This window comes from Amycolatopsis sp. CB00013 (genome assembly GCF_001905755.1).
Taxonomy (GTDB): Bacteria; Actinomycetota; Actinomycetes; order Mycobacteriales; family Pseudonocardiaceae; genus Amycolatopsis; species Amycolatopsis japonica.
In genome coordinates, this window is record NZ_LIWC01000001.1 from 1,884,612 (window position 1) to 1,999,954 (window position 115,343).

The window sequence follows — 115,343 nt, forward strand, 5'->3', positions numbered from 1 at the left end:
GAAACATCCGTCGTGGTTCAGCGCGAACGGCCGCGGGGCCTGCCCGGTCTGCAAGGGAAAAGGCGTCATCATCACCGACCTGGCCTTCCTCGACGACGTCCAGACCGCTTGCGACGCTTGTGGCGGCACCCGCTTCAACCCGGACGCGCTCGCCGCGCGCCTGCACGGCCGGACCATCGCCGAACTGCTGGCGATGAACCCGGCGGACGTCGCCGCGCTGTTCGGCGAGCGGTCCCCCATCGGGCAGCGGTCACGCTGGCTGGACCGCGTCGGGCTCGGCTACCTGACGATCGGGCAAAGCCTCGACACCTTGTCGGGCGGCGAAAGGCAACGGCTGCTGCTGGCCAGGTACCTCGCCGACGCCGGTCCCGCGCACGAACTGCGCCTGATCCTCGACGAACCCACGGCCGGCCTGCACGGCAGCGACGTCGACCGGTTGCTCGCGCTCTTCGACGAACTCGTCGACGGCGGCGCGACCCTCGTCCTGATCGAACACGACCAACGGGTGATCGCGCACGCCGACCATGTCATCGACATCGGACCGGGCGCGGGTGCCGAAGGCGGGACGGTGGTGTTCGAGGGCACGCCGTCGGCTTTGGCCGAGGACCCGGCGTCCATCACCGGACGTCATCTGCGAACGCGTTCCCGGCGCCGGACGGCGCCGGGAACACCCACCCGCCCGGGAACAGTTCCCGGGCGAGCGCGATGATTCCCCATCGGGCTTTGCCCGACACGCCGGTACCGAACAGTTCTTGGCCCTGTTTCGCGTGATCTAGCCGACAAGTTCGCAGGCCTTGTCGGCCTTCATCGCCTGATCGAGGCCCGGCACGTCACCGGTCTTGACCGCGGGCACATGCGTGACCAGGTCGGCCCCGCTCAGAGTGAGGGCGGCCTTGGCGTATTCGACGCCGCCTCGTGGCAGCAGGGTGCGGAACTCGGTCACCTTCCCGTGGAGCTTCCGGTAGAACGCCAGCTCGCCCGCGGCCAGTTCGTCGGCGTTCTGAGCGATCTTCGGGAGCTTCTCGAGCCCGGTGATCGCCGCGGTCAGCGCGGTGTCCAGCTTCTTCAGCGACTCCTCGGCCTTCGGCAGGTCGGCCGCTGTCTCGATGTCGTAGCCCTTGGCCATGCGGTAGACGATCAGTCGCATGTCCTTCACCGCGCCGCAGTATCCGCCCGCCCAGGAGACCAGTGCTGGATCCGGGCCGGTCGGAGACGGCGGGGGTGCGGGTTTCGGTTCCGGTTCCGGCGGATTCGTGGCGCAGCCCGCGAGCAGGCAGCCGACGGCGAGCGCCACGGTCACTCGAATGCGCGCTGTCGTCTGGCTCTTCATCCGGCAGAGGGTAAAGCTGTCCGACGGGACCGGTCCCGATGGGAGGACGAGATGGCTCACTCTCTGCCGCAACGGATGTACCTGCTCGGCTACGACACCGGGAAGAACCGGCTCGACCCCGCCAGCGCCGTCGTACGGGGTTCGCTCCTGCGTGCGGCCGCGGTGGCCGAACTGGTCCTCGCGGGTCTCCTCTCCGATCGCGACGGGAAGGCCGAGCGCACGGCCGCGGCGGCTCTCGCGCCGGAAGACCCCTTCCTCGCCAAAGTGCTGGAAGACGCTCCCGGAACGAAACCGCGGCGCTGGCTCACCGTCGTCGACCGCGATTGGCACCGGGCCGAGGACATCGTCCGGGACCAGCTCGCCACGGCCGGGACGATCACGGTCGGCAGGCACCGGGCGATGGGAATCTTCCCCGTCCGAGACATCGCCCTGGCTGATCCTCGGCTGGCAGAAGGGCTCCGTGGACGAGTCCGCGACGTGGTGCTGAGCGGTCAAGACCCCACCGCCGTCCCGATCGAGGACGCGGTGCTCGCCGTGCTCTCCGCCGAGGGCGACGTCCGCACGGTGTTCAGCGCTAAGGAGAACCGCGTGCACCGGAGCGCGATCAAGGCGCTCGCGGCGCACGTCGACACCGTCCTGCCCGGACTGCGGAAGGCGGTCCGGTACTCGGTCGCGGCCCGCCGATCGGTCAGCGGCTAGCCTCCTCGCGGTCGACGACCTTGGTGAGGAAGTGCTGTTGCCCCAGCGTCCACACGTTGGTGGCCAGGAAGTACAGCAGCACCCCGATCGGCACCGGGAAGAACGATCCCGAGACCAGCATGCCGACCGGCGCCAGGTACATCATCAGCTTGGTGATCCCGGCGGTCTCCGGAGCGGACTGCCGCGCGAGGCCCGATCGCATCGAGAAGAACGTAGCCAGGCTCGCGATCAGCATCAGCGGCACGCCGACGGCGATCATGTGGACGTGATCCGTGCCGAACGCCGCCAGTTCCGCCGCGGGTTGCGAAAGCCAGTTGCCGAGCTTCGCGCCGAACAGGTCGGCGTTCAGGAACGACTGCACACCGGCGTGGTCGAAGACGTGGTTCGAGACGGCGCCCGGCGTGAAATCGCGCAGGACCCAGTACAGCGACAGGAACACCGGGAGCTGGATCAGCGCCGGGAGACAGCCGCCCAGCGGGTTGGAGCCGCTTTCGGCATGCAGTTTCCGGACTTCTTCCGCCATCCGCTGGCGATCTTTGCCGTATTTCTCCTTGATCCGCCGCATCTCCGGGGCGAGTGCCTGCATGCGGCGGCCCGCGCGCAACGCGCTGAGCGCGGGTTTGACCAGCAGGAGACGCAATGTGAAGACGAGGAACACGATGGACAGCACCCAGGCGACGCCCGAGTCGGGACTCGACACGGCACCGAAGACCTTGTGCCAGAACCAGAGAATGGCGGAAACGGGGTACAGGAAGAAATCGAACATGACCAGGTCACTCCGTCGGTCGAAGGGATGCGGGCAGGAGTGACTGCCGCACCTTCGAACGAGAAAGGTCAGGCAGTCACGATGCCCGGTGACGGAGCCCTGGGCCGGACGCGGCCGCGCGCGTCGGGATCGCGCAGGCTCAGGAACAGCTGCGCGCGTTCGCGCAGGCTGATGGCGCGCACCCGCATCGCGGCGGCCGCCGGTTCGAGGCGGAAATGCACCGCGAGCGCGAGCAGGACGGCGGCGAGGGACGCGGTCAGGGCGGCGGCCAGCCCGAGCGGGTTGGCGACCGCCACCGACGCCGTCAGCGCGGTGGCCAGGCTCAGCGGGTTGATCCCGCCGACGACCGGGAGCACGACGAACAACTCGGGCAGGAACAGCGCAAGCATCAGCTTGAGCCGCACGCCGAAGTAGGTTCGCTCCACGTCACCGACACTACCGGAGATATTGCGTTGCGTGATCGCCGAGTGCGCGGGCAGTCTGTCGGAATGGGTCACGTGGAAGTCGCGCATGTCGAATACCACCTGCCCGACGGACGACTTCTCCTCGACGATGTCTCGTTCCGGGTCGGGGAGGGCAGCGTCTGCGCGCTCGTCGGCGCCAACGGGGCGGGCAAGACGACGTTGCTGCGGCTGATCTCCGGGGAGCTCTCCCCCAGCGAGGGCTCGGTGACCATCAGCGGCGGGCTCGGGGTGATGCCCCAGTTCGTCGGGTCGGTGCGCGACGAACGGACGGTGCGGGACCTGCTCGTCTCGGTGTCGCCGGACTCGCTCCGCGCCGCCGCGCGGGCCGTCGACGAGACCGAACTCGCCTTGATGGAGCGCGACGACGAAGCGAATCAGATGGCGTACGCGCAGGCGCTCGCCGACTGGGGTGACGCTCGCGGCTACGAAGCCGAAGTCGTGTGGGACAAGTGCACGACGGCGGCACTCAACCTGCCATACGAGAAGGCGCGCTGGCGCGAGGTGCGCACGCTGTCCGGCGGCGAGCAGAAACGGCTCGTGCTGGAGGCGCTGCTCCTCGGCGGGTCCGGCGTCCTCCTGCTCGACGAGCCGGACAACTACCTCGACGTCCCCGGCAAGCAGTGGCTGGAAGAACGGCTGCGTGAGACCCAGAAGACCGTGCTGTTCGTTTCGCACGACCGGGAACTCCTCGCGCGAGCGGCGAAGAAGATCATCAGCGTCGAGCCCGGCCCCGCCGGCGGCGACGTCTGGGTGCACGGTGGCGGCTTCGACACCTATCACCAGGCGCGTGCGGAACGGTTCGAACGGTTCGAGGAACTCCGCCGCCGGTGGGACGAAAAGCACGCCCAGCTCAAGAAACTCGTCGCCGACATGCGCCAGTACGCCGCGCGCAGCGACGAGATGGCCTCGCGCTACCACGCCGCGCAGACACGGCTGCGTAAATTCGAGGAGGCAGGAGCGCCCGCCGCTCCCCCGCGCGAGCAGAAGATCACCATGCGCCTTCGCGGCGGCCGGACCGGGGTTCGCGCCGTCACCTGCGAAGGGCTCGAACTCAGCGGCCTGATGAAACCCTTCGATCTGGAGGTCTTCTACGGCGAGCGGGTCGCGGTACTCGGCTCGAACGGCTCCGGAAAGTCGCATTTCCTGCGGCTGCTGGCCGGTGAGGACGTCGCGCACGACGGACGCTGGAAGCTCGGCGCCCGCGTCGTCCCCGGCCACTTCGCGCAGACGCACGCCCATCCCCAACTGCTCGGGCAGACGCTCGTCGACATCCTCTGGACCGGCTACGCGCGAAGCCGGGGGCCGGCGATGAACGTCCTGCGCCGTTACGAACTCGACGGGCAGGGCGATCAGCGGTTCGAGAAGCTCTCCGGCGGGCAGCAGGCGCGGTTCCAGATCCTGCTGCTGGAGATCGGCGGCGCCACCATCCTGCTGCTCGACGAACCGACCGACAACCTCGACCTGGCGTCGGCGGAAGCGTTGCAACAGGCGCTGGAAGCGTACGAAGGCACGACTGTCGCGGTGACGCACGACCGCTGGTTCGCGCGCTCCTTCGATCGGTACCTCGTGTTCGGCTCGGACGGGCAGGTGCGGGAGACGACGGAACCGGTGTGGGACGAGCGGCCGGTGCAACGCGCGCGCTGACTCACTCGGGTCGGTAAGGGCGACACACCAACGGGAAGTGCGTTCGGCGGCTCCGTCGTGTGTTTGAATGCCGCCGCGTGTCCGCATCGTCCCAAGGCTGGAGTTCCCCGTGGAGGCCGCTGCCATCCCCTTCGCCATCGCGGCCCTGTGCTGCGCGGCGTTCCTGGTGAGCTTCCTGCGCGACCGGCGCCGGTTGCGGAACGGCTTCTACCTGTTCTTCGCGCTCCTCTTCCTCGGCGTGACGTTCATCGCGCTGCTCGCCTCGGTTTCGCCCGAAGCGGCGGGTTTCGTCGCGGTCGGCGTGATCCTGCTGATCATCCCGACGGTCCTCGCGCTGACGGTCTTCCTGATCTGCAACGGGATCACCATGCTCCGCCGGGAGGGACGCAGGCTGGCCAACGTCCTTTCGCTGCTGGCGGGGCTCGGCATCTGCGCGCTGATCGTCTTCAACGCGACCGTCACGCAGCTGGCCTGGGAGCCCCTCGACATCGTCCGGGGCATCCTGAACGGGTTGGTCGTCTACTTCTCGTTCCTGTTCGTCTGCTTCCTCCTGTACTCGATCGTCTACGGCCGCATCCGCACCGAAAAGGGCGTGGATTTCGTGGTGGTGCTGGGTTCGGGACTGCTGGACGGTCACCGCGTCCCACCGCTGCTGGCCGGGCGCCTGAACCGCGCCCGGCGCGTGATCGACGCCGAAGCCCGCCGCGGCGGGGAACCGATGGTGGTCACCTCGGGCGGGCAGGGACCCGACGAGGACCTGCCCGAGTCCCACGCCATGGCCGAATATCTGGTCGAGAACGGCGTGCCGAGGGAGCGGATCCTGCTCGAAGACCGGTCGCGGACGACCTTCGAGAACCTCACCTTCAGCGACGAGATCATGCGGCAGCGGAAGACGGACTACCGCTGCACGGTCGTCACGAACAACTTCCACGTGCTCCGCGCCGCCCTCATCGCCCGCCGCGCGAAGGTGAACGGCCAGGTCATCGGGTCGCCGACGGCGTGGTACTTCTGGCCGAGCGCGACCATCCGCGAATTCGTCGCCATCGTGGTGGAGCACAAGTACAAGAACCTGGTGGTGTGCGGGCTGATCGTGCTTTCGCAGGTTTCCCGCGCCTTCTCGTGAAACCGCAGGACGGTTAGAACCGTCCACCGGCCCTGAGTCCCGGCAGCCGAGCGGGCGTGTTGTGAAAGCCACTTTCGCAACCTTCAACGTTGCGAAAGTGGCTTTCGCAACGTCCCGCGCCTTCTCGTGAAACCGCACTCACGTGATCGAAGCCGGAACTCCCGTGATCAGAGGCGGAACACCCGAGTGCGGCCTCCAATCACGCGAGTCACGTCCCTGATCACGTGAGTCACGTCTTCGCTCACGCCGCGCCTGGGTGCCCGGTCCGTGAAGGCCTCCTTGAGGGACTCTGGGTCTCTCAAGGAGGCCTTCACGGACTTCCCACTCACGAGACGCATCACCCATCAGAGAAATTTGACATCCCGGGCCGAATTCTCGCCGTCACCTCTCAACCCCGCATGACAAATCCCCGCCATCCGTTTGACAACACCGTTTTCCCCGGGTCATCGTCCTGCGCATGAGCGCTTACACCCGGCAGGCGATGGCGCGGCTGTTCGACCGGACGGCGGAGACCTACGACGCTCTCGGGGTCGACTTCTTCGGCACGTTCGCCGGGGAACTGCTCGACCGGGTCGCGCTCGTCCCCGGCGAGCGGGTGCTGGACGTCGGCTGCGGGCGGGGCGCGGTGCTGTTCCCGGCGGCCGAGCGGGTCGGCGCGGGCGGATCGGTGCTGGGGATCGACCTGTCCGCGGAAATGGTCGAGCGCACCGCGAAAGACGTCGAGGCTCGCGGCGTCAACGCCTCGGTTTTCCTTATGGACGCCCAAGAACCGACGCTGCCCGACGCCGCCTTCGACGTGGTACTCGCGTCGTTCGTGGTCTTCTTCCTGCCCGATCCGGTCGCCGGGCTGCGGTCTTGGCATCGTCTCCTCGCGCCCGGCGGCCGCATGGGCGTGACCACGTTCGGCGCCGACGATCCGCGCTGGGCCGCCGTGCGTGAGGTCTTCAAACCGTTCGTACCGCCGGAGCTGGCCTGGACGCTCGCCATCAGGTCGGGGCTGTTCGCCACCCTCGAAGGTTTCGGCCAGGCCGTGGAGTCGGCGGGCTTCACCGGTGTCACGTCCGTGGAACGCGTCTATCCGGTGAAGTTCGCCGACCCCGGGCACTGGATCACCTGGTCCTGGTCGCACGGCCAGCGGATGTTCTGGGAGCTGATCCCGGAAGACCGCCTCGACGCCGTGCGCCAGGCCGTGCTCGCGGAGCTGGAACCGCTCCGCGAGCCCGACGGGAGCGTGGTGCTGGCGCAGACCGTGCGCTACACCCTCGCCCACCACGCTTGACGGCTCACAACGCGAGCCTCGGCCAGGACGCCGTGTCCCGCGAAAGCTGCCGGTCGTGTGTCGCGATCACCACCGCGGCCGGTGTCGTCCCGAGCGCGGCGGTCAGCTCGTCGACGAGGGTGGCGGACAGGTGATTGGTCGGTTCGTCCAGCAGCACGACGTGCGGCCGACCGGCCAGTACGAGCGCCAGGTCCAGCCGACGCCGGGCGCCGACCGACAGTTCGGCCACCGGCCGGTTGCGGTCGTAACCACCGAGCAGGCCCAGTTCGCCCAGGCCCGGACCGGAGATCCCCGACCTGGCGAGCCGTTCGTCGTACAGCTCCATCGCCGTCCGCCTGCCCGGCAGATCGGATTCCTGTCCCAGCAGCCCGATCCGCGCCGATCGGGAGCGCGCGACCGTGCCCGTGTCCGGCTCCAGTTCCCCGGCCAGCACGCTCAGGAGCGTCGACTTCCCCGCTCCGTTGCGGCCGGTGACCACCAGCCGGTCGCCGCTTTCCAGCGCCACGTCGACCGGACGCGCCAGCCGTCCGGCGACCGTCACCCCGGCGGCTCGGAGCAGGACAGCGCCTCCGTGTGACGGCAGGTCCGGCATGGAGAACCGGGCGGGCGGCGGCGGGACGGCCACCACGTGCCCGGCCAGATCTTCCTGCCGCCGGTGGACCGCGCGGACCAGTCCGGGCGCGCGGGTGGCACGGACATGCCTGCCGGTGCCCTTGGGCGGGCGCCAGTTGTCCCGCAACCGGTTCCGGGCGGCGGACAGGTCGTCGGCCAGCCGTTGCCGTTCGGCGATCTGCTCGGCGTGCTCGGATTCCCAGCGGGCACGTTCGGCTCGGCGGGCCTCGACATGACTCGCGTATCCGCCGCCGTAAACGCGCGGCCTGCCGTCTCTCGACGGATCGAGGTCGATCACCGTGGTGGCGACGTCCGCGAGCAACGCCCGGTCGTGGCTGACCAGCACGACCACACCCGGGTGCGCGCGCAACCGCTCGGTGAGGTGTTCGAGGCCCGCCGCGTCGAGATGGTTCGTCGGTTCGTCGAGCAGCAGGACCGGATGCCCGGCGCCGAGCAGGCACGCCAGCCGGACCCGGTGCCGTTGCCCGACCGAGAGTGTCCCGAGTGGACGGTCGCGGTCGTCCACGGCGTTCAAGGCCGCCAACGACACTTCGACGCGCCTGTCCGCGTCCCACGCGTCGAGGGCTTCGGCCTGTTCCAGCGCGGCGGCGAAAACGTCGTCCGCGCCCGGAAGACCCTCGCTGAGCGCCTCGGTGGCGGACTCGAGACGAGCCAGCGCATCGCGGACGGCGGCGAGTTCGAGGTCGATCAGCGCGCCGACGGTGTCGGTCGCGCCGAGCGGGATCTGCTGGTCGGCGACACCGGCCGAACCCGAACGGTGCACGTCGCCGCGATCCGCGGGCAGGTCACCGGCGAGTACCCGGAGAAGAGTGGTCTTGCCGCGACCGTTCTCCCCGACGATGGCGACCCGATCCCCGGCCGCGGCGACGAGATCGACGCCGGAGAGCACGGGCCGTCCCCCGAAGGAGACGTGGACGCCGGACAGGCGGACGTGCGCCGCGCGCACAGGCGCGGGCGAAAGAGGGGATGACATGAAGGAACTGCCTCCGGTGAAGGTGATGAGCAGGAAGAACGAACTCCGGTGCCGCGGCTCGCGGTACCGGTGGAGGCGTCGTCCCTCAGAGGAAGAAGAGTTGCTGCATCACGCTCACGAGGTTAAGACACGGCCGGAAGCCCTCGCATCCGATTTTCGGAACCACACGTTCGCGCCATCCCCCTGCCGTGCTCGTCACCACGTGGGCACCCGCTTCCACCTGCGGCCACGTGGCGGTCCTAGCCCGCGGACGTCGCTTCAAACCACCACTTTCCGGGGTCACTCACAGGTGCACCACGACGGTTGCCATGATCACCGGCCCGGCCGACGGTGGGCTTCTCAGCAGCATCTTTCGAGAGGAGCAGGACCGATGGCGAAGACCATGCAGCCGCAGGAACTCATCGACAGTGCCGTGGTCGACCCGACCGGCAACAAGCTCGGGAAGGTGGGCAACGTCTACCTCGCCGACGCGACGCGCCAGCCGGAATGGATCACCGTCAAGACGGGCCTGTTCGGCACCAAGGAGAGTTTCGTCCCGCTTTCGGGAGCGCATGCGGACCAGGACGGCGTGCACGTCCGCGTCGACAAGGACGCGGTCTCCGACGCGCCCCGGATCGAGGCCGACGGCCACCTGTCCATGGAGGAGAGCGCGCAGCTGTACAAGCATTACGGGCTCCCGATGCCGCGGACGTCGCCGGACGGCCGGATGGACGACCGGATGCAGGGCCGGGGCGACGCCGGCCGTGGCAAGGCGGGCATGGACCCGGGCAAGCGTGCGGATTCCGGTCGGAAGGATCGGGACACCGAGCCCACCATGACGCGGTCCGAGGAACGGCTGAACGTCGGCACCGAGCAGGTCGAGACCGGCCATGTCCGGCTGCGCAAGTACGTCGTCACCGAGGAGCAGCAGGTCACCGTCCCGGTCAGCCACGAGGAGGTCCGGATCGAGCGGGAGCCGATCACGAAGCCGGGCGGTGAGCGGGCCGAGATCGCCGAGGACGAACAGGAAGTCGTGCTGCACGCCGAGAAACCGGTGGTGGACAAGGAAACCGTCGCGGTCGAGCGGGCGAGGCTCAAGACCGAGACCGTCACCGAGGACCAGACGATCTCCGGCAAGGTCCGCAAGGAACAGTTCGAGGTCGTCGACGACGAGGGCAAGCACCGCAAGTCGTGACCAGGGGTGGGCCGCCCGGGTTCAGCGCATGCGCCGGACGCGGGCGGCCGCGACCACGAAACCGGTCGCCACGGCACCCGCGATCGAGCAGCCGACGCCGAACAAGACCGCGGGCTCGTGCACCCTCAGCACCGAGACGCAGAGCCACGCCGTCGCGCCGAACAGCAGGCCGAGCACCGGTCCGCCGACGAGCGCGCCCCGCCAGCGATGTCCGTTGCGGAGGGTCCGCAACCCGGATTCCAAGTACGCCAAGGCGAACAGGGCGAGGATCAGGCTGCCCGCGCCGAGCGCGCTCGCGAGCGGATGCTGGTCGGTGACGACGGTGAAGGTCCGCGGGACACCGTCCGCGGTCAGGGTCGCGGTGACGGCGCCGCCGACGATCCACCGGGTGAGACCCGGAAAAGCGAGATCGGCGCGGAAGCCCTCGCCCTCGGGTTTCGGGACCGCCGACGCGGAACCGAGCGGGATCCCGGCGGTGGAAAGGGCGAGGGTGACCTGGCCAGGGTTCCCCTCCCCCGTCACCGCGAACGTCTTGCTGAGGTCGAGGGACGCCGACGAGGCCGCGACGCCGTCGATCTTCAGCGTCGTGGCCTCGTGCTGCAACCGGTCCGGCGTGAGCAGGGTGAGCACCACGAGCACGATCACGGCGACGGCCGCGGCCAGCCGGAACCAGAGCACCGAGCCCGGACGTTTCCCCGGTTCGAGTTCCGCGCGGGTCGCCGACAGCGTCGGATCCGGTGCGGGACGCCGGACCGGCCGGGTCGGTCCGTCTCCGGCGGGCACCGTCGCGCCGATCGCGGAGATCACCCTCGGGGTGAGGTGCCGCACCGGCACGCGAGAGCGTTCGAGCCAGCCCGGCCCGTACACGGCGGTGGCGGCGGAAGCGAGGTCTGCGGCGAAGGTCTCCGCGTCGCGGTACCGAGAGTCGAGTTCGCGCGAGAGGCTGCGCATGACGACCCCGGCGAGCGGTGACGGCACGCCGTCGATCGGGCGCGGATCGGTGAACATGTGCTGGCGCATCATGCTGATCGCGCCGCGGGTGTTGTCGAACGGCAGTTTCCCGGACAGCAGTTCGTAGAGCACCGTGCCCGCCGAGTAGACGTCCGCAGCCGGGCTCAGTGCGTTGCCCATTGCCTGCTCGGGCGCGATGTAGGCGGGTGTGCCGAGGACTTCGCCGCCGTGCGTGACGAGGGTGGCGCCCTCGCTGATCACCTTCGCGATGCCGAAGTCGGCCACCTTCATCACGCCTTGCGTGGTGAAGAGCAGGTTCTTCGGTTTGACGTCGAGATGCAGTACGCCCGCTTCGTGCGCCGCGTGGAGACCGGCGAGCATCGCCAGCCCGATCGCGCAGGCCTGTTCCCCGCCGATCTCGCCACTGTGGAATCGGCTGTGCACCGTGCCGCCGTCGAGCCGTTCCATCACCATCAGGTGCTCACGGCCGGTGCGCACGTAGTCGTACACGGGCACGATGTGCGGATGGTCGAGACTGGCCAGCACGCGCGCTTCGCGGTCGAAGAGTTCGCTGCTGACGGCGTGGTTCAGCACGTCCCACGGCAGTTGTTTGATGGCGACGTCGCGGCGCAGCGAACGGTGGACGCCGGCGAAGACGACCCCCATCCCGCCCTGGCCGATCGCGGGCCCGATCTCGTACTGCGGTAGCGCGGCGATGACCTCGGCGGGTGCGCTCATCGGTTGAATTCCTTGGTGTCGTCAGGAAAACGGACCGTCTCGTCGCCGCTGGGGCCCGGCGCGGGATGCGGGGTCAGGTAGCCGAGCAGGAAGGCGATCGCGGCGGCGCCGAGGACCACCGGGATCTCGATCGCCGGCTCCGGCGGGACGAGCCGCAGCACCGACAGCGAGACGACGGCGACGAGCCCGGTGCCGAATCCGGCCGGCAGGAAACGCAGGCCACGACGCCACCTGTTGGCGGGAAGACGGTGGCGGGCGAGCGCGAGCAGGGCGGTCAGCCACGCCAGCACGGTCAGCACGAGCATCGCGAGCCCGAAAGCACCGTAGACGGACCAGAAGGATCCGCGGATGTCCGCGACGGTGGTCGCCTCGCCGAGCGTGCCGCGCTGCGCGTCGAGCAGTTCGACCGTCGACGGGAGCAGCCCGATCGCCTGACCGGAGAGATCGGCCATGTCCAGTACGAAGGTCCTGGTGACCCGGCTGTGCGCGGGGACCTCGAACGGCGCCGTGGTGTCGTAGGCGAAGAAGGTCAGGGCCAGTGCCACCCCGGACACCCGGACGCTGCGAACCTTGACCGAGGTCCCACCACTGTTGGTGGCCGTGACGGTGAGTTCGACCTGTTTCGCCGGGTCGACCATGACCGTGGCGTTGGCGATCGGCCGGTCGTCGAGGGTGACCGCCAGGCCGAGCCTGCCGTCGAGGACATCGTCCGCATTGGCCGGTGGTGAGCCCAAGAGGACCGCGCACAGCCCCAACGCAACCCCTGCCGCGATGACACGTCCCATTTTGCGCATCCCCTGTTTTCCTCGGCCGACTGGTCCGGAATGCTACAGCGAGTACTTACCGGAGAGGGACGTCCCAATGCGTATCGTGGTTCGCCTGATATTCGGCACCGTGACCGGGTTGTTGTTCCTGCTTTCCCAGGTGGGAGCGGGCAACGCGCAGCAGTCCCCGTATCAGTCCACGGTTGGTTTGAAACCTTCGAGCGGACCCGCCGGGAGTTCTTTCACCATTTCCTGGAATTTCTCCCCGTGCAAAGGACCTATTTCTTTCACGTGGGAAGGAACGGCCCTCACCTCGGTCAGTGCCCCCAGTGGACAGGTCGGGGCGACGGTGCCGAGCAATGCGACACCTGGTAGCCACACCGTCACCGGCACTTGCACGAATGCGCGGACCGGACAGCCGCTGACCGGGACCGCGACCTTCCGCGTGACCGGGACCGTGACCACGGCGCCGCCGACGACGAAGGTGCCTCCGACGACCAAGCCGTCGGTCCCGGTGACCACCCCGACCAGACCGGGAACGACCACCACGCCGACCACTCCCGTGACCACGACGACGCCGCCCACCACGACGCCACCGTCCACAACGGACACTCCCCCGCCGCCGACGGACGTCCCGTCGACGAGCACCACCCCGCCGGGCCCGAACGACCTGGTCCTCGACAGGCCGAGTGTGCAGCCCGGCGACGCGCTGTCCGCGACGGGCAAGGGCTGCACGCCCGGCGAGCGCGTCACGCTGACGTCGGACGGCGAACGCGTCGGCGGCGCCTACGCCGACGGCACCGGCGCCTTCACCGCGGCCGTCGAGTTCACACGGATCGAGGCGGGCAGGCACACCGTCGTCGCGGACTGCGGCGTACGGCTGACCGGCGCCGTCGAGCAGGTCGTGACCAGCTCATCCGGCGGGCACAGCGGCACGCTGGTGGTGCTGGTGTTCTTCGTGCTGGCCGGGATCACCGTGATCCGTTTTCCCTGAGCTCAGCGGGGAAGCTTCACCACGGTGACGAAGAAGTTGTCGATCTGGCGTACCACGTCGATGAACCGGTCGAAGTCGACCGGCTTGGTGACATAGGCGTTGGCGTGCAGGTCATAGCTGCGGAGGATGTCCTCTTCGGCTTCGGAGGTGGTGAGCACGACGACCGGGATGGTGCGCAGCTCCGGCGACGCCTTGACCTCGCTGAGCACCTCGCGGCCGTCCTTGCGGGGCAGGTTCAGGTCGAGCAGGATCAGCCCCGGACGTTCCGCGTCCTCGAACGGCGCTTCCCTGCGCAAGAACTGCAAAGCCTGCTCGCCGTCGGAGACGACCGACAGGGTGTTGCGGATCTTGTGGTGCTCGAACGCCTCCTGCGTCATGAGGACGTCGCCGGGGTCGTCTTCGACCAGCAGGATGTGGATCGGCTCCAAGGACTCGGTCATGCTTGCTCGTTTCCTTCGTCGGGATTCTGGGCTGCGGGCAGGGTGAAGCAGAACCGGGTCCCGGACGGCACGCTGGTGTCCAGCCAGATCCTCCCGCCGTGGTGTTCGACGATCTTGCGGCACAGGGCCAGGCCGATCCCCGTACCCGGGTATTCGCCGCGGCCGTGCAGCCGCTGGAAGATCACGAAGATCCGCTCGGCGTACTCGTCGCTGATGCCGATCCCGTTGTCGGTGACGGAGAACCGCCAGTCCTCGCCGTCCCGCTCCGCGGAGATCTCGATCTCCGGCGGCTCCTCGCCGCGGAACTTGATCGCGTTGCCGACGAGGTTCTGGAAGACCGCCGTCAGCAGGGTTTTTTCCCCGCGTACGGCGGGAAGCTCGCCGTGGGTGACACGGGCGCCGGACTCGGCGACCGCGTCTTCGAGGTTGCCCAGCGCGGCGTCCAGCAGGTCTCCGGACTCCAGCAGGACACTTTCGCCCGGGCGGCGACCGACGCGGGAGAAGGCGAGCAGGTCGTTGATCAGCGCCTGCATCCGTTTCGCGCCGTCGACGGCGAAACCGATGTACTGGTCCCCGCGTTCGTCCAGCTTTCCCTGGTACCGCTTCTGGAGCAGCTGGCAGAAACTGGCCACCTTGCGCAGTGGCTCCTGCAGGTCGTGCGAAGCGACGTAGGCGAACTGCTCCAGATCCGAGTTCGACCGCTCCAGCTCGCGGGTCCGGGTCACGATCAGTTCCTGCGCCCGCTCCAGCCGCGCGACCTCGTCGAGGATCCGCGAGCGCAGCGACTCCACATCGGACGCCAGCTCCCGCATCTCCTTCGGACCGGAGCCGCGGACCTCGCGATGGATGTCGGTCTGTGCGACGTCCCGGACCTCCGCGGCCAGCTGACGGATCGGCTTGATCAGTTTCCGGTGCAGGACAAGGAAGACCAGCGCGAACGCGGCACAGAGCAGCACCGCGATCACGATGAGCATGGCCCGCAGGACGTCGGCGGAGACCGCCAGGTCCTCCCTCGCGTCCAGCCGTTCGGCCTCCAGGCGGTTCTGCAACACGCTCAGGGCCGCGCGGACCTGGTCGAACAGCGGCTTGCTCGCGTCCACCTGCGCGCCGGTTGCGGGAGCGCCGGCGAGCACGGGTTCGATGACCGTCCTTCGCCAGGTCGCGGCGGCGCTCAGCACCCGATCCAGATCGGCACCGATCGCGGTACCCGGGACGGCGCCGAGCCGCCGCAATTCGGCGACGGCCGCGTCCTGTGCTCTCAATCCGTCCCGGTACGGCTCCAGGAACTCGGGACGCCCGGCCAGGATGTAGCCGCGGACACCGGTCTCCTGGTCCAGCATCGCCGTCGAGAGCGAGGTGGACTGCAGCACCTGCGGTCCGGTGACGTCCAGCAGTCTGGCGCGCGAATCGGTGAGGTTCGTCGTGGCCAGTGCGCCTGCCACGATCGCGCCCCCGAGCAGCAGGCCGGCGATCACTCCGGACAACACCGCCCAGCGGCTGATCGACCAAACGGGCCTCATCGCGACGGCTCGCCGGAATCGAACGTGAGCAACGCCAGCGCGACGTCGTCGTCCAGCGGACCGCCGTGCAGGACGTCCATCTCGCTGATCAGGTGATCGAGTGCCGCGGCGGAACCGCCCTCGGCGTCCAGGCTGTGCAGCGCGGCGGCGGCCATCCGTTCGAGCCCGACCCGTTCGCCGCTGCCCTCGACGCGTCCCTCGAAAAGGCCGTCGGTGTACAGCAGCAGTGACCATCGCGGTCCCATCGGCACCGTCAGCTCCTGCCATCCCGCACCCGGCGCCACGCCGAGAGGCGGGCCGAGTTTCTCCCTGGACAGCAGCCTGCCGCCCGAGTCGTCGATCAAGAGCGGCTGCGGATGACCGGCGAGTGCCATCTTCAGCGAGCGGCGGTCCGGGGCGACCGTGATCATGCAGACGGTGGCGAACAGCGGCCCCAAGGCCTCGTGCCGCAGCATCTCCTCCACCATCGCCAGTGTTCCCGCCATCGGCAGCCCGGCGAGCACGACCGAACGCCACGCGATCCGCAGCGCGACACCGAGCGCCGCTTCGTCCGGACCGTGCCCGCACACGTCCCCGATGACCAGCTGCAGGGTGCCGTCGGGGAGTTCGACGGCGTCGTAGAAATCGCCGCCCAGCAAGGCCCCGTTCCGGCCGGGCCGGTATCGCACCGCGAGTCCGAGCCGGGGATCGGTCACCAGCGGGGTCGGCAGCAGGCCGCGCTCGAGGCGCGCGTTCTCCCTCGCCAGCAACTGATGCTGCAGGAGTTGCTGCTCGATGCGTTCGGCACGGCTGCGTTCCCAGGAATACCGGAGGGTCCGCGCCAGAAGCCTGCCGTCGACATGCTGTTTGACCAGGTAGTCCTGGGCACCGGCACCCAGCGCCGCCACCCCGGTGGCCTCGTCCTCCTGTCCGGTCAGGACGATCACCGCGGTCGACGGCGCGTGCTGCCGGAGCCTGGTCAGACCGGTCAGCCCCGTCGCGTCCGGAAGCTGGAGATCCAGGAGCACACAGTCGGCCGCGATCGGCCGCGCGAGTGCCCGTTGGAGCGTCGTCACCCTCTCGAGGACGACCTGTTCCAGGCTTTCGACGGCATCCGCGAGCATCTCTTCGACCAGGAGAGCGTCGCCGTCGTCGTCCTCGACCAGCAGGACATGCAACCGGGTCGGCTGGATGGAGGGTCTACGAGGCTGGGACTGCTCGCCGTGACGCACGGCGTTGGACACGGACAGCCACCTTTCCTCACCGGATTTTCCGGTGCGCGAACAGAAGACGGCTGTCTTCTCAACCACCGGGAGCGTACCGGCCGTACGGGACATGCCGCCGGTCCGGACCACCGACACGCCAGGTTTCCCACGGTCAGGGATCGCGCGGCGGCCGGGGTGGCCGCATCGCCGCGAAGACCAGGAACAGCGCGGCCAGGAAGAGGGCGGCGACCGCCACATCGATCAGGAAGCCGACGACGAGTGCGGTGATCATCGCTCACTCCTGTGCCGTCCGGGCGGCTTCGCGACGGCGGGCGTACAGGCTGGTGAACGAGACCGTGACGAGGACGGCGATGATCACGCCCAGCGAGGCCGGGGTCGGGACCTGCGGCACCGACGGCCAGATCCCGTGGGCCCAGTGCAGGACCAGCTTCACGCCGATGAAGGCGAGGATGATCGCGAGGCCGTGATTCAGGTGGACCAGCTTCGCGAGCGCCGAGTGGAGCACGAAGTACAAGGCGCGCAAGCCCATCAGGGCGAAGGCGTTGGTGGCGAACACGAGGTACGGGTCTTCGGTGATGCCGTACACCGCGGGCACGGAATCGACCGCGAACACGACGTCGGTCGCGAAGACCGCGACGACCACGACCGCCAGCGGGGTGAGCGCGCGGCGTCCGTGTTCACGCACGGTCAGCCGGGTGCCGCGGTAGTCGTCCGTGACCGGCATCAGCTTGCGCAGCAGGCGGACCGACCGCAGCTGGGAAAGGTCCATCTCGCTCTGACCGCCGGACATGGCCTCGCGCAGGATCTTGACCGCCGAAGCGAACAGAATGACGCCGAAGACGAGGAACGCCCAGGTTCCCGCCGACAGCATCGCGGCACCGGCCGCGATGAACACGCCGCGGAGCACCAGCGCGCCCACGATGCCGTACAGCAGCACACGTTGCTGCACCTCGGACGGGACCGCGAAGGCGGCGAGCAGCAGCATGAAGACGAACAGGTTGTCGACCGACAGGGATTTCTCGACGACGAACCCGGTCATGAACTCGAGCGCCTGACCGCCGCCGAACTCGAGCCACAACCAGAGCCCGAACACCACCGGAAGCGCCAGGTAGAAGGCCGACCAGCCGGCGGCCTCCCGCATCGAAACCTCGTGCGGGCGCCGGGTCACCGCGAAATCGGCGACGAGCAGTGCCAGCAGGACGGCGATGCTGATCGCCCACAACGCGGGCGATCCCACGGTTGCCACGGACTCGGGCATGGAGCCTCCTCGAACTCGAAGTTCGAGGTCTCCTTCACCCCGGTGGGGCGGCCTCCCGGGGACACCGGCGGGATGTCCGTACTGACCGGGCAGGCTCTTGGGAAGTACTCCCCTCGTCGGTCCAGTATCGCATTTAGTAAAGAGATATTAAAGCGGGGGTCAAGCCGGGCCCTCCCGCAAGACGCCGCGCACCGCGTCGACGGACAGGTCGTCCCAGGGGAATTCGGCCATCCACCAGGTCGCGCCCGCCCGCTCATAGGGCGCGAGATCCGTGCCCGCGGGCACCCCGATGGCAAAGTCGTAAGGCGTCTCGTCACCTTCACGCAGCGCGGTGATCGTCTCGACCGCCTCGGCGAACTCGTCCGCGTGCGGCAGGTTCACCGGGAAGAACCCGTCGTACCGCGCGGCCCGGCGCATCGGCTTCGTCTTCCCCGGGAAGCCGGCCAGCCACACGGGTATCGGGCGGGCGGGACGAGGCAGGAAGGTGATGTCGTCGACCGTGTAATGCACGCCGTGGTGCCGCACGGGCTCACCGGACCAAGCGGCGGTGAGGATCTCGAGCGACTCGTCGAGCATCTCGGCGCGCTTGCGATCGTCCGATTCGTCGCCGGCCCTCGAGAACTCCTCGCCGAAGCGGTCGCTGCCGAGTCCCGCGCCGAGGATCAGCCGTCCGCCGCTCAAGCGATCCAACGTGGCCGTCTCACGGGCGAGCTTGACCGGGCGCCGGCGGGCCAGCGGTGTGACCATCGGGCCGAAGGCGAGGTTCTCGGTGGCGGACGCGACGGCGGCGAGGGTGATCCACGGATCGGCGATCGCGCGCACCGGCTCGCGCCAGCGGATGTGGTCCCAGACGAACAAGCCGTGCCAGCCCGCTTCTTCGGCTTCGGCGGCGAGACGCGCGACGATCACCGGATCGGCCAGTTCGTCGAAGATCGGCAGCCAGAGTGCTGAGCGCAGAGTCATGCCTGCGACCGTACGGATCGGCACCGACAGTCGGTGCGGTTCGGCGTGACCGAGTGGCGATTCGAATTCTGGAGGCTTTCGTCCTGCTGCCGTTGAGGGAGCCCGATACCGGCGAGTGCGGCTGCGTTCCGGAGGTTATTGAGGGGTAGGGCAAACATGTCGTGTCGGGTGACGTGTCCGTGAAGGCCTCGTTCCCTACGCTCAAGGTAGTGAAGGAGGCCTTCACACCTTCCCCAAGTACGTGAAGGACCCCTTCCTTGCGTCTAGCGCAAGGAAGGGGTCCTTCACGTACTTCAGGCAGGCAAGGGTGACGGCAGGGTTCCGACGCAGAGGCATGACCACGCCACATTTGCCTTACCCCTCAATAAGTGTCCGGAATCCACCCGCACTCGGCCGCGACCTTGATCAACGGAGGATCGGGGACGTTGAGTGTCCCCGATCCTCCGTTGATCAACGGCCAGGCGGCGAGCGTCCGACGTCATCGAACTCCGCGACCGGCGCTACCCCGACCCGCCACCTCGCCCCCAGGTTGACAACGCCACTAGAGTTCAATCAGGACATTGATTAACCTTGCGGTTGAATACCTGCGGAAGAGAACCACATGACCGACCTGACGATCACCCGTCTCCTCGACGCGCCGCGCGAGCTCGTCTTCCGCGTGTGGACCGATCCCGACCATCTCGCCCAGTGGTGGGGCCCGGCCGGCTTCACCAGCAGGTCCTGCACCGTCAACCTCACCGAGGGCGGCAAGTGGCGCACCTGCATCAGCGACGGCGAGACCGTGCTGTGGATGTCAGGCGTCTACCACGAGATCGTCCCGCCGGAGCGGCTCGTCTTCAGCTTCGCCTGGGAGGAGCCGGAAGGCTTCCGCGGGCACGACACCCTCGTCACGGTCGACTTCTTCGACCTCGACGGCAAGACGGAAATGTCGTTCCACCAAGCGGTCTTCGAGACCGTGGCGGAGCGCGACAGTCACGTCGAAGGCTGGCAGTCCTGCTTCGGCCGGCTCACGGAGCATGTAGCAGATGCGAGCGGTCGATGAGATCACTCATGGCCCGCTGAAACTCGCTTCGCCGCTTCTCGCTCCATCCGTCGGTGAGCTGATCGAAAACCTGTTCCTGCCAGCGGTGTGCCTGGTCGAGCATGGACCGGCCCGCCGCCGTCAACGAAACCTCACGACGGCGCCCATCGCTCCGCGAGGCCTCCATGGCCAGATGACCCGCCTCGATCGCGGCCTTGACCAGTCGCGACGCGCCGCTCTGGTCGAGGCCGATCTCGACGGCGATCGCGTTCACCGTCGTCTCGGCCCCGCGCTCGGCGAGGGAGTGGACCGCCTCGCCGACGAGGACGAGACGACCCTGATCGGCGACGGCCGCCGTCCGGCGCGACCAGTGCCGAACGAAGGCGAACAGCGCCTGACCAGGACCTTGGGTGCTCATTCGGTCGCCGCCATCTCGCGGCAGATGTACGCCAGTTCGAGTGCGGACTTCAGATCGGGCAGCCGGAGCGCCGCGGTGACCTTGCCGCCGCCCACCCGGAACACGGTCGCCACCCGCGTCGGCCCCGCGCTTTCGGGCCAGGTCGCGTCCTCCTCCACCACCATCAGGCGATCACTGACCGGATGCCACGATCGCGGCTTCAGCCTGATCCCCGACCGATCCACCCAGTCGGCGAACTGCGCGGACGTGATCGGCCCGGCGCCTTTCGGCCCGAGGACGACGACGGGATCCCCGACCGCGTCCGCCGATCGCCTCAGGTCGCCTTCGTTGACGCTCTCGTGCCATTCGTTGATCGCCGTCTCGAGTTCCATGACTCAACTATATGCGAAACGCATACACTTAGCCCACCTCCCGCAGCACCTGCCGGGCCCGCGCCACCCCGTCCTCCTCCCGCAGCCGCGCCGCGACGTACTGCGCGCCGCGGCGGAACAGGAGGTTGCCGGACAGCTCCAGCAGCCGCGCGGTCAGCGAGTCCGCGGTCAGCTCCCGCAGCGGCAGTGGACGCGGCCCGGCGCCGAGCCGGAAGACCCGGTCGCCCCAGTACGGCTGGTCGGAGAAGACCGGGCAGACCAGTGAGGGAACACCCGCGCGCAACGCGGCCGCGGTCGTGCCCGCGCCACCGTGGTGCACGACCGCCGCGGTGCGCGGGAACAGCCACGCGTGCGGAACGTCCCCGACGGTCAGCAGATCGTCGTCTCCGGCTCCGGCGGCGGTACCGAGCAGGCCACGCAAACCCACGCGGCGCAACGCCGTGCGGACGGCCGTGAACGTCCGCTCCGCCTCCGACGGCCGCATGCTGCCGAAACCGACGTACACCGGAGGCGGCCCAGACGCGAGGAAATCCCGCAGACGCGGGTCCGGCCGCCAGGCGGCAGGCGCCTCCAGGAACCAGTAGCCGGTGACGTGGACCCGCGCGGGCCAGTCCTTCGGCCGGGGCACCACGGCGTCGGAAAACCCGCACAGCACCGGGGTTTCCGTCCGCCGTGGACCGCGCAAACCGGCCGAGGGCAGGCCGAGTGACCGCTCGCGCCATCGGTCGACCTCCGGCCGCAGCACCTGCCACGCGACGGTGTCGACGGCACGGAAGCTCAGCCGCCTGCCGCACGGTCCGGTCTTGGCCGCCCACGGCACCAGCGGATGCGCGAAGGCCCCCGTCGGCACGCTGGGCTGGTAGTGCAGTTCGACGTCGGGAACGCCGAGCGACGCGCCCAGATGCGCACCGAGGAATCCCAGCGTCGGGGCGAGTACGAGGTCCGCTCCCGCCGATCCCTCGTGGACGTCGGCCAGCAGACGCTCCATAACCGGGGCCAGCGCGCCGCGCAGCCCGCGCAGGAAGGTCGCGGACGTCCGTCCCTCCGTCCATTCGCGTCCGCCGTCCGAACCGAGGATCTCCGCGGGATCGGCCGAGAGCGGAGCGAAATCCAGGCCGTGCGAAGTCACCAGGGTCCGGAACCGTTCGGCCGCCAGCACCCGCACCCGATCGCCGTCGAGACCATGCCCCAAGGCGATGCACGGCTGGACGTCGCCCCGCGAGCCGGGAGCGACGATCACGACGAGCCGGCTCATCGCTTCGCCGCCGTCAGCCGGTAACGGAGCCGGAACGGCAGGTTCGCCAGCACTGCGGCGATCCGCGCGTCCCTGCCCACCAGATACCGCGGCGCGAAACGGCGTGCGGTCAGTGCCTGGACCACGACCCGCGCCGCCCGCTCGGGCGGCACCCCGTTCCGCGCGGACCGTTCCGCGCTGTGTTCGGCCGCGTCCAGTTGCGCCGCATACCTTTCCCGCGCGGCTTCCGGCAGCGCGGCACGCACTTCTTCGGCGGCGGCGCGGGCGCGCGGCCAGATCGAGGTGGCGACGGCGCCGGGTTCGACGAGGACGACGCCGATCCCGGACGGGGCCAGCTCGGCGCGCAGGCTGTCGGTCAAACCGACCAAGGCGAACTTCGACGTGTGATACGGCCCGACCATCGGCCCCGCGATCCGCCCGCCCATCGACCCGACCGTCACGACCCTGGCACCGGCCGCGGCACGCAGCGCGGGCAGCATCGCCTGTGTGACGGCCAGCTGACCGGTGACGTTGACCTCCAGCTGCTGCCGGAAATCGTCGAGCGGGACGTGTTCCAACGGTCCCGGCCGGGCCATCCCGGCGTTGTTCACCAGTCCGCGCAACGGACCCGCCGCCGCGACCTTCTCCCCGCAGGCCGCGATCGACGCCGGATCCCGGAGATCCATCCGCAGCACGCTGACCGCCTCGCCGAAGGTCCGCGCGAGGTCGGTTTCATCCGCGTCGGTGCGGACACTGGCCCAGACGTGGGCGTCCCGCCGGACGAGTTCGGCCACGCAAGCCCGGCCGATCCCGCTCGACGCCCCGGTGACCACAAAGGACGGACGGGTCACGACGCCTCCCCCGCCTTCACCGGCGCGGCGAGGGCACGCAGCATCCGAGGCCACGTCTTGTGCAACTGGTCCTGCCAGTACGCCCAATGATGCGTGCCCGCCCCGTAGAAGTCCGTCATGACCGGGACACCGAGCCGGTTCAGCCGGTCGGCCATCGCGGTGGTCTGCCCGGAGCAGAGGAATTCGAGCAGCATCGCGCCCGGCAGCACGTCGATCGGGAGCTTGCCGTCGAACGGCCCCGGGAGGCCGTTGCCGGTGGACAGGTACAACTCGGTGCCACGCAGGCGATCGGCGTTCACCAGCGGATCGTGCGCATCCCAACGCGATGCCTCGCGACGGCGGTCACCCCAGAGCGCTTCCGGGTCTTGCCGGGCGGAGGCGACGATCGCGCTGGTCAGCAGCTCACCGTACGGACCCGTGGGATTGAGATTGCCGCTGAACGACCCGGCGAACCGGAAGACGCCCGGCCGCCGGGCGGCGAGTTCGACAGCGCCGTAGCCGCCGAGCGACAGGCCCGCCGCCACTCGGCGGCCGTCCCCGCGATAGCCGCGATCGATCAGCTGCGGGATCTCGACGGCGGTGAACGTCTCCCACTGATTGAGCACGACGTTCTTGCCGTAATTCCACCAGTCGGAAAAGAACCCCGCGGAACCCGAGCCCGGCATCACCACCAGCGCGCCGGAGTCGTCGGCGAGCTTCCGGATGTCGGTGTTGGCGGTCCAGCCACGATAATCCTGCAGCCGTGTCTCCCCGGCGAGCAGGTACACCGCCGGCCACTTCCGGTCCGGTTCGGCGGCCCATCCCGACGGCAGGATCAGCCGGACCATCGCGTAACTCCCGACGCCGACCGAGCGCACGGTGAGGTCCAGCATCCGCGGGTCACCGTCCACAGTGGTCTGGGCCACGACGTGCGAGCCGTCGTCGGCCCTGGCGTCCGGGACACCGCTCTCGGCCCGCGCCGGGGCCGCGACGACGCCCGGCAGCAGGCAGGCGACGGCCGCGACCGCCCACAGCCGCCTCGAAGTATTGCGCATACGTAATCCTTTGTCCCGGTCGTTCGACAGAATTCGAAAATGTGACGGCGATTACCCGAGAAAGAAAATCAGAGGTGGCAACACGTTAAGCGGACGGGCCGCTTCCGCGCAATTGTCCTGCCCACAATCCGGGAGGACAATATGAATGCCAGGGAAACAAGAAAACCATCGACCTCCCCCAGTCGGGTGACCCATCACTCACGGACGGTGAGCGACTGTGGCACGGGAGTACCAGATCAGCTCGCATACCAGCGAAAAGTCCGGAAAACGCAGGTCACGTCCTGTACACGAAGGACATTTACGTTCTCTTGATGCCTTCCGGTATTCGATTTCCCGTCGTAGCCTTCGTCGTGCCGCCCGGGTTCGGCGTTCCCCGACGCGACCCCGGCGCCCGCGTCCCACCGAAGGGACCACACCTCCCCACGGACCCTTCCGAAAGGGCTATTCATGGCTGCCCGAATTCGCGCACTCGTCGTGTCCGCCGCCGCGGTCGCGACCATTTCCGGCACGCCCGGAGAATCGATTCAGGCCGCGCCCGCACCGCCTCCGCCCACCGTTCCGGAGGCCGCCCTGCTGCCACCGGGAACCGTCCCGCACGCGTCCGCGCGCGACGGTTTCGACGTGGCCTCGGCACTGTCCACCCCGGACCGTGGGCGGAGCAGGGTCGACGTCGGCGGTTGCGAAGACGTCGTCCACGGCAGGCTGGTCGGCGACGGCGCCGCCGGCCAGGGCTTCCAGTCCGCCGTCCCCGGCGGCCAGGTCTCCGAACTGGTCGCCCGCATGACGAACCCACCCGATCTGGCGGCCTGGGCCGCGCAGGCCGGGCGGTGCTCGAAGATGACGGTCGACGACGCGGCCGGTACCGCGGTGTCGACCGTCACCGTCCACCCGGCTCCCGTCGTTCCGGGCGCGAAAACCCTTTCCTACGAACAACTCCTGACGCTCCCCGGACAGCCCCCCGAGCTGCCGGGACTGCGTCTGCGCACCGTCGCCATCGCCGCCGACGACGTGCTGGTCGTGCTTCGTGACGCCGGGACCACCGGCCTCGATCTCGACGCGCTCGCCGTCGACGCCTGGCGGCACGCCGCCGGTCCGCTCGGCCGTTGATCCCCCGCACCACCCCCGCCGAATCCCCGAACCCGCCCGGCCGAAGGCCCCGCTATCGCGGTGGCAGGGCGCCTAGGCCGCCACAGCGACCTATCCGACCAAGCCGCGCCCTGCCGACGTCGATCGCGGTCGCGGGTTCACCCCGGATATTGAGGAGACGTCATGTCCTTGGCCCCCGAAAACCTGCCCGCCACGGCCGGCCCCACCCTCCCCGACTGCCTCCGGCACTGGGCGGACACCGACGGCGACCGGCCGGCGGTCACCTTCACCGACTTCGCGACCGATCGCGCCGGGCGACGGCGGACGCTGACGTGGAAACAACTCAAGGACCGCGTCGACGCCGTCGCGAGCGCGCTGCCCGTCCGGACCGGTGACCGGGTGGCGATCCTGTGCCCGCAGAGCGCCGATTACGTCGTCGCCTTCCTCGGCGCGATCACCGCGGGCGCGATCGCCGTGCCGCTGTTCGATCCCGGCCTGCCCGGGCACGCCGGGCGGCTCGCCGCGGTGCTGACCGACTGCTCCCCCACCGCGGTGATCACCACCGCCGCGGCCGAGGACGCCGTCCGCGAGTTCCTCGCCGGCCTGCCCGGCGGCGGGGAAGTCACGGTCGTCGCGGCCGACAAGGCTGGACCCGTCCGCGCCTGGCCCGCCCCTGCCCCGGCGCCGGACGACGTGGCGTACCTGCAGTACACCTCCGGTTCGACGCGCAGCCCGGCCGGCGTGGTGCTGACCCACGAGAACGTGCTCGCCAACGTCCGCCAGGCGGTGCACGGGCTCGGGATCGCACCGACGGGGACCACGGTGTCGTGGCTGCCGCTGTTCCACGACATGGGTCTCGTCCTCGGCTTGATCACGCCGCTGGCGATGGGCATGCGGTCGGTGCTGATGGATCCGCTGGCCTTCATCGAGCGTCCGGTGCGCTGGCTGGAACTGCTCGGCGACCACAACGGGAGCTGGAGCGCCGCCCCGAACTTCGCGTTCCACTACGCCGCGAGCCGGGTGCGCGAGGAAGACCGCGCCAAGCTCCGTCTCGACCGGGTCGCCGCGATCGTCAACGGCGCCGAGCCGATCAACCCCGGCGTGCTCGACCGGTTCCATAAAACCTTCGCCGAAGTCGGGTACACCCCGGACAAGACCAGGCCCGCGTACGGGCTGGCCGAGGCGACCGTGTTCGTCACCACCGGTCCCGGCGTTCCACCTCGGGTCACCACGTTCGACCGCGCCGCACTGGGCGCCGGAACGGCACGACCGTCGAACGACGGGCTCAAGCTGGTCGCCTGCGGTGTCCCGGTGGGCCAGCGAGTCGCGCTGGTCGATCCCGAAACCGGCGTCGCGCTGAAGGACGGTTCGGTCGGCGAGATCTGGGTCCACGGCCCCAACGTCGGCACCGGCTACTGGCAGAAACCCTTGGAGAGCACCGAAACCTTCGGCGCCAGGCTGACCGGCGACCACGGGGAACTGCCCGCCGGCCCTTGGTTGCGCACCGGTGACCTCGGCGTCCGGTACGACGGCGAGGTCTACATCGCGGGCCGGATCAAGGATCTGCTCATCGTCGACGGCCGCAACCACTACCCGCAGGACGTCGAAGCGACGGCGGCCTCGGCCGACCGTGACATCCGCCCCGGCAGTGTCGCCGCGTTCGCCGTCGAAGGCACCGACACCGAAGCCGCGGTCGTCGTCGCCGAGCACCGCGGCCACAGCGCGCTGACCACCGAGGACGAGCGGGCGCTCGCCGTGGCGGTCCGGCGGCTCGTTTCCGACGCACACGGCCTCGCACTGCGCGACGTCGTGCTCGTCCCGGCGGGCCTGGTCCCGCGGACCTCCAGCGGCAAGATCGCGCGGAGCGCCTGCCGCGACCGTTACCTCGCCGGCGATTACGGAAAGGCCTTGGTGCGATGAGAAACCCGTCGTTCGACACGCCCACGCTGCGCCGCTGGCTGCTGGACACCGTCGCCGGGCACACCGGCGTCGACGCGGCCCGGCTCGAAGCCGACCGCCCGCTCAGCGACTACGGCCTGTCCTCCCGCCAGGCCGTCGGTATCGCCGCCGATCTCGAAGACCTGCTCGGCACTCCGCTCCCGGCCACCCTGCTGTGGGAGAGCCCGACCATCGACCATCTGGCCCGCTCGCTCACCGGCGGCACCGACCCCGAACCCGAACCGGCGGGCACCGACCGTCGCCGGACCGATCCGATCGCCGTCGTCGGCCTCGGCTGCCGCTGGCCGGGCGCGGACGGACTCGACGAGTTTTGGGAGCTGCTGCGCAGTGGCCGGGACGCCGTCCGGACCGCGCCGCCGGGCCGGTGGGGCGCCGACGCGGCACCGATCGTCGGCGGATTCCTCGACGACGTGGCCGGGTTCGACGCGGACCACTTCGGCATCACCCCCCGTGAAGCGTCCACAATGGACCCGCAACAGCGGATGCTCCTGGAAGTCGCGTGGGCCGCGCTGGAACACGCCGGAATCGCCCCGGCTTCCCTGCGTGGCAGCCGGACCGGCGTGTTCACCGGGATCTCGACCCACGACTACGGCCATCTCACGATGGCGGGCGGCGGTGTGGATCTGTGGACCGCCACCGGCGCGGCCGGAAGTATCGCGGCCAACCGGCTCTCCTACGTCTACGACCTGCGCGGGCCGAGTATGGCGGTGGACACCGCCTGCTCCTCGTCGCTGGTCGCGGTGCACCACGCGGTCCGCGCGCTGCGCGACGGCGAGGCGGATCTGGCCTTGGCGGGCGGGGTGAACCTCATGCTGTTGCCCGGCCCGACGGCCGCGTTCGCCGCGGCGGGGCTGCTTGCCGCGAATGGCCGGTGCAAGACGTTCGCCGCGGACGCGGACGGCATCGCGCGTGCCGAGGGCTGCGGTGTCGTCGTGCTCAAACGGCTGGCGGACGCCGAATACGACGGAGACCGGGTGCTGGCGGTGATCCGCTCCACCGCGGTCAACTCCGACGGCCGGTCACAGGGTATGGCGGCGCCGAATCCCGTCGCACAGCAGGACATGCTGCGCACGGCGTACCACGGCGCCCGGCTCGATCCGTCCACTGTGGACTACGTCGAGGCGCACGGCACCGGCACGTTGCTCGGCGACCCGATCGAGGCGCGCTCGCTCGGCGCCGTGCTCGGCAAGGACCGCCCCGCCGACGCACCGCTGCTGATCGGCTCGGTGAAGACGAACATCGCGCATGCCGAGGCGGCCGCGGGGATCGCCGGGCTGATCAAGGTCGTCCTCGCGATGACCCGGGACGAACTGCCGCCTCAGCTGCACTTCACCGCGCCCAACCCGCATATCCCGTTCGACGACCTGCGCCTGAAGGTGGTGACCGAACCGACGCCGTGGCCACGCCGGTCCGGGCGGGCGACGGCAGGTGTGTCCGCGTTCGGTTTCGGCGGGACCAACGCGCACGTCGTCCTCGAACAGGCGCCGCCGCCGGAGCCGGTCCCGGACCGCGGCGACATCCGCATCGGACTGCTGTCCGCCCGCACCCACGACCGTCTCACCGAACGCGCGACGCAGCTGGCGAACTGGCTGGAAGCCACGCCGGCGCTTTCCCTCGCCGACGTCACCCATACGCTCGCCCGCCGCGACAACGGCGGTCCGCACCGCGCCGCCGTCGTCGCCGGGGACACGGCCGAGCTGGCCGGGCTGCTGCGCGCCGTCGGTTCCGGCGCCGATCCGCTGCCCGCGGGCGCGGTCACCGGCACCACCCGGAGCACCGACGGCCCGGTGTTCGTGTTCTCCGGCCACGGCTCGCAGTGGCCGGGTATGGGGCAGGGACTGCTGGCCGCCGAACCCGCGTTCGCCGCCCAGGTCGACAAGCTCCACGACCTGTTCACCGACCACACCGGCCGCTCGCTGCGCGCCCTGCTCACCAGCGGGGATCCCTTGTCCCTTCCCGAAACGCAGACGGCCATCTTCGGCACACAGATCGCGCTCGCCGCCCAGTGGGAGGCGCTCGGCGTCCGGCCCGCGGCCGTCGTCGGACACTCCCTCGGCTCCGCGGCGGCCGCCGTGGTGAGCGGCGTGCTCACCCCCGACGAGGCCGTCCACCTGGTCGCGACCAGAGCCCGGCTCCTGGGCACCATCGGGCCCGGCGGCGCGATGGCGGCGGTCGAACTGGCGCCCGAAGAGCTGGACCTGTACCCGGACATCGAGCTCGCCGTCGAATCCGCGCCGGGGCAGCTGACCGTGGCCGGGGACGCGACCGTGCTCGATCTCCTGGTCGCGGAGCTCGAAGCCGCCGGGCTGCGGGCACGCCGGCTGCCGGTCGAGGTCGCCGGGCATTCCGCCCGTGTCGACCCGGTACTGCCCGCGCTCCGGGAGGCGCTCGTCGAACTGGGCGGCCGTCGTCCGACGGTGCCTTGGTACGACACGGTGCTGGCCGATCCGCGGGAGCTGCCGGACTTCGACGCCGGGTACTGGGCCGCGCATCTGCGGCGTCCGGTGCGGTTCCGGCAGGCCGTGGCGGCCGCCGCCGCGGACGGGCACCGCGTGTTCCTCGAAGTGTCGCCGCATCCGATCCTGCGGGGTTCGGTGGCGCGGACGCTCGAAGCCGAGGGGATCGACGACGCGCTCGTCACCGGAACCCTGCGCCGGGGCCAGGACGAGGTCCGCGCGCTGGGCGCCGCGGCGGCCGAGCTGTACTGCGCGGGCACCCGGATCACCACCGCCGATCCGGACGACGGGGCCCGGCTGGTCGACGTCCCGCCGATGCCGTGGCGGCACGAACGGCACTGGTACACGACGACCGAAGAGGCGCCGTCGTTCGCGACTCGCACGCCGGAGCCCGAACCGGCGCGCAGTGGCGGAGGCGACCGGCTCACCGAGATCGTCGCCGCCGTGATGGGGCTGCGTCCCGACCGCCTCGACGCCCATGTCCCGCTGGTGGAACTCGGCCTGGATTCCCTGATGGCGAACCGGATCCGCGAGGCCGTCCGCCGGGAGTTCGGCACCGAACCCGACTCCGCGGCCGTGCTCCGGGGCGCCACGCTCGCCGATCTCAGCCGCGATCTCGCGCCCCGCGAGAACGAGGAGCCGCTGCCGTCGCGCGGTCGCGCCTGGGACGCGGCGGACCGGCTGGTGCTGCGCCTGTGGCAGGAACACACCGGCACCGAAGCGGCCGGAACGCACGTCCGCCTGACCGAGACGGCCGCACCGGACCGGCTGGCCGAGTTGCTCGCCGAGGGGCTCAGCAGCGAACTCGCCACGCCCGTCGACGCCGCCGAGCTCCGTCGGCACGACACACTCGCGGCCATCGCCGACGTCGCCCGCGCGGTCCTCGACACGCGAGAAGAACGAGGGCCGGTGCACGTCCTCTCTCCCGGCGAGCCCGGAGTCGCGCCGCTACTGCTGTTCCACCCCGGCGGCAGCACGTGCACCGTGTACCGGCCGTTGCTGGAGCGGCTGCCCACCGGAGTGCCGTGCGTCGGGTTCGAACGCGTTCCCGGTGTCAGCATCGAAGAACGGGTCGAGCAGTTGCTGCCGTTGGTGCGGGAACAACGTCGCGACCGGCCGTACCGGCTGGCGGGCTGGTCGTTCGGCGGGGCGCTGGCGTACGGCGTCGCCGCGCGGCTCGCCGAAGAAGGCGAGGAGGTCGAGTTCGTCGCGCTGATCGACACGATGCTCCCGCTGCCGGAGCCGGACCTCGATGCGAGGGCGTCGTCGGCCCGGCGGTTCCTGCGCTTCACCGGATACGTCGAGGGGACCTACGGCCGCGAAGTGCGGCTCGGCCACGAGGAGCTCGCACCGCTGCCCGAAGAGGAGCAGATCGAGCTGACCATGCGGCGGGTCGCCGAAGCGGGCTTGCTCAGCCCCGGCGTCCTCCGGCACCAGCGTCAGTCCTTTTTGGACACGTTGGCGGCCGAACGCGGCACGCCCCGTCACTACGGCGGGCGCGTCGTGCTCTACCGGGCGACCGAGCAGTACGCGGCCGGGCTGGCGATGGAACCCCGGTATTCGCGCACGGATCTCGCGGCGGGCTGGGCGGGCTTGTGCCCGGAGCTGGAGATCGTGCCGGTCGAGGCGCATCACCTGTCGGTGGTCGACCCGCCCCACGTCGATGTCGTGGCGAGGCATCTGACGGGGCTCCTGTGACCACGGCCCGGGCCGAGCGAGCGGTCGACCGCGCCTGGCCGCTTTTGGCGGTACTCGGCGCCGGGCTCTTCCTCGTGGCGGTCGACGCGACCGTGCTGCACGTCGCGTTGCCCGACCTCGTCCGGCAGCTGCGGCCGGGCGCGGCGGCTCAGGTGTGGATCGTGGCGATCTACCCGCTGACCGCCGCGCCGCTGCTGCTGCCGTTCGGCACCCTCGGCGACCGGTACGGGCGGCGGCGCGTACTGGTCGCCGGGTACGTCGTGTTCGGGATCGCCTCGCTCGGCTGCGCGTTCGCGCCGAACGTCCCGGTGCTGCTGGGCTGTCGCGCGCTGCTCGGCTGCGGCGGCGCGATGATCATGCCGGTGACGATGTCGCTGCTCCGCGAACTGTTCCCGGATCAGCGGCGTCGTCGCACGGCGATCGCGGTGTGCAGCGGGATCGCGGGCACCGGATCGGTGTTCGGACCGATCCTCGGCGGCGTGCTCGTCGAGGTGTGGGGCTGGCGGGCCACGTTCCTGCTGAACCCACCGGTGATCCTCGCGGCGATCGTCCTGGCGCTGCGATGGCTTCCCCGGAACCCACCCGGGCGGCGGCCGTGGGACGCGGTCAGTGCGGCGCTCGCGGCGGGCGGTGTCCTCGGGATCGCTTTCGCCGTCGGGCATCCGGGTGCCTGGACCACGGCCGTCGCCTCGGGCGTGACCGGATGTGTCCTCATCGGACTGTTCCTGCGCCGCCAGCGCCGGACCGATCCGCCGCTGCTGGACCTCGCCCTGTTCCGGCGGCCGGGCGTGCGGGCCGCGGTCGGCGGGGTGCTGCTGGTGATGAGCACGCTCGTCGGGCTCGGCCTGCTGTTCGCCCAATACCTGCAGGTGGTGCTCGGCCTATCGCCCACGGCGGCGGCGGGCCGGCTGCTTCTCGTATTGGGCGCGTCGGCCGTCGGAAGTGTCGTGACCCCGTCCCTGCTGGGACGCTTCGGCAACGCCCGGGTCCGGACGGCCGGATTCGCGGTGGCGGCGGTCTCGTTGCTGGTCCCGGCGGCGGGTCCGGCCGCGCTGACGTCGCCGGTGCTGCTGGGTGCCGGGCTGACCGGGCTGGGTCTGGGGATGGCGCTCGCGCTCACGTCGAGCACCGACACCCTGCTCTCGGCGACGTCGGCGGACCAGGCCGGCGGTGCCGCGGCGGTGGAGAAGACCGGCTACGAACTGGGCGCCGGTTTCGGGACGACGGTGTTCGGTTCCCTGGCCGCCGCCGTGTACGCGGGGCATCTGACCGTCCCGGCCGGCGTGCCCGAACCGGCGCGGGCGCTCGCTCTGTCGGGACCGGCTCAAGCGGAGGCGGCCGCATCCGGCCTCACGTCGCATTCAGCCGACGAATTGCTCGACGCCGCGAAAGCCGCCTGCACCACGGGGCTTCAGGTGTCGGCGGCCGTCGCTTGTGGGGCGTTCCTGGTGGCCGTGCTCGTCAGCTCGGGCGCGCCTCGTCGGTGAACTGCCCGGCGAACTCCCCGGTCGGCGGGATCTCCTGGATCACGTCGATCAGGACGCCGTTGGGGTCGGCGACGATGAAGTGCCGCTGCCCGAACTCCTCGCTGCGCAGGGAAAGCGCCTCGGGCAGCCCGGCCGCCCCGACCAGCCGCCGGTGCTCGGCGTCGACGTCTTCGACCTCGAAGTTCAGCAACAGTCCCTGCACGGGTTTGCCCGCCCCGCCGGGAATGGTTTCGTGTCCCGGGGCGAGGATCGCGAGCTCCCACTCACCGCGTTTCAGGCTGACGTACCAGTCGGCTTCGAAGGTGAGCTCGAAGCCGAAGTGATCGCGGTAGAAGTCCCGTGTCTCGGCGATCTTCTCGGTCATGAGAACGGGATAGAAGCTGGTCAGACGCATGGTGCCGCCTTGTCTCGTGAATAATACCGACCGTCGGTTTGTTTTATCGAAGTTAGCCAACCTACGGTCGGTATGTCAAGATCCGGGCATGGCCCGCACGAAACAGCAGCAGCGCGAAGAGACGATGGAGGCGTTGACCGCCACCGCCCGGCGGCTGTTCGCCGAGCACGGGTACGGCAAGGTCGGCCTGGAGACCATCGCGCAGACCGCCGGCGTCAGCAAAGGCGCGCTCTACCACCACTTCAGCAGCAAGGCGGAGCTGTTCCGGCACGTACTCGGCGTCGTGCAGCACGACGTCGGCGAGCAGATCGCGCGGGCCGCGGACGCCGCGCCGGACTCGTGGGCCGGACTGCTCGCCGGCTGCCGCGCGTTCCTCGCCGCCGCGACCGATCCGGAGACCCAGCAGATCATGCTGCTGGACGGTCCGTCGGTGGTCGGCTGGCAGGACTGGCGCGAACTGGACGCGGAGTCCTCCGCCCGGCACCTCGCCGAAGCCCTGACCGGCCTCATGACCGAGGGCGTCCTGGCGAAGCGCCCCGTCGAACCGTTGGTACGCCTGCTTTCCGGCGCGATGAACGAGGCCGCCGTCTGGCTCGCCCACTCCCCCGACCCGAAGTCCGACCTCGCCGCGACCATGGACACCCTGACCCCGATGATCGAAGCGCTCCGCTAAGCCGAACTCGCGTGATTAGAGGCGTAACTCGCGTGATTGGGGCCGGATCACCGAGTTCGGCGTCCAATCACGTGAGTTCCGTCTTCAATCACGCGAGTCACGTGTCCGGGCACAACGCGAAAGGCCCCACCCGGCGTCGGGTGGGGCCTTCACTGCGTGGGCGATACTGGGATCGAACCAGTGACCTCTTCGGTGTGAACGAAGCGCTCTCCCCCTGAGCTAATCGCCCGTGGTACGAACTTCGGTCCACCGGAGGAAGCGAACCTGGTGCGCGATACTGGGATTGAACCAGTGACCTCTTCCGTGTCAGGGAAGCGCTCTCCCGCTGAGCTAAACGCGCGTGGTGTTTCGTTCGTACTGGCGATAGCTTAGCGGACCCCGTTTTCGGGGCCTCACAGGGGGTTACCCATCCGCGAGGCTCAGGGTTTCGGCAGGCGGGACGCGATCGAGCCCGCGATCTCCTTCGCCCGGCCGCAAGGGCTTCCGCTCCCCTCGCGCGCCAGGAGCCGGACGGCGACGTGTTCGACCTCGCGGTCCGGCAGCGGCCGATGCTGCCACGTGACGGCGCAGTTCGAGCCGCCGAACTCCCGCATGTCACCGGTGACACCGCTGCCGAGGTCGACCGGCGATCCCTCCGGCGCGTAGGCGCCTCGCTGCAGTTCGACGGTCAGCGTGTCCCCGCCGCCCACCCACTCGCAGATCCGCAACGTCCGCGGGGCGGGCTGCGTGTTGGGCACGGCCTTGCCGATCACCGCCGGATCGGCGACCGCGCACGGGTCGAGAGGCAGGATGCTCGCCGGGTCACCGGCGCGATCGACCTCGTGCGTACGCAGCCGGGTGAGCGCGGCGCTCAGCATGTCGTCGGCGGCCTTGCAGGGATCACCCTCCCGCCCCGGATGGGAGACGACGACGCCGAGCCGCCGGTCCGACGGCAGCTGCACGACCGAATCGCAGCCGCCGCTGATCGTGCTGCGCAGCAACGGCAGCCCTTCGGCCGTGCGCTCCGTCCGTTCGACGCTGCTGGTGCTCACCCCTTCGCCGAGCCGCAGTTCGAAGCTGACGCCCTTGAGTCCGGTGTACTTGCAGCGGGCCGGATAGATCGGGCTCGTTTCCGGTTTCAGGGTGCCGAATTCCTGCACGAACCGGCCCGCGAGCACCTTGCACGGATCCACCAGCCGCAGACGTTCCGCGGCGAGCGCATCGTTCGCCGACAGCGAGGTGACCCCGGGATTCTCGGGTTTGGCGTGCTCGGCGATCGCGAGGCCGAGCGCGACCATCCCGGCCACGACGAGCAGGACGACCGCGGCGAGCGAGCCGAACAGGATCTTCTTCGTCCGGGGCGCCATCTTCTTGGGCGGCGGCCGCCAGATCGGCAGCGGCAGCGCCAGCACTGAACGCACCTCGTTGTCCTGCTGGCGGATCCGCGCGTGCACGGCCGGCGGCCAGGGCGCCGCACCGGGCGGCACGGGGCCGAGGAAGTCCAGGATCTGTTCCGGGGTCGGCCTCCGCGCGGGATCCTTGGCCAGGCACGGTTCGGCGAGCTGCCGGATCTCGTCCGGGACGACGCTGAAATCCGCCGCGCCGTGCACGACGTTATACAGCGTTTGCGGCGCGGTCGGGCCGGTGAACGGGCCGCGGCCGGTCGCGGCCATGACCAGGATCGCGCCGAGGGAGAACACGTCGCTCGCGCCGGTGATCTGCCCGCTGCCTGCCTGTTCCGGGGACATGAACGCGGGCGAGCCGATGATCGCGCCCGTCCCGGTGAGGTCCTGCGCCTCCTCCGCCACCCGCGCGATGCCGAAGTCGATCACCCTCGGGCCGTCACTCGTCAGAATGATGTTGCTGGGTTTCAGGTCCCGGTGGATCAGCCCGGCACGGTGGATCTCGGTCAGCGCCGCGGCGAGCCCGGACGCCAGCAGCCGCACCGATTCGGCGGGCAGCGGTCCGGCCGCGTCCACGGCCTCCTTCAAGGACGGTCCCGTGACGAAGACCGAGGCGAGCCACGGGGTTTCCGCTTCCGCGTCGGCGTCCATCACCGCGGCCGTGTAGGCGCCGGAGACCAGCCGCGACGTGGCGACCTCGCGCCGGAACCGCTCACGGAAACGCGGGTCGTGCGCGAATTGGGCGTGCAGCTGTTTGACCGCGACGAGCCTGCCGTCCGGAGCCAGGCCGAGCACGACGCGGCCCATCCCGCCTTCGCCGAGTTCGGCGATGATCCGGTACGGGCCGATCTGCCGGGGTTCGCCGGGGTTCAACGGTTTCACTGACCAGCCCTAGGGTTTCGGAAGTTTCTGCAGCAGCACCCCGGCGAAGGCCTTGGCCTTCTCGCAGGCTTCGTCGGCGGTCATCTTCGTACCACTGGTGCCGACGGTCAGCTCGACGTTCTCCCCGTCGCGGTCGCTGACGGACCGATGTTGCCAGGTCAGCGAACAGCTGGAGCGGGCGATGCCGTCGTCCTTCTTCGCCAGGTACACCTTGGCACCACCGAGATCCAGGGTGGCGGTCCCCGTGTAGTACGAGTCCTTCGACTGGACCGGCGGGTACGCCCGCACGAGGCTCAGCCGGACACTGCCCGCCGCGTCGTACCGGCACTGGTGCAGATGTTCGCGGATCGTTTCGACGACCGGGCCGATCAGCCGGTCCGTCGTCACGGGGCCGACCAGCGCGCACGGGTCCAGCGGCGCCAGCGTCCCGGCGGGGAGCTCGCGTTCCTGGCCGCCTGCCCGGATCCGCTTGACCGCGTCGGCGAGCGCGGCCTTCACCACCGAACACGCGGCGTCCTTTGCAGACATCGAATTCACGTCGACGGTGAGCTTCGTGTTCGGCAGGCCGGAGACCGGGACGGCGACCGCGCACGCGTCGTCGGAACCCTTGATCCGCAACGGAAGTCCTTCGAGCTCGCCGCCCGCTTCGCCTTCGACGAGGTCGCCGCCGATCGCGAGCTCCAGCCATTTGCCCGCGGGCGAAGAGTACGTGCACGAATCGAACTGTATGTCGATCTTGGTGCTGAGCTTGCCGAACCCGGGCACGTCGCGTCCGTTCAGGACCTTGCACAGGTCGACCCGGCGCAGGTTGTCCGGGCCGAGCGGGTCCTGGTTGACCGGGGTGGCGATCGGCTCGTCCGGCTGCGGCGGCGAACTCGGCGCGACGGCCGCCGGCGGCGGATCGTCCGAGGACAGGGAGACCGCCGTGACGACGCCACCGACGAGCAGCACGACGCCGGCCGCGGCGAGCCCCGCGTACAGGCCACGTCGGGATCGCTTCTGCGGTGGCGGGTTCAGCAGCCGCTGGACCTCGGCCTGTTGCGACGCGATGAGGTGCGACACCACCGGCGGCCACGGGCTGGTGACCGGCGGGATCGGGCCCAGCCGCTCCAGTACCCAGGCCGGGGACGGCCGGTCCGCCGGGTTCTTCGCCAGGCACGGCTCGACGATCTGCCGCAGCTCGGGCGCGAGGTGCCGCAGATCGGGGTGGACGTGGACGACGTTGTACAAGGTGTGCGGGGTGGACGTCCCGGTGAAGGGATTCGTTCCGGTCGCGGCCATCACCAGCAGCGCGCCGAACGAGAACATGTCGCTCGCCGGGGTCAGCGGCTTGCCCTCGGCCTGTTCCGGCGACATGAACCCGGGCGAACCGATGACGGCGCCGGTGTGCGTGAGTTCGGAGTCGCCTTCGACGGCGCGGGCGATGCCGAAGTCGATCACCCGGGGACCGTCGCCGGTGAGGATGACGTTGCTCGGCTTCAGGTCGCGGTGGATCAGCCCGGCCCGGTGGATGTCGCCGAGCGCCAGCGCGAGCCCGGCGGCGAGATGCCGTACCGCCGTCGGCGGCAATGGACCGCCGGCGGAGACGGCCTCGGACAAGGCCGGTCCCGGTACGAACACCGAGGCCAGCCACGGTGTCGGCGCGTTCGGGTCGGCGTCCATGACCGGCGCGGTGTACGCACCGGACACCAGGCGGGAGGTTTCGACCTCCCGGCGGAACCGCTCGCGGAAGCCGGGGTCGTGCGCGAAACCGGGATGGACCTGCTTGATCGCGACCAGGCGCCCGTCGGACGAGGTCCCGAGCAGCACCCGGCCCATCCCGCCCTCGCCGAGCGCGGCGAACACCCGGTAGCGCCCCACGCCGGTGGGTTCGCCGGTGTTCAACGGCTTCACGAAGGCCCCCTTGTTCCGAGGGGCGATGGTACAAAACCACCCGGAAGTGTCACGCGGCGCGTCGGTCCGCCCGGCCGAAGTCCTTGAGCCGGAGGCTGTTGGACACGACGAGCACGGACGACAGCGACATCGCCGCCCCGGCGATCAGTGGGTTCAGCAGTCCCAGCGCGGCCAGCGGGATCGCGGCGACGTTGTACCCGAACGCCCAGAACAGGTTCCCCCGGATGATCCGCAGCGTGCGGTCGGCGAGCCGGATGGCGTCGGGGACCACGCGCAGGTCTTCGCGGACCAGCACCATGTCGGCGGAGCGGACCGCGATGTCGCTGCCCTGTGCCATCGCCATGCCGAGATCCGCGGTCGCCAGCGCCGGACCGTCGTTGATCCCGTCGCCGACCATCGCGACCCGCGCTCCCCCGGCCCGCAGTTCCTCGATGACCGCGGCCTTCTCCGCGGGCAGCACCCCGGCGCGCACGTCGGAGACGCCGATCTCGTCCGCGACCATGCGGGCGGCGGCTTCGTTGTCGCCGGTCAGCAGCACGGTCCGCAGGCCGAGCGCGTGCAGGGCGTCGACGGCGGCCCGCGCCGACGGCTTCACGACGTCCCGGACCTCCAGGTGCCCGGCGATCCGGCCGTCCACCGCGACGAGGATCGCCGTCGCGCCATCCGCCGCCGTGACGTCGCAGGGGATCCCTCGATCGGCGAACAACCGCGCGTTGCCGACAAGGACGTCGTGCCCCTCGACCTCGCCCTGCGCGCCGAGCCCGGGCAGCGCGGCGAAGCGTTCAACCGGCGGCAGGTCCGGCAGCTCGGCCCGCGCCGCGGTCACCACGGCCGCCGCGATGGCGTGCTCCGAACCGGCCTCCACGGCCCCGGCGAACCGCAGCAGCTCGCCGATGGTGAACCCGTCGGCGGGGCGGCGCGCGGTGACGGTCATCTTCCCGGTGGTGACGGTGCCGGTCTTGTCCAGTACGACGGTGTCCACCGTGCGGCTCGCCTCGAGCGCGTCCGGGCCCTTGATGAGGATGCCGAGCTGGGCGCCGCGGCCGACCCCGGCCATCAGCGCGGTCGGCGTCGCGAGCCCGAGCGCGCACGGGCAGGCGATGATGAGGACGGCGACGGCCGCCGCGAACCCTTCGCGCGCGGGTGCCCCGCCGAGCAGCCAGACCGCGAGCGTCAGCGCGGCCACGCCGAGCACGGCGGGGACGAACACCGCGCAGATCCGGTCGACCAGACGCTGCACCGCGGCCTTGCGGGCCTGGGCGCGTTCCGCGAGCGCGGTCATCTGGGCCAGCTGGGTATACGTGCCGACCGCGGTCGCGCGGACGACGAGCCTGCCGTCCCGGTTCACCGAAGCGCCGATGACCCGGTCTCCGGTGGTGACCTCCGCGGGAACCGGCTCGCCGGTCACCGCGCTGACATCCACAGTGGACAGTCCGTTGTGGACGACACCGTCGGCGGCGACGGCCTCCCCCGGCTTGACCACGAACAGGTCGCCGACGGCCAGCTCGCCGATCGGGATCATCCGCTCGGCCCCGTCCCGCAAGACCCGGACGTCCTTGGCGGCCAAGGCGTCCAGCGCGGCCAGCAGCCCGGCGGCGCTGCGCCGGGACCGGCTCTCGAAGTACCGGCCCGCGAGCAGGAAGGTGGTCACCCCGGCGGCGACGTCGAGATAGATCGCGTCGGCACCGGCCGCGGTCGGGCCGAAGCCGATCCAGTAGCCGGGTTCGCTGCCGCCCGCGAAGGCGGACCAGGCCGACCACGCGAACGACGAGAGCACCCCCAACGACACCAGAGTGTCCATACTGGACGAACGATGACGGAGGTTCCGCAACGTGGCACGGTGGAACGGCAGCGCGGACCAGAACACCACGGGCACGGCCAACGCGAGGCACAGCAGCTCCCAGCCGGGGAACCGCAGCCGCGGCACCAGGGCGAGTGTGATCGAGAGGTTCCCCAGCGGGATCGCGAGCAACGCGGCGACGACCAGCCGCCGCCGGAGATCCCGGACCCTGGCGAAACCGATGTCCGGATCCTCGTCGCCGCGGATCTCCGCCGTGTAGCCGGATTTGCGGACCCGCTCGATGAGCACTTCGTCGGCCAGCGTTTCGGGGACCTGCACGGTGGCCCGCTCGGTCGCGTAGTTCACCGACGCGCGTACCCCGTCGAGTTTGTTCAGCGTGCGTTCCACCCGCGCCGAACAAGCGGCGCAGGTCATCCCCGACACGGTCAGTTCCACCGTGCGGACGGCGGACTCCGGCGCGGAAATCGTCATTTCGTGGCACTCCCAGGTTTCACCGATGGTTCCTCGGTGGTGGAACAGGTGTCCCTGGTGGTGTCGCGAGGCAGATTACCGGCGGCGGGAACCGGACCCGTCGCCGGGCCGACTACTGCGATGGTGGTGGAAACAGGTGTCTCAGTTCAGGCTTCGGTACAGGTGGTCGTGAGTGGCGTTCAGGGTCTGCCGCGCGACCACTAGGCCTGGCGTGGGGTCAGCGCGAGCTCGAAGGTGTTGCCGTCTCCCTGGAAGAGGGTGCTCACGTACGAGGTGAACGCGCCGCAGCCAGTGAGCGGCGCCAGCGAATAGGTGCCGGCGAGCGCGCCGCCTTTCGCCATGGTGAAGCCGTCACCGGTGCGCAGTTCCGCCGTCGACGGGGCCGACGTCCGGCAGGACGGCCCGGTGCTGACCGGCATGCCGACGAGCGTGACGAGCGGGAGGACGGTGGTGAACCGGGGCCGTGCGACGAAACCGGTCCCGGCGAGGTCGCCGCCCTGTGCTCCGTCGGCGACGAACTCCAGATCGGCCGAGCCCGGCAGGAAGCCGAACAGCCGGAAGTCGGTGTGCGCCTTGTCGAACACCGGGCCGCCGCTGAACACGGTGGCCGCGGTGGGACTCAGATCGAAGGTGCCGGTGAGCGGCGCGGCGGCGCCGAGGGCTTTGACGCCGGTCTTCCCGGCGACCGCGTACCGGTGCCCCGCGGGTTTGTCTCCGAGTTCGAAGGAGAGCAGGACCGGGTCCTGGCCGGGGTCGAGCGCGCAGTCCGAGGTGAACGAGCCGAGCCCGGTGAAAGAACCATCGGCCTTCTTCGGGGTGAGACGGGTTGTGAAGTCGCCGACGGTGAGTGTCGTCTTGCCCGGTTTCGCCAGCGTGATGGTCGGGACGGAGCCGGTCGCCACCGTGCTGAACGTGCCGGACGGCGGGAGATCGGTCTTCGCGACGTTCAGCGGGAGGCGCACGGGAAGCGGGTTCGCGTCGCCGTTGACCAGTGTCACGCCCGCCGCCGCGGTGCCTTCGATGGTGGTGGCGCCGACGAGGTTCAGCCCGCGGGCCGCCTTGTCCGGCACGGTCACGGTGATGGTCAGCCCGGAGGTGGTGAGCGTGCCGCCGGGCGCCGTCGGCACCTCGAAGTCGGCCTTGATGTTCACGTCGAGCTTCTGCAGCCCGATCAGCGGGAACGGGCAGGTGAACGACAGTTTCTTGTCCACAGGCGTGCCCGCCGCCGCGCTGCGGACGGCGACGAACAGCAGGCAGCCGGCGGTGATCAGCACGATGAGGCCCGCCGCGAGCAGCATCCGGACGTTGGCACGAAGGGGCATGGTCGCCTTCCCGAAAACGGCACCGGTCCCCGTCGCGGGAGGCGACGGGGACCGGCTGCCTGACTTACTTCTTGGTGAGGTTCAGGTCCAGCGTGTTGCCGTCGCTCTTGGCGAACGCGCTGACCCAGTCGTTCAGCTGACCGCAGTTCTGCAGCGCGGACAGCGAGTAGGTGCCGGTGAGCTTCCCGCCCTTGAGCAGGTCGAAGTCCGGACCCGTGGTCATCTCGCTGGTGGACGGGCTGACCGTGCCGCACTTCGGGTCGGAGCTGATGGGGATCCCGAAGATCTGCACGCTCGGCAGGAACACGTTGAACTTGATGTGCGCCTTGAACCCGGTGCCGACGAGCTCACCGGTCTGCTTGCCGACCTGTTCGACCTTGATCTCCGAACGCCCGTCGATGAACCCGAACAGCTTGAACTGGGTGGACGACGGGTCGAGCTTCAGGTCACCGGTGAACGTCTTCGACGCGAGGTCCACGTCCGCGTCGAACCCACCGTTGATCGCGGCCGTGCTGCCGAGCGACTTCAGCGCGGTCTGTCCCTTGATGCCGAACGCGTACTTGAGTCCGCCGCCACCGGGGGTGGAGGTGGGCGGAGTCGTCGGCGTGGTCGGCGTCGTGGGGGTGGTGGGCGTGGTCGGAGTGGTGGGTGTGGTCGGCGTGGTCGTGCCGCCGCCCCCGTCACCGATCTTGATCGTGGCCAGGGTGTTGTTCTGGCCGGGATCCTGCGTGCAGGGCGCGTCGATCGTGCCGTCCGGCGTGATGCCGGTGACCGAACCGTCGGCCTTGCGCGGGGTGACCTTCAACTGCAGGTCACCCACGGTGATCTTCGCCTCGCCGGGCTGGTTGAAGGTCAGCGAAGGCGTCTTGCCCGCCGCGTTGACCGTCATCTCGCCCGAGGTGGGGATGTTCTGCTTGGCGATGTCGTTCGGGACCTTGACCGGGAGGTTGAGCCCCGGCGCCGCCACGTTCGCCGCCGCGATGGCCTGGCCTTCCAGCGTGGTCGCACCGATCAGGTTGAGCCCGCTGACCGTGTCCGCGTTGATCGTGGACACGGCCTTGATGTCGAACGTCCCGGTCGGCTGACCGGTCTTGACCGACAGCGGAAGATCGGTGTTGATCACCACCTTGAGCGACTGCGACCCCACGAGCGGCAGGTTGCAGTGATAGTTGAGCGGGAGCGAGATCGGATCGGCGACACTGGACTGTGCCCCGACCACGAGTACCGCGGTGGCAAGCCCCACGGCACCTGCGGCGGCGGCGGCGACCGCCTTCTTGGTTCCTCTACGGTGACTCACGATCGTCCTTCCGTGGTATCAACGATGATACGAAACGGCGTACAATTCCCCAGAGCAATGAATATCGGCCCGGGAGAATTCTCCGGGTAGCGACGATGTCTGACGGATCGCAACCGAACAGTAAACTAACGACGCGTCCGCACCGCTATCAAGTGCTTCCCCGGAAAAGTTGACGTGCCATCGGTAAATTGTCACGCTGGCACGGTGCGCCGGGGGTGTTCCTAGTAGCGACACATGGGTTTCCCCAGTTCAGAGCCGGATGATGCCGTTCACGGAACCGCTGACGAGGGTGACAATCGCGTCCCGGAAAACTATCTCGCGCGTGCCAATCCCCCTTTTCCGGCTCGCACCCGCCTTGCCTGCCGTAATCTTTCGTGAGTAACCTCGCGGTTCAGCAAGCCGGTCGCCGCCGACCATCGCGGAATCCCGCTCGTCGTGCCGCGGCAGGCCCTCTTTCGCCGAATTCGACGGGGAAACCATGAAAAGAATGCGCCGCACGGCAGCGCGAATCGCGTTCGCCACCGTCTCCGTGACCGCCGCGGCGGTCCTGCTGAGCGCCTGCGGGTCGGACGACCCGGCCGACGCGGGCAGGCACGCCGACCCGGCCGCGCTCGCGTGGGTGGACAAGGTGTGCTCAGGCGTCGCGACGGGCTCGGCGAAACTGTCCCAGCCGCCGGCGTTCGACCCCGCCAACCCGCAGACGACGAAAACCGCGATGGTGAGTTTCCTGAACTCCCTGTCCGCCGCGCTCGACGACATGGCGGGCGGGATCCGGAACGCCGGCGTGCCGCCGGTCCCGGATGGACAGTCCGCCGTGGACAAGGCCACAACCACGCTCGGCGAGACCAAGTCGAAGGTGTCCGCCACCCTGGCGCAGATGCAGGACGCGAAGGTCACCGACCAGGCGAGCCTGCAGAAGGTGGTCGCCGACGCGGACAGCACGATGAGCGGGCTGAGCGAGCCGGAAGGCCCGATCAAGCATCTGCGCACCAACCCGGAACTGGATCTCGCGTTCACCGAGTCCACGACCTGCCGCCAGGTCTACGGCGGCAACGCCTGATCCCCGACCCGTCACCCCCGCCCTGGAGGCCCGGCCGTGCCGACCCCGTTCCCCCGCCCGTCCCGCCGGACGCTCGCCGTCGCGCTGGCGATCGTCCTGTCCGCCGGTCTCCTGACCGTGCTGACCGGAAGCCCGGCGAGCTCCGCCGTCCCGGCGGCGTCCGACGACTCGTTCTACACCCCGCCGTCCCCGCTCCCGGCGGGCAAACCGGGTGACATCATCCGCTCGCGGGTTTCGAAAGCCGGTCCGCGTAAGGATTCCGTCAACGCGTGGCAGGTCATGTACCTGTCGACGAACGCACTCGGGCAGCCGGACGCGGTGACCGGGACCGTGCTGGTGCCGAAGAACGTCGACCCGGCGAAGGCGCCGATCGTCTCGTTCGCAGCCGGTACGCACGGTCCCGCGTTCAACTGCACCCCGTCGAAGATGATCGACATCGGCGCGTTCTACGAGCAGTCCGGTCTCGACGACGCCCTCGACGCCGGGTACGCCGTCGCCCTCACCGACTACGAGGGCTACCGCCAGGATCCGAAGACGACGTACGTGGTCGGGCGTTCGGAAGGCCCGGCGGTGATCGACGTCGTCCGCGCCGCGCAGCGTCTGCCGGAGTCGAAATTGTCGGCCGACGCCAAGGTGCTCTTCCGCGGGTACTCGCAGGGCGGCGGGGCGGCCGCCTGGGCCGGCGAACTGCAGCCCACCTACGCACCGGAGCTGAACCTCGTCGGCGTCGCCGCCGGCGGTGTGCCCGCCGACCTCGTCCAGGTCACCCTGCAGCTCGACGGGAAGTTCGGTTTCGGTGTCTTCGCCTACGCCCTGATCGGCTTGGACAACGCCTACCCCGAGCTGAAACTGGACTCGTTCCTCAGCGACAACGGCCGCGTGAAGCTGGCGGAGATGCAGAAGAGCGCGTGCACGTTCGAACTGCTCACCACCTACGCGAACAACAAGATCGCCGACTACACGACCAGTGCCGGGTATGTGCGCCCGGAATGGGTGAAGCGCCTCAACGAGAACAAGCTCGGCGGCACTCCCCCGAAGGTCCCGGTGTTCCTCTACCACGCCACCCAGGACCAGCTCGTGCAGTTCGCCCAGGCCGACGCGTTGCACAAGGCCTACTGCGCCGCCGGGGTCAAGACGACCTGGAAGACCTTCGAAACCGATCACATCACGGCGGTCTACACCGGAAACGCCGACGTGCTCGCGTTCCTCAAGGACCGCGTGGCCGGCGCCCCGGCGACGTCGAACTGCGCCTGACGTACCGGTCGTGAGTGGCGATTCGGCTTAGAACCCGAATCGCCACTCACGACCCCGAGCCGTCCGCCGGGACACGCGTGTCGTCCGTCTGATCACACGTGCCGTCCATCCAGTCACGCGACCGAGCGTCCTTTGTGGACAAGGACCGTCAGACGTCGGCGGGCCGCAGGCGTTCCGCGCGCAAAGCCAGCTCGATCCGCAGCCGCTGATCCGGATCGTCCAGCCGCTCGCCGAAGAGCTCGGATAGCCGCCGCAGCCGCGCTCGCACCGTCTGCGGGTGCACCGCGAGCTGCCGGGCGATCTCTGGCGCGCTCCCCCGCGTCTGCACCTGCGTGAGCAGGGTCGCGGACAGCTCGTCGTGCTGACGCGGCGCCAGCCCCGACAACGGTTCCAGCGCCTCGCCGGCCAGCCGGTCGAGCAGGAACTCGTCGGCGAGCAACAGCAGCGTGGTGATGTGCTCCTCGCACCACAACACCGGGCCGACCGTGGTGATCATGCCCCGCTGGGCGAGCTCGGACGCGCGGCGCGCGATGCGGTACGACTCGGCCGCCTGCGCGGTCGGAACCGACACCCCCACCGTCGCCGTCCAGCCGGACGGCAGCTCCCGCAGACCGCTCAAGTCGGCTTCGGGGCAGGCCACCAGCGCGCCGGGCACGTCGGAGACGAGATCGACGGGCACCGCCGAGGGCAGCAGACCTGCCGGGAACGAGGGCGCTCCGGGTGCCGCGGTGAAGACGACCGCCGTGATCCGCTCCGGGATCCGCCAGCCGATGGCGACGGCGAGCGCGCCCGCGTCGGCCTGGCTGTACCCGGTACCGCCGGCCAGCAGCCGGAACAACCGCGCCCGCTGCTCCGCGGGGCCCGTCGCCTCCGCCTGCGCGGCGTTGTAGCCGTCGGTCAGCGCCATCGTCACTTCGACGACGTCGCCGAAGAGGCACTCGGCCGCTCCATAGAGGACGTCACCGGGCAGCTGGAGCTGACGGCCGATCGAAGCGATCGAACGCCACAGCACCCGGCTCGAGACCCTGAACGCCGCCTGCGCGGCTTCCCGGCTGAGTCCTTGATGGAACGCGATGCGGCCCTGTGCGCGGAAATCGACCAAGAGGTCGTTCTGCAGCAGTTCGGGGACGCCGACCCGGTCGATGGCGCGTTCGATACTGCGCCTGGTCAGCTCGACGGCCGCCGCACGGGCCTCGCCGTCGCTGAACACCTCGGCGCATTCGCCGATCTCGGACACCACGCCTTCGACGCAGTGCCGGGCGATCGCCGGGATGCGCGGGCGGACGGCGTCGCCGAGTTCCCTCGGCAGGCGTGCCCACAGGGCGCCGACGGGCTGCCAGCTCACGTGTGCGATCCCCCGTTGAGAAGTAGGCCGACGATTACGGGCACCAATTCCCTTTCGTCCGCGCGCCACCGGCGCACTCGAATGCACGGAGCGTAGAACCGTCGACACATCCGTGTCAAAAGACGTCACACCGAAACGCCCGTCCGTTGTCACCTCGGTGAGCCCCGCGACTTTCCGTTGCAAATTCAACGTCACATTCGGGGTACAGGCCGTCCGCCGATCCAGTACAAACGGCCCCGCACCGTTCCCGTCGATCCGACGTGGTTATGCAAACGGATTCATGTTTCTCTCCCCGGTTCGAAGAAAATCAAAGGGTGGTCTTGGTGGTCGAGTACCGCGGTTTCGGCATGCTGGCGACGTTGCCGCGTTCGCTCGGCGAAGAACTGCGTCCGTATACCGGGCACGCCGCGGCCGCCATGGTCAAGCAGGTGCAGCGTTCGGTCACCGCGTATTCGCAGCCGCTGCGCGGCGTCTTCGGCCGCGTCCTGGTCGTCTCGTGCGAGCGGGCGGTGCGGCATTACGTGGACTGCATCGGCGATCCGGACATCCCCCACGACCGCTGGATCGACTTCTACCGCATGCGCGGGCGGATGGAGTTCGCCGAGGGCCGGAGCCTGGAACCGTTGCACGACAGCGTGACCGTCGGCGCGCGGGCGGCATGGCGGGCGATGCGGCCCATCGTGCGCGGGCTCGGCGTCGGCCTCGACGTCATCGCGCTCGCGGCGGAGTCCGTCTTCGTCTACGTCGACGAACTCTGCGCCACGACGATCGAGGGCTATCAGCAGGCGGAAGCCAGGGCGGCGGGCGCGATCCCGCTCCGGCGGCGGCGCCTGCTGGAGCTGATCGCCCAGGCGCCGGAAGGCTCGGCGTGCAGCATCACCAGCCTGGCCGACGGCGCGGGCTGGCGGGTTCCGAGCGCCGCCGCGATGGTCGCGCTGCGGCGCGCCGCGGGTGCGCCCGCCTTTCCGGCCCATCTCCTCGACGACACCGTGCTGGCCGACCTCGACACCGCCGAGCCGTACCTGCTCACCGCGGATCCCGACACCGACCTCGCTCCGTTGAAGGACGCGCTGGACGGCTGGCGGGTGGCGGTCTCCCCGGTCGTACCGCTCGTCGACGCCCCTGCCGCGCTCCGCACCGCCCGCCGCGCGCTCCTGCTGACCGGCGAGGACGCGCCCGGCCCGGTCATCTGGTGCCGGGACCACCTCGCCACGCTCTGGCTGCTCGCCGAAGACTTCCTCGGCGCCGAACTCGCCAAGCAGAGCCTCGACCCGTTCACCTCGCTGAGCGAGAAACAACAGGAACGGCTCAGCGACACCCTGTTGGCGTGGCTGGAAACCCGCGGCGGGGCACCGGAGATCGCGCAACGGCTCGGCGTGCATCCGCAGACCGTGCGGAACCGCCTCCGTCAGCTGGAAGATCTGTTCGGCGACCGCCTCAGGGACGCCGACGACCGGTTGAACATGCAGCTCGCCCTGCGCGCGCAACGCCTCATGCGCGCTCACCGCCGCGACGAAGGGACCTGATCCGCCGCACTCGCCGCTCCGGTGGCCGCACGGTGGGGAGCACCCAGCGGAGGCCGCGGCGGGCATGCTTCGCCCTCGGCTGGTCGACATGGAAGTCAGCCCGGCAGGCCATCGCATTTCTCCCCGTGGTGACGGGTGTTTACCGACGCTTTCCTGAATACCGGGACGGTGGGAAAATGTCGATGCGCAATAGGCCGTCGTTCCCGCTTTTGGCATCCGCCTCGGGGTCGGCCCCGGCATTCTTGTCACCCGGGTCGCAATCGACGGACGTGTCCCGCGACACGCTGACGAACCCGGCGTTCCACACGTTATTTTGACGCCTGACAACGGAAAGGCGGGACATGGCCCTCCAAGCGCGCACCCTGACCCTGCACGGCCGGGAAATCCGGCTGCGGGAATACGTTCCGTCCACAAAGGACGCCGCGGGCGAGCCGCTCGTGCTGTTGCACGGGATCTCGGGCAGCGGCGAGACCTGGGTCCCGTTGCTCGACCACTTCGAGCGAAGCGGGTTCGGGCGCCGCGTCCTCGTCCCGGATCTTCCCGGACACGGCGATTCGGCCGCCCCGCGGGCCGATTACGGCCTCGGCGCGATGGCCAGCGTGGTGCGCGACGTCCTCGCGCTCACCGGGAACCGGCACGCCACCATCGTCGGACACTCCCTCGGCGGCGGGATCGCGATGCAGTTCGCCTACCAGTTCCCCGAGATGTGCGCCCGGCTGGTGCTCGTGGGCAGTGCGGGGCTCGGCCCGCAGGTGACCCCGGTGCTGCGCGCGACGGCGCTGCCAGGGGCCAACGTGACGCTTTCCCTGGCGGTCAACCCCGCCACCGTCGCGATCGCGCGCGGACTCGCCGCGGCATGCCGGTCCCTCGGCGGAAAACTTTCCCCCGAGACCCGCGAGCTGACTCGTCACCTTGCGTCACTGGCCGACCCGGGCAGGCGGCGCGCGTTCCTGTTCATCGCCCGCAGCCTGATCGACCTCCGCGGCCAGCGCGCGAGCGCGATCGACAAGCTCTACCTCGCCAGGGAGGTGCCGACGCTCGTCGTCTGGGGCGCGCACGATCCGCTCATCCCGGTCGCGCACGGCCGGAAGACCGCCGAAGTGCTGCCGGACAGCCGATTGACCGTGTTCGAAAATGCGAAACACTTTCCACATGTGGCCGACCCGGCCCGGTTCGCCGGCGAGCTCGAACGCTTCCTCGCCGCGACCGCGCCCGCCAGGCTGAGCCTGGACGAGGTCGTCGAGGTGCTCATCCGCGCCAGCGAGGCGGCGGAAGCGCCCGAAAACGTCCCGGAAAAGTTGTCATCCGGACGCCATCTCAGGCCCGCCTAAATGTCACTCGCCGCCGGATCCGACCACCCGTTCGGGTGTAGTCCATCCAGGTGGCCGATCAAGCTCCCGCCAGCCGTTGACAGTCCTCTCGGCCGGATTTTATGTTGCGTGAGCCACAAAATCTGGATCGGCTTCACCGTTGAAGAGGCTGATTTTGTTGCTAACAAGGATAAAAACATGACCGACTTGGATACCGGATTCTCGCGGCACGATCTGCGGACCGCACGACCCGACCCCGACGTGCGCCACCCCGCCACCCCGCACCGCCAGCCACCGGGTCCGGTCCAGCGACCGCGCGCCTTCACGCCGGCACCGAGAACCCCAGTGGAGAACCGACCTGTGCGCAGCACCGGTGCGAATGGACTGTGGGCGTCCTTGCCCAGAGACCTGGGCGAGCGGTTCCGGCCGCGGGCCGACCCCTTGGCACGAGCCATCCTGCAGGAGGTGCAACGAGCCGTTCCCGAATACGCGCAGCCGTTGGAAGGCGCGTTCGGACAGATGATCACGCAGGGTATCCGGCAGGCGATCCTGCACTGCCTCGATACCGTCGGTCAGGGGACGGCGCCGCTCGACAAGTGGTCGGCGGTGTTCCGCAACCTCGGGAAGGTCGAATTCAGCGAAGGCCGCAGTCTCGACTGCTTGCAGACGGCCTACCGCGTCGGCGGCCGTGTCGCGTGGCGGCACGTTTCGGAATTCGGGCAGGCGATCGGAGCGGACGCCGATCTCCTGTGCACCGCGGCCGAGGCGATTTTCGCTTACGTGGACGAGATTTCCGCACTGTCCATCGAGGGCTACACGGCCGCTCAGGAACGGGCCGCGGGGACCAGGGCGAGACGCAGGCGCCGGTTGCTCGAACTGATGCTCTCCGATCCCCCGTCCTCCCCGCAGTCGATCGCGTCGCACGCCGCGAACGCGCAGTGGGCATTGCCCACCGAGGTCACGGTCGTCGCGCTGGAGCGACGGCTCGGCCCGCTGGACCCCGACAGCGCCGATCTGGACGCCGACGTCCTGGTCGACTTCGAAGGTCCGAAGCCCTGCCTGGTGACCGGCGACCCGGACAAGCACCTGAAGGATCTCGCCGAACGGCTTCCCGGCTGGCGCGCGGTGATCGGCCCGGCCGTGCGGCTCACCGAAGCGCCGCGTTCCCTGCTGTGGGCGCGCCGCACCCTGCGGCTGGTCCAGCGCGGGGTCCTGCCGGACAATCCGGTCACGCGGTACAGCGATCACCTGTCCACCCTGTGGCTGCTCGCCGACGAGTTCCTGGTCCGTGAACTGTGCACGCGCAGCCTCGCCCCGTTCGACGACCTCACGCCCAAACAGCGGGCGCGGCTCGGGGAGACGTTGCTGATCTGGCTCCAGTCCCGGGGCAGTGCTCCGGAGATCGCGAAGAAGCTCAAGGTCCACCCGCAGACCGTCCGGTACCGCATGCACCAGCTCATCGATCTCTTCGGCGACCGGTTGAACAACGCCGACGACCGGCTCGACATGGAGATCGCCCTGCGCGCGGAGGCCCTGCTCGCCGAGGACTGACCAGATCAGCGTTTCCCACTCACAACGAGGTGACGAGGTGACCCGACCGCAGGACGCCCGCAGCGGGGTCGAGGCGACGTACGGACCGCTGCTCACGCCCGCCCGGCCGGGTGGGGCGAGCGGGCGTCCGGTCCAGCTCTGGGCGCTGCTGCCGAGAGAACTGGCGACCGTGTTCCGGCCGGGGCTGGGCGATACGGCCGGGGAGGTGGTCCGGGAGATCCAGCGGACCATCCCAGAGTACGCGCGGCCCTTGGACGGAGCGTTCGGGAAGGCGCTCAAGACCGGCGTGCAGATGGCGTTCGTGCAGTTCCTGGAACGCCTCGGAAACCCCGAGGCGCCGTCGGAGGACCGGCGGAGCGTGTTCGTGAGCCTGGGCGTCCAGGAGTTCCATCAGGGCCGCAACGTCGACGTCCTCCAGGCGGCCTACCGGGTGGGCGCCAGGGTGACCTGGCGCCGGATGGCCGAAATCGGACGCCGCGCCGGGGTGCCTTCCGCGACGCTTTGCCTGCTCGCGGAGGCCATCTTCGCCTACATCGACGAGCTTTCGGCGCTGTCGGTCGAGGGCCACGCGGAGGCACGGGAAAAGGCCGCCGGCGCGCTGGAGCGCCGGCGGCATCGGCTGATGGAGCTCCTTCTCGCCGAACCCCCGTCGCCTCCCGAAGTCGTCAAACACGCCGCCGACCTGGCCCGCTGGCAACTGCCGGACCTGCTCGTCGCCGTCGCCCTCGACCAGCCGTCGGTCGAGGCCCCACCGGCCGCGCTCGCCGACTTCGAGAGCACCTCGCCCTGTCTGCTGCTGCCCGCTCCGGAACCGGACGAACGGGAGCGATTCGCCGAAGCCCTGGCGGGCACGCGGGCCGCGATCGGCCCCGCGGTCCCACCCGTCTTCGCCGCCCGTTCCTTACGGGCCGCCCGCGAGGCCCTGCGCCTCATCGACTCCGGCGCGCTCGTGGACGAACCCGTGACGTGGTGCGTCGACCATCTTTCGCGCCTGTGGCTGCTCAAGGAACCGTTCTTGGCCGCCGAACTCGTCCGGGAACGGCTCGGGCCGCTGGCCGGATTGACCGGTAAGCAGCATTCGCGGCTGGCCGGGACGCTGCTGGCGTGGCTGGAGACCTGCGGGAACGTGCGCGAGGTGGCGGAACGGCTGGCGGTGCATCCGCAGACGGTGCGTTCTCGTGCTCAGGAACTGGAGGCGCTGTTCGCGGACGGGCTGCGGGATCCGGAGCGGCGGTTCGAGATGATCCTGGCTTTGCGGGCTGCTCCTTCTTGACGGTTTTGCGCGTGAAGGCCTCCTTCCCTCGGCTGAGCCGAGGGAAGGAGGCCTTCACGCGCTGGCGCGACTCGGGTTCCGCGAGGCGACCGACGTTGCGCCGGTGTCGCGAAAGCCACTTTCGGGACATCTAACGTCGCGAAAGTGGCTTTCGCGACGAGATCGCTGAGCAGTCGCGAGCCCGGCCGCGACCGACGTTGCGAAAGCCACTTTCGCAACGTTGAAGGTTGCGAAAGTGGCTTTCGCAACCTTCGGACCAGGCATGACACCCGGCCGCGTGCTAGAGGTACGGGAAAGTCACTGACGGAAGCGGCTGCGGGACCTTGGTTGCGTTGAGTGAGGGGTGTGTGGAAATAGGGACGTTGAATGTCCCTATTTCCACACACCCCTCACCAAGGCGACCGCTCACAGCAGGTTGATGCCGGACTGTGTGGATTTCGGGTCACCTAACGCACCAAAATCCACACAGTCGCCGCCCGACCTGTCAGACGGACTGTACGCACTCCCCAGCCATGGCTCCCTTTCCCGAGTACATGAAGGCCCCCTTCATGTACTTCGGCTCCCCGACGTCAGGCGGCGGCCAACGCGGTCACCCGCCACTTCCCTTCAGCCCGTTCCGCACTCACGCTCAACTGAGCCGCCCCAGTACTCCGCTGCCCGTCCCCCCGAACACCCGTCTGGTCCAGAAACACCAGCAGCGAAGCCCGATCCCCGTCGAGGACCTTGACGCCCGAGACCACCGCGGTCGAGGTCACGACCAGCTTCTGCTCCGCCGCGAGACCCCGCACCTGCGCGAACAGCTGGTCGTACTGCCCCAGCGCCGGCCCGGTGAGGACCGCCTTCGCGGCTTGCTCGCTCTTGGCGGGATCGTCGTAGCGGTAGGAGAAGACCGTGCCGAGCGCCTTGCCGATCTGGTCGCTCACCTCCGAGGTGGTGGCGACGTCGGTCAGCGCGGTGTTGTGCGTCAGCGCCGCCGTCGCGTCCCGCGCCTCGATGGCGAACCACCCCGCGAGGCCCGCCATCACCAGCGCGACGGCGCCGAACACCACCGCGCCCCGCCGCCGCACGGGAGCGACGACCGGAGCCTCGTCCTCAGGCATCTCGAGCACGGCAACCCGGGTGCTCCCGCCCATCTTCCCGGCGACCTTCACCGCGCGCCGTGCCGGTTTGTCGGCTCGTTTCGTGGTCATCGCGTCCTCCGTCAGGGCTTTCCGGTGTCGGTCACCGGCACCTGGCCGAGTGACGTGACGCGCCACCCGTCCGGCGTCCGGTTCAGGCCGGCGCGGAACCGGTTGTGCTTGGTCACGGCTTCCCCGCCTTCGGGCCGCACCTCGAGTTCGACCGAAGCGATCACCTCGGCCGTCCCGCCGCCACTGTCCACTTCGGTCACCGCGGCGTCGACGACCCGGCCGGTGGTGACGGTCTTCGCCTGGCCGATCCGGCCGAGGCCGCCTTCCCGGTCCCGCGCCAGCTCTTCGTGCAGCGCACCGCCGGACAGGTTCAGCCAGTTCTGGTAACCCTGTTCCGCCTGTCGATAGTCCAAAGTGGTCAGTGCGGAGACGGACTGCCTGCCCACCTGCAAGGCCTCGTCGCGGACCGTGGCCCGCGCGACGCCGTCGTCGTGGCTCGCGTCCCACCACGAGTAGCCGAACCAGGCCGCGGCCGCGGTGGCGACGGCTGCGAGAAATGCGGCGATCCGAGTCATGGCCTTCACCTCCTGGGCACGTTCTGCGAGCCGCGCACGTTCGTCGGGTTGCCCTTCGGCAGGGCACAGCGCGCCGCGGTGTTCAGCGGACGCGGCGAAGTATCGAGTCCGTCGCGATAGCCGGTCCCGTAACCGGTGACGCACGGCGGCGGGTCGAAGAACGTCAGCGAGAGGCCGACGTGTGCGCCGTCCGGCCCCATGATCGCGTGCCCGGCGGCGACCGCTTTCGGCGCGGTGACGAGCAGTTGCTCGATCCCGTCCTGCCGCGTTTCCAGTACGTCCGCGGTGGTCAGCAGGTTCGCCAGCAGGATGCCGAGGCTCGGGCCGGTCTCCCGCAGCAGCGTGCTGACCTCGTTCGCGGCCGCCGGGACGGCCGGGATCAGCCGTCGCAGATCGCCGTCGGAGCTCTTCAACGTCGCGGCGAGCAGTTTCGCGTTCGCGCCGAACGAGCGGATCGCGTCCGCCTGCGAGACCTGGGTGTCGAGCACGGTCTGCGCGTCGGTCACGAACCTGGTCAGCGGGCCGACGTGCGCGCTCGCCGCCTGCACGAACTCGATCCCCCTACCGACGAGCTGGTCCAGCGCCGGGCCGGCGTCGGAAGTCGCGTTGTACAGCTCGTCGACCACGGTCCGCAGCGCCGGCTTCGGCACCGAGTTCGCGAAAGAGTCCACACTGGACAGGACGACGTCCACCGGCAGCGGGATCTTCGTGTCCGCCTCGGCGATCACCGAACCGTCCCGCAGCATTGCTCCGTTGTCGCGGCGCGGCCTCAGGTCGACGTACTGCTCGCCGACGGCGGACCGGTTGGCGACGACGGCTTCGGTGTCCGCGGGCACCTCCGGGCCGCCCGGCTCGATTTCGAGGTCCACCTCCATCCCGGAGGCGGTCAACCGCAGGTCCCCGACGCGACCGATCGGCACGCCCCGATAGGTGACCTCGGCGTTGCTGAAGATGCCGCCGCCGGTCGCGAGCCGCACCTTGACCGTGTACCCGCGATCGAGCACCAGTTTGTCCAGCCCCGCGTACGTCGCGCCGACGTACGCGACACCGAGGACCGCGATGGTCACGAAGACCACCAGCTGCACGCGGACGAACTTGGTCAACATCAGCGGCCACCATTGTTCTTGAAGGTCAGGAACGTGTTCAGGTAGTCACCGCGGATGGCCTCGAGCGCGGCGTCCGGGAACGGGAAGGTGAAGATCATCTCCATGGCCTTCGGCAGTTTGTCCCCGGACTCGGCCAGCTTCCGCAGCAACGGTTCGAGCGCCTTGAGGTCGGCGACGAGGTCGTCCTTGCTGCGATTCACCGTCTCGACCGCGACCGAAGTGAGCCCGTCCAACGACTTCAGCATCCCGACCAGCGCCTGACGCTGCTGGTTCAGGACCTCGATCCCGGGGGTGAGCCCGTTCAGCGTCGCCTTGATCTCCTCGGTGTTCCCGTTCAGGGTCGCCGCGAGCTTGTTGACACTCTCGATGGCACGGGTGATCTCCGCCTTGTGCTCGTCGAGCCCGCGGACGAACACGTCCAAATTGGACAGAAGGCTGCGTGCCGCGCTCTCTTTGCCGCCGAGCGCGGCGTTGAGTTCACGGGTGATGTTCTGCACCTGCGCGACACCACCGCCGTTGAGCAGCAGGGAAAGCGCGCCGAAGACCTCCTCGATCTCCGGAGTCAGCGAAGAACCGGCCAACGGGATCACCGCGCCGTCGGCCAGCCGTCCGCTAGGCGTGCCCTCGGGCGGCGGCGCGAGCTCGACGAACTTCTCGCCGAGGATGCTCGCCTGCCGCAGCCGCGCGACGGCGTTGGCCGGCAGGTTCACGTCCCCGTTGATGAGCAGGCCGACCACCGCGCTGCGGCCGTCCGGCGCCAGATCGACGGTCCGCACCTGGCCGACCGGGACGTCGTTGACCTTCACCCCGGACTGGGGCACGAGGTCCAGCACGTTGGTGAAACTCGCCGTGACGTGGATCGGGCGCTCCCCCAGCGCGGCCCCGCCCGGCAGCGGGATGTCGTAGACGTCGACACCGTCGCTGCAGCCGGTGGCGGCCAGCACGAGGACGAGTACGGCAGCGATCCGGGTCTTCATTTCGCCCCCGAGAATTCGGTGATGTTCCCTCGCCCGTCCAGCGTTCCCGCGCCCTGGTTGTACGCGCCGAGCACGTTCGCCAGCGCGTTCGGCGCGGCGTCGAGCGCCTCGCTCAGTGACGCCTTCTGCTGGGTGAGGAGTTTGGTGATCTCGGCGAGTTTGTCCACATCGGACTTGACCTTGCCCCGGTTGTCCTTGATGAAGCCCTGCACCACGCTGAGCGCCTCGGTGAGTTCGGTCATCGCGCCGGAGAACTGGTCCCGCTGATCGGCCAGGATCTTGCTGAGCGAGGAGATCTGCTGGATCGCCTGTTTCACCTTGCCGTCGTTCGCCGCCAGCATCGCGGTGAACTTGCTGATGTTGTCGACCGAGTTGAACAGATCGTCCTTGGAGTCGCTCGCCGTCCTGGCGAACTCGCCGAGGTTCTTGATCGCCTCGCCGAGCTTGCCGCCGTTGCCGTCGAGGTAGGTCGCGGCCTTGGTGAGGACGTCGCTGACGGCGCCGTCCCGGTTTGCGCCCTTAGGTCCCAGCGCGGTCATCAGCTGGTTGAGGCTGCCCAGGAGTTCGTCGACCTCGACCGGGGTGACGGTGCGCTCGGGCGGGATCCGCGCGTCGCCGCCCAGTTCCGGTCCGCCGAGGTACACCGGGGTGAGCTGCACGTACCGGTCGGCGACCAGGCTCGGCGTGATCACGACGGCACCGACGTCCGCGGGCAGTTTGACGTCGGGCCGCACGGTCATGGTCACTTCGACGTTCGTGCCGCGCGGTTCGACCTTGGTGACCGAACCGATCGGGACGCCGAGCACCCGCACCTCGGTGTTCGGGTACACGCCGACGGTCGCGGTGAAGAACCCGGTCACGACGCGGTCGGCCTGCCGGGTCAGTAGCGGCCAGGCCGCCGTCACCAGCAGACCCGCGACGACGGCGACCGCGAGCCGCCGCAGCCAAGCCCGCCGCCGGGCGTGGGCGCCGAGATCCGTGAGCGTGAAGTGGCGTCCCATCAGCGTCCTCCCTGCCTCGACGGCATGCAGCTGCCCGGCGTGCCACCGGTCGGGACGAGCCCGCAGATGTAGGTGTCGATCCACCGGCCGTTGCCGACCGCGTTGCCGAGCAGCCGGTAGAAGGGACCGGCCAGCCGCAGGCTCTCGTTGAGCTTGTCCTGGTTGCGCAGCAGCACGGTGGCGACGCGATCGAGCTGCTCCAGTGCCGGACCGAGAGTCTTCTGGTTGTCCGCCACCAGTCCCTTGAGCTGGATCGACAGGTTCTTCACCCCGCTGAACAGTTTCGCGATCGCGTCCTTGCGCGCGTTCAGCTCCGTGAGCAGCGTGTTGCCGTCGCGGATCAAGGCCTCGATCTGCTGCGAGCGGTCCCCGAGTGTCTTGGACACCTTGTTCGTGTTCGCGAACAGCTTCACCAGTTCCTGATCCCGGGAAGCGAGCGTCTTGGACAGCGCGGTGATGCCGTCGAAAGCGGTCCGGACATCCTGCGGGGTGGAAGCACCGAGGGTTTCCGACAGCGTGCCGAACGCCTTCGCCAGCTGATCGGTGTCGATCGCGCCCACCGTGTTCGCGAGGTCGTTGAAGACCGTGGTGACGTCGTAGGGCGAACTGGTGCGCTGCACCGGGATCGGTTCGTCCGGGTCCAGTTCCGCGTTGCCGACCGGATCGAGGACGAGATTCTTCTGCCCCAGCAGGGTTTTGATCTTGATCGCCGCGGTGGTGCGGTTGCCGACCCAGGTGTCCTTGACCCGGAACAGGACCTTGACCTTGGCGCCGTCCAACAGGACGTCGGAGACCTCGCCGACCTTCACCCCGGCGACCCGGACCTCGTCGTTGCGTTTGAGCCCGGCCGCTTCGGTGAATTCCGCCGCGTACGTGGTCCCACCGCCGATCAGCGGGAGATCGTCGGAGAAGAACACCGCCGAACCCGTGACGGTCATCAGCAGGGCCGTGATGGCGCCGACGACGATGGGGTTGCGGCTGCGGAACGGTTTGATCCTCGGCGCTTTCATCGGCACCGTCCCTGGGTCAGCGGGATACCGACCGGCGGGCCGCCGGGTGCGGGCGGCGCGTCCGACTTCACCGAACACAGGTAGAAGTTGAACCAGGAACCGTACGAGACCATCGCGCCCATCCGGTCCAGTTTCTTGGGCAGGTTCGCCAAGAACTGCTCGAACACCGGGGTGTTGTCCGCGAGGTTCTTCGACAGGTCGCCGAGGGTGTTGATGCTGTCCTTCAACGGCGCGCGGCCGTCCTGGAGCAGATCCGCGGTGGCCGTGGTGAGTTCGCCGAGCCCGCCGATCGCCTGCCCGATCGGTTTCGCGTCCCCGGCGAGCCCGGAGACCAGCTGCGCCGTGACGTCGACGAGCTTGTCGAACTGGTCGCCCTGCGAGTTGAGCGTGTCGAGCACCGTGTTGAGGTTCCCGATCACCTGGCCGATCACCTGGTCCTTGCCCGCCAAGGTGTTCGTGAGCGACGCGGTGTGCTCGATGAGGCTGTCGATGGTGCTCCCCTCGCCCTGCAGCACCTGGACGATCTCGAACGACAACTGGTTGACGTCGCTCGGCGAAAGCGCCTGGAACAGCGGTTTGAACCCGTTGAACAACGCGGTGAGATCGAGCGCGGGATGGGTCCGCTCCGGCGGGATCAGCGCGCCTTCGTCGAGCGCGGCAGGCCCGTCCGGGCCCGGGTCGATCGAGAGATATCGCTGGCCGACGAGGTTGCGGTACCGGATGGTGACCGTGGCCCCGGCCGTGAGGCGGCGTTTGTTCTCGACCGAGAACCGCACGTCCGCCAGCCGCCGCTCGACCACGCCGACCGAATCGACCTGGCCGATGCGGACACCGGACATCCGGACCTCGTCGCCGGGGTTGACCGACGTCGCGTCGGTGAACCTCGCGGTGTAGCCGACCGTCGTGCCGACGCCGGAGTTGGCGATGGTGATGGCCAGGATCCCCGTCGCCACCACGGTGATCACGAAGAAGATCAGGCCCTTGATCGCCGGCCCCGCGATACTCCTCATCGGACGGTCACCTCCGTACCGCGCAGCGCCGGGCCCACGAGCACGCTGCTCCAGTCCGGGACCTCGGCCGGCTTCATCCCGAGCGACGGCGCCAGGATCTCGGCGACCAGCCCCCGCTCCCCCTTCGAATTGGCCGGACCGAGGTCCCCATCGGCGGCGAACGCGACCGCCGCCGAAGACCCGCCGCCGCCATAGCAGCGCGGCCCGCCCTTCTGGTCGAACCGCGGATCGTCCCGGCCCGGCACGTACTTGTCGCGCGGGTCGTGGACGGACAGCGTCACGTGCAGTCCCGGTTCACCGGTGCCCTTGCCCAAGGCCTTCTCCATCACCGGCTTGAGCCGGTTGACCGCGTCGAACAGGCACGGGAACTGGGGTGAGTACCGGGACAGCAGTTCCAGGGTCGGCCTGCTCTTCACACTGACACCGATGATGTTGTCCTTGTTCTGCACGAGGAACTTGTTCATGTCGCCGCTCGCGGTGGTGACGCTCGTGTACAGCTTGTCGAGGTCCGCACGAGTGTCCACAATGGTCTTCGCGGTCGTCGAAAGATCCGAGAGGGCTTTGAGGATGTCCGGCGCCGCGCCGGTGTACAGATCCGCCACGTCGGCGAGCCCGCTGACGTCGGCCTTGAACTGCGGCATCAGCGGATTCACCTGGTTGAGCAGGTCGTTGAGCTGGACGATGCTGTCCCCCAAGGACTTCCCGCGGTTGTCGAGTGCGAGCGAGATCGCGCCCAGTGAACTGTTCAGCTTCTGCGGCTGCACCGCCCGCAGCAGGGGCAGCAGATCGCCGAGCACGCGTTCCAGTTCGATCGCGTTGGCCGACCGGTCCTGTCCGATGACGTCGCCGTCCCGCAGCGATCCGCCGGCGGGCCGCTCCGGGAGCACGAGGTTGACGTAACGCTCGCCGAACACCGTCTTCGGCAGCAGCCGGGCGGAGACGTTGCGCGGCAGCTGATCGATCTTCGCCGGGTCGATCGCCAGATCGATCTCCGCGCCTTCCGCGGTGCCCCGGACCGCCCTGACCTCGCCGAACGGGACGCCCCGGACCTTGACCTCGGCGGGCGGGGCCAGCTGGTTGCCGACGCGGTCGGCCTTCAGCGTGACCATTTCCGCCCGCTCGAAGTCCTTGTTGAAGATGGCGACGGCGAGCCAGCCCAGCAGCACCAGGATGACGAGGAAGATCACCCCTGCCGCCTGTGTCCGTGCCCGCGCGCTCATCCGGAGACCTTCACCGTCGTGGTCGCGCCCCAGATCGCCAGGCTGAGGAAGAGATCGAGCACGCTGATCAGCACGATCGACGTCCGCACGGCTCGGCCGACCGCGACCCCGACACCGGCCGGGCCGCCGGCGGCGCGATAGCCGTAGAAGCAATGCGTGAGGATGACGCCGACGCTGAACACGAGCACCTTGCCGAACGACCACAACACGTCTTCAGGAGGCAAGAACAGGGAGAAGTAGTGGTCGTAGGTTCCGCCGGACTGTCCGAAGAAGACCACCGTCGTCACCCGCGAGCCCAGGTACGAGATCAGCAGGCCGATCACGTAGAGCGGGATGATCGCGATGAACCCGGCCACGATCCGGGTGGTGACGAGATAGGGCATGCTGCGCACGGCCATCACTTCGAGCGCGTCGATCTCCTCGGAGATCCGCATGGCGCCCAGTTGCGCGGTGAACCCGGCGCCGACCGTCGCGGACAACGCCAGCCCGGCCGAGAGCGGCGCGATCTCGCGGGTGTTGAAGTACGCGGTGAGGAAGCCGGTCATCGCGGAGATGTTGATCTGGTTCAGCGCGCTGAAGCCCTGCAGCCCCACCGTGATCCCGGTGAACACGCACAGGCCGACCATCACGCCGACGGTGCCGCCGATGACCGCGAGCGCCCCGCTGCCGAAGGTCACTTCGGCGAGGAGGCGCACCACTTCGCGGAAATAGCGGGTGACGGCCATCGGGATCGCCGCGAGCGCGCGGATGTAGAACAGCAACTGGTCGCCCAGCTCGAAAAGACTGTTGCCGGGGCGTTTGAACGCCTCGCGGGCCCGTTCGGGGACGCTGGTCACGGGATCAGGTTCCCTTCGCGGGGACGAGCTGCAGGTACAGCGCGGTCAGAATCGTGTTGACGAAGAACAGGAGCAGGAACGTGATCACCACCGACTGGTTGACGACGTCGCCCACACCCTTGGGGCCGCCTCTGGGGTTCAGTCCCCGGTAGGCCGCGACGACACCGGCGAGGAAACCGAAGATGAACGCCTTGATCGAGCTGACGACGAGGTCGGGCAGCTGGGCCAGCGCGTTGAAACTCGCGAGGTACGCACCCGGGGTGCCGCCCTGCACGATGACGTTGAAGAAGTAGCCGCCGAGCACACCGACGACGCTGACCAAACCGTTCAGCAGCACCGAAACGCCGATGGCCGCTTGTACGCGGGGCACGATCAGACGGTGGATCGGCGAGACGCCGAGCACCTCCATCGCGTCGATCTCCTCGCGGATGGAGCGGGCGCCCAGGTCCGCGCAGATCGCCGACCCGCCCGCGCCCGCGATGATCAGCGTGGTCACGATCGGGCTGGCCTGCTGCACCACCGCGAGAACGCTCGCGGCGCCGTTGAACTGCTGCGCGCCGATCTGGCTCGTGAGCGATCCCAGTTGCAGCGAGATGACCGCACCGAACGGAATCGACACGAGGATCGCGGGCGTGATCGACACACTCGCGATGAACCAGAACTGCTGGATGAACTCGCGAACCTGCACGGGACGGCGGAACATCGCGATGACGACGTCGATCCCCATGGCGCACATGCGGCCGAATTCGCGCAGTCCCGCGGCGGCCTTCTCCGGTGCGCGGGCGAGCAGGGCGGCTGGATTGGCCATCGTCAGGCTCCGCATCCGTCGACGGAAGCCGAGGAAAGCGCCTCCGGTCCCGGCATCGCCGGGCGCGGGAAGGCGCGCGGAACGCGCCCGGTCATCACTGACATTCGGGCTTCCTCACTTCTACTTCTCCGGCCGAACGGCCAACTCTGGCTGCACGCTACTGGCGGAAGATCAGGGAGACAAGTAATTCGACAATGGCATGCCAGGGAGGGGTCAAGGTTGTTATGGCGGTAACTGTTTTGCCTTGTGTCCCATGAGTGTTAATGACGGTTCCAACCGTCCTTGTCACTCACGAGACCGCAGGTGATCACTTTTGTCACCCCCGTCAGCCGCCGTGGTCGTGGAATTGTCACGCGCATCCTGAGTCCTCCTACTTTCATTGCGGCCGCACCGAAAAGCCCGCTACGTTCGGCGAATGGAGCAGGCTGCCATCGAGGTGACCGGCCTCGCCAAGCACTACGGTGAAGTGACGGCTCTCGCCGGCGTCAGTCTCCGGGTCGGCCGCGGCACCGTGCTCGCGGTGCTCGGCCACAACGGCGCGGGCAAGACGACGTTGATCGACATTCTCAGCACCCGCGTCAAGCCGACCGGCGGAAGCGCGAAGGTGTGCGGTTTCGACGTCGTACGCGCCGGGCATCACGTCCGGCGGCGGATCGGGGTCACCGGCCAGTTCGCCGCGGTCGACGACGCGCTCTCCGGCCGCGGCAACCTCGAACTCGTCGCCAGGCTGCTGGGTGCGAACCGGCGCCAGGCCAGGGCCCGCGCGGCCGAACTGCTCGCCATGTTCGGCCTCGACGACGCGGCGGACCGCCCCGCCCGGACGTATTCCGGCGGGATGCGGCGGCGGCTCGATCTGGCCGCAGGCCTGGTCGGCTCCCCCGACGTCCTCTTCCTCGACGAACCGACCACCGGGCTCGACCCGCTCAGCCGGGCGGGGCTCTGGGACGGCGTCGAACGGCTCGCCGCGCGCGGCACCACCGTCGTGCTCACCACGCAGTACCTCGAGGAGGCGGACAGACTGGCGGATCACGTCATCGTGCTGGGGCTCGGGCACGTCACAGTGTCCGGGCGGCCGTCGGAACTGAAGGCGCGGCTCGGGGAAAGGACCGCGACACTGACCTTCGGCACCGATCTGGCCGCCCGCCGAGCGCTGGCCGCGCTGCACCGGCTCGGCATGGGCTGCACGACGTCGGCGTCCGGGCTGGTGATCGGTGTCGCGCTGTCCGGGCCCGCCGACATCACCGTGCTGGTCCGCGCGCTCGACGCGGCGGGCGCGCCCATGAAGGACCTCACCGTCGCCGAGCCGACCCTCGACGACGTCTACCTTTCGCTGCACCGGAATCCGGCGGCCGCGCCATGACCGAGGCGCGGCACCGCGCACCGTCGCAGCCGGTGCTGACCAATCCGGCGACCTGGCCGCCGAGCACCTTCGCCACCCAGGTCCGGGTGCTCGCGGCCCGCTCGCTGAAAACGGCGTTCGGCGACCGCAGGCTGGTGTTCTTCGGTCTGCTGCAACCGATCGTGCTGCTCCTGTTGTTCAGCCAGGTCTTCACCGGGGTCAGCACGCTGCCCGGGGTCGCGGCGTACGAGGGATACGTGAATTTCCTCGTCCCGGCGACACTGGTGAACATCGCGATGACCACGGCGATGAGTTCGGGCGCCGGCTTGCTCGCGGAGATCTACAGCGGTTTCACCGGACGTCTGCGGTGCATGCCCATCAGCCTTTCCGCCGTCCTGGTGGCGCGCACCATTTCGGATTCCGCCCGGCTCGGCGTGCAACTGCTGGTGACCACGCTCGCCAGCGTGGTGCTGCTGGGTTTCCGGCCGACCGGCGGCGTTTTCGGGATCACCGCGGCGCTGCTGCTCACGCTCGTCGTCGGCTGGTGCCTGAGCTGGATCTTCGTCGCCATCACGACCTGGCTGCGCAAGGCCGAAACCCTGCAGATGGCGTCGTTCGTGGTGATGTTCCCGCTGATGTTCTCCTCCAGCGCGTACATGCCGCTGGAGACGATGCCGTCCTGGCTGCGGGTGGTCTCGGCGCTGAACCCGCTCACCTACGCGATCGACGCGACACGGGCACTCGCGCTCGGACGGCCGTCGGGCTGGTCGATCCCGGTGTCGCTGGCGATCGCCGCCGTCGCCGCGGCCGCCGGTGGATGGATCGCGGCCCGCACCTTCCGGACTCCACGCGACGTCACCCCGATGACCTGAGCCGGAACTCGCGTGATCGAAGACCGAACTCGCGTGATTGGAGGCGGAACTCGGTGTTCCGCCTCCAATCACGCGAGTTCCGTCGCCAAGCACGCATGATCCGGGTAGGCGTCAGTGCGGCAAGGACTCGAGGTGGTCCGCGGCGGCCACGACTCCCCCGGCCGCCGCGAACGAGGCCCGCACCCGCGCGGCCGCCGCGGCGTAGGCGGGGTCGGTCAGCACTTCGGTGACCGTGCGGCGGATGTCGGGTGCCTTCGCGCGGTCGAAACGCAGACGCAACCCGGCGCCAGCCGTCTCGACCTGCTGAGCGAGCATCGACTGGTCGTCCCGGATCGGCGCGATGACCAGCGGCAGGCCGGAGGCCAGGGTCTCGCTGACGGTGTTGTGCCCGCCGTGACAGAGCACCGCCGCCGCTTTCCGCACCACTTCCGCCTGCGGGATCCGCTTGACGACCAGCACGTCGTCGCTGAGCAGTTCGCCGGTCGGGTCGACGACGAGGCCCTGGACGTCCGGCATCCCGGCGAGGGCGTCGACGCATTCGGACAGGAACCGGCGGCCGAGGGCGGCGTTGGCGGTGCCGAGGGTGGCGATGACGAGCGGACGGCCGTCGAGCCGGTCCCACGAGAAGCCGACAGGCGGCGCGGGAGCCAGCGCGGGCCCGACGAAGCGGACCGCGCCGACGTCGGCGATCGGGCCCGTCAGGGACACGGTGGTGAACGCGAGAATGAGCTCCGGCGAGAACCGTAAGTCGCCACAGGACACCTTGTGCCGGGCGCGCAGGCCCTCCTGCAATCCGTCGACCCAGGCGGCGATCTTCGGCATCGCGCCCAGCGGATCGCCGAGTTCGGTCGACGTCGACGCCGACGTCACCCACGGCAGGGAGCGGCGGCTCGCCACCAGGGCGCCCGCGAAGGCCTGCTGGTCGGCGAGCACGACGTCCGGATGGAAAGCCTCCACCGCCTTCTCGACGCCCGGGACCATCGCATCCGCCAGCGGAACGAGGTACTGCTCCCACAAGTATTTCAGCGCCGCGAACCCGCGCAGGCCTTCGGGACGCCGCTCGACGGCGAACTCCAGCGCGTCCCCCGCCGCGTACACCCGGCCCGCCCTGGTCAGTTCGGACGTCGTGGGTTCCGGACCGCACCAGGCGACGTCGTGGCCGCGGCCCACCAGCTCGGCGGCCACCGCGCGCAACGGCGCCACATGTCCGGTGAGCGGCGGGACGACCAGCAGGAACCGGCTCATCCGCGTGGCCTCCCGTGCCGGTCGATCCAGTTCAGCAGCAGCTCACGGACCTCGCGGTGCTGCTCGACGAGCACCGAATGCCCTTGGCCCTCGAACACGTGCAGCTCGCCGCGGGGCAGCAACGAGGTCAGCGCGGTGAGATCGTCGGCCTGGTAGCCGTGACTGCCCAAAATGGACAGTACGGGGCAGCCGATCCCCGCCACCTGGTCCAGCGTCAGCAAGGGACCGAGCGGGACCTCTTCGGCCATCGACGTCGACATGATCCGCTCGGCGGCCATTCTCGCCAGCCGCCGGTGATGCGCGCTGTAGTTGGCCTCGATCCAGTCGAAGCTCTCCTCGACCTTCAAGAACCGTACGGTGTGTTCGAGGATCTGCGACATCTTGTCCGCCCACAGTTCGGTGGCCGGCTCCGACTCGATGCACACGATGCTGCGCACCCGCTCCGGTTTCGCCACGGCGTAGCTGTAGGCGAGGGTGCCGCCGAAACTGTTGCCGACCAGGTGCACGGGCCGGTCGAGGTCGAGCTGGTCGAGCAGGTCGTCGAGATCGGCGACGAAATCCGCGATCGTGTACCCGCGCTCCGGGCGTTCTGTCTTGCCGTGCCCGCGCAGGTCGTAGCTGATCACGTCCACCCCGGCGGCGGCGACCGGCGGCGCGAGCGTGAGGTAGAAGCTCGCGAGGCTGTCGGTGCCCATCCCGTGCAGGAACACCACGGTCTCCGTGCCCCCGCCGGGCACGAGCTGCACGTTGGTGCGCAGCCCGTTGACGGTCATGGTCGGCACCGCCTCAGCCCCGTTCGCCGAGGCGGGCGGCCACGTAGTCGGCGATGTCGCCGACCCGCAGCTCGATCACGTCGTCGAGGTCCTTCTCCGCCAGGAACTCCGCGAGGTTGACGTCCGCGCCGAAGAACTCGGCGAGGATGCTCGCGAAGGTCACCAGATCGATGCTCTCCAGCTGGAGATCCTCGTGGAAGGTGGTCTGCGGGGTGATCTCGATGCCGAGGACGTCGGTGTCCCCGACCAGTTCCTTCAGCAACTCGGCCACGGTGCCGAAGACCGACGCCGGACTCTGCTGTTCGATGGTCATTGCTCTGCTCCTGTTCCTACCCGCGGTTCCAGGCCACCACGTGCCCGGGGATTCCGGCGAATTCCGCCCCGATACCGATCTCCTCGGCCAGCCCCGCCAGCTCGCCCTCGGCCCGGACCGCGATCCGGGGAGGCGTCGCGGACTCTTCCCGCACCAGCGCGACCGCGACCTCGCCCGCCGACGCGACGGCCACCGCCAGCGGCGGCACGACCAGGCCGTGCAGCCCGGTCACCCTGGTCCCGTCGGCGCTCACGCGGAGTTCCGCCGGGTACACGCCGTCCAGGCCGAGTTTCGCGCGGACCGCGTCCTTGATCGCGATCCGTTCCAGCAGCCAGCCGCGCTGCCGTCGCGGCGCACAGGCGGCGAACTCGGCGCGTTCCACCGTCCCGAGGTAGACGCCGGCGTAGATGTCCCGTGCGGCGGGGCTCGGCCACCGGTCCGTGACGGCCGTCCAGCCGCCGTGGTGATCCTCGGAAAGCCGATGCCGGTCCGGGAAGGCGTAGACGCGGTGGGCGGGCCGGTCGCACGGGAACCGGATGTCGCGCCACTGTTCGATCCTGGCCAGCACGGCGCCGTCCAGCACCAGTTCCGCGTCCATCTCCAGCACGTCGGGCCGCGGCAGGCGGACCCGGACGACGCAGCGCAGCTTGGTGCCCGGCGCCGGTTCCGGTGCGAACCAGGTGACCCGGCCCATCGACGTCGGGAACGCCAGCAGCGCGTCCGCCTTGGTCGCCATCAGCCAGCAGCCCAGCAGCTGGCCGACGTTGTCCAGCAGCGCGCCGGGCGCCGACGGTACGACGAGGTCGCCGCGGATGTGCCGCTCGCCGAGCCCGATGAGTTTGTCGAGCCCCTGGTACGCCGGACCGTGGAACATCTCGCGGCGAGTGTAGATCTCGGCGGCGCTCAGCGGCGGCGCCGTTTCCGGGCCCGGCGGCGGAGACGGCCGCGGGGCCGTGGGATAACGCTGCGCCAGGTGGACGTCCATACTGGCGTGCGGTCCGATTTGGACACTGATCCGGTCGCCCTCGCGGGTCATCGAAAGCGGCACGCGCACCGCCGGGGCGGCGATCAGCCAGCGGGAGAACGCCGCGTTGCTCACCCCCGTCGCGACCGTGCCCGGCCAGGCCCGTTCCGCTTCCCGGCAGGCCAGGTCCACCAGTGTGGTCGCGGGCACGGTGGGACGGAAGTCCGCCTCCTCCGGCCAGTCCTCTCGCTGGCGGAAGAACCGGTGATCGACCAGATACGGCATCGTCGCGAGCGAGACGTCCACAGTGGACTCGACCGTTCGCCGTGCCGCCGCGTTGGCGACACTCGCCGCCGCTTCCCGGGTCTCGGCGAGCAGCGCGGTGAACTCCGCGACGATCGCGTCCGGGATTCCATCGCCCAGTTCGGGCATATCACCGGCGCCCGCGAACATGCCCTTGACGTCGCCCTCGACCGAGAGCAGCGTGCCCGCCGTGTCGATCCGGGTCCGGCGCGGCTCCAGCGCGTCGAACGCGGGCCGCCCGCCCTCCACCCAGACCGCGGTCGCGACCCGGCGCAACTGGGCGAGGCCCGCCCTCGTACCGGAGGACGCCGGGATGACCAGATGCGGCCGCGAGCCCAGCGTGTCCGACACGAACGAACCCAGCTGACCGGCACCCGCCTGCACGAAGACCCGGGCGCCGTCGGCGTAGAGCGCGTCGACGAGCTCCCGGAACCGGACCTTGCGCACCAGGTGGGCCAGGTACAGCTCGCGGACCTCCACCGGATCCGCGGGATACGGCCGAGCAGTGGTCGCCGACCACACCGGGACCCGCGGCGGCTTCAGGTCCAGTTCGGCCGCGAGCCGGGTGAACGGGCCGAGCCGCGACCGCATCAGCGGGGTATGGAACCCGGACCGGAACGGCAGCGTCCTGGCGACGACGCCGTGCTGGGCGCACAATCTGGCGAGCCGCCCCGCGGCGGCCGGGTCACCGCAAACGATCGTCTGCCGCGGCGCGTTCTCGTGGGAGATCATCAGTTCCGGCTCGGCGGTGAGCAGCGCCTCGGCCCGCTCCGCCGAACAGCCGAGCACGAGGAACTCGGCGTCCGGCAGTGTGAATCCCTGCGGCCAGTACCGGTTCAGCATGTCCTCTGTGGACTGTCCGGGGTACATCCCCGCCGCCTGCATCGCGGTCCATTCGCCGACGCTGTGCCCGGCGAGCACGTCGGGGGTGATCGCGAGCCGCCGCAGCGCGGTGTCGAGCAGCAACCCGACCTGGGACACGCTGGAGGCGCGGGCGAGCACGCTCGCGGTCGACCATTCGGGCCGTTCCAGGCCGAAATGCCGGGCGACGTCGGCGCAGCGCGGTTCCGCGTCCGCTTCCAGCCCCGGATAGACGAACGCGGTCTTCGCCCCGGCCTGCTCCAGCAAGGGCGCCGTCGTGCACCAGATGTCGTTGGGCCCGTGCCAGGAACCACCCTCTGCCGCGACCTTCGCCAGCACCCTCCGCGCGACTTCGAGCCGTTTCCCGGTCGGCCCGACGATCCCGATCCGGCATGGACCGTGGCCGCCGGATTCCGGATCCGGGCGATCGAGCAGGGTGCGCAATCCGTCGAGTGTGGGCGCCGCGAGCAGGAGGACTCGCTCGGGTTCCCCGGTCACCTTGGCCCGCCTCGGCCGCGACGGCGCCGGGTCGGCCTCTTCCAGCACCACGTGCGCGTTGACCCCGCCGAAACCGAAGGCGTTGACCGCCGCCCGGCGCGGCACGTCACCCGACCGCCACCGTTCGGCGTCGGGCAGGGTGCGGAAGCGGGTCTTGTCCAGCAGCGGGCTCGGGTCGGCGCAGTTCAGCGTCGGTGGCAGGACGGCGTGGTGCAGCGCGAGCGCCACCTTGACCAGACCGGCGGCACCGGCGGTCGGCATGGTGTGCCCGATCATCGCCTTCACCGCGCCGATCGCCACGCGAGGACCGTCCGGCGGGCCGAACACCTCGGCGAGGGTGGCCAGTTCGGCGGCGTCCCCGGCCGGGGTCGCGGTCCCGTGCGCCTCCAGCAGGCCGAGCGCACCGGGCGCGGTGGGGTCGAGGCCCGCCGAGGCCCACGCGCGCCGCAGGGCCAGCGTCTGGCCTGCGACGGCCGGGCTGAGCAGGCTCGCGCCCTTCCCGTCGCTCGATGTCCCCGAGCCGCGCAGCACTGCGTAGACCCGGTCGCCGTCGCGACGCGCGTCGTAGAACCGTTTCAGCACGACCATCGCGGTGCCCTCGCCGATCAGGAGACCGTCCGCGTCGCGCGAGAACGGGCTGATCCGCTGGCTCGGCGAAAGGGCGCCGAGCTGCGTGAACATCGACCAGAGCGTGTCGTCGTGGCAGTGGTGCACGCCGCCGGCCAGCACGACGTCACAGCGACGGCGCGCGAGTTCGCCGATCGCCTGGTCCACGGCGAGCAGCGAGGACGCGCAGGCGGCGTCGACCGTGTACGCGGGGCCGCCGAAGTCGAGCCGGTTGGCGACCCGCGACGCGGCGAGGTTCGGCACCAGCCCGATCGCGGTGTCCGGCCGGAACTCGCCGAGCGGTTCCAGCAACGCGTCCCGGAGCCGGTCGAGCATCTCCGGACGCGCCGACGGCAGGAGATCCCGGACGGCGCCGGTGATCTGGCGGACCGACCGGACCCGCTGGTCGAACCGCTGGAGCCCCGGCGAGAGATAGCCGCCCCTGCCCAGGATGACGCCGACGCGTTCGAGGTCGCCCAGCCGCCGGAGACCGCCGGCGTCGTCGACCGCGGACGCGGCCACCGCCAGCGCGACCAGCTGGTCCGGCTCCATCCCGGCGACGGTGCTGGGCGCGATACCGAGCGCCGTCGCGTCGAAGTCCAGGCAGTCGGCGACGAAACCGCCGCGCCTGCCGTAGGTGCGGTCCGGCGTGCGGCCGTCACCGTCGTGGAAGCTCGGGTCCCAGCGGTGCGGCGGGATCTCGGTGATCGCGTCGGTACCCGAAACGATGTTCTGCCAATATTCGTCCACAGTGGACGAGCCGGGAAGGAAGACGCCCATCCCGACGATCGCGACCGGCTCCTGGTTCACCACAGCGACGCCGTGTACAGCACCGAGCGGACGTCGGCCGGGCCGTAGGCCAGCTCGCGCAGGAGCGCGGCGGTACCTTCGTCCGGATCGATCAGCGCCACTTCGCGGCGCTCGTATTCGCGCGCGAGCTCCGGCGACACCATGCCCGCGTGATCGTCCGAGGGTGCCCACGGTCCCCAATGGACGGTCAGCGCGCGGCAGCCGGTGCGGTCCGCCCACTGTCCGCCGAGGGTTTCGAGCGCGTCGTTCGCCGCCGCGTAGTCGGTCTGGCCCCGGTTCCCCAGCACCGCGGCGATGCTGCCGAAGAAGGTCACGAACCCGGGCCGAATGCCGAAATGCTCCAGCGCGTCGAGCAGTGCTCGCGCACCGTCCACTTTGGTCCCGTAGACCGTGCGGAACGACTGCTCGTCCTTGTCGGCCATCAGCTTGTCGTCGATCACCCCGGCCGCGTGGACGACGCCGTCGATGCGGCCGTAGCGGGTGTGCAGATCCTTGACCACCTGCCGGACGGCGGCGGCGTCGCGCACGTCGAGCTGCCGGTACGCAGCCGTGCCGCCCGCCGCCGCGATCTGGTCGAGCGTCCGCGCGATCTCACGCTGGGCCAGCACGGTGCGCACTCGACGTTCGATATCCGCCAGCGAACCACCCCGCGCGGCCAGCGCCGAACGCATGGCCGGCGCGTCACCGGGCAGGTCCTCGTCACCCGGTTCGGCGGGCCACGGGGTGCGGCCCGCCAGCTCGATCCGGCATCCGCTCGCCGCCAGCGCGACCGCCGCCCGCGCGGTGATCCCGCGGGCGCCGCCGATCAGCAGCAGCACGGAATCCGCGTCGAGGCCGAGCGCCTTGACCTCTCCGCCGCCGGGGCCCGCGCCCGCATACGCGACGGAACCGAGCGAACCGGCGGAAGGCTCGAACGCAGCGCGTCCCGCCGTGTCGTAGCGGACGGCGGACGGCCCGTCGGCGATCGCCTCCTCCAGCACGATCCTTCCGAGGTCCACAGTGGACTCCAGCTCGACCAGCCTGGTCGGCTCGCTCCGTTCCCGCGCCGCGGCGCGGACGAGACCGCGCAGCCCGGCGGTGTGCCCGGCGCCCGTCTCCGCCACCACGACCACCGCGCCCTTGGCGCTCTTGACGAGGCCGAACACCTGCGCCGCGACGGGTTCTTCGGCGTCCGACAAGGGATTCAGCACGACGAGGACGTCGGCCTCCTGCTCTGCGGGCAGGGCACCCGCGTCGGCGAACACCGCACGGACCGAATCGGCCAGTTCCTCCTGGCCGGGCTCGAAGCTCACCGAGACCGTTTTGCCCGCCACCTTGGCGAGGTCGGGCGTGCCGAGCGGCGCGGACACGCGATCGAGCAGGTACCGGCCTGGCGCGGTTCCGGCGGGGGCCTCGTCGGGAGTCGCCACCACGGTGACCGGGACGGCCGGTTCGAGCCACTTCCGCAGCCGCGCGGCCAGCGCGCTCGCCGTCCGGTCGCGGCTGAGCTGATCCTGGGCGTCGTCGTGCACCCGGCCGGAGAGGCCGAGTTTCGCGAGCAGCGAGCCCGCGATCTCGGTGCGTTTGATCGAGTCGATGGAGAGATCCGCTTCCAGATCCAGATCGGCGTCGATCATCTCGGCCGGATAGCCGGTGCGTTCGCTGATCGCGCCGATCACGGTGGCCAGGACGTCCGTGACGGGGGCCTCCGAGGCCTCCTCGACCGGTTCCGGCGCGGGCACGACGACCGGGGCTTCGACCGGCGGCAGCAACGCGGGCACGACCGGCGCCTGCACCGGAGCGGGGGCGAGCGGCGCGGTGCCGAGGTACCCCAGCATCACGTCCCGTTGCGCCGCCAGCATTTCGCGGCTGGTGCGGAGGAATTCGACGACGGCCTGGTCACGACCGGGCGCGGGCTGGTTCATGGTCGTCCTCGGGATTCGTCGGGCGGGCACGAGCCCATGGGCGGGGACTTCGCCGCCGGGCGCGCGGACGGTCTGGCCGTCCACGGTCCAAGCGGGTTCGGGGAGCGGGCCGACACGGACACGGCCGCGGAAGAGCCGTTCGGTACGCACGTCGACGCCGATGAGCGCCAGGCGCGCGAGCGCGGTGAGGAACCCGCGCAACCCCGGGCCGCCGGGGTCGCACGCGATCACGGTATGCGGACGATCGCCGAGGATCTCCTTGGCCAGCCGGGAAAGCACCTGTCCCGGGCCCGCCTCGACGAACGTGCGCGCGCCCGCCGCGTACATGTCCTCGATCAGTTCCACGAAGCGCACCGGCGAGCCGATCTGCGCGGCGAGTTCGGTGCGCACCGTGCCGGCTTCGTACGGTCGCGCGGTGCGGTTCGACCACACCGGCGCCCCCGGCTCGCCGATCTCGGCGTTGTCGAGGTCGACGGCGAACACGTCGCTCGCTCCGGCCACCAGCGGGCTGTGGAAGGCGCAGGCGACCGGGATCCGTTTGGCGCCGATCCCCTGTGCCCGCAGTTCGCGGACCGCCTCCTCGATGGCGGCCGTCGGTCCGGAAAGGACGGTCTGGCCGGGTGCGTTGTGGTTGGCCAGTACGACGTCCGGGTGGTCGAGGGCGGCGGCCAGCTCGTCACGGGACGCCTTGACGGCGGCCATCGCGCCCGGGTCGACGCCCGCGACTTCGGCGATGGAGCGGGCCCTGGCCCGGCTGAGCGCCACCAACGTCGCGGTGTCGAACGCGCCCGCCACCGACAGCGCGGTCAGTTCTCCGTAGCTGTGCCCCGCCAGCAGATCCGGCCGGACGCCGAGGTCGGCGAGCAGGCGGCACACCGCCGATTCGACGAGCCCGAGCGCGGGTTGCGCGACCCGCGTGTCCTTGAGCGCCTCGTCCTGCGCGGTGCGGGCGTCCTCGGTGAAGGCGCGCGGCGGGAACGTGGTCGCGGCGACGTCGGGAGCGAGCCCCAGGACGTCCGCCAGTTCGGGGAAGTGCACGAACAGCTCCGCCAGCATCCCCGTCCGCTGGCTGCCCTGACCGGGGAACAGGAACGCGACCGCACCGGCTTCGGTGTCGTCCGCGACGATCCCACCGTTCTCGGCGGCTTCGCGCAGTTCGGCGAGGTCGCTCGCGACGACCGCGAGGCGTACCGGCTCGGATCCGCCTCGTTCGGCGGCGAGGGCGGCGATCTCCCGCAACGGACGACCTTCGTTGGCCGCCAGCAGATCCCGCAGCGCGGCACGAGCGGACTCCACGTCGGCGCCGCGAAGCAGGACCAGCTCGGCGTCCCAGTCGCGCGGGCCGTGCCGCCGTCCCGGCGGGACTCCCGGGGCAGCGAGCACCGCGTGGAAGTTGGTCCCACCGAACCCGAACGCGCTCACTCCGGCGAACTCGCGGCCGCGCGGAACCGGCGCCGGCCGGGCTCCGGTGGAGAAGGTGAAGGGACTGCTCTCGGCGTCCCAGGCGGGGTTCGGCCTGCTCAGATGCAGCGTGGGCGGCACGACCTCGTGCCACAGCGCCAGCGCCGCCTTCATCAGGCCCGCCAGCCCCGCGGCGCATTTCGTGTGCCCGATCTGGCTTTTCACCGAACCCAGCGCGCAGGTGCCCGGCCCGGCACCCGCGGCGAGGAAGAACTCGGTGAGGGTGGTCAGTTCCGTGGCGTCGCCGACGACCGTGCCGGTGCCGTGCGCCTCCACCAGCGAGACGTCCGCCGGTGACACCCCGGCGTCGCGATAGGCCCGCGCGAGGGCTCGCCGCTGCCCCTCAGGACGCGGCGCGGTGAGACCGAGCGCCTTGCCGTCGCTGGCTGCGCCGACACCCTTGACCACGGCGTAGACCCGGTCGCCGTCACGTTCGGCGTCGGACCGCCGCTTGAGTACGAGGCAGGCGACGCCCTCGCCGAGCGCGATCCCGTCCGCCGACGCGTCGAACGGACGGCATCGCCCGGTCGGCGACAGGGCGCCCGCGGAGGTGAACATGAGGTAGTCGTTGACCCCGTTGTGCAGGTCGACCGCGCCGCACAGGACCATCGAGCTCGTACCCGCCCGCAGTTCCTTGACCGCGAGGTCCAGCGCGGCCAGCGAGGAGCCGCACGCGGCGTCCACGGTGTAGTTGGTGCCGCCGAGGTCGAGCCGGTTGGCGATCCGGCCGGAGATGACGTTGGCGAGCGTGCCGGGGAACGAGTCCTCGGTCAGTTCCGGCAACTGCGCGAGCAGCTCTTCCGGGACGTCTTCGAGGTAGCTGGGAAGCAGTGCGCGCAGGACACCGGCGTTCGCCAGGTCTCCCCCGGCTTCGGTCCCGAAGATGACGCTGGTGCGCTCGCGGTCGAAGCCGCCTTCGCCGTAGCCCGCGTCTTCCAGGGCGCGCCGCGCGGTCTGCAGGGACACCAGCTGGGCCGGGTCGATACTGCCCATGGACTTGGGCGGGATGCCGTACGCGAGCGGATCGAAGTCCACCTGTGGCAGGAAACCGCCCCATTTCGACGTCGACTGGTCGGCGTAGACGTCCTTGTCCCAGCGCTGATCCGGCACCTCGGTGACGGCGTCCGCGCCGTGCAGGACGTTGGACCAGAAGGCCGGGAGATCGGGTGCGCCGGGGAACACGCACGCCATCCCGACGATCGCGACGTCACTGTCCACAACGGACTCTTCGTCGCGAACGCGGGCGGCTAGCAGCTCCGCCGCGCCCTCGGTGACTTCCCAGTGCAGGGCGGCGATGTCGGTGCGGTCCTCGCGCAGGACGGTCACCTGCCCCGCCATGTACATCCCCTCGGCGAGCTGGCCGAGCGTGTCGACCTCGACGAGCGCGTCGCCTTCCCGCCGGATGCCCTTGCTGGCGATCCGCAGCCGTCCGGTGTTCAGCTCCTCCAGCCGTTGCCACGTCTCCTGCGGCGGGACGCCGTCCGCGCGGAGCCCGGCCTTCACCGCGGCGAACTCGTCGGTGTACGGGCTGGGCAGGCAGCGGGTGAGGTGGCCGGGCGCGGTCTCCAGGGTGACCGTGGACCCCGCGTCGAGAACGCGATCCTGGAAGGTTTCGGTGATGGCGCCGTGGGTCACGGCTTCCTCGGTGAACAGGTACGCGGTGCCCATCAGGACACCGACTCCGCCGTTCAGGGGCTCCGCCATCGCCGAGACCATGGCGGCGGAGCGGTGGTCGTGGATCCCACCCGCGAACAGGACCTCGACGTCATCGGCGCCGTATTCGCGCAGGACGTCCAGCTGCTGCTCCCACAGCACGAAGCTCGACCGCGGGCCGATGTGCCCCCCGCATTCGGCGCCCTCGAAGACGAACCGGCGGATCCCGGCGTCGAGGAACTGACGCAGCAGGATCGGCGACGGCACGTGGAGGAAGGTCGCGATTCCCTCGGCCTCCAGCGCTTTGGCCTGCGCGGGTTTCCCGCCCGCGATCAGCACGCAGCGCGGGCGCGCCGCCCGGATCGCCGCGAGCTGCTCGGCGCGCAGGGCCTCCGGGACGAACCCGAGGATGCCCGCGCCCCACGGCCGTTCACCGAGCGCTTCGGCGGTGCGGCGGAGCAGTTCGACGGTTTTGGCGCCGTTCGCGGTGGCCACCGCGACGAACGGGAAGCCGTCGTGCGCGGCGACCGCGGCGGCGAAACCGGGCTGGTCGCTCACCCGCGTCATCGGCCCCTGCACGACCGGCAGCCGGGTCCCCAACGTGCGGCACAGCCGTACGCCTTGGTCCGAGGGGATCGCCGACGGCGCCGCGAGCGAGCGCACGACCGAACGGACAGCGCTTTCCGCGTCCTCGAAGCGTTTCGCGAACAACGAGCTGAGCCCGTCGTCCGCCCTGGCGAGCTCGTTCCGGGCCGCCGCGGGCACGTCGGCGTCGGAGAACAGGCCGAGCCCGTCGAGCACCACACCCGCCGCGCCGCCCGCGACCGCGGCCACCGCCGTGCGCGGGCCGATGCCGCCGAACGCCCACACGGGGACGTCCTCGCCGAACCGCTCCAGCAACCGCTGCAGCAGCACGAACGTGGTGAGATCGGAGCCGCCCGCTTCGGCTCCCTTCGCCACCAGACCGGAGGCGCCGGCGTCGAGCACGCGGACGGCCTGCTCGACACCGGTCACCTCGGCCAGCACGGGGAGGCCGGCCCTGCCCCGCCAGACCGCCCCCTCGGCCAGCAGCACGAGCCCCGCGCCGCTTTCCCGCACTTCCTCGTCCCGCACGGTGCGGCCGGCCGGGATCCGGACACCGAACGGGAAGCGTCCGTCTACTGTGGACCCGAACTCGACGATCCCGAGGCCGCCACCCCTGGCGACGGCGGCCACCAGCCCCGGATCGGGCCGTCCGAGCGGGTTGACGCCGAGTACCCGCGTGCGCGCCGTCGCATGACTCACCGGCGGACCTCCTGTTCGGCTGGGGCTGGGTCGAACCTCGCCGGGTTCGGCGATCTTTCAGCGGGATTCCCAAGAAATAACCTACTTGCCGCAGAGAGCGCAATACTCTCGTGCGAAAACTCGGAAAACAAGGGAACGCATGCTAAAGTCCGGCGCCGGAAACAAATATGTCGACACGTCCAGAACAAGCCGCTGACCTGCATTTTTATCACGACCGTCGGCATTTTGAACAAATCATTGCTCACCGGCATGACAAAACAGAAGAATTGTCATAGAACACAGAATCGATAACCATGGAGCGCATGTGGAAGTGACAGGACGGGTCGTCGTGCTGACCGGCGCGGCACACGGTATCGGCGCCGCCATGGCCAGGCGGTTCGCCGCCGAGGGCGCCGCCGGGGTGGTGGTCTCCGATCTCGATCTCGAGGGCGCGGAGGAGGTCGTCGCCGGGATCACCGCCTCGGGCGGCACCGCGATCGCGCGCCACGCCGACGCGTCGTCCAAAGAGGACTTGAAGATGCTGGTGACCGAGGCTCGCGCGGCGTTCGGCCCGGTGGACCTCTTCTGCTCCAACGCCGGTGCCGCGTTCGGGACGGGAGTGCACGCCGCGGACGAACAGTGGACGCGGTCGTGGGCGATCAACGTCATGCAGCATGTGCACGCCGCACAGGTCGCGCTCCCCGCGATGCTGAGCCGTGGCCACGGATATCTGCTGATCACGGCGTCGGGCGCGGGCCTGCTGGGCACTCCCGGCGACGCGCCGTACTCGGTGACCAAGCACGCGGCCGTCGGGCTCGCCGAATGGCTGGCCATCACCTACCGGCCGCGCGGGGTGCGGGTCAGTGCGCTGTGCCCGCTCGGAGTGCGGACCGCGCTGCTGGAGCCGGGCATCGCCGCCGGTCATCCCGCCGCGCTCGCGATCGCCGCCGCCGCGCCGCTGCTGGAGCCGGAGGACGTCGCGGAGTCCGTCGTGCACGGGCTGGCGTCGGAGGAGTTCCTGATCCTGCCGCACGAATCGGTACGGGAGACCTACGCCCGCAAGGCGGCCGGGCTCGACGAATGGATCGACCGCACCATCCTCGAAACCGGCGCGCGGAAGAGGTGACCATGGAGTACCGCAGGCTCGGCGCGAGCGGGCTGTCCGTCAGCGAGATCTCCTACGGCAACTGGCTCACCCACCCCGACGGCGCGGAATGCGTGCAAGCCGCGCTCGACGCGGGCGTCACGACCTTCCACACCGCGGCCGCCTGGGACGGCGGTGCCGCCGAAGAGAACCTCGCCGAGGCGCTGAGCCACGCGCGTCGCGACGATCTCGTCCTGTGTACCGGTGTCTTCTGGCCGGAAGGCCCGGGTGTCAACGACGCGGGCCTCAGCCGCAAGCACCTGGTGACCTCGGTGAACGGCTCGCTGCGGCGTCTGCGCACCGACTACGTCGACGTCTACCAGTTGCTGCGGTTCGACTACCGCACGCCGTTGGAGGAGACGTTCCTCGCGCTGTCGGATCTGGTGCGGCAGGGCAAGATCCTCTACGCCGGCACCGCGGAATGGACGGCGGAACAGCTGCTGGAAGCGCGGCCGATCGCCGAACGGCACGGCGTCCCGCTGGTGGCGAACCAGCCGCATTACTCGATGCTCTGGCGGGTCGCCGAGGCCCAGGTGATGCCGGTGTGCGAACGGTCCGGCATCGGTCAGTTCGCGTCGGTCCCCCTCGCGCAGGGCGTGCTGACCGGCAAGTACCGGCCGGGCGAGATCCCGCCGGGCTCACGGGGCGCGAAGGCGGTCGAGACGCGGCCGTTGCTCCTGCCGGACCTCCTCGAACGCGTCGGCATGCTGCGCGGCGTCGCCGACGAGGCCGGACTGACCATGGCCCAGCTGGCGCTCGCGTGGACGTTGCAGCACAACACCGTCGCTTCGGTGGTGATGGGCGCGAGCACCGCCGCCCAGGTGACCGAGAACGCGAAGGCGGCCGGGGTGGTGCTGGACCTCGACGCGCTGACGCGGATCGATCACCTGCTGGGCAGCTTCGTGCAGACGGATCCGCGGCTGACCTGGTCACCTCCGGCGACCACCTGACGCCCTGTCTCGTAAGTCCCACGTGCACCAGCAGCCACAGCGGCGGCGCGTAGAGGGCTTCCCAAGTACATGAAGGCCCCCTTCCTTGCGCTAGACGCAAGGAAGGGGGCCTTCATGTACTTCAGTTCAGACTCGAGAGTGGCACTCACAAGCCCAAAGCGGTCCGCAGGAGGGCCTCGAACCGCTCCGCCGTCGGCGGTTCGTCGCGCAGCAATCCCTGCAGAAGAACACCGTCCACCAACGCGACCAGCATCTCCACCCGTACCGGATCACGGGTGAATCGGCGTGCGAAATCCGCCAACGCCGCCATCCAGCGATCGGTCGACTCGCGGAGCTTCGGCTCTCGTGCCGCCAAGAGATACAGCTCGTACTCCGCCAGCAGATGCCCGGGTCTGGCGACGACTTCGGCCAGCAAGGTGGCGAACCGCCGCAACGCGTCCTCACCGCCGTCGGCCTCGGCGGCGAGTACCCGCATCCGCTCGGCGTCCTCGTCCATGCACCAGGTGAGCGCGGCGGTCAGCAGCTCCTCGATCCCCTGGAAGTGGTACGCGGCCGCAGTCGCGGGCAAGCCGGCCTCGCGGGCGACGGTGCGGTGGCTGACCCCAGAAACCCCGTCCCTCGCGACGATGCGCAGGGTGGCCTCGATCAATTCCCGTTTGCGCCGCTCCCCCTTGGCGAGACGGCCGTCGGTGATCGGCTCGTTCAGCACGCCACCTCCTCGCTGGTCACGGTCTTCCTGCTCAGCAGAGGATACGAGAGCAGAGCGACGAGGATGATCAAAGCACCGGCGGCGACCGCAACAGCGAATCCGCCGCCGGGCCCGAACCGGTCGACGGCCTCACCGGACACCGCGGCGCCCAACGCGACCCCGACGCTGAGGCCCGTGATCGCCCATGTCATCCCTTCGGTCAGTTTCTCCGCGGAGACGACCGTTTCGATCATCCCCATGACGACGATCATCGTGGGAGAGAAGAACAACCCGGCGACGAACACCACCGCGCACAGACCCACGACGTCGTCCACGAGCAGCAGCGGCACCGCGCTCGCGGCCGTGCCGGCGGTACCGATCAGGAGCAACCGAGGCGCCGTCATGGCCGGTTTGAGCGTCCCGAAGACCAGTCCTGAGATGGCGGAGCCCACCGCGTAAACGGACACGACCACCCCCGCGGCCGACGGCGATCCGGATCGCTCCGCGAACGCCACACTGACGACGTCGACCGTGCCGACGATGATGCCGCCCGCCATCAGCGTCAGCACCAGTACCCGCACCGCGCCCATCCGGACAGGCGAGATTCCGGCCGATCCGGTCGTCGGCCGCACGGGCGGTTCTGTCCCGCGTTGCGCGACGAAGAGCACCACTCCGATCGCGAGGAACACCACGGCGACCAGCGGCCCGGCCTCGGGGAACACGGTGGTGCACAACGCCACCGACAGCGCGGGCCCGATGACGAAGGTCAGTTCGTCGACCACCGACTCCAACGCGAAAGCCGTGTGCAGCCGGGGCGAACCGTGGTACAGCCACGACCACCTGGCCCGGACCATCGCCGCCATGCTGGGCATGAACCCGGCCAGGACGGCGGACACGTACAGCGTCCAGACCGGCGCCCCGAAGCGGGCACAGAGCAGGAGCGCGCCGAGCGCCATCACGCTGATCCCAGTCGCCGGCATCAGGATCCGGCTCTGCCCCCGGCGGTCCACCAGCCTCGAGATCTGAGGCCCGAGCAGCGCCATGGACAGGGTGAACGTCGCCGAGACCAGACCGGCGAGCCCGTAGTCGCCCCGCGTCTGCGCCAGCATCGTGATGATGCCGATTCCCGTCATGGGGACCGGCATCCTGGCGACCAACCCCGCGGCGAAGAAGGCGAAGGAGCCCTTCGCGGAGAACAGCTCTCGATACCGGCCCGGCACGGCAAACCCTCACAAGTTGAACGACCGTTACATTTTGAACAGTCGTTACACTTTATACCTGCGGAAGGCACTCCCCGCAAACGACCTGGAACACGACAAGGGGTCCTTCCCAGACTCTGGAAGGACCCCTCGCGGTGAAACTCAGTTCAGGCTCGAGCAGGGTCTCGCGTCAGGATCCTGCGCCCCCTTGGGCACCCACCGCACGTTCGCGAACGAAGCCGAGAACCGGCCGTCGGTGTACACCAGGAACGGCGTGTTGACGTTCTCCAGATCCAGCCCGTTCGCGAAGCACGACACCGGGATCTTCACCGTCGACTTCGGCGCGCCCGCGAGATCGGTGAACAGCTTGGTCGCGTTCACCTCGGAGAAGCACGGGTAGACGCAATGCATGCTGATCACGGTCCAGTTGGCCGGCGCCTCGTGCACGACCGTGTCGAACTCCAGCGCCGCGTCGGCGTTGAGGTAACCCCGAAGATCGTTGGTACCGGCCGGGTTCTGGAAGTAGATCTGCGCCGGGCCGGTGCCGGTCCAGGTCGACTTGAGCCCGTCCTGCTGCACGTTCACGTCCGACTGCACGACGTTGATCTCGGCGTGTGAAGCGGTGCCGTCGGGGCCGATCTCCGTACCGCCCCAGTTCTCCGCGGAACCGATGAAACCCTTGTACGGCGCGACATCGGTGCGGTTGAACACCTCGAGGTCCTCGGTCGCGGTACCGCCGCCACCGGTCGAGCCACACGTCACCGGCCCGGCCGTCTCGTCGAGCTGCCCGACCGTGACGCGCTGCCCGGTCTTGAGCCCGTAGCCGAGTTTGAACAGCGGGTCGTAGTCAGCCGAACCCGCGTTCAGCGGCGTCTGGCACGCGCTCTTCGGCCACGAGTACGGCAGTGTGCCCTTGAAGCCACCCTTGACCAGGACATCCGCGACGCCGCCGCCTTCGGTACCCGGCAGCCAGGCCGCGACGAACGCGTCGGAGCGGTTGATCTCCTTGTTCATGTACAGCGGGCGGCCGCCGACGTAGACGGTGACGACCGGAGCACCCTTCCCGCGGACCTTGTCGAGCACGGCCAGATCCTCGGGGTAGAGCTTCGAAGCCTCCAGCGTCTTGCGCGTCAGGTCGCCGACGCCTTCCGCGTACGGGGTCTCGCCGATGACGGCGATGACCGCGTCGTAGCCCTTCGGATCGGTGTCGCCCTTCTCGTCGAAGGTGACGTTGACGTCGCCGAGTTGCTGCTTGAGCCCGGCCAGGATCGACGTGGCGTTCGGGAAGTCTGCGTTGGTGTTGCCGGTCCCCTGCCAGCTCAGCGTCCAGCCGCCGGTCTGGTTCTGGATGCTGTCCGCGCTCTTGCCGACGACGAGCACCTTCGACTTCGGCTTGAGCGGCAGCACGTTGCCGTTGTTCTTCAGCAACGTCTGCGAGGAACGGACCGCGTCGCGCGCCAGCCAGGTCTCCTTCAGTGCTTCGTCGGAGTTGGCGTAGGACCGGTCCGACGGCTTCTGCGACTCGTACAGCCCGGAGCGCAGCTTGACGCGCAGGATGCGGGTCACCGCGTCGTCGATCCGCGAGACCGGGATCTGGCCGGAGCCGACCTGGGCGACGGTGTTGGTGATGAACGCCTTCCAGTCGTTCGGCACCATCACGATGTCGATGCCGGCGTTGATCGCCTGCGGGCAGGAGGCGTTGGTACAGCCCGGAACCTGGCCGATACCGTTCCAGTCCGACACGACGAGGCCGTCGAAGCCCATCTTGCCCTTGAGGATCTGGTTCAGCGCCTTGTCACTGCCGTGCAGCTTGCCCTCGTCGATGCCCAGCTCGGCGTTGGTCCAGCTGTTGAACGACACCATCACGGTCTGGGAGCCCGCGGCGAGCGCGCCGTAGTAACCCTGGCCGTGGACGTTGATCATCTCGGCCTCGGACGACGGGTTGACGCCCTGATCCTGTCCCTTGAGGGTGCCGCCGTCACCGATGAAGTGCTTGGCGGTGCCGATCACGCCGTTGTAGCCGATGCGTTTGGTCGAGCCGTCCTGGAGACCGTTGATCGCCTCGTAGCCGTAGGCCCTGGTGATCCGCGGGTCCTCGGAGAACCCTTCGTAGGTGCGTCCCCAGCGGTCGTCCTTCACGACGGCCAGCGTCGGCGCGAAGGCCCAATCCTGGCCGGTGGCGCGGATCTGCCGGGCCGTCGCCGCGGAGATGTCGCGCACCAGGCACGGGTCGTGCGCCGCGCCGAGCCCGATGTTGTGCGGGAAGACGGTGGCCCCGTACACGTTGTTGTTGCCGTGCACGGCGTCGATGCCCCAGATCACCGGGATCTTCGTCCTGCTGCCCTTCGCGGCGTCCCAATAGGAATCGGCGAGTTTCAGCCAGTCCTGCTGGGAGGCGTGCTTGTCCTTGTTCGGCCACGAGCCGCCGCCGTTGAGGACCGAGCCGATCGAGTACTGCCGGACCTCGTCAGGGGTGATCGCGGCGATCTCGGGCTGCGTCATCTGCCCGACCTTCTCCTCCAGGGTCATCCCCTCGAGGATCCTGGCGATCCGCTGTTCGTCACCGGCCTTGCCCTTGAACCGGCTCTCGACCTTCGGCCAGTCGGCGAGCGTCGGCAGGCTCTTCTCGATGCGAGCGCAGCCGTCCCGGTCGAGCGCGGGTTTCCCGATCACCGGCTGCTCGGCGGCGACGGCGGCGGGCGTGGCCACCACGGCCCCGCCGAGCAGGGTGAGACTCATCAAGGCGATCAGCGGACTTCGGCGCGCGCGAGCACGTCTTGCCATGGTCTGGTCCATTCTGCGGAAGGCGGGGACCGGCCGATCCTCACCGGACCAGGCGGCGGCGTCAAGAGTTTCCGGCCGATATGCCACCTGTTAATTTTTGCCGTGAACTAAGACTTACCCGGCCACCCGCCGCCGATTGCGCCGCTTGGCGGTGTACGGCAGCGCGAACAGGTACAGCCCGCTGAACATCAGCAGGAAGAGCGGTGGCAGCGGCGTGTAGAGCACCCACTGCGCCGGGTCGCCCTGCGCCACCACGACGAAGCACACGATGACGGTGGCGACGAAGACGAGCGACGTCCACCGATGAAACGTCCGGATCCGCTTGCTCACGAGAACCTCCTGGAGTCGTTTTGCCTGTGGCGAAGACGCTAGGGATCCCGTGGGCACCGATGCTTCTCGATTCCTGATCGGTCCGCTTGACCTCCACATTACTTGAGCTTTTATCTTCGCGGAAAACGAAGGGAATCACTCATGACCGTCTTGGTAACCGGAGCGACCGGGAACACCGGCCGCCACGTGGTGGCCGAACTCCTCCGCCGTGGGGAACGCGTCCGGGCACTCACCAGGAACCCCGCCGAAGCCCGGCTTCCGGCGGGTGTCGAACTCGTGGAAGGCACCCACACCGCGCCGGAGACCTTGACCGAGGCCTTGGCAGGTGTCACCAAGCTGCACATCACGGTCACGGCGGGACTCGCGGATGTCGGCGTCGATCTGGTCAAGCGTGCCGTGGACGCGGGCGTGCGCCGGATGACCATCGTGTGGGGCGGTTACGTCGGGCCGACGGAACAGGCCATGGCCGAATCCGGGGTGGAATGGACGCGCCTGGAGCCGCAGGAGTTCATGTCCAACGCCCTGACCTGGGTCGACTCGGTCCGCGCCGAGGGCGTGATCCGCGAGCCGTTCGACCTTCCGAGCGCCGTGGTGCACGAGGGCGACATCGGCGCCGTCGCCGCCACCGCGCTCGTGGAGGACGGGCATTCGGGCAAGGTCTACAACCTCACCGGGCCGCAGGCCCTGACCACGAGCGAACGGATCGCGATCCTCGGCTCCGCGGTCGGCCGTGACATCGCGCTGGAGCAGATCACCCGGCAACAGGCGATCGACCGGCTGCTGGCCGAAGGCGTCTCGGTCGCGGACGCCGAGTACGTCGTCGGGTGGCACAGCGATCCGCCCGTGGAGGCGCGCACTGTCGTCAACACGATCGAGAAGGTGACCGGACGACCCGCCCGCACGTTCGCGCAGTGGGTCGCCGAGCACGCCGACCGTTTCAGGCCGTGAACGGTCCGACCGCCTTCACGATTTCCAGCACCGGCGCGGTGTGCACCGTGTGGATCGCCCGCAACGCGCCCAGCCGGTGCGTGAGGTAGTGGTGCAGCGCGGCGGGATCCGGGCACAACGCCTGCGCGGCCAGGTTGGTGGGCCCGGTCGTGGCGACGACGACGGCCAGCTCCTCGTGAGTGGCCAGCGTCGTCGCCACCTCGTCGAGATCCGCCGGCGCGACGGCCATCCACAGGAACGCCTGGGTGGTCACGCCGTACAGGGCCGCGCTGATCTCGACGTCGAAGAAGAGCGCGCCTCGCGCGCGCAGATCCGCCAGGCGGCGGGCCGCCGTCGCCGGGGCGAGGCCCGCCGCCGCGGCCAGGTCCGCGATACTCGCCCGGCCGTCGTGGCGGAGGGCGGCGATCAGCGCGTGATCCGCCGCCGTCAGCGGGCTCTCCTCGCCGACGGATTCCGGCGGTCGCAACGCTTCCTGCTGCTCCTCGGTCAGCGCGGCGACCCGGCCGCGCCACGCCGTCGGGCCGCCGAGGTAGGTGTGCAGGATGAAATGCGCGGACACCGCCGTGACACTCGCGGCCCGCGGGATGTCGTGCAACAGCATGGCGCTCTGCGCGTGCCGCGGCGTATGCGCGATCGTCACGATCTCCGTGCCGCCGGAGGTGAGCTTGACCCACGACGTGTCCGGCCGCCGGGCCAGCGAACGAGCGAGCGTCCGCGCGGCGGCGGGCTGCGCGCTCAGCCGGACGAGCCACTGCGTCAGCCCCGTCCGGTCGGGATCGGGCAGGCCCACCACGCGTAACCCGGATTCGGCCCGGAGCCGCTGATAGCGCCGGGCGACGGTCTGGGTCGAGACACCGAGGACCGCCCCGATCCGGCTGAACGGCGCACGGGCGTCGATCTGCAGCGCGTGGATCAAAGCGCGGTCGATGTCGTCGAGCATGGAATATTTCGTCCATTCGATCCAGGTTTCAGGGAACAAAAGTCATCCTCGCCGCACGATCCCGTTCATGCAACTGACGAAGACCGGATCGGTTCCGCTCGCCACGCTGCTCGCGGCGGAGGCGATGAACGTGCTGGACGCGACGATCACCCAGGTCGCCGGCCCGGCGATCCACGCCGACCTCGGCGGACCCGCTTCCGCCATCCCCTGGTTCGGCGCCGCGTACACGCTCCCGTTCGCGATGCTCCTCATCACCGGCGGCAGGCTCGGCGACCTGCTGGGCCGCCGCCGCGTGTTCCTGTGCGGTGTGACGATGTTCGCCCTGGCCTCACTGTGCTGCGCGCTCGCACCGGGCACCTGCGTCCTCATCGGCGCGCGAGCGGTCCAGGGCATGGCGGCGGCGCTGGTGATCCCGCAGACCTTCGGGTTGATCAAGGCCTTGTTCTCCGGCCCGGCGCTGGCGGCGGCGCTGGGCTGGAACGGGCCGGTGGTCGGCCTGTCCGCCGTGAGCGGGCCGTTGCTCGGCGCCCTGCTGACGGACCTGGTGTCGTGGCGGGCGGCGTTCCTGGTGAACGTGCCGATCGCGCTCGCGGTGCTCGTGGCGGGACGGCTGCTGCCGGAAGACCGCGCCGAGCATCCGGTCCGGCTGGATGTGCAGGGCACCTTGCTCGCTTCGCTCGGCATGGGACTCGTGGTGTACCCGTTGCTCGACAGGTGGAGCTGGGCGCCCTTCGCCACGGGCGCCGCGGTGCTCGTGCTGTTCGTGTTCCATCAGCGGCACCGACGTCATCCGCTGGTCGAGCCGAGCCTGTTCGAACACCGCGGTTTCCCCGCTGCGTTGGCGGCGTCGACCCTGTTCTTCGCCGTGATGAACGGGTTGATGCTCGTGGTGGTCCTGCACCAGCAACTCGACGAGGGTCTCGGCGTACTCGCGTCCGGGCTGACGCTGCTGCCGTGGTCGGGCGGGCTGGCGATTTCCTCGTGGGTGGCGGGCAATTGGCTCGTTCCCCGGCACGGATCGCGTGTCGCCTTCGCCGGTCTTGCGCTGCTGCTCGCGGGAATCCTGCTGGCTCTCGGTGGCACATTGCCGATCGCACTCGGGATCGGCGGACTCGGCCTGGGGCTGTTCACGGTGCCGTTCTTCACCGCGGCGCTTTCCGTCGTCCGTCCACAGGAGACCGGCTCCGCGGCGGGCCTGCTGAACGCGGTGCAGCAAGTCGGTGCGACGCTGGGCATCGCGGTGTTCGGCAGCGTCTTCCTGCACGGTCGTTCCGTGGTGGGGGCGTTCTCGCTCGCGGCGGTGCTGGTGGTGGCGACCATGGTCGCGACCGCGCTGATGCCCCGGACCGGCGCCTTCGCTACCCCTCGGCGGCCTTGAACCACGCGCCGATCCCGGCGAGCGCGCCCGGACCGTAGTCACCCCGGACGTCGTCGGCCAGATCCGCGATGGTGACGGCACGCAACGCCGCCCGCCACTGAACCTCGGCGTTCGCCATCGCGCGGCTGATGGCGCACGGCGTCGTGCACGCCTCGGGCGGCGTCGCCATCGGGCCGCGCTGCCGGATCTCGGTGCAGAGGAAGGCCGGGCCAGGCCCGTCGATGGCCTCGACGACGTCGAGCACCGTGATCTCCGAAGGCGGCCTGGTGAGGACGTAGCCGCCGGCCTTCCCCTGCACCGACCGGATGAGATCGGCCCGGGAAAGCGCCTGGAGCTGCTTCGCGAGGTAGCTCGGCGAGACGTCGTGAAGCTGCGCCAAGCGCGCGGCGGGCGCGGGCTCGTCGACGGAGGTCAGCACGACACAGCAGTGCAGGGCCCACTCGACCCCACCGGACATCTTCACCCGGATGACTCTAACCCGCCTCTTGACTCGGACACAATGTATCCGAGTAATATCTCGGACATTCGGTGTCCGGGTTTGCGGGCGCCACCGACGAAGGGCACTGGGTCATGAAATTCGCGATCATCGGCGGGACCGGGCTGATCGGCTCGCAGGTCGTGCGCAACCTGAACGAGGCGGGGCACGAGGCGGTGCCGCATTCGCCGTCCACCGGGGTCGACCTGCTCACCGGCCAAGGCCTGGACAGCGCGCTCGACGGCGCCGACGTGGTCGTCAACCTGACGAACTCGCCGACCTTCGACGACGCCTCCCCCGCGTTCTTCCGGACGTCGATGGACAACCTCGTGGCGGCCGCGAAGAAGGCGGGCACCGGGCATTTCGTGATCCTGTCGATCGTCGGCGTCGACCAGGTGCCGCAGCTCGACTACTACCGGGCCAAGACCCTGCAGGAGGACATCCTCAAGGAGAGCGGTGTCCCCTACTCGATCGTCCGCGCCACCCAGTTCATGGAATTCGTCGACGCGGTCCTGTCCTGGACCTCCGACGAGACCGCCGTCCGCCTGCCCGGCACGCCGATCCAGCCGATCGCCGCGGCCGACGTCGCCGCCGCGGTTTCCGAGGTCTCGGCGGGAAAGCCGTTGAACGGCACCCTCGACGTGGGCGGCCCGGACGTCTATCCGCTGGACGAACTGGGCCGGATCACCTTGTCCGCCAAGGGAGACACGCGTCCGGTGACCGTCGACGAGACCGCGGGCATGTTCTCCGCCGTCAAGGGTGACGTGCTCACCACGAAGGACGGCGCCCGCATCGCCGAGACCCGCTACCTCGACTGGCTCAAGTAGCCGGGCTGAAGGGAACCATGACCGCATGCGACGCGGCGAAGGGCCCCTTCGCCGCGTCGCATGCGGCGAAGGGCCCCTTCAGCCCACGTCAGCTGGGCAGCAGCGCCGGAGCCGCGAGACGGCTGGCGTTCGCCGCCTCGTCGTCCGGCTGGGCCTGCGCGGACCGTTCCGCCTCGACCCGCGCGAGGTAGTTGGCGACCTCGCGCTCCTGCTTGTGCGAGTCCCAGCCCAGCAGTGGCGCCATCAGCGCGGCCACCACCGGCGCCGCGGTCACGCCGCGATCCCGCTCCTCGATGGAGATCCGGGTGCGCCGCGTCAGGACGTCCTCCAGGTGCAGCGCGCCCTCGTGCGAGACCGCGTAAACGACCTCCGCCTTCAGGTACTCCGCGGTCCCCGGGATCGCTTCACCCAGTTCAGGACGCTCCGAGATCGACTCCAGGATGTCCTCGATCGCGGTGCCGTAGCGCTGGAGGAGATGCTCGATGCGGGCGATGGGCAGCCCCGTGCGCTGCACGAGCGAGTGCCGCGCGCCCCACATCTCGTGATAGCCGGTCGCGCCGACGATCGGCAGCCGCTCGGTCCACGACGACGGCGCGGGGCGGCCGAGGTCCTCCACCGCGACGTCGACCGCGTCGGCGGCCATCACCCGGTACGTCGTGTACTTGCCGCCGGCCACGATCACCAGACCCGGCACCGGATGCGCGACGGCGTGCTCCCGCGACAGCTTCGTGGTCGACGTCGCCTTCGCGGCCAGCAGCGGCCGAAGCCCCGCGTACACGCCTTCGATGTCGTCGGCGGTGAGCGGCGTGCGAAGGACGGCGTTGAGGTGGTCGAGCACGTAGTCGACGTCCGCCTGGCTGGCCGCCGGGTGCTCGCGGTCGAGGTCCCATTCGGTGTCGGTGGTGCCGACGATCCAGTGCCGTCCCCACGGGATGACGAACAGCACGCTCTTCTCGGTGCGCAGGATCAGCCCAGTGTCCAGGTCGATCTTCTCGCGCGGCACCACCAGGTGGATACCCTTCGAAGCACGCACGGTGAACGGCGCGGGGATGCCCGCCGCTTCCGCCATGTCGTCGCTCCACACGCCGGTCGCCGCGACGACCGTCTTCGCCCGGACCTCGATCTCCGCACCGCTCTCGCGGTCGACGACCTTGGCCCCGACGACACGTTCGCCGTCGCGGATCAGCGAGGTCACCCGCGCCCGGGTGAGGACGGAAGCACCTTGCTCGGCCGCGGTCCGCGCGATGGTCATCGTGTGACGGGCGTCGTCGACCTGGGCGTCGTAGTACTGGATGGCGCCGATCAGGGCGTCGTCCGCGAGGCCGGGCGCGACCTTGCCCGCGCCGCGCTTCGACAGATGCCGGTGCCGCGGCAGGGCCCGCGCTCCGCCGAGGGTGTCGTAAAGCGTGACACCCGCGCCGATGTAGCCGCGTTCCCAGACGCGGTGCTTGAGCGGCACCAGGAACTTCACCGGCCGGACCAGGTGTGGCGCGAGGGTCTGCAGGAGCAGGCTACGTTCCTTCAGCGCCTCGCGGACCAGCTTGAAGTCCAGGTTCTCCAGATAACGCAGCCCACCGTGGATCAGCTTCGACGACCGGCTCGACGTTCCGGCGGCGAAGTCGCGGGCCTCGACGAGCGCGACGGAGAGTCCGCGCGACGCCGCGTCGAGTGCGACGCCGGCACCGGTCACTCCCCCGCCGACGACGAGCACGTCGATCTCCTCACGAGCGAGCTTGCGCAGCGTCTCGGCACGGTAGACCGGGGAAAGCGGTACGGGTGTCACCTTGTTCCTCCTGTTCATCGGGCTCACTCGACCTCGACCCAGTCGAGCGTGCGGCCGACGGCCTTCTGCCAGCCCGCGTAGCCCTCGGCGCGCTGTTCGTCCGTCCACGACGGCTCCCAGCGCTTGTCCTCGTTCCAGTTCTGTTCCAGCTCGTCGGTGCTCTTCCAGAACCCGACGGCGAGCCCGGCCGCGTAGGCGGCACCGAGCGCGGTGGTCTCGGCGACGACCGGCTTCGACACCGGCACGCCGAGGATGTCGGCCTGCAGCTGCATGCAGAGTTCGTTGGCGGTCACGCCACCGTCCACACGCAACACGTCGAGCGTGACGCCGGAGTCGTTCTGCATGGCCTCGACGACGTCGCGGGTCTGGTAGCAGATCGCTTCGAGGGTCGCCCGCGCCAGATGCGCGTTGGTGGTGGCGCGGGTGAGGCCGACGATCGCGCCGCGGGCGTCGGAACGCCAGTACGGGGCGAAAAGCCCGGAGAAAGCGGGGACGAAGTAGACGCCGCCGTTGTCCTCGACCTGGCGCGCGAGGCTCTCGCTCTGGGACGCGCCGCTGATGATGCCCAGCTGGTCGCGCAGCCACTGCACGGCGGAACCCGTGACGGCGATGGAGCCTTCCAGCGCGTACACCGGCTTCTCGTCACCGAACTGGTAGGCCAGCGTCGTGAGCAGCCCGTGCTTCGACCGCACGACCTCGTGCCCGGTGTTGAGGAGCAGGAAGTTTCCGGTGCCGTAAGTGTTCTTGGCCTCGCCGGGGCGGAAGCACACCTGGCCGACGGTCGCCGCCTGCTGGTCGCCGAGCACGCCGGTGATGGCGACCTCGCCGCCGAGCGGGCCGTCCGCGCGGGTCACGCCGAAGCGGCCGTTGTTCGACGACGGCGCGATCGACGGCAGCATCTGCTTGGGGACACCGAAGAACGACAGCAGTTCGTCGTCCCACTCCAGCGTTTCCAGGTCCATGAGCATGGTGCGCGACGCGTTGGTCGGATCCGTCACGTGCACGCCGCCGTCGGGCCCGCCGGTGAGGTTCCAGATGAGCCAGCTGTCGGTGGTGCCGAAGAGCGCGTCACCCTTTTCCGCGTCTTCGCGGACGCCCTCGACGTTCTCCAGGATCCACTGCAGCTTGCCGCCGGAGAAGTAGGTGGCGGGCGGCAGACCGGCCTTCCGCCGGATGACGTCGCCCTTGCCCTCGCGTTCGAGCGCCGAGGCGATCCGGTCGGTGCGGGTGTCCTGCCACACGATGGCGTTGCAGTACGGCCGCCCGGTGCGGCGGTTCCACACGACGGTGGTCTCACGCTGGTTGGTGATGCCGAGCGACGCGAGGTCGGCGGCGGTCAGCTTCGCCTTGTTGAGCGCGGTGGCGATGACCGAGCGGGTCCGCTCCCAGATCTCGGTGGCGTCGTGTTCGACCCAGCCCGGCTTGGGGAGGATCTGCTCGTGCTCGAGCTGGTGGCGGGCGATCTCGTTGCCGCCGTGGTCGAAGATCATGAAACGCGTGCTGGTGGTGCCCTGGTCGACGGCGCCGATGTAATCAGACATGGGTTTCTCTCCTTAGGAAACGCGCTCGATGTCCTTGGCGGGCAAGGCTTCCGGCGCCGGTTCGGCGGGCAGGTAACGCTCGATGAAGAACTTGTAGATCGCCCCGCCGATGACCGCGCCGATCACCGGCGCCACGATCGGGATCCACCAGTAGGGATAGCCGTATTGATCGGTGAACGCGGTGTCGTAGCCGGTGAGCCAGGACATCAGGCGCGGGCCGAAGTCGCGGGCGGGGTTGATCGCGTAGCCGGCGTTGGTGCCCCAGGCCATGCCGATCGCGACCACGAGGAAACCGACGACCACGGGCGCGAGATTCGCGGCGGGCGCGGTGTTGCGGAGGTCGGTGATGGCGAAGATCACCAGTGCCAGGATCGCGGTGCCGATGATCTGGTCGCGGAAGGCGCCCCAGTCACCCACCGGCAGGGTTCCGTTACCCGGAAGAGTGGAGAACACGCCCTGCGTCTTGATCGTCAGGCCGGGGTCCGCGGCGTTGAGCACCTCGGTGTAGTTCCACCGCACCAGCAGTGCGGCGAGGAACGCGCCGGCGGTCTGCGCCAAGGCATACGGGGCGACCTTGCGCCACGAGAAGCCCTTGAACACCGCGAGTGCCACGGTGATGGCGGGGTTCAGATGCGCGCCGCTGATCCGTGAAGCCACGTAGATACCCAGCGTGACACCGATTCCCCACGCCCACGCGATGCTGTCGTGGTCCCCGATGCCCGCGGCGACGACTTGGGCCACCACCCCGCAGCCGAACAGGATGAGGATCATCGTCCCGACGAACTCCGCCGCCAGTTCGCCCGCCAGTCCGCGAGCCTTGAGGTTTCGCACCATTGCTTCCTCCACAAAGGACACCGTTGCCCTGTTGAGGCCGAAGTTAAGTTCGCGGAAACCCGGGGTCAACGGATGCCGGTCGGCATTGTCGAACGGCTGAAGACGATGTTCGACATTGTCGAATCAGGGCCGGTCGGGCTACGGTTGGGCCGTGCCCGGTCCGATCCAGTCCATCGAGCGCGCCGCCGCGATCCTGCGGTTGCTGGCGCGCGGTTCAGGCCGTCTCGGGGTCGGCGAGATCGCCGATTCCCTCGAACTCGCCAAGGGAACGGCGCACGGGATCCTCCGTACCCTGCAAGGGGTCGGCTTTGTCGAACAAGACCGCGACACCGGGAAATACCAACTGGGCGCGGCGCTCCTGCACCTCGGCACGAGCTACCTCGACGTCAACGAACTCCGCTCCCGCGCGATCAACTGGGCCGACGCGCTGGCCGCGCGCAGCGGTGAGGCCGTCCGCATCGGCGCGCCGCTGGAGGGCCGGGTCCTGGTGGTGCACCACGTGTTCCGGCCCGACGACAGCCTGCAGACGCTCGACGTCGGCACGCTTCTGCCGTTGCACGCGACGGCGCTCGGGAAAGTCCTTCTGGCCTACGACACCGGTCTCGTGGCATCGTTGCGCACCGGCGGACCGGAGGCCTACACCCGCCGGACCCTGGTCACCCAGACCGCGATCAAACGCGCCTGCGGCAAGGTGCGCGAGGTGGGCTGGGCGAGCGAGAACGGCGAGATGATCACCGGCGAGGCCGGGATAGCCGCGCCGATCCGCGGCCACGGCGGCATCGTGGTCGGGGCGATCGGGGTCTCCGGCGCGGCGGAACGGATCTGTGAAGCCGACGGCAGCCCGATCCCGCGGCTGCTCGGCCACGTGCGCGACGCGGCACGGGCGGTCTCCCGCGATCTCGGCGCGTCCCGATGGTGATGGAGGTGCTCGCGTGGTCCAGCGCTACGTGATGTCGATCGACCAGGGCACCACTTCGACACGGTGCATCCTGTTCGACGCGCGCGGCAGGCTGGTGTCGGTCGCGCAGCGCGAACATCAGCAGCATTTCCCGCGGCCGGGCTGGGTCGAGCACGACGCGACGGAGATCTGGCGCAACGTCGGCCGGATCGTGCCGCAGGCGCTGGCCGACGCAGGCATCGATGCCGGGCAGGTGGTCGGCCTCGGCATCGCGAACCAGCGCGAGACGACGGTGCTGTGGGACCGGCACACCGGCAACCCGGTCGGGCGGGCGATCGTCTGGCAGGACACCCGCACCGACGCGATGCTCGAACACCTCGCCCGCGAGCCGGGCGCCGATCGTGTCCGGCGGCTGTGCGGGCTGCCGCTGGCCACGTACTTCTCCGCGCCGCGGATCCGGTGGATGCTCGAACGGACCCCTGGCCTGCGGGAACGCGCCGAACGCGGCGACGTCCTGTTCGGGACGGTGGAGAGCTGGCTGATCTGGAACCTGACCGGCGGCCCCGAGGGCGGCGTCCACGTCACCGACGTCACCAACGCCTCGCGCACCATGCTGATGAACCTGCGCACGCTGTCGTGGGACGACGAACTGCTGGAGTTCTTCGACGTCCCGCGCGCGATGCTGCCGGAGATCCGCCCGTCGACCGAGGTGTACGGGACGACGTCGCGGGTGGTCCCTGGCATCCGGATCGCGGCGGCGCTCGGCGATCAGCAGGCGGCGCTGTTCGGCCAGACCTGCTTCGCGCCCGGCGAGGCGAAGTGCACGTACGGAACCGGCAGCTTCCTGCTGCTCAACACCGGTCCGACGCCGGTGCTCTCGGCGCACGGCATGCTGACGACCGTCGGCTTCAAGATCGGCGACGAGCCCGCCGTGTACGCGCTCGAAGGGTCGATCGCGGTCACCGGTTCGCTGGTGCAGTGGTTCCGCGACGGGCTCGAACTGATCGGCAGCGCGCCCGAGATCGAGACGCTGGCGCGCACGGTCGAGGACAACGGCGGCTGCTACATCGTGCCCGCCTTCTCCGGCCTGTTCGCGCCGCACTGGCACAGCGAGGCGCGCGGCGTGATCGCCGGGCTGACGTCGTACATCACCAAGGGGCATCTGGCCAGGGCCGTGCTGGAGGCGACGGGCTGGCAGACCCGCGAGGTGGTCGACGCGATGAACGCCGACTCCGGGCTCGCGCTGTCGACGCTCAAGGTGGACGGCGGGATGACCGCCGACAACCTGCTGATGCAGTTCGTCGCCGACGTCCTCGACGTGCCGGTGGTGCGCCCGATGGTCGCCGAGACGGTGTCGCTGGGCGCGGCGTACGCGGCCGGTTTGTCGGTCGGTTACTGGCCGGACCTGGAGGGTCTGCGGCGGAACTGGCATCGCGCCGGGCAGTGGCTGCCGACGATGGACCCCGCCCGCCGCGACAGTGAGTACTCGCACTGGCGTCAGGCCGTGGAGCTGACGTTCGGCTGGATGCGTCCCGGCCCGACGGCCGCTCCCCCGGGCTCCGACCTGGTGGAGGTCGTCCTGGCCGATCACCGCCGGATCGAACAGCTGTTCCGCGACCTCCGCAACGACGAGGCCGACCGTCCGGCGCTGATCGCGGAGCTCTCGGCGTCTCTGGTCGCCCATGCGACCGCGACGGAGCGGATCGTCCGCCCCGATGCGACGGAGAGCGGGCTCGCGGACGAACTGCTGGCCGTGCTGGAGTCCGCCGACTCCGAGAAGGCGTTGGCAGCGCTGGAGAATTCGGTCGACGCGCATATCCGCGCGGAGGAACGCGGGTTGCTGAACGAACTCCGGCGCACACTGTCCACTTCGGATCGCACCGGCCTCGGCCGGGCGTTCGTCGCCGAGCGGCAGCGGCAGCTGGACCTCGGCTGCGGCTCCGCCGCGCACGTCCGCGAGCAAGGTTCTCGGCTGCACCTCTCGTGACGTGCTAGCCTGTCGCCGTGCGCCGCTGGACTCGACTCGTAGTCAAGCGCGCCGGCTGAACCAGGTCGCCGGCGCGCATTCCGGCGACCCCTCGATACGGGGCATCTCCCGGGACCTGGCCCTCCATGGCCTGTACGTTTTCCCGCCTTTGGAGACCACGATGTCGATCACCGCTTTCCAGGTTCCCGCCCCTCGCTCGTCCATGCTGGTCCGTCGCCGGATCGCCACGTACTTCGTCGGCGGCGTCGAACAGATCCCCGGCCTGCTCGAGGCGCTCGGCTGCCTGGTCCACGACCTGTCCGTCGACGTCCGCGACGGCGTCCGGGAAAGCACCATGACCTGCGCCGTCCTGATCGACGCCGCCGAGGTCGAACCCCTGCTGGACCGGCTGCGCGACCTGACCTCCGTCGTCTCGGCCGAACTGGTCTGACCGTCCCGAAACCCGCAACTCACGTGATTGAACGGCGATCTCGCGTGATTGGGAGGCGATCACGATGATCGCCGCCTGATCACGCATGATCGCTGTCCAATCACGTGTGTGCGCCGTCTGATCACGGGTGATCGCCGTTCGGGCACAAAGTCCCCTATGCCCGAAGTCACTTGCACGGTTCCGTGCAGCCGGTCATCCAACGACCATCGGCCCCTTGACTTAGTTAAGAAGCCTTCTTAACTTCGATTTCATGGCCGAAACTCCCCGAAACAGCAGGTCCCAAGCCTATCGTCGGCTCAGCTTGGCCGAGAAACACGACAAGTTCGTCAATCAGTACTCGCGGCGGACCCTGTTCCGGGTGGGTGCGGTGAGCGGCGCGGCACTCGCCGCCGGCGGCGTCCTGCTCCCGGGCGCGGCCGCGGCCTCCCCCGGGCCGATGGTGCTGCTCACCGCCGACAAGGTCGCCGGTTCGGCGCTGCGGCCGTTCGGACGGCACATCGCCTACGGGGCCGACCCGTCCCAGCAGGTCGTCGTCTCCTGGCAGGTGCCGGCGGCGGTGACCGCGCCGTTCATCCGGATCGGCACCGTTCCCGGCGACTTCAGCCCGCCGATCCAGGCCGAGGTCCGGGCGCTGACCAGCCAGATGTCCTGGCAGCACCCGGTCGAGGAGGTCCCGCCGAACAGCCCGAAGTCGATCACCCAGTACTACCTCCACGCCCGGATCGACCGCCTCCTGCCCAACACCACGTACTACTACGTCGTCGGACACGAGGGCTACGACCCCGCCGCCCGGCTCGGCGAGATGGCGAGTTTCCGCACCGCACCCGCCCCGGGCGGCGACGGCACATTCACCTTCACCGCTTTCGGCGACCAGGGTGTCGGCTACAACGCCGTCGCGACCAGCAGTCTGATCGCGGGCCTCGACCCTGCCTTCCACCTCGCCATGGGCGACCTGAGCTACGCGCTCGAAGGCGAGGGCGGGCACCCGGAGGAAGACCAGTACGACGCGCGGCTCTGGGACTCCTTCTTCGTGCAGAACGAACCGGTCACCGCCGGGATCCCGTGGATGATGGCGCTCGGCAACCACGAAATGGAGGGCTGGTACTCCGAGGACGGTTACGGCGGCGTGCGGGCGCGTTTCACCATGCCGGACAACGCCTGGGACGGCTCCACCTGCATCTACTCGTGGCGCTATCAGAACGTCGGCATGATCAGCCTGGACGGCAACGACGTCTGCTACAACAGTCCGTCCAATCTGGACTACACGAAGGGCAAGCAGCTCAAATGGCTCGGGAAGACGCTCGCCGCCTTCCGCGCCGACCCCACGATCGACTTCATCGTCGTCTACTGCCACCAGTGCACGTATTCCACCTGCCATTCCAACGGCGCCGAACTCGGCGCGCAGAAGGACTGGGCACCGTTGTTCGACAAGTACCAGGTCGACCTGGTGCTCAACGGCCACAACCACATCTACGAACGCACCGACCCCATCAGGGCGGGCAAGGCCGTCAAGAAGGTGCCCTCGCGCGGGACCACCAATCCGGTCAAGGACGGGACGACCTACATCACCGCGGGCGGCGGTGGCGGCAGCGTCTCCGAATTCCCGGCGCCCGACACGTACCTCGGCCATGAGACGAGCAACGACTCCCCCGTCCCGATGAAGTACTCGGAACGCGACGGCCAGGACCGCACGAAGAAGGTCACCTGGTCCCGGGTCCGGTTTCGCGGCTACAGCCTGGTCGCGGTCGATGTCGTCGCGGGGACGGGCACCACACCGCCCAAAATGGACGTTCGCGCGATCAGCGCGGACGGCACCCTCGTCGACCAGATCATCGTGCAGCGTTCCTGACCGGCGCCGGTCACCCCGGCGGCCAGACCCCTGGCTCCCCGACCGGGAAAGTGACCTCGGCCGCGTTTTCCACGGCGATCTTGAAAGCGCTTACAAGGAGGTCCGCGAAACAGGCCCGAGGAGCCGCCGAGCCCCCTCCCGTCTGAGCTTTCAGCGCACTCAGCTGTTCACCGGCCAAGGGCGCGACCCGGTCCATGAACTGCCCGAGGAACCGCAGGGCGGCGACGGGAGGGATCCCGGCCACGGCGAGGTCCGTCACCGCGCGCGAAACGGACGGACGCACGACCGCCGGGGCTCCCGTGTCGTCCCTGCCCAGCACGCCGTGGCGTTCCAGGCACCGGGCGACGGCGGGCTGGTCGCGGGCGATGTCCGCCATCGCCGCGTCCAGCCGCTCGGCACGGTCCACTGTGGTCGTTCCGAGCATCGCGGCGATGGAAACCAGGTTGAAGCCCTGTTTCTGCAGCATCGTGATGCGGCGCAGACGCCGCAGATGGGCCGGGCCGTAGTAGGCGGACCTGCCGTGCCGGACCGGCGGGGCGAGCAGACCCCGCGTCTGATGGGCCCGGATATTGCGCGCCGACATGCCGACGATCGTGGAAAGTTCTTCGATCGTGTATCCGGCCGGCCTCGACGAAAAGGGCTTCACGCCGACAGCTTAACCAATGGTCGGATGAGTACACCACAGAGCCGGGGCAATGGCGGCACGCCTGTCAACCGGCTGAATCAGCGAGTTGCCATAAGTTCATCGGTTCCCGGCGACGAACGCAAGGTCAGCGGCCGGTTTACATGGTTTCGTGCCAAGCAATGCCGGATTTGGGGTGTTCCACGACCCCCGGTTACTCCAGTCAGGCGATCTTGATGGGCCGAGGACTTCTTTGCCGTTTAAATGCACCAGAGACATCCGATGTCTCAACTCTGTCGACGCCCGCGGAGCGCCGCTGAACCCGATGGTTGGTCGTCAAAGTTTCAACCTTTTTCCCAGGAGGTTTCCATGTTCTGGAAACGGATCGCGGTCGCGGCCGTGGCCGCGACCGGTTTGGCCACGGCGCTGGTGGTGTCCCATCAGGACACTCCCGCCGCCGCGATAGAGCCCGCCGCGGCGAAAGTGCCCGCGTTCGACCACATCGTCCTCGTGATGTTCGAGAACAAGGACTACAAGGAGATCAGCGGCAGCTCCAAGGCGCCGTACTTCAACAAGCTCGCCTCACAGGGCGCCAAGTTCACCAAGGCGTACGGGACGACGCACCCCAGCCAGCCGAACTACATCGCCCAGTTCGCGGGTTCGACGCACGGTGTCGACAGCAACAAATGCCAGGATCTCGGGAACAAGGAGAACATCGCGTCCCAGCTGGCGGGGATCGGCAAGAAGTTCGTCGGTTACGCGGAAAGCATGCCTTCCGACGGCTACACCGGCTGCACGAAGGGCAATTACGCCCGCAAGCACAACAGCTGGGTCAGCTTCAGCAATGTGCCGTCGTCGGCGAACAAAAGGTTCTCGTCGTTCCCGAGCGACTTCACCAAGCTCCCCCACGTCGCTTTCGTGACCCCGGACCTGTGCAGCGACATGCACGACTGTTCGGTCGACACCGGCGACAAATGGCTGAAGAAGAACCTCGACGCGTACGCGCAGTGGGCCAAGACGCACAACAGCCTGCTGATCGTCAATTTCGACGAGGACAGCGGGACGTCGGTGAACCAGATCTTCACGACGTTCGTCGGCGCCCACGTGAAGCCGGGCAGCTACAGCGAATCCATCAACCACTACTCGATCCTCCGCACGATGGAGGCGTCGTTCGGCCTGCCGGGCATCGGCAACGCGGCCAACAAGGCGCCGATCACCAGCGTGTGGCAGTAACCGGGTGAACCCCGCGGGCGTGTCCACTGTGGACGCGCCCGCGGGCGGAGAAGGGTGGTTCGTCGCGTGTACCTGTCCACGATCGGCCGCCGGGAGCATCCCGGTGGCGTGTCCAAGAAGTCCTTCGCCCTGCTGGGCGGGAACGTCTTCGCCCTGGGCACCGTCAGCCTCGTCACGGACGTCTCCTCGGAGATGGTGACGGCCGTGCTGCCGGTGTACCTGGTGCTCGGGCTGCACCTCGGCCCGGCGGCGTACGGCGTGGTGGACGGCCTCTACACCGGCGCGACCGCGCTGCTGCGCCTGGTGGGTGGCTACGTCGCCGACCGGGTGCGACGGCGCAAGGCGGTCGCCGGGCTGGGCTACGCGATGTCGGCCGTGGCGAAACTGGGGCTCGTGGCCGCGGGGTCGTCGGCGACCGCGATCGGCGTGGTGCTGACCGCGGACCGCACGGGCAAGGGGCTGCGGACCGCGCCCCGCGACGCGCTGATCACCCTGTCGGCCCCCGAACACATGCTGGGCCGCGCGTTCGGCGTGCACCGGGCGATGGACAGTGTCGGCGCGTTCCTCGGCCCGCTCGCCGCGGTCGCGGTACTGGCCGTGGCCGGCTCGGCGACCGGGGTCGAAGGCTTCGACGCGGTGTTCGTGACAAGCTTCTGCATCGCCACCGCCGGAGTGCTGCTGCTGGCGTTGTTCGTCCGCGACCACCGCGCGCCCAAACCGCCGTCCGGCACCGTGTCCCTACGAGCGGCGGCGGGGCTCCTGCGGGGTGCCGGCGTGCGGCGGCTGCTGATCGCCGCGTGCGTCCTCGGCCTGGCCACCATCGGGGACGGCTTCGTCTATCTCCTGATGCAGGACAAGGAGGACATCGCCACCGGCTGGTTCCCGCTGCTGGCCGTCGGGACCAACCTGGGTTACCTGCTTCTGGCCGCGCCACTCGGCGCGCTGGCCGACCGTATCGGCAGGCTGCCGGTGATGCTCGGCGGTTACGGCGCCCTGATCGCCGTCTATCTGCTGCTGCTCAGCCCGCTCACCGGCTGGACGTTGTTCGCGCTCACTCTCGGCCTGTACGGCGTGTTCTACGCCGCGACCGACGGCGTGCTGATGGCGCTTGCCGGACCGTTGCTGCCCGAGGCGTTGCGCACCACCGGTATCGCCATCGTGCAGAGCGGGCAGGCGCTCGCGTACTTCGTCTCGTCCGTCCTTTTCGGACTCTCGTGGCAGTTCTGGGGCGCGACCACGGCGATCACGATCGCCGCTGGAACGGTGCTCGCCGCTGTCGCCGCCACCTTCGTTCTCTTGGTTCCCCGCAGGAAGGCACGACCGTGAACACCCGCACCCGCGTCCTGATCGCCGTCACCGGAGTACTCACGCTGGCCGCGGCCGCCGTGATCTACGTCGGGGTGGCGGGCGCGCGCAACCAGGACACCGCGTCGGCGGGCACCAGCGGCGCCGTCACCCTCGAAGGCGGGCGGTTGCTCTTCCGCAGCACCGCCGACGCCGACCGCGGGCACGTGTCCAGTGTCAGCGCCGCCGACCCCGGCGGCGCACGGGCGGTGTCGACCGTGTCCTGCAGCCGGGTCTACGCGGCGGGCGGCACCGGGATCTGCCTGCGGCCGGAAACCGGGCTCACCACGTATCAGCTGGCCGTGCTCGACAACCGTCTCGCGGTCACGCAGGAGATCCCGCTGGTCGGCCTGCCCAACCGGGCGCGGGTCTCGCCCGACGGCAAGCGGCTGGCGTGGACGGTGTTCGTCACCGGCGATTCGTACAACGGTGGCCGGTTCTCCACCCGCGCCGGCACCCTCGACCTCACCACCGACAACGTCGAGGGCACGCTGGAGGACTTCGCCGTGACCGTGGACGGCAAGCCGTACAAGGCGGCCGACTTCAACTTCTGGGGTGTCACCTTCACCCGGCAGCCGGGCCGGTTCTACGCCACCATGTCGACCGGGTCTCACCGGTACCTCGTCGAAGGCGACTCGACCGCCCGGACCGTGAAGACCTTGCGGGACAACGTCGAATGCCCGTCCCTCTCCCCCGACGAGACCCGCGTGGCCTACAAGGCCGCCATCGACGGCGATCCCGCGAAGGGCTGGCGGGTGTCGGTGCTCGACCTCGCGAGCGGCACCGTGACGCCGCTGTCGGAGACCAGGAACGTCGACGACCAGCCCGCGTGGCTCGACGACCGGACCGTCGCCTACGCCCTTCCCCGCACTCAAGGACACTCCGACGTCTGGGCCGTCTCCGCCGACGGCTCGGGCGCGCCGCGGCTGCTCATCCCGGAGGCCGAGTCGCCCGCCGCGCTGCCCTAGGCTCTCGGCATGAGGGCCGCGCTGCTGATCGTCGACATGCAGGAATTGCTCGTTCCCCTGGTCTGGCGTGGCGAGGAACTGGCGGCCCGGATCGCCGCACTCGCCAGGAAGGCCCGCGAGAACGGTGTCCCGGTGATCGCACTGCGGCAGATCGGCGCTCCCGGCACCGACTTCGACCCCGAGTCGCCGGGCACCCGGGTCAGCGCGCTGCTCGGTCTCGAACCGGTCGACGTGGTGGTCGACAAGACCGCGACGGATTCCTTCTACCGCACCGGACTGGCGGGGTTGCTCGTCGACCGGGCGGTCGACACCGTGGTGCTGACCGGGCTGGCCACCGACTACTGCGTCGACGCGACCGCCCGGTCCGCGCAGAGCCACGGCCTGGACGTCGTGCTGGTCGCCGACGGCCACGCTCCCTCGTCCGACGGCGACCCCACCACCGGGCTGACCGCCGAACAGGTCGTCGCCCGGCACAACCTGCTGCTGAGCACGGCGATCCATCCCGGCGGACGGCTGCGCGTGCTGCCGTCGGCGGAGGTCGAGTTCACCGGCCCGTAGGATCGGCCCGCCATGATCACGAACTTCCTGCTCGACCACTCCGCCCTCGTGCCGGTGGCGATCCTGCTGGTCGCGCTCGTCTGCGCCGTCCTCGGCCATCTGTTCGCGGGCAGGCATCGAGTCCTCTGGACGCTCACGGGAGTGGCGCTGGTACCGGTCGTCGCGCTGACGCTGGTGCCCACCCGGCACACGATCGACGAGATCCTGTGCACGGTCCAGTTCTCCCTGCCCACGCTCGGGTCGGTGGAGCTCCTCGCCAACGTCGCGCTGTTCCTGCCGCCGGTCTACTTCGCCGCGCTGGCGTCCCGACGGCCGGTGACGATGTTCGCGGCAGGCTCGGCGCTGTCCGCGGTGATCGAGGCGCTGCAAGCGTTGGTGCCCGCGATCGGCCGCGCCTGCGACACCAACGACTGGCTGATGAACACCATCGGCGCCCTCCTCGCGGCGGGTATGGCGTGGCTGGTGGGCCGCCGCGCTCAGTCGGGCAGTTCCACGGGCGCGATGTCGTCGTAGACGTCGCCGGGCCCCGGGTTCGCCGGATCCGTCTCGCCGCCGAAGTGGTGCAGGACGCCCCACACGGCGTTGAGCGCCGTCTGCACCGCGCCTTCGGCCCAGCCCGCCGTCCAGGAGACGTCGTCGCCCGCCAGGAAGAGACCGCGGTGGCGCTCCTCCAGCCGGTCCTGCTTGAAGTGGGTGAACAGCCGGTGCTGGTAGCGGTAGTGACCGGGCAGGTTGGCCTTGAACGCGCCCATGAAATGCGGTTCGGCCTCCCAGGACACGGTCACCGGGTCGCCGATGATGTGCCGCCGGACGTCGACGCCCGGGTAGATCTCCTTCAGCGACTGCAGCATCACCTCGACCCGCTCGGACACCGAAAGCGGCAGCCACTTCAGCGAATCGTCGGCCCAGGTGTAGGACAGGCAGATCACCGCGGGCGCGTCCGGATCGTCGCCGAGCAGGTACGTGCCACGCGGCATGCGGTCGGTCAGCGTCATGCTCATCGTGTCGCGCCCGGTCTCCGGGTCCTTGTCCAGCCAGAACGGCCGGTCCACCGGGACGAAGACCTTCGAGGACTCCATGTAGTGCGTGCGCTCGATCGCCGTCCAGTGGTCGATCGGGAACAGCGCCTCGTCGCATTCGATCTTCGACAGCAGCATCCAGCTCTGCGCGGTGAACACCGCCGCCGGATAGGTGCGGATGCGGCCTTCGGTGTCGGTCACGGTGATGTTGTTCGGCGCGGTCCGGTGCAGCCGGGCGACTCCGGGGTTCGGGCTCCCGCCGTGCAGCGAGCTCAAACTCGTTCCGGCGGGCCAGAAGGCGATGTCCTCGGGTGCGTGTTCCCACAGCCGCAACGGAAGCCGCCTGCTGCCGCCGACGATGCTGCGGTGCTCGTCGTCGGCGCCGGTGTAGACCACCCGCAGGATCTCCAGGATGGAGTTCGGGAAGTCGGTGTCCCAGCCGCCGGTGCCGAAGCCGACCTGGCCGAAGATCTCGCGGTCACGGAAGGAGGCGAACGCGGGCGAATCGCAGAGGAAACCGTAGAAGGTCTGGTTGTCCAGCTTCGGGACGAGTTCGTTCCACAGCCGCTTGATCGTCTTCACGTCGCGGTCGCGGATCGCCTTCTGCATCTCGGTGAACGCGGCCTGCTCGGACAGTGTGCTGTCCCACGCGGCCGCGACCTTGCCGAAGACGGCGGGGAGTTCGTCCGCCGTGCGCGCGTAGTGGCTCTCCCCCTTGAGATCGACGACGGTGCTCGGCGTGCCCGGCGCCAGCGGGTTCGGGAACGGCGTGGTCTCCAGGCCGACCTTGTCGATGTAGTGGAACAGCGCGGTCGACGCCGGCGGGAAGCGCATCGCGCCCATCTCCGCGACGACGTCGTCCGGGCAGCCGGGGAAGTTCACCGTGCGCAGGCGGCCGCCGATCTCGGCGATCTCGTACACGACCGGGCGCAGCCCGAGTTTCATCAGTTCGTACGCGGTGACGATGCCCGAGAGGCCGCCGCCGATCACCGCCACCTCGGTGCCGTGCCGCTCGGCCGGAAGGCTGCCGAGCCCGGCGGGGTGCGCGAGGAAATCGTCGTAGGCGAACGGGAAGTCGGGGCCGAACATGGTGATCGGGCGGCCCGCCGGTTCGTCGTGGTGGATCGCGGTCGGGAGGGCGGAGGTCATGCGGAAAGTCCTCGGTACAGATCGGGCCGTCGGTCGGCCAGGTGGGTGTTCTCCAGCCGCGACGCGACGAGCGCGTCACGGGTCACTTCGGCGCTGATCAGCTCCGGGCCGGCGCCCGCCCGGGCGAGCACTTCGCCGGTCGGGGCGACGACGCAGGAGTGGCCGCAGTAGGTCAGTTCCTGTTCGGTGTCACACCGGTTCGCGTACGCGACGTACAGCTGGCTCTCGTAGGCGCGGGCGGGCACCAGCGTGTCCGCGACCAGTTCGTACGGGCTCATCAGCGCGGTGGGCACCACGAGCAGTTCGGTCCCGGCCAGCGCGTGTGCCCGCACCAGCTCGGGGAACTCGACGTCGTAGCAGATCAACAGGCCGATCCGGAGTCCGTCGAGCTCCGCCTGCACGACCGCCTCGGCGCCCGGCTCGAACCAGTCGCGGTCGATGTCGCCGAACAGATGTGTCTTGCGGTAGTTCGCCAGGCGTTGTCCGTCGCGACCGACCAGCTGGACGCTGTTGTACACGCGGCCGCCGTCGGATTCGGGGTATCCGTAGGCCAGTGCGACGCCGGATTCCGTTGCCAGCGCGGACATCCGTGCCGCTGTCGGGCCGTCGGCGGGTTCGGCGAGCTCATGCGACCGGGCGCCGATGTGGTAGCCGGTGGTGATCATCTCGGCGGCGATCACGAGATCGGCGCCCGACGCCTCGACGGCGGACGGCAGCTCGGCGTACGAGCCCTGGTGGACGGCGACCCTCATGCCGCCGACGATATCCGCCGCTCCGATGCGCCGATAAGGGCGAATCGTTGCGCAGAGGATTGGCAAACCAGCGATTCAGTGCGGTACCGCGCAATCCAGCGGCGATCTGTTGTCTGGATCACCCGCCCGGCGGCGGCTCCTCCGCGTGATCGTCCGCCCAGCCGAGCGCCTCGGTGATCGCCTTCTCCGCGATGGCCGACATCGTCGACATGTAGGTACCGCTGACGTGGTTGTCGTCGAGGTAGACGAGCACGTTGCCGATCACCGGCGGGCAGACCTCGGCCGTGCAGAAGTAGTCACTGAAGTCGAGGAACCGCACGTTGGATGGCAGATCCGGCATCGTCTCGTACGGCGGCTCCGCCGCATAGAGGTCGTAGCGCGGCGTGGCGCACTCGGGTGACTCCGCGCCGCGGCTCTCGACGCACGCCGACGGCGACTGGCCGAACCGCGGGTTGTCCCGCACCGCCAGCACCGGGATCCCCACCTCGTCGACCTTGCGCCACTGCGCGATGTAGCCGGCGGGGACCCGCTCTTCGACGCCGATCTTCACGTCCCTGGTGCCGATCGTCATCACCGCGTCGGGGCGGGTGGTGACGATTTCGTCCACCACGGCGGTGTTCCAGTCGATGCAGGACTGGTCACCCGGTACGGCGTCGGAGTCGGTCGAGAACGGGCAACCGCCGCGGAGGATCGACGTGACCTCCCAGTTCTTCTTTTCGGCGACCGGCAGCAGGGCGCCGAGGAACTGCCCGGCGTGCGAGTCGCCGGCGACGACGATCCGGCGGGTGGGATGCCCCGTGGTCTGCGACGTACAGACTTCGAGATCGGCGTTGCGCGGCGAGGTTCCGCACCGGGCCGGGTCGATCCCCGCCCAGTCCTCGGACACCGCGACGAACGACGGGACGAGCGCGGCGTCGGCGGCACCCCAGTACGTGAACCCTTCGGTATGCGCGAGCGCGCCGGGATGGTCGGGATCGTCGACCGCGATCGAGTAACTCTCCGCCTGGCTCACGCTCACCCACTGCCAGGCGCCGGTCGCGGCGAGCACGGCCGCGAGCGTCGCGGCACCGAACCGGTAGGCGCCCCAACGGTTCCCGGCCCCGATCGCGGACACGCGGACCGGCTTCTCGACCAGATGATGGGTCAGCACGGCGAGGCCGAACGCCAGCGCGATGATCACCGCGCCCCCGCGCAGGCCGACCTCTTCCCTGTCACGCGCGACGAGGTAGAAGACCAGGACCGGCCAGTGCCACAGGTAGAGCGCGTAACTCAGATCGCCCAGGTATTTCAGGGGGCGGCTGCTGAGGAAACGATCGGCACCGGCCCTGAACGCGGTGTCTCCCGCGAGGATCACCAGCGCGGCCGAAAGCGTCGGCCAGAGCGCGAGATAGCCGGGAAAGACCGTCCCGACCTGGAGCACCAGCCCGCAGGAAACGAGCCCGGCGACCCCGGCCCAGCCGAACACGACGCGCGCCGGCCGGGGCACCTGGATCCGGTCGATGAGCAAGGCGAGCAGGCCACCGAGCGCGAACTCCCAAACCCGCGTCAGCGAATCGAAGTACGCCAGCGGCTGATCGACCGCGGTCAGCCACACCGAGTACGCGAGCGAGGCGGCGAACACCACACCGAGGGTCGTGGACAGCAGCGGAAGCACGTTCCGGCCCGCCCGCTTGGCGATCAGGAGCACCAGCCCGACCAGCAACGGCCAGACGACGTAGAACTGCCCCTGGATCGACAGCGACCAGAAGTGCTGGACGACGCTCGCCGAGTTGTGCTGGGCGAAGTAGTCGGCGGAATCCGCCGCCAGCTGCCAGTTCTCCAGGTACAGCGCGGAGGCGACGACCTCCTTGATCGTCTGGAACCAGCGGTTCTGCGGCAGCAGCACCATGCTCACCGCGACCACCAGCAGCAGCACGGTGAGCGCGGCCGGGAACAGCCGCTTGATCATCCGGCCCCACATCGGCCGGTACTCGATCTTCCCGCGCGACGCCGCGCGGTAGAGCTGACCGGTGACGAGGAACCCGGAGATCAGGAAGAACGCGTCGACGCCGCCGGAGATCCGGCCGAGCCACACGTGGTAGACGACCACCAGCACACACGCGAGCGCCCGCAGTCCCTGGATTTCCGGGCGGAACCGCCGCTCCGTCTCCCGCACACAACCACCACCATGATCACCGGCCGCCGACGGGCCGGGACCCTACGGCAGGAAGCTGTGAGCAAGCTATGACCCCTCGTGAGTGGCGAGGACGGTTATTGGCGCGAAGGTCGAACGTGTCGTGTTCGCGGGCGGGGCCAGCGATGGTGTGAAGGCTCCCTTCACCACGTCTCATGCGGTGAAGGGAGCCTTCAGCCCTGGTCAAGCACGGGTCGTGAGTGGCGTTTCGGGTTAGAACCCGAAACACCACTCACGACCACCCGCACCGACCACGCCACGTTTGCCCTACCCCTCAATAGAACCAAGGCTGTCCTAGGTACCTGCTGAATGTGGGTGGCAGCTGATCGCAAGCCCGCGAAGGCCTCCTTACCTACCCTGAAGGTAGGAAAGGAGGCCTTCACGGACTACACGATCGCCACCTGCGGCTCTGCGGCAACACCAGCCCCAGCAGTCACAGCGATCGCGCGTGAAGGACTCCTTCCCTCGGCTCAGCCGAGGAAACTCGACCTTCACACCTTCCCCAAGTACATGAAGGCCCCCTTCATGTACTGCAGGAGCGAGCGAGCGTGGCAGTGGCGTGGTGGGGCGCCGCTCACGAGGCCGCGGGCGGGATCAGGTCGACTTCTGGCCGTCGATGCTCTCCCGCAGGATGTCGGCGTGCCCCGCGTGCTGCGCGGTCTCGGCGATGACGTGCGCCAGCACCCGGCGCACGCTCCGCACCGCGCCCGGCGGGTTCCAGGGCGCCTCCGGAAGCGGATGCGTCGCGGAAAGGTCCGGGATCGACGAGACGATCTCCTTCGTCCGCGCGGCCACCTCCTCGTAGCGCGCGAGGATCCCCGCGAGGGTGTCGCCGGGCAGCATCCTGAAGTTGTTCTGGTGGTCGATCGCCCACTGCGGGAACTCGCGGGCGGTCCCGGCGCCGAGATCCGCCCAGGTGACGCCTTCCGGCAGGTCGTAGGTCATCGCGGACGGACCCTCGACCACGAAACGCAGCCACATCTCCTCGATCGAGGCGACGTGTTTGATCAGCCCGCCGAGGCTCAGCTCGCTGACCGTCGGATGCGCGTCGAGCTGCTCGTCCGTGAGCCCCTGGACGGTGGTGGTCAGCGTGGCGCGGACGGTGTCGAGGGCTTCGAGCAGGTCGGCGCGTTCGGCGTCGAGGATGGTGGCGGTCATCGGGCCCTCCGTGTTGTCGTTTTCTGGCACGACACGACTCTCGCAGGGGTAGAGGACAGGTTGTGGCCGCTACTCCAGGCATTATGAAGAACATGCCGAAGACCTCCGCGCGACTGCTGTCGATGCTCTCGTTGCTGCAGGCCCGCCGCGACTGGCCGGGGGCGCTGCTGGCCGAGCGGCTCGACATCAGCCCGCGCACCGTGCGGCGCGACGTCGACAGGCTTCGCGAGCTCGGCTACCCCATCGCGACCATCAAGGGGCCCGACGGCGGATACCGGCTCGACGCCGGGTCCGAGCTGCCGCCGCTGCTGTTCGACGACGAACAGGCGGTCGCGCTGGCCATCGCGCTCCAGATCGCCACCACCAGCGGCGCGGGCATCGAGGAGGCGGCGATGCGGGCGCTGCACACCGTCCGCCAGGTCATGCCCTCCCGGCTGCGGCGCCGGATCGACACGGTGCGGGTCACCGCCGTCGAATCGCCCGCGAGCCGGTCGGAGCCCCGCGTCGACGGCGATGTCCTGCTCGCGCTCGGCGCGGCGGTGCACGCCCGCGAGATCCTGCGGTTCGACTACGCGGACGCGCTGCGCCGGGCCGAGCCGCATCACCTCGTGACCTGGCACGGCCGCTGGTATCTCGTCGCCTGGGATCTGGATCGCGCGGATTGGCGCACCTTCCGGGCCGACCGGATCGCTCCGCGCACCCCGACCGGCCCGCGGTTCACGCCGCGTGAGCTGCCGGTCCCCGACGTCGCCACCTTCGTCGCGAGCCGGTTCCGTGGCGCGTCCGAGTCCGGCGAATGGCCGTGCCGCGGGGAAGTCGTCCTCGACCTCCCCGCGGCCACGGTGTCCCACTACGTCCGCGACGGTGTCGTGGAGGAACTCGGGCCGGATCGGTGCCGTCTGGTGCTGGGGTCGTGGTCGTGGGCCGGGCTCGCGGCGAGTATCGGCCGGTTCGACACCGACATCGAGGTCGTCGGGCCGCCCGAACTCCGGGAGGCTTTCGCCGTGCTGGCCCGCCGTTACGCGAAGGCCGCCCGCTGAACACGGGTACGGCGCCGGGAACCGCCCAGGGTCTGGAGGCGGTGCCCGACGCCGTCGACCGCCCGTGGTCCGGGGGCGGCGCCCTCCGGTGCCGGCCCGCCCGGGGTCCGGCACCGAAGCCTCTGGGCCGTCACGACTTGTGGTGCACCTCCTGGAGCCCGTACACCGGCGTCGGGATGCCCTCGTAGCGCGCTTTCAGTTGCAGCGCCAGGTAAAGGGAGTAGTGCCGCGACTGGTGCAGGTTCCCGCCGTGGAACCACAGGCCTTCCTGCTGCGTGGGCTTCCACATGTTGCGCTGCTCCCCCTCCCACGGCCCGGGGTCCTTCGTCGTGCCGGAGCCCAGGCCCCAGCATTTGCCGACGAGGTCCGCGGTCTCCTGCCCGACCAGGTCCGCGACCCAGCCGTTCATCGAGCCGTAGCCGGTGGCGTAGACGACGACGTCCGCCTCCAGTTCCGTGCCGTCGGACAGCACCACCGCGTCGCGGGTCAGATGGTCGACCTGGCCGTGGGCCAGTTTGATCTTCCCGTCGGCGACGAGTTCCGACGCGCCGACGTCGATGTAGTAGCCGGAGCCGCGGCGCAGGTACTTCAGGAACAGACCGGAACCGTCGTCGCCCCAGTCGTGCTGGAACCCGGCCGCCTCCAGCCGCGCGTAGAAGTCCTTGTCCCGCTCACGGATCGCGTCGTACACCGGGATCTGGAACTGCGGCATGATCCGGTACGGGATCGACGCGAAGATCATGTCCGCCTTGTCGGTGGTGACCCCGGAACGCACCGCGCGTTCCGAGTACAGGTCGCCGAGTCCCAGGTCCATCAGCGAATCCGACTTCACCACGTGCGTCGACGAGCGTTGCACCATGGTGACGTCGGCGCCGTGTTCCCACAGCGCCGCGCAGATGTCGTGCGCGGAGTTGTTGGAGCCGACCACGACCGCCTTCTTGCCGGCGTAGGAATCCGGGCCGGGGTGCTGGGACGAATGGTGCTGATCGCCCTCGAAGTCGTCCATTCCCGGGAACGACGGGAGATTCGGCTTGCCGGACATCCCGGTCGCGAACACGACGTGCCGCGGGGTGAGCACCAGTTCCTCGCCCTCACGGACGACGGTCACCAGCCACTGCTGCTTTTCCTCGTCCCAGGACGCCGAGGTGACCTCGGTGCTCGTCCAGTACGGGACCTCCATGAGCCGCGTGTACATCTCGAGCCAGTCGGCGATCTTGTCCTTGGGCGCGAACACCGGCCAGTTGTCCGGGAACGGCAGATAGGGCAGGTGGTCGTACCAGACCGGGTCGTGCAGGCAGAGGTTCTTGTACCGCTTGCGCCACGAGTCGCCCGCCCGCTGGTTGCGTTCCAGGACGAGCGTGGGCACGTCGAGCTGCCGGAGCCTGGCGCCGAGCGCGATCCCGCCCTGGCCGCCGCCGATGACGACGACGTACGGCTGCTGCTCGTAGCCGAGCCGGGTCTGTTCCTCCTCGCGCTTCTCCGCCCACGACTTCCGGCCGCGGACGACGCCGTGCTCGACGCCCTTCGGCCGCTGTTCGTTGCGACGTTCCTCGAAACCTTTGAGCTCGCGCAGGCTGGTCAGCAGTGTCCAGGCGCCTTCGTCCTTCAGCCTCAAGTGGCCCTTCGCGCGACCGGTCGCGGTTTCGAATTCCAGCCACGCTTCGGTCACGCCGTCGGCTTCGGTCGGCGTCTCGGTCGTGCGGAACCCGGAGGGATCGATCCGGTCGAGGCAGTCGCCGAGCATGCCGGCCACCTCGTCGCGTCCTTCGACCGTCTTGATCGTCCAGGTGAAGGCGACCAGGTCACGCCAATAACTGTCGACGGCGAAAAGCGCTGCGGCGGCCTCGACGTCGCGGGCGGCGAGGGCCGATTCGAATCGGCTCAGCCAGGCGTCCACCCGAGCCTGCGGCGAGCCCGTCGCCTCGATCCGGTCCACCGTCTGTGTCATGGCCACTCCTGAACTTCGGCGTTCGGCTGTTACCCCGATCACACGCCGCGGGCGGGTGGAGCGGCAAGGGTTGCAGCGAGTTGCAGCGCGGCTCCATGGCGCACCTCGTCCGCCGGTCCTATGCTGGTCAGTCGACGCGATGGTGCGGAGGTGGCGTGTGGGCGTGCACAGCTCGGTCCCGCCAGGCGCCGACCTGCCGATGCACGCCCGCGATCTGATCCGCATGCACGAAGCCGTCATCGGCGGCGGCCGCCCTCGGGTCCGGCCGCGGCCGCTGGTATCGCGCTCGTGGTCGCGGATGCTGAGCCTGGGGCTCGCCGCCGACGGCGTGAACACCCGGGATTCGGTGCCGCTCGACGAGGTCGCCCGTCGTCGACGCGCTTCCCCTTTGCGGCTGGTGGTGGACGATCTCGGGCAGGTGGTCGGCGCGACGGCCGACACCGCGAACATGCTGCTCGTGGTGACCGACGCCGACGGCATCATCCTCTGGCGGGTGGGTTCGCCCGCCGTGCGGCGCCGGGCCGACACCCTGGGCTTCACCGAGGGCGCCGTCTGGACCGAAACCAGGGTCGGCACCAACGCGATCGGCACCGCGCTCGCCGAGGCCGCGCCGGTGGAACTGCTCGCCGGGGAACATTTCGAACAGGGCCAGCATCCCTGGTACTGCACCGCGTCGCCGGTGCACGATCCGCGCACCGGCGAACTGCTCGGCGTGATCGACGTCAGCGGTCCCGCGCTCACCTTGCATCCGGCGATCGGCGCGCTGGTGGAGACCGGACGGCGGCTGGTCGAATCCGAACTCTGGCGGCACCACCAGCAGGGTCTCGACCGGTTGCGCCGGACCGCCGAACCGGTGGTGACCGGCGTGGGCGGCCCGGTCCTGCTGGTGGACGACGACGGTTGGGTGGCCCACTCCGCCGGGGTCGCCTCCGGCGCGCGGATCGCCGCGCCGTCGGAAGGACAGATCCTCGCCGTGCCCGGGCTCGGCGCCTGCCTGCCCGAGCGGCTGGCCGAAGGCTGGCTCGTCCGTCCCGCCGACACCGCGCGCCAGGTGCGGCTGGAACTCGAACTCGGCCACGCGCCGATGCTGCGGATGGCGTCGGGTGACGTCGGCTGGGTCCGCACCGTGACACCGCGGCACGCGGAGATCCTGGTGCACCTCAACACGGCCGGTCTGTCCGGGCTTTCGGCCGAGGCGCTCAGCAGGGCGCTCTACGGTGACGCCGAACACCTCGTCACCGTCCGCGCCGAGGTCTCCCGGCTGCGACGGCTGCTGGGGGCCATTGTGGACACCCGGCCGTACCGGCTCGCCGCGGGCGTCACCCTGACAGTCCATAAAGGACTCGAAGTCGGCGGCTGAACCTCGCCCGGTTGCCGGACGATCGGTCCGGGTACTCCGCGCGCATGGAGATCTTGCTCGCCGGAGCGGGCGTTCTGGCGTTGTGCGCCGCCGTGCTGCCGAACCTGCTGCACGAACGGGCGTTGTCGATGCCGCTGGTCCTGTTGATGGGCGGGCTGGTCTTCGGGCTGCTTCCCTTCGCGCACCCGTACGGCCAGGGTGTCCTCGACCCACGGTCGCAAGTGGGCACCGTCGAGGTGATCACCGAACTCGGCGTCCTGGTGTCTCTGGTCGGCGCGGGGCTGAAGTCCGACCGGCTGATCGGCTGGCGATCGTGGAACTCGACGTGGCGGCTGCTGGCGATCACGTTGCCGCTTTCGGTCTGCGCGGTCGCGTTCCTCGGCTGGTGGGCGCTCGCCCTGTCCCCCGCCGCCGCGCTGCTGCTGGGCGCCGTGCTTTCCCCGACCGACCCGGTGCTGGCGAGCGACGTCCAGGTGCCCGCGCCGCATACCGGCGACGGGCGGGGCTCGGACAACGAGATCAGGTTCACGCTGACCTCGGAGGCCGGGCTCAACGACGGTCTGGCGATGCCGTTCGTGTTGCTGGCGCTCGTCTTGGCGGGGACGGCGAGCACGTCGCCGGTGCCCTGGCTGCTGACCGAGGTCCTGGTCCCACTCGCGATCGCCGTGCTGGTCGGCTTCGTCTGCGGGCGGTTGCTGTCGTGGCTGATGTTCCGCGTGCGGCACGAAAGACTGCGCCTGGGCGAATACTCCGACGGCCTGGTGGTACTGGCCATCGCGTTCCTCCCGTTCGCGCTCTGCGAGTGGCTGGGCGGTATCGGCTTCGTCGCGGTGTTCACGGCCGCGGCGACCATCCGCGCCAGCGAACGGTCGCACGAGTACCACGGGGTGCTGCACGAATTCGGCGATCAGCTGGAACGGCTCTTCGTCGCGCTGGCCCTGCTCGGTCTCGGTGTCGCGCTGGGCGACGGACTGCTAGCGGGTCTGACGCTCGCCGAAATCCTGGTGGCGGTCGCGGCGGTGGTCATCGTGCGCCCGCTGTTCGGCGGCCTGGCGCTGCTCGGCGGCTCCACCACCCGCCCGGCGGCGACGGCGATCGCGTTCTTCGGCATCCGCGGGATCGGCAGTCTCTACTACCTCTCGTACGCGCTGGGGCACGGCGATTTCCCGATGGCCGACTCGTTGTGGCGGGTCACGGCGCTGACGATCGCGGTTTCGGTACTCGTGCACGGACTGCTGTCCGGTCCGGTGATGCGCAGGCTGGAGGACCGGGGGATGCAAAACCTGGAGAACGGGTGAGCGGGGCAGGCACAAGTCCGTGAAGGCCTCCTTGGTAATCCCGTATTTGCTGACCCGCTGGTGTGGCCGGGGCCGAGTGCGGAGGATCCGGGACGTTGTGCGTGCTGAATCCTCCACGGTCGACCCCGTTGGCGAGGGAGGCGGGGCAGTAAAGCTGATGCCGGCTGTCGTCTTGGGCGAGCGGGGAAGATTCCGGCCGTCCAACGTCCAGGATCTTCCCCACTCGGTCGTCCACCCCGAGGCGTGACCGGCACGATCAAGGTTCAAGACCAGGACGGCACCACGACGACAACCGGACTCTCGCTCCCACGCAGATACAGTCCGTGAAGGCCTCCTTGAGGGACTCTGGGTCCCTCAAGGAGGCCTTCACGGACTCGCGGCTCGCCACACGACCTTCACACCTTCCCCAAGTACATGAAGGCCCCCTTCCTTGCGTCTAGCGCAAGTAAGGGGGCCTTCATGTACTTCAACTTGCCTTCAAGCACGAAACCTAGCGATGCCACTCCCGGCCCTCGAGCCGCGCCTTCACCCGCTGCAACGTCGTCGCGATGTTCGCCCGATTCGTCCCGGCGCGATCCGGCTCACCGGTGATGAGGATGGCGAGAGGCACGAACCACGGCGGCACCCGCAGCCAGTTCGTCACGGTGAGACGGCTGCCGTCGCCTTCCGGGACGATGTCGTACTCCCACCGCGAAATCGGCACGAAGAACGGCGTGCGCACCCGGTAGGCGAACCGCCGCCCGGGCTCGGCTTCGACGATCTCGGCGTGGGTCACCCAGCGCCGTAGTCCGTTGCGGTTGCTGCCGGCGAACCAGTTCCCGACGCGTGCTTCGGTCGCGCCGCGGATCCAGCGGGCCTTGCGCAGTTCCTCGGTGCATTCCGACATCGCGACCGGATCGCTGACGAGCCGGTACACCTGCTCGGGGCCGGCGTCGATCGTGACCTCCCCGGTCGCGATCGGTTCGCTGTACGTCAGGCTGTCCCTCGGCTTCGTCGCCATCGCGCCTCCCAGTCGACTTCGCCAGCCCACCAGCAGGAGCCCCACCGGTCAAGCCCGGCGCGGGAAGCACCGCACGGACGCGGAATCATCGCGCCGCGATGAGTGCCTGGGGTGCGGCTTGCTTCATCCGCGTACGAAGCCAGGTCAGTTGCCGCGCGGTCTCCTGTTCGTGGTCCTTGACGAGGTCGAGCAGTTCCCGGTCGCGCAGGCCCTGGGCGGCCTGGCCGACCA

At 69.6% G+C, this 115,343-nt stretch carries 94 protein-coding genes and 2 tRNA genes (2 of these 96 cut by a window edge); 38 read left to right on the forward strand and 58 right to left on the reverse strand.

All coding sequences use genetic code 11. From position 1 onward, the window contains the following. Positions 1-709 carry the end of an excinuclease ABC subunit UvrA gene (locus tag AMK34_RS08445; RefSeq protein WP_241832717.1) on the forward strand. 1,640 nt of this gene lie to the left of the window's left edge, so the window shows 709 of its 2,349 coding nt (coding positions 1,641-2,349); its start codon lies beyond the left edge, outside the window; its stop codon occupies positions 707-709. 63 nt (positions 710-772) lie between these two features. Here the strand turns inward: AMK34_RS08445 and AMK34_RS42525 are convergent, their stop codons facing one another. Continuing rightward, positions 773-1,330, reverse strand: coding sequence for a hypothetical protein (locus AMK34_RS42525; RefSeq protein ID WP_143202357.1), 558 nt, complete (start codon positions 1,328-1,330; stop codon positions 773-775). Between the two features lie 51 nt (positions 1,331-1,381). Between AMK34_RS42525 and AMK34_RS42530 the strand changes: the two genes are divergently transcribed. After that, on the forward strand, positions 1,382-2,029 hold the full coding sequence (locus AMK34_RS42530) for a GOLPH3/VPS74 family protein (protein ID WP_073844128.1): 648 nt from the start codon (positions 1,382-1,384) through the stop codon (positions 2,027-2,029). Here AMK34_RS42530 and yidC read toward each other — a convergent pair. Beyond that, positions 2,019-2,795, reverse strand: coding sequence for a membrane protein insertase YidC (yidC, locus tag AMK34_RS08460; RefSeq protein WP_073844130.1), 777 nt, complete (start codon positions 2,793-2,795; stop codon positions 2,019-2,021). The genes AMK34_RS42530 and yidC overlap by 11 nt on opposite strands. Before the next feature lie 68 nt (positions 2,796-2,863). After that, a complete protein-coding gene (locus AMK34_RS08465; protein WP_038523096.1) occupies positions 2,864-3,220 on the reverse strand; it encodes a DUF6412 domain-containing protein in 357 nt (118 codons plus the stop codon). Positions 3,221-3,283: 63 nt separating this feature from the next. Between AMK34_RS08465 and AMK34_RS08470 the strand changes: the two genes are divergently transcribed. The 3 genes from AMK34_RS08470 to AMK34_RS08480 all read left to right on the forward strand — a co-directional run bounded on the left by AMK34_RS08470 (position 3,284) and on the right by AMK34_RS08480 (position 7,305). Continuing rightward, positions 3,284-4,903, forward strand: coding sequence for an ABC-F family ATP-binding cassette domain-containing protein (locus AMK34_RS08470; protein ID WP_073844132.1), 1,620 nt, complete (start codon positions 3,284-3,286; stop codon positions 4,901-4,903). A 109-nt stretch (positions 4,904-5,012) separates the two neighbouring features. Then, complete coding sequence (locus AMK34_RS08475; protein ID WP_083649820.1) at positions 5,013-6,026, forward strand: YdcF family protein; 1,014 nt, start codon at positions 5,013-5,015, stop codon at positions 6,024-6,026. Positions 6,027-6,483: 457 nt separating this feature from the next. Further along, positions 6,484-7,305 carry a class I SAM-dependent methyltransferase gene (locus tag AMK34_RS08480; RefSeq protein ID WP_073844136.1) on the forward strand — a complete coding sequence of 274 codons (822 nt, stop codon included), beginning with the start codon at positions 6,484-6,486 and terminating at the stop codon, positions 7,303-7,305. A 4-nt stretch (positions 7,306-7,309) separates the two neighbouring features. On the opposite strand, the gene AMK34_RS08485 is transcribed toward AMK34_RS08480, so the two are convergent. Further along, entirely contained in the window at positions 7,310-8,911 is a 1,602-nt protein-coding gene (locus tag AMK34_RS08485) for an ABC-F family ATP-binding cassette domain-containing protein (RefSeq protein WP_073844137.1), read from the reverse strand. Between the two features lie 370 nt (positions 8,912-9,281). Here AMK34_RS08485 and AMK34_RS08490 point away from each other — a divergent pair, with 370 nt between their 5' ends. Further along, positions 9,282-10,085: a DUF2382 domain-containing protein gene (locus tag AMK34_RS08490; RefSeq protein WP_073844138.1), complete on the forward strand. Its 804-nt coding sequence runs from the start codon at positions 9,282-9,284 to the stop codon at positions 10,083-10,085. A 21-nt stretch (positions 10,086-10,106) separates the two neighbouring features. Here AMK34_RS08490 and AMK34_RS08495 read toward each other — a convergent pair whose 3' ends face one another. The 3 genes from AMK34_RS08495 to AMK34_RS08505 all read right to left on the reverse strand — a co-directional run bounded on the left by AMK34_RS08495 (position 10,107) and on the right by AMK34_RS08505 (position 13,096). Then, the gene (locus tag AMK34_RS08495; protein ID WP_073844140.1) at positions 10,107-11,774 is read right to left on the reverse strand and encodes a serine/threonine-protein kinase; all 1,668 of its coding nucleotides are present in this window, start codon (positions 11,772-11,774) and stop codon (positions 10,107-10,109) included. After that, the gene (locus AMK34_RS08500) at positions 11,771-12,559 is read right to left on the reverse strand and encodes a hypothetical protein (protein ID WP_073844142.1); all 789 of its coding nucleotides are present in this window, start codon (positions 12,557-12,559) and stop codon (positions 11,771-11,773) included. Before AMK34_RS08500 ends, AMK34_RS08495 begins: the two co-directional genes overlap by 4 nt. Before the next feature lie 171 nt (positions 12,560-12,730). Continuing rightward, complete coding sequence (locus tag AMK34_RS08505; RefSeq protein WP_241832718.1) at positions 12,731-13,096, reverse strand: hypothetical protein; 366 nt, start codon at positions 13,094-13,096, stop codon at positions 12,731-12,733. A gap of 4 nt (positions 13,097-13,100) precedes the next feature. Between AMK34_RS08505 and AMK34_RS08510 the strand changes: the two genes are divergently transcribed. Further along, entirely contained in the window at positions 13,101-13,532 is a 432-nt protein-coding gene (locus AMK34_RS08510; RefSeq protein WP_241832719.1) for a hypothetical protein, read from the forward strand. A 2-nt stretch (positions 13,533-13,534) separates the two neighbouring features. On the opposite strand, the gene AMK34_RS08515 is transcribed toward AMK34_RS08510, so the two are convergent. From AMK34_RS08515 to AMK34_RS08535, 5 genes are all read right to left on the reverse strand, one after another. After that, positions 13,535-13,972 (reverse strand): response regulator, encoded by a 438-nt coding sequence (locus AMK34_RS08515; protein WP_038512078.1) that lies wholly within the window; start codon positions 13,970-13,972, stop codon positions 13,535-13,537. Continuing rightward, positions 13,969-15,492 carry a sensor histidine kinase gene (locus AMK34_RS08520; RefSeq protein WP_073844146.1) on the reverse strand — a complete coding sequence of 508 codons (1,524 nt, stop codon included), beginning with the start codon at positions 15,490-15,492 and terminating at the stop codon, positions 13,969-13,971. The genes AMK34_RS08515 and AMK34_RS08520 overlap by 4 nt, the downstream gene beginning before the upstream one ends. After that, positions 15,489-16,715 carry a PP2C family protein-serine/threonine phosphatase gene (locus AMK34_RS08525; protein ID WP_073844688.1) on the reverse strand — a complete coding sequence of 409 codons (1,227 nt, stop codon included), beginning with the start codon at positions 16,713-16,715 and terminating at the stop codon, positions 15,489-15,491. Before AMK34_RS08525 ends, AMK34_RS08520 begins: the two co-directional genes overlap by 4 nt. A gap of 256 nt (positions 16,716-16,971) precedes the next feature. Then, positions 16,972-17,955, reverse strand: coding sequence for a TerC/Alx family metal homeostasis membrane protein (locus AMK34_RS08530; RefSeq protein WP_038512073.1), 984 nt, complete (start codon positions 17,953-17,955; stop codon positions 16,972-16,974). Positions 17,956-18,114: 159 nt separating this feature from the next. After that, complete coding sequence (locus AMK34_RS08535) at positions 18,115-18,918, reverse strand: LLM class flavin-dependent oxidoreductase (RefSeq protein ID WP_073844690.1); 804 nt, start codon at positions 18,916-18,918, stop codon at positions 18,115-18,117. Positions 18,919-19,519: 601 nt separating this feature from the next. Between AMK34_RS08535 and AMK34_RS08540 the strand changes: the two genes are divergently transcribed. Continuing rightward, positions 19,520-19,960: an SRPBCC family protein gene (locus tag AMK34_RS08540; protein ID WP_038512068.1), complete on the forward strand. Its 441-nt coding sequence runs from the start codon at positions 19,520-19,522 to the stop codon at positions 19,958-19,960. Here the strand turns inward: AMK34_RS08540 and AMK34_RS08545 are convergent. From AMK34_RS08545 to AMK34_RS08565, 5 genes are read right to left on the reverse strand one after another with little or no spacing between them, the layout of a single operon-like run. Continuing rightward, a complete protein-coding gene (locus AMK34_RS08545; protein WP_073844148.1) occupies positions 19,926-20,357 on the reverse strand; it encodes a MarR family winged helix-turn-helix transcriptional regulator in 432 nt (143 codons plus the stop codon). The genes AMK34_RS08540 and AMK34_RS08545 overlap by 35 nt on opposite strands. Then, positions 20,354-20,728, reverse strand: a complete 375-nt coding sequence (locus AMK34_RS08550) for a hypothetical protein (RefSeq protein ID WP_038512063.1) — start codon at positions 20,726-20,728, stop codon at positions 20,354-20,356. The genes AMK34_RS08545 and AMK34_RS08550 overlap by 4 nt, the downstream gene beginning before the upstream one ends. 28 nt (positions 20,729-20,756) lie before the next feature. Beyond that, the gene (locus AMK34_RS08555) at positions 20,757-21,983 is read right to left on the reverse strand and encodes a glycosyltransferase (RefSeq protein WP_073844150.1); all 1,227 of its coding nucleotides are present in this window, start codon (positions 21,981-21,983) and stop codon (positions 20,757-20,759) included. After that, positions 21,980-22,813, reverse strand: coding sequence for an SDR family NAD(P)-dependent oxidoreductase (locus AMK34_RS08560; RefSeq protein ID WP_073844152.1), 834 nt, complete (start codon positions 22,811-22,813; stop codon positions 21,980-21,982). Before AMK34_RS08560 ends, AMK34_RS08555 begins: the two co-directional genes overlap by 4 nt. Then, complete coding sequence (locus AMK34_RS08565) at positions 22,810-23,847, reverse strand: alpha/beta hydrolase (protein WP_073844154.1); 1,038 nt, start codon at positions 23,845-23,847, stop codon at positions 22,810-22,812. Before AMK34_RS08565 ends, AMK34_RS08560 begins: the two co-directional genes overlap by 4 nt. Positions 23,848-24,294: 447 nt before the next feature. Here AMK34_RS08565 and AMK34_RS08570 point away from each other — a divergent pair, with 447 nt between their 5' ends. The 4 genes from AMK34_RS08570 (at position 24,295) to AMK34_RS08585 (ending at position 32,533) form a co-directional block, all read left to right on the forward strand. Further along, positions 24,295-24,954, forward strand: coding sequence for a hypothetical protein (locus tag AMK34_RS08570; protein ID WP_073844156.1), 660 nt, complete (start codon positions 24,295-24,297; stop codon positions 24,952-24,954). A 162-nt stretch (positions 24,955-25,116) separates the two neighbouring features. After that, positions 25,117-26,853, forward strand: a complete 1,737-nt coding sequence (locus AMK34_RS08575; RefSeq protein WP_073844158.1) for a fatty acyl-AMP ligase — start codon at positions 25,117-25,119, stop codon at positions 26,851-26,853. Next, positions 26,850-31,046 (forward strand): type I polyketide synthase, encoded by a 4,197-nt coding sequence (locus AMK34_RS08580; RefSeq protein WP_073844160.1) that lies wholly within the window; start codon positions 26,850-26,852, stop codon positions 31,044-31,046. The genes AMK34_RS08575 and AMK34_RS08580 overlap by 4 nt, the downstream gene beginning before the upstream one ends. Next, on the forward strand, positions 31,043-32,533 hold the full coding sequence (locus tag AMK34_RS08585; RefSeq protein ID WP_073844162.1) for an MFS transporter: 1,491 nt from the start codon (positions 31,043-31,045) through the stop codon (positions 32,531-32,533). Before AMK34_RS08580 ends, AMK34_RS08585 begins: the two co-directional genes overlap by 4 nt. Here the strand turns inward: AMK34_RS08585 and AMK34_RS08590 are convergent. Beyond that, positions 32,508-32,927 carry a VOC family protein gene (locus tag AMK34_RS08590; RefSeq protein ID WP_073844164.1) on the reverse strand — a complete coding sequence of 140 codons (420 nt, stop codon included), beginning with the start codon at positions 32,925-32,927 and terminating at the stop codon, positions 32,508-32,510. The genes AMK34_RS08585 and AMK34_RS08590 overlap by 26 nt on opposite strands. Positions 32,928-33,015: 88 nt before the next feature. On the opposite strand from AMK34_RS08590, the gene AMK34_RS08595 reads away from it, so the two are divergent. After that, positions 33,016-33,600: a TetR/AcrR family transcriptional regulator gene (locus tag AMK34_RS08595; protein ID WP_073844165.1), complete on the forward strand. Its 585-nt coding sequence runs from the start codon at positions 33,016-33,018 to the stop codon at positions 33,598-33,600. A gap of 157 nt (positions 33,601-33,757) precedes the next feature. On the opposite strand, the gene AMK34_RS08600 is transcribed toward AMK34_RS08595, so the two are convergent. From AMK34_RS08600 to AMK34_RS08630, 7 genes are all read right to left on the reverse strand, one after another. Continuing rightward, positions 33,758-33,829, reverse strand: a tRNA-Val gene (locus tag AMK34_RS08600). Positions 33,830-33,865: 36 nt separating this feature from the next. Further along, a tRNA-Val gene (locus AMK34_RS08605) sits at positions 33,866-33,940 on the reverse strand. A gap of 79 nt (positions 33,941-34,019) precedes the next feature. Beyond that, positions 34,020-35,864, reverse strand: a complete 1,845-nt coding sequence (locus AMK34_RS08610) for a serine/threonine-protein kinase (protein ID WP_073844167.1) — start codon at positions 35,862-35,864, stop codon at positions 34,020-34,022. Between the two features lie 9 nt (positions 35,865-35,873). Then, positions 35,874-37,757, reverse strand: coding sequence for a serine/threonine-protein kinase (locus AMK34_RS08615; protein ID WP_073844169.1), 1,884 nt, complete (start codon positions 37,755-37,757; stop codon positions 35,874-35,876). A gap of 49 nt (positions 37,758-37,806) precedes the next feature. Then, complete coding sequence (locus tag AMK34_RS08620) at positions 37,807-40,029, reverse strand: heavy metal translocating P-type ATPase (protein WP_073844171.1); 2,223 nt, start codon at positions 40,027-40,029, stop codon at positions 37,807-37,809. Positions 40,030-40,229: 200 nt separating this feature from the next. After that, positions 40,230-41,351, reverse strand: a complete 1,122-nt coding sequence (locus AMK34_RS08625) for a DUF6801 domain-containing protein (RefSeq protein WP_073844173.1) — start codon at positions 41,349-41,351, stop codon at positions 40,230-40,232. Positions 41,352-41,415: 64 nt separating this feature from the next. Continuing rightward, positions 41,416-42,648: a DUF6801 domain-containing protein gene (locus AMK34_RS08630; RefSeq protein WP_038512028.1), complete on the reverse strand. Its 1,233-nt coding sequence runs from the start codon at positions 42,646-42,648 to the stop codon at positions 41,416-41,418. Positions 42,649-43,135: 487 nt separating this feature from the next. Here AMK34_RS08630 and AMK34_RS08640 point away from each other — a divergent pair, with 487 nt between their 5' ends. Continuing rightward, positions 43,136-43,708 carry a hypothetical protein gene (locus AMK34_RS08640; protein WP_038512025.1) on the forward strand — a complete coding sequence of 191 codons (573 nt, stop codon included), beginning with the start codon at positions 43,136-43,138 and terminating at the stop codon, positions 43,706-43,708. Positions 43,709-43,744: 36 nt separating this feature from the next. Beyond that, entirely contained in the window at positions 43,745-44,962 is a 1,218-nt protein-coding gene (locus AMK34_RS08645) for a lipase family protein (protein ID WP_073844175.1), read from the forward strand. A gap of 148 nt (positions 44,963-45,110) precedes the next feature. Here AMK34_RS08645 and AMK34_RS08650 read toward each other — a convergent pair whose 3' ends face one another. Next, positions 45,111-46,307 (reverse strand): PucR family transcriptional regulator, encoded by a 1,197-nt coding sequence (locus AMK34_RS08650; protein ID WP_038512021.1) that lies wholly within the window; start codon positions 46,305-46,307, stop codon positions 45,111-45,113. 314 nt (positions 46,308-46,621) lie between these two features. Here AMK34_RS08650 and AMK34_RS08655 point away from each other — a divergent pair, with 314 nt between their 5' ends. From AMK34_RS08655 to AMK34_RS08670, 4 genes are all read left to right on the forward strand, one after another. Further along, the gene (locus AMK34_RS08655; protein WP_143202359.1) at positions 46,622-47,833 is read left to right on the forward strand and encodes a PucR family transcriptional regulator; all 1,212 of its coding nucleotides are present in this window, start codon (positions 46,622-46,624) and stop codon (positions 47,831-47,833) included. Between the two features lie 341 nt (positions 47,834-48,174). Next, positions 48,175-49,164, forward strand: a complete 990-nt coding sequence (locus tag AMK34_RS08660) for an alpha/beta fold hydrolase (protein ID WP_073844177.1) — start codon at positions 48,175-48,177, stop codon at positions 49,162-49,164. Between the two features lie 339 nt (positions 49,165-49,503). Continuing rightward, positions 49,504-50,694 carry a helix-turn-helix domain-containing protein gene (locus tag AMK34_RS08665; RefSeq protein ID WP_038512015.1) on the forward strand — a complete coding sequence of 397 codons (1,191 nt, stop codon included), beginning with the start codon at positions 49,504-49,506 and terminating at the stop codon, positions 50,692-50,694. Between the two features lie 37 nt (positions 50,695-50,731). After that, a complete protein-coding gene (locus AMK34_RS08670) occupies positions 50,732-51,967 on the forward strand; it encodes a PucR family transcriptional regulator (RefSeq protein WP_073844179.1) in 1,236 nt (411 codons plus the stop codon). Positions 51,968-52,536: 569 nt separating this feature from the next. Here the strand turns inward: AMK34_RS08670 and AMK34_RS08675 are convergent. From AMK34_RS08675 to AMK34_RS08720, 10 genes are read right to left on the reverse strand one after another with little or no spacing between them, the layout of a single operon-like run. Further along, positions 52,537-53,157: a hypothetical protein gene (locus AMK34_RS08675; protein WP_143202361.1), complete on the reverse strand. Its 621-nt coding sequence runs from the start codon at positions 53,155-53,157 to the stop codon at positions 52,537-52,539. Between the two features lie 11 nt (positions 53,158-53,168). Then, positions 53,169-53,672 (reverse strand): hypothetical protein, encoded by a 504-nt coding sequence (locus tag AMK34_RS08680; RefSeq protein ID WP_073844694.1) that lies wholly within the window; start codon positions 53,670-53,672, stop codon positions 53,169-53,171. Between the two features lie 5 nt (positions 53,673-53,677). Then, complete coding sequence (locus AMK34_RS08685) at positions 53,678-54,778, reverse strand: MCE family protein (RefSeq protein ID WP_073844181.1); 1,101 nt, start codon at positions 54,776-54,778, stop codon at positions 53,678-53,680. Beyond that, positions 54,778-55,755 (reverse strand): MCE family protein, encoded by a 978-nt coding sequence (locus AMK34_RS08690; RefSeq protein ID WP_038512002.1) that lies wholly within the window; start codon positions 55,753-55,755, stop codon positions 54,778-54,780. The genes AMK34_RS08685 and AMK34_RS08690 overlap by 1 nt, the downstream gene beginning before the upstream one ends. Next, entirely contained in the window at positions 55,752-56,756 is a 1,005-nt protein-coding gene (locus AMK34_RS08695; RefSeq protein WP_038511999.1) for an MCE family protein, read from the reverse strand. Before AMK34_RS08695 ends, AMK34_RS08690 begins: the two co-directional genes overlap by 4 nt. Continuing rightward, entirely contained in the window at positions 56,756-57,766 is a 1,011-nt protein-coding gene (locus AMK34_RS08700) for an MCE family protein (protein WP_073844183.1), read from the reverse strand. Before AMK34_RS08700 ends, AMK34_RS08695 begins: the two co-directional genes overlap by 1 nt. After that, the gene (locus AMK34_RS08705) at positions 57,763-58,776 is read right to left on the reverse strand and encodes an MCE family protein (RefSeq protein ID WP_038511993.1); all 1,014 of its coding nucleotides are present in this window, start codon (positions 58,774-58,776) and stop codon (positions 57,763-57,765) included. The genes AMK34_RS08700 and AMK34_RS08705 overlap by 4 nt, the downstream gene beginning before the upstream one ends. Further along, on the reverse strand, positions 58,773-59,996 hold the full coding sequence (locus tag AMK34_RS08710; protein WP_038511990.1) for an MCE family protein: 1,224 nt from the start codon (positions 59,994-59,996) through the stop codon (positions 58,773-58,775). The genes AMK34_RS08705 and AMK34_RS08710 overlap by 4 nt, the downstream gene beginning before the upstream one ends. Further along, the gene (locus AMK34_RS08715; protein ID WP_007033208.1) at positions 59,993-60,832 is read right to left on the reverse strand and encodes an MlaE family ABC transporter permease; all 840 of its coding nucleotides are present in this window, start codon (positions 60,830-60,832) and stop codon (positions 59,993-59,995) included. The genes AMK34_RS08710 and AMK34_RS08715 overlap by 4 nt, the downstream gene beginning before the upstream one ends. Before the next feature lie 4 nt (positions 60,833-60,836). Further along, positions 60,837-61,640: an MlaE family ABC transporter permease gene (locus tag AMK34_RS08720; RefSeq protein WP_038523080.1), complete on the reverse strand. Its 804-nt coding sequence runs from the start codon at positions 61,638-61,640 to the stop codon at positions 60,837-60,839. Positions 61,641-62,055: 415 nt separating this feature from the next. Here AMK34_RS08720 and AMK34_RS08725 point away from each other — a divergent pair, with 415 nt between their 5' ends. Both AMK34_RS08725 and AMK34_RS08730 read left to right on the forward strand, forming a co-directional pair. Next, positions 62,056-63,000, forward strand: coding sequence for an ATP-binding cassette domain-containing protein (locus AMK34_RS08725; protein ID WP_073844185.1), 945 nt, complete (start codon positions 62,056-62,058; stop codon positions 62,998-63,000). Next, a complete protein-coding gene (locus AMK34_RS08730) occupies positions 62,997-63,851 on the forward strand; it encodes an ABC transporter permease (RefSeq protein WP_038511984.1) in 855 nt (284 codons plus the stop codon). The genes AMK34_RS08725 and AMK34_RS08730 overlap by 4 nt, the downstream gene beginning before the upstream one ends. Before the next feature lie 111 nt (positions 63,852-63,962). Here the strand turns inward: AMK34_RS08730 and AMK34_RS08735 are convergent, their stop codons facing one another. From AMK34_RS08735 to AMK34_RS08755, 5 genes are read right to left on the reverse strand one after another with little or no spacing between them, the layout of a single operon-like run. Then, the gene (locus AMK34_RS08735; RefSeq protein WP_073844186.1) at positions 63,963-65,096 is read right to left on the reverse strand and encodes a glycosyltransferase; all 1,134 of its coding nucleotides are present in this window, start codon (positions 65,094-65,096) and stop codon (positions 63,963-63,965) included. Further along, positions 65,093-65,878 carry an alpha/beta fold hydrolase gene (locus AMK34_RS08740; protein ID WP_038511978.1) on the reverse strand — a complete coding sequence of 262 codons (786 nt, stop codon included), beginning with the start codon at positions 65,876-65,878 and terminating at the stop codon, positions 65,093-65,095. The genes AMK34_RS08735 and AMK34_RS08740 overlap by 4 nt, the downstream gene beginning before the upstream one ends. A gap of 4 nt (positions 65,879-65,882) precedes the next feature. After that, positions 65,883-66,182: a phosphopantetheine-binding protein gene (locus AMK34_RS08745; protein WP_038511975.1), complete on the reverse strand. Its 300-nt coding sequence runs from the start codon at positions 66,180-66,182 to the stop codon at positions 65,883-65,885. A 16-nt stretch (positions 66,183-66,198) separates the two neighbouring features. Further along, positions 66,199-70,227: a beta-ketoacyl synthase N-terminal-like domain-containing protein gene (locus tag AMK34_RS08750; RefSeq protein WP_073844188.1), complete on the reverse strand. Its 4,029-nt coding sequence runs from the start codon at positions 70,225-70,227 to the stop codon at positions 66,199-66,201. After that, positions 70,221-76,526: a type I polyketide synthase gene (locus tag AMK34_RS08755; RefSeq protein WP_073844190.1), complete on the reverse strand. Its 6,306-nt coding sequence runs from the start codon at positions 76,524-76,526 to the stop codon at positions 70,221-70,223. Before AMK34_RS08755 ends, AMK34_RS08750 begins: the two co-directional genes overlap by 7 nt. Before the next feature lie 304 nt (positions 76,527-76,830). Between AMK34_RS08755 and AMK34_RS08760 the strand changes: the two genes are divergently transcribed. Together AMK34_RS08760 and AMK34_RS08765 are read left to right on the forward strand one after the other, a co-directional pair. After that, positions 76,831-77,631 (forward strand): SDR family oxidoreductase, encoded by an 801-nt coding sequence (locus tag AMK34_RS08760; protein WP_073844192.1) that lies wholly within the window; start codon positions 76,831-76,833, stop codon positions 77,629-77,631. 2 nt (positions 77,632-77,633) lie between these two features. Then, positions 77,634-78,599 (forward strand): aldo/keto reductase, encoded by a 966-nt coding sequence (locus AMK34_RS08765; RefSeq protein ID WP_073844194.1) that lies wholly within the window; start codon positions 77,634-77,636, stop codon positions 78,597-78,599. Between the two features lie 145 nt (positions 78,600-78,744). Here AMK34_RS08765 and AMK34_RS08770 read toward each other — a convergent pair whose 3' ends face one another. The 4 genes from AMK34_RS08770 to AMK34_RS08785 form a co-directional block, all read right to left on the reverse strand. After that, positions 78,745-79,308 carry a TetR/AcrR family transcriptional regulator gene (locus tag AMK34_RS08770; RefSeq protein WP_241832720.1) on the reverse strand — a complete coding sequence of 188 codons (564 nt, stop codon included), beginning with the start codon at positions 79,306-79,308 and terminating at the stop codon, positions 78,745-78,747. Next, positions 79,302-80,507 (reverse strand): MFS transporter, encoded by a 1,206-nt coding sequence (locus AMK34_RS08775; RefSeq protein ID WP_073844196.1) that lies wholly within the window; start codon positions 80,505-80,507, stop codon positions 79,302-79,304. The genes AMK34_RS08770 and AMK34_RS08775 overlap by 7 nt, the downstream gene beginning before the upstream one ends. A gap of 141 nt (positions 80,508-80,648) precedes the next feature. Next, positions 80,649-83,225 carry a glycoside hydrolase family 3 protein gene (locus AMK34_RS08780; protein WP_073844198.1) on the reverse strand — a complete coding sequence of 859 codons (2,577 nt, stop codon included), beginning with the start codon at positions 83,223-83,225 and terminating at the stop codon, positions 80,649-80,651. A gap of 159 nt (positions 83,226-83,384) precedes the next feature. Beyond that, complete coding sequence (locus tag AMK34_RS08785) at positions 83,385-83,600, reverse strand: hypothetical protein (protein ID WP_073844200.1); 216 nt, start codon at positions 83,598-83,600, stop codon at positions 83,385-83,387. 141 nt (positions 83,601-83,741) lie between these two features. On the opposite strand from AMK34_RS08785, the gene AMK34_RS08790 reads away from it, so the two are divergent. After that, complete coding sequence (locus AMK34_RS08790; protein ID WP_073844202.1) at positions 83,742-84,548, forward strand: NmrA family NAD(P)-binding protein; 807 nt, start codon at positions 83,742-83,744, stop codon at positions 84,546-84,548. On the opposite strand, the gene AMK34_RS08795 is transcribed toward AMK34_RS08790, so the two are convergent. Continuing rightward, positions 84,538-85,488, reverse strand: coding sequence for an Lrp/AsnC family transcriptional regulator (locus AMK34_RS08795; protein WP_073844204.1), 951 nt, complete (start codon positions 85,486-85,488; stop codon positions 84,538-84,540). The two genes, AMK34_RS08790 and AMK34_RS08795, sit on opposite strands and share 11 nt — an antisense overlap. Positions 85,489-85,555: 67 nt before the next feature. Between AMK34_RS08795 and AMK34_RS08800 the strand changes: the two genes are divergently transcribed. Then, positions 85,556-86,866: an MFS transporter gene (locus AMK34_RS08800; RefSeq protein WP_073844698.1), complete on the forward strand. Its 1,311-nt coding sequence runs from the start codon at positions 85,556-85,558 to the stop codon at positions 86,864-86,866. Here the strand turns inward: AMK34_RS08800 and AMK34_RS08805 are convergent. After that, positions 86,847-87,323: an Rrf2 family transcriptional regulator gene (locus AMK34_RS08805; RefSeq protein WP_038523074.1), complete on the reverse strand. Its 477-nt coding sequence runs from the start codon at positions 87,321-87,323 to the stop codon at positions 86,847-86,849. The genes AMK34_RS08800 and AMK34_RS08805 overlap by 20 nt on opposite strands. A gap of 113 nt (positions 87,324-87,436) precedes the next feature. On the opposite strand from AMK34_RS08805, the gene AMK34_RS08810 reads away from it, so the two are divergent. Next, positions 87,437-88,168 carry an SDR family oxidoreductase gene (locus AMK34_RS08810; protein WP_073844205.1) on the forward strand — a complete coding sequence of 244 codons (732 nt, stop codon included), beginning with the start codon at positions 87,437-87,439 and terminating at the stop codon, positions 88,166-88,168. An 88-nt stretch (positions 88,169-88,256) separates the two neighbouring features. Here AMK34_RS08810 and glpD read toward each other — a convergent pair whose 3' ends face one another. From glpD to AMK34_RS08825, 3 genes are read right to left on the reverse strand one after another with little or no spacing between them, the layout of a single operon-like run. Then, the gene (gene glpD, locus AMK34_RS08815; RefSeq protein WP_073844207.1) at positions 88,257-89,969 is read right to left on the reverse strand and encodes a glycerol-3-phosphate dehydrogenase; all 1,713 of its coding nucleotides are present in this window, start codon (positions 89,967-89,969) and stop codon (positions 88,257-88,259) included. A 5-nt stretch (positions 89,970-89,974) separates the two neighbouring features. Further along, a complete protein-coding gene (gene glpK, locus AMK34_RS08820; protein ID WP_038511941.1) occupies positions 89,975-91,492 on the reverse strand; it encodes a glycerol kinase GlpK in 1,518 nt (505 codons plus the stop codon). Positions 91,493-91,504: 12 nt separating this feature from the next. Beyond that, entirely contained in the window at positions 91,505-92,326 is an 822-nt protein-coding gene (locus tag AMK34_RS08825) for an MIP/aquaporin family protein (RefSeq protein ID WP_037339527.1), read from the reverse strand. 151 nt (positions 92,327-92,477) lie between these two features. Between AMK34_RS08825 and AMK34_RS08830 the strand changes: the two genes are divergently transcribed. The 4 genes from AMK34_RS08830 to AMK34_RS08845 all read left to right on the forward strand — a co-directional run bounded on the left by AMK34_RS08830 (position 92,478) and on the right by AMK34_RS08845 (position 97,490). After that, complete coding sequence (locus AMK34_RS08830; RefSeq protein ID WP_073844209.1) at positions 92,478-93,245, forward strand: IclR family transcriptional regulator; 768 nt, start codon at positions 92,478-92,480, stop codon at positions 93,243-93,245. A gap of 13 nt (positions 93,246-93,258) precedes the next feature. Continuing rightward, positions 93,259-95,211: a glycerol kinase GlpK gene (glpK, locus tag AMK34_RS08835; RefSeq protein WP_073844211.1), complete on the forward strand. Its 1,953-nt coding sequence runs from the start codon at positions 93,259-93,261 to the stop codon at positions 95,209-95,211. 160 nt (positions 95,212-95,371) lie between these two features. Then, the gene (locus AMK34_RS08840; RefSeq protein ID WP_073844213.1) at positions 95,372-95,641 is read left to right on the forward strand and encodes a hypothetical protein; all 270 of its coding nucleotides are present in this window, start codon (positions 95,372-95,374) and stop codon (positions 95,639-95,641) included. 301 nt (positions 95,642-95,942) lie between these two features. Further along, positions 95,943-97,490 (forward strand): purple acid phosphatase family protein, encoded by a 1,548-nt coding sequence (locus tag AMK34_RS08845; protein WP_241832721.1) that lies wholly within the window; start codon positions 95,943-95,945, stop codon positions 97,488-97,490. Positions 97,491-97,500: 10 nt separating this feature from the next. Here the strand turns inward: AMK34_RS08845 and AMK34_RS08850 are convergent, their stop codons facing one another. After that, the gene (locus AMK34_RS08850) at positions 97,501-98,136 is read right to left on the reverse strand and encodes a MerR family transcriptional regulator (RefSeq protein WP_073844217.1); all 636 of its coding nucleotides are present in this window, start codon (positions 98,134-98,136) and stop codon (positions 97,501-97,503) included. Positions 98,137-98,481: 345 nt separating this feature from the next. Here AMK34_RS08850 and AMK34_RS08855 point away from each other — a divergent pair, with 345 nt between their 5' ends. From AMK34_RS08855 to AMK34_RS08875, 5 genes are all read left to right on the forward strand, one after another. After that, complete coding sequence (locus tag AMK34_RS08855; protein WP_073844219.1) at positions 98,482-99,345, forward strand: alkaline phosphatase family protein; 864 nt, start codon at positions 98,482-98,484, stop codon at positions 99,343-99,345. Positions 99,346-99,411: 66 nt separating this feature from the next. Further along, positions 99,412-100,671 (forward strand): MFS transporter, encoded by a 1,260-nt coding sequence (locus AMK34_RS08860; protein WP_073844221.1) that lies wholly within the window; start codon positions 99,412-99,414, stop codon positions 100,669-100,671. Beyond that, positions 100,668-101,657, forward strand: coding sequence for a TolB family protein (locus tag AMK34_RS08865; protein ID WP_073844223.1), 990 nt, complete (start codon positions 100,668-100,670; stop codon positions 101,655-101,657). The genes AMK34_RS08860 and AMK34_RS08865 overlap by 4 nt, the downstream gene beginning before the upstream one ends. 9 nt (positions 101,658-101,666) lie before the next feature. Next, positions 101,667-102,215 (forward strand): cysteine hydrolase family protein, encoded by a 549-nt coding sequence (locus AMK34_RS08870; protein WP_083649792.1) that lies wholly within the window; start codon positions 101,667-101,669, stop codon positions 102,213-102,215. Between the two features lie 12 nt (positions 102,216-102,227). Beyond that, positions 102,228-102,728, forward strand: a complete 501-nt coding sequence (locus AMK34_RS08875) for a VanZ family protein (RefSeq protein WP_073844225.1) — start codon at positions 102,228-102,230, stop codon at positions 102,726-102,728. On the opposite strand, the gene AMK34_RS08880 is transcribed toward AMK34_RS08875, so the two are convergent. The 4 genes from AMK34_RS08880 to AMK34_RS08895 all read right to left on the reverse strand — a co-directional run bounded on the left by AMK34_RS08880 (position 102,692) and on the right by AMK34_RS08895 (position 108,466). After that, complete coding sequence (locus AMK34_RS08880; RefSeq protein ID WP_073844227.1) at positions 102,692-104,383, reverse strand: flavin monoamine oxidase family protein; 1,692 nt, start codon at positions 104,381-104,383, stop codon at positions 102,692-102,694. The genes AMK34_RS08875 and AMK34_RS08880 overlap by 37 nt on opposite strands. Continuing rightward, positions 104,380-105,135, reverse strand: coding sequence for a carbon-nitrogen hydrolase family protein (locus tag AMK34_RS08885; protein ID WP_073844229.1), 756 nt, complete (start codon positions 105,133-105,135; stop codon positions 104,380-104,382). The genes AMK34_RS08880 and AMK34_RS08885 overlap by 4 nt, the downstream gene beginning before the upstream one ends. Before the next feature lie 118 nt (positions 105,136-105,253). Further along, positions 105,254-107,290 (reverse strand): acyltransferase family protein, encoded by a 2,037-nt coding sequence (locus tag AMK34_RS08890; RefSeq protein WP_073844231.1) that lies wholly within the window; start codon positions 107,288-107,290, stop codon positions 105,254-105,256. A 612-nt stretch (positions 107,291-107,902) separates the two neighbouring features. Next, entirely contained in the window at positions 107,903-108,466 is a 564-nt protein-coding gene (locus tag AMK34_RS08895) for a DinB family protein (protein ID WP_073844233.1), read from the reverse strand. Positions 108,467-108,558: 92 nt separating this feature from the next. Here AMK34_RS08895 and AMK34_RS08900 point away from each other — a divergent pair, with 92 nt between their 5' ends. Then, the gene (locus AMK34_RS08900; protein WP_073844702.1) at positions 108,559-109,506 is read left to right on the forward strand and encodes a helix-turn-helix transcriptional regulator; all 948 of its coding nucleotides are present in this window, start codon (positions 108,559-108,561) and stop codon (positions 109,504-109,506) included. A gap of 130 nt (positions 109,507-109,636) precedes the next feature. Here the strand turns inward: AMK34_RS08900 and AMK34_RS08905 are convergent, their stop codons facing one another. Continuing rightward, a complete protein-coding gene (locus tag AMK34_RS08905; protein ID WP_073844235.1) occupies positions 109,637-111,454 on the reverse strand; it encodes a flavin-containing monooxygenase in 1,818 nt (605 codons plus the stop codon). Positions 111,455-111,611: 157 nt separating this feature from the next. Between AMK34_RS08905 and AMK34_RS08910 the strand changes: the two genes are divergently transcribed. Together AMK34_RS08910 and AMK34_RS08915 are read left to right on the forward strand one after the other, a co-directional pair. Then, positions 111,612-112,814, forward strand: a complete 1,203-nt coding sequence (locus AMK34_RS08910; protein WP_038511905.1) for a GAF domain-containing protein — start codon at positions 111,612-111,614, stop codon at positions 112,812-112,814. Positions 112,815-112,858: 44 nt separating this feature from the next. After that, positions 112,859-114,112: a cation:proton antiporter gene (locus tag AMK34_RS08915; RefSeq protein ID WP_038511902.1), complete on the forward strand. Its 1,254-nt coding sequence runs from the start codon at positions 112,859-112,861 to the stop codon at positions 114,110-114,112. A 490-nt stretch (positions 114,113-114,602) separates the two neighbouring features. On the opposite strand, the gene AMK34_RS08920 is transcribed toward AMK34_RS08915, so the two are convergent. Together AMK34_RS08920 and AMK34_RS08925 are read right to left on the reverse strand one after the other, a co-directional pair. Further along, a complete protein-coding gene (locus AMK34_RS08920; protein WP_038511899.1) occupies positions 114,603-115,112 on the reverse strand; it encodes an SRPBCC family protein in 510 nt (169 codons plus the stop codon). 85 nt (positions 115,113-115,197) lie between these two features. After that, on the reverse strand, positions 115,198-115,343 hold the 3' portion of the coding sequence (locus AMK34_RS08925) for a hypothetical protein (protein WP_073844237.1). Its footprint extends 313 nt past the window's final position; 146 of the gene's 459 nt are visible here — the last part of the coding sequence; the start codon falls outside the window, past its right edge; it ends in the stop codon at positions 115,198-115,200.

What these genes read in the sequence shown, in the direction of transcription:
- AMK34_RS42525 (WP_143202357.1), bottom strand. Translation starts at nt 1,330, where the DNA reads ATGAAGAGCCAGACGACAGCGCGCATTCGAGTGACCGTGGCGCTCGCC.
- AMK34_RS42530 (WP_073844128.1), top strand. Translation starts at nt 1,382, where the DNA reads ATGGCTCACTCTCTGCCGCAACGGATGTACCTGCTCGGCTACGACACC.
- yidC (WP_073844130.1), bottom strand. Translation starts at nt 2,795, where the DNA reads ATGTTCGATTTCTTCCTGTACCCCGTTTCCGCCATTCTCTGGTTCTGG.
- AMK34_RS08470 (WP_073844132.1), top strand. Translation starts at nt 3,284, where the DNA reads ATGGGTCACGTGGAAGTCGCGCATGTCGAATACCACCTGCCCGACGGA.
- AMK34_RS08480 (WP_073844136.1), top strand. Translation starts at nt 6,484, where the DNA reads ATGAGCGCTTACACCCGGCAGGCGATGGCGCGGCTGTTCGACCGGACG.
- AMK34_RS08485 (WP_073844137.1), bottom strand. Translation starts at nt 8,911, where the DNA reads ATGTCATCCCCTCTTTCGCCCGCGCCTGTGCGCGCGGCGCACGTCCGC.
- AMK34_RS08490 (WP_073844138.1), top strand. Translation starts at nt 9,282, where the DNA reads ATGGCGAAGACCATGCAGCCGCAGGAACTCATCGACAGTGCCGTGGTC.
- AMK34_RS08495 (WP_073844140.1), bottom strand. Translation starts at nt 11,774, where the DNA reads ATGAGCGCACCCGCCGAGGTCATCGCCGCGCTACCGCAGTACGAGATC.
- AMK34_RS08500 (WP_073844142.1), bottom strand. Translation starts at nt 12,559, where the DNA reads ATGGGACGTGTCATCGCGGCAGGGGTTGCGTTGGGGCTGTGCGCGGTC.
- AMK34_RS08515 (WP_038512078.1), bottom strand. Translation starts at nt 13,972, where the DNA reads ATGACCGAGTCCTTGGAGCCGATCCACATCCTGCTGGTCGAAGACGAC.
- AMK34_RS08520 (WP_073844146.1), bottom strand. Translation starts at nt 15,492, where the DNA reads ATGAGGCCCGTTTGGTCGATCAGCCGCTGGGCGGTGTTGTCCGGAGTG.
- AMK34_RS08530 (WP_038512073.1), bottom strand. Translation starts at nt 17,955, where the DNA reads ATGCCCGAGTCCGTGGCAACCGTGGGATCGCCCGCGTTGTGGGCGATC.
- AMK34_RS08535 (WP_073844690.1), bottom strand. Translation starts at nt 18,918, where the DNA reads ATGACTCTGCGCTCAGCACTCTGGCTGCCGATCTTCGACGAACTGGCC.
- AMK34_RS08540 (WP_038512068.1), top strand. Translation starts at nt 19,520, where the DNA reads ATGACCGACCTGACGATCACCCGTCTCCTCGACGCGCCGCGCGAGCTC.
- AMK34_RS08545 (WP_073844148.1), bottom strand. Translation starts at nt 20,357, where the DNA reads ATGAGCACCCAAGGTCCTGGTCAGGCGCTGTTCGCCTTCGTTCGGCAC.
- AMK34_RS08550 (WP_038512063.1), bottom strand. Translation starts at nt 20,728, where the DNA reads ATGGAACTCGAGACGGCGATCAACGAATGGCACGAGAGCGTCAACGAA.
- AMK34_RS08555 (WP_073844150.1), bottom strand. Translation starts at nt 21,983, where the DNA reads ATGAGCCGGCTCGTCGTGATCGTCGCTCCCGGCTCGCGGGGCGACGTC.
- AMK34_RS08565 (WP_073844154.1), bottom strand. Translation starts at nt 23,847, where the DNA reads ATGCGCAATACTTCGAGGCGGCTGTGGGCGGTCGCGGCCGTCGCCTGC.
- AMK34_RS08570 (WP_073844156.1), top strand. Translation starts at nt 24,295, where the DNA reads ATGGCTGCCCGAATTCGCGCACTCGTCGTGTCCGCCGCCGCGGTCGCG.
- AMK34_RS08575 (WP_073844158.1), top strand. Translation starts at nt 25,117, where the DNA reads ATGTCCTTGGCCCCCGAAAACCTGCCCGCCACGGCCGGCCCCACCCTC.
- AMK34_RS08580 (WP_073844160.1), top strand. Translation starts at nt 26,850, where the DNA reads ATGAGAAACCCGTCGTTCGACACGCCCACGCTGCGCCGCTGGCTGCTG.
- AMK34_RS08590 (WP_073844164.1), bottom strand. Translation starts at nt 32,927, where the DNA reads ATGCGTCTGACCAGCTTCTATCCCGTTCTCATGACCGAGAAGATCGCC.
- AMK34_RS08595 (WP_073844165.1), top strand. Translation starts at nt 33,016, where the DNA reads ATGGCCCGCACGAAACAGCAGCAGCGCGAAGAGACGATGGAGGCGTTG.
- AMK34_RS08620 (WP_073844171.1), bottom strand. Translation starts at nt 40,029, where the DNA reads ATGACGATTTCCGCGCCGGAGTCCGCCGTCCGCACGGTGGAACTGACC.
- AMK34_RS08625 (WP_073844173.1), bottom strand. Translation starts at nt 41,351, where the DNA reads ATGCCCCTTCGTGCCAACGTCCGGATGCTGCTCGCGGCGGGCCTCATC.
- AMK34_RS08640 (WP_038512025.1), top strand. Translation starts at nt 43,136, where the DNA reads ATGCGCCGCACGGCAGCGCGAATCGCGTTCGCCACCGTCTCCGTGACC.
- AMK34_RS08660 (WP_073844177.1), top strand. Translation starts at nt 48,175, where the DNA reads ATGGCCCTCCAAGCGCGCACCCTGACCCTGCACGGCCGGGAAATCCGG.
- AMK34_RS08675 (WP_143202361.1), bottom strand. Translation starts at nt 53,157, where the DNA reads ATGACCACGAAACGAGCCGACAAACCGGCACGGCGCGCGGTGAAGGTC.
- AMK34_RS08680 (WP_073844694.1), bottom strand. Translation starts at nt 53,672, where the DNA reads ATGACTCGGATCGCCGCATTTCTCGCAGCCGTCGCCACCGCGGCCGCG.
- AMK34_RS08685 (WP_073844181.1), bottom strand. Translation starts at nt 54,778, where the DNA reads ATGTTGACCAAGTTCGTCCGCGTGCAGCTGGTGGTCTTCGTGACCATC.
- AMK34_RS08690 (WP_038512002.1), bottom strand. Translation starts at nt 55,755, where the DNA reads ATGAAGACCCGGATCGCTGCCGTACTCGTCCTCGTGCTGGCCGCCACC.
- AMK34_RS08695 (WP_038511999.1), bottom strand. Translation starts at nt 56,756, where the DNA reads ATGGGACGCCACTTCACGCTCACGGATCTCGGCGCCCACGCCCGGCGG.
- AMK34_RS08700 (WP_073844183.1), bottom strand. Translation starts at nt 57,766, where the DNA reads ATGAAAGCGCCGAGGATCAAACCGTTCCGCAGCCGCAACCCCATCGTC.
- AMK34_RS08705 (WP_038511993.1), bottom strand. Translation starts at nt 58,776, where the DNA reads ATGAGGAGTATCGCGGGGCCGGCGATCAAGGGCCTGATCTTCTTCGTG.
- AMK34_RS08710 (WP_038511990.1), bottom strand. Translation starts at nt 59,996, where the DNA reads ATGAGCGCGCGGGCACGGACACAGGCGGCAGGGGTGATCTTCCTCGTC.
- AMK34_RS08720 (WP_038523080.1), bottom strand. Translation starts at nt 61,640, where the DNA reads ATGGCCAATCCAGCCGCCCTGCTCGCCCGCGCACCGGAGAAGGCCGCC.
- AMK34_RS08725 (WP_073844185.1), top strand. Translation starts at nt 62,056, where the DNA reads ATGGAGCAGGCTGCCATCGAGGTGACCGGCCTCGCCAAGCACTACGGT.
- AMK34_RS08730 (WP_038511984.1), top strand. Translation starts at nt 62,997, where the DNA reads ATGACCGAGGCGCGGCACCGCGCACCGTCGCAGCCGGTGCTGACCAAT.
- AMK34_RS08735 (WP_073844186.1), bottom strand. Translation starts at nt 65,096, where the DNA reads ATGAGCCGGTTCCTGCTGGTCGTCCCGCCGCTCACCGGACATGTGGCG.
- AMK34_RS08745 (WP_038511975.1), bottom strand. Translation starts at nt 66,182, where the DNA reads ATGACCATCGAACAGCAGAGTCCGGCGTCGGTCTTCGGCACCGTGGCC.
- AMK34_RS08765 (WP_073844194.1), top strand. Translation starts at nt 77,634, where the DNA reads ATGGAGTACCGCAGGCTCGGCGCGAGCGGGCTGTCCGTCAGCGAGATC.
- AMK34_RS08780 (WP_073844198.1), bottom strand. Translation starts at nt 83,225, where the DNA reads ATGAGTCTCACCCTGCTCGGCGGGGCCGTGGTGGCCACGCCCGCCGCC.
- AMK34_RS08790 (WP_073844202.1), top strand. Translation starts at nt 83,742, where the DNA reads ATGACCGTCTTGGTAACCGGAGCGACCGGGAACACCGGCCGCCACGTG.
- AMK34_RS08795 (WP_073844204.1), bottom strand. Translation starts at nt 85,488, where the DNA reads ATGCTCGACGACATCGACCGCGCTTTGATCCACGCGCTGCAGATCGAC.
- AMK34_RS08800 (WP_073844698.1), top strand. Translation starts at nt 85,556, where the DNA reads ATGCAACTGACGAAGACCGGATCGGTTCCGCTCGCCACGCTGCTCGCG.
- AMK34_RS08805 (WP_038523074.1), bottom strand. Translation starts at nt 87,323, where the DNA reads ATGTCCGGTGGGGTCGAGTGGGCCCTGCACTGCTGTGTCGTGCTGACC.
- AMK34_RS08810 (WP_073844205.1), top strand. Translation starts at nt 87,437, where the DNA reads ATGAAATTCGCGATCATCGGCGGGACCGGGCTGATCGGCTCGCAGGTC.
- glpD (WP_073844207.1), bottom strand. Translation starts at nt 89,969, where the DNA reads ATGAACAGGAGGAACAAGGTGACACCCGTACCGCTTTCCCCGGTCTAC.
- glpK (WP_038511941.1), bottom strand. Translation starts at nt 91,492, where the DNA reads ATGTCTGATTACATCGGCGCCGTCGACCAGGGCACCACCAGCACGCGT.
- AMK34_RS08825 (WP_037339527.1), bottom strand. Translation starts at nt 92,326, where the DNA reads ATGGTGCGAAACCTCAAGGCTCGCGGACTGGCGGGCGAACTGGCGGCG.
- AMK34_RS08840 (WP_073844213.1), top strand. Translation starts at nt 95,372, where the DNA reads ATGTCGATCACCGCTTTCCAGGTTCCCGCCCCTCGCTCGTCCATGCTG.
- AMK34_RS08855 (WP_073844219.1), top strand. Translation starts at nt 98,482, where the DNA reads ATGTTCTGGAAACGGATCGCGGTCGCGGCCGTGGCCGCGACCGGTTTG.
- AMK34_RS08870 (WP_083649792.1), top strand. Translation starts at nt 101,667, where the DNA reads ATGAGGGCCGCGCTGCTGATCGTCGACATGCAGGAATTGCTCGTTCCC.
- AMK34_RS08875 (WP_073844225.1), top strand. Translation starts at nt 102,228, where the DNA reads ATGATCACGAACTTCCTGCTCGACCACTCCGCCCTCGTGCCGGTGGCG.
- AMK34_RS08880 (WP_073844227.1), bottom strand. Translation starts at nt 104,383, where the DNA reads ATGACCTCCGCCCTCCCGACCGCGATCCACCACGACGAACCGGCGGGC.
- AMK34_RS08885 (WP_073844229.1), bottom strand. Translation starts at nt 105,135, where the DNA reads ATGAGGGTCGCCGTCCACCAGGGCTCGTACGCCGAGCTGCCGTCCGCC.
- AMK34_RS08895 (WP_073844233.1), bottom strand. Translation starts at nt 108,466, where the DNA reads ATGACCGCCACCATCCTCGACGCCGAACGCGCCGACCTGCTCGAAGCC.
- AMK34_RS08900 (WP_073844702.1), top strand. Translation starts at nt 108,559, where the DNA reads ATGCCGAAGACCTCCGCGCGACTGCTGTCGATGCTCTCGTTGCTGCAG.
- AMK34_RS08905 (WP_073844235.1), bottom strand. Translation starts at nt 111,454, where the DNA reads ATGACACAGACGGTGGACCGGATCGAGGCGACGGGCTCGCCGCAGGCT.
- AMK34_RS08915 (WP_038511902.1), top strand. Translation starts at nt 112,859, where the DNA reads ATGGAGATCTTGCTCGCCGGAGCGGGCGTTCTGGCGTTGTGCGCCGCC.
- AMK34_RS08920 (WP_038511899.1), bottom strand. Translation starts at nt 115,112, where the DNA reads ATGGCGACGAAGCCGAGGGACAGCCTGACGTACAGCGAACCGATCGCG.